The sequence below is a fragment of the Agrobacterium sp. InxBP2 genome (assembly GCF_026191755.1).
Taxonomy (GTDB): domain Bacteria; phylum Pseudomonadota; class Alphaproteobacteria; order Rhizobiales; family Rhizobiaceae; genus Agrobacterium; species Agrobacterium pusense.
This window is the reverse complement of sequence record NZ_JAINDY010000021.1, coordinates 115,343-230,685: the sequence shown is the minus strand read 5'-3', so window position 1 is coordinate 230,685 and position 115,343 is coordinate 115,343. Positions and strand designations below refer to the sequence as shown.

The 115,343-nt window shown below is 59.0% G+C and carries 101 protein-coding genes and 1 riboswitch (2 of these 102 running past the window's edge); of the genes, 51 read left to right on the top strand and 50 right to left on the bottom strand.

Annotated elements, in window-relative coordinates; all coding sequences use genetic code 11:
- The 5 genes from K7A42_RS04975 to K7A42_RS04955 all read right to left on the bottom strand — a co-directional run.
- A protein-coding gene (locus tag K7A42_RS04975; protein WP_004438513.1) for a ThuA domain-containing protein crosses the window boundary here: on the bottom strand, positions 1-193 show its 5' portion. It extends 593 nt beyond the left edge of the window; only the first 193 of its 786 coding nucleotides appear in the window; the start codon lies at positions 191-193; its stop codon lies beyond the left edge, outside the window.
- Positions 194-248: 55 nt separating this feature from the next.
- Positions 249-1,277, bottom strand: coding sequence for an ABC transporter ATP-binding protein (locus tag K7A42_RS04970; RefSeq protein WP_064263139.1), 1,029 nt, complete (start codon positions 1,275-1,277; stop codon positions 249-251).
- Between the two features lie 10 nt (positions 1,278-1,287).
- Positions 1,288-2,121 (bottom strand): carbohydrate ABC transporter permease, encoded by an 834-nt coding sequence (locus tag K7A42_RS04965; protein WP_004438518.1) that lies wholly within the window; start codon positions 2,119-2,121, stop codon positions 1,288-1,290.
- A complete protein-coding gene (locus tag K7A42_RS04960; RefSeq protein ID WP_004438520.1) occupies positions 2,118-3,092 on the bottom strand; it encodes a carbohydrate ABC transporter permease in 975 nt (324 codons plus the stop codon). Before K7A42_RS04960 ends, K7A42_RS04965 begins: the two co-directional genes overlap by 4 nt.
- 63 nt (positions 3,093-3,155) lie before the next feature.
- Positions 3,156-4,421 (bottom strand): ABC transporter substrate-binding protein, encoded by a 1,266-nt coding sequence (locus tag K7A42_RS04955; protein ID WP_174151599.1) that lies wholly within the window; start codon positions 4,419-4,421, stop codon positions 3,156-3,158.
- Positions 4,422-4,691: 270 nt separating this feature from the next.
- Between K7A42_RS04955 and K7A42_RS04950 the strand changes: the two genes are divergently transcribed.
- The 3 genes from K7A42_RS04950 to K7A42_RS04940 all read left to right on the top strand — a co-directional run bounded on the left by K7A42_RS04950 (position 4,692) and on the right by K7A42_RS04940 (position 6,465).
- Positions 4,692-5,705 (top strand): substrate-binding domain-containing protein, encoded by a 1,014-nt coding sequence (locus tag K7A42_RS04950; RefSeq protein ID WP_044459944.1) that lies wholly within the window; start codon positions 4,692-4,694, stop codon positions 5,703-5,705.
- A 173-nt stretch (positions 5,706-5,878) separates the two neighbouring features.
- Positions 5,879-6,076, top strand: coding sequence for a hypothetical protein (locus K7A42_RS04945; protein ID WP_004438530.1), 198 nt, complete (start codon positions 5,879-5,881; stop codon positions 6,074-6,076).
- A gap of 230 nt (positions 6,077-6,306) precedes the next feature.
- Complete coding sequence (locus K7A42_RS04940; RefSeq protein WP_282454915.1) at positions 6,307-6,465, top strand: hypothetical protein; 159 nt, start codon at positions 6,307-6,309, stop codon at positions 6,463-6,465.
- On the opposite strand, the gene K7A42_RS04935 is transcribed toward K7A42_RS04940, so the two are convergent.
- The gene (locus K7A42_RS04935) at positions 6,462-7,046 is read right to left on the bottom strand and encodes a DNA-3-methyladenine glycosylase (RefSeq protein WP_004438534.1); all 585 of its coding nucleotides are present in this window, start codon (positions 7,044-7,046) and stop codon (positions 6,462-6,464) included. The two genes, K7A42_RS04940 and K7A42_RS04935, sit on opposite strands and share 4 nt — an antisense overlap.
- Before the next feature lie 91 nt (positions 7,047-7,137).
- Here K7A42_RS04935 and K7A42_RS04930 point away from each other — a divergent pair, with 91 nt between their 5' ends.
- The 4 genes from K7A42_RS04930 (at position 7,138) to K7A42_RS04915 (ending at position 10,354) form a co-directional block, all read left to right on the top strand.
- Entirely contained in the window at positions 7,138-7,536 is a 399-nt protein-coding gene (locus K7A42_RS04930) for a hypothetical protein (protein WP_034498252.1), read from the top strand.
- Complete coding sequence (locus K7A42_RS04925; protein ID WP_004438541.1) at positions 7,533-8,318, top strand: SDR family oxidoreductase; 786 nt, start codon at positions 7,533-7,535, stop codon at positions 8,316-8,318. Before K7A42_RS04930 ends, K7A42_RS04925 begins: the two co-directional genes overlap by 4 nt.
- A 175-nt stretch (positions 8,319-8,493) precedes the next feature.
- A complete protein-coding gene (locus K7A42_RS04920) occupies positions 8,494-9,549 on the top strand; it encodes a L,D-transpeptidase family protein (RefSeq protein ID WP_282454914.1) in 1,056 nt (351 codons plus the stop codon).
- Positions 9,550-9,568: 19 nt separating this feature from the next.
- Positions 9,569-10,354, top strand: a complete 786-nt coding sequence (locus K7A42_RS04915) for a L,D-transpeptidase (protein ID WP_174151597.1) — start codon at positions 9,569-9,571, stop codon at positions 10,352-10,354.
- A 166-nt stretch (positions 10,355-10,520) separates the two neighbouring features.
- Here K7A42_RS04915 and K7A42_RS04910 read toward each other — a convergent pair whose 3' ends face one another.
- The 3 genes from K7A42_RS04910 to K7A42_RS04900 form a co-directional block, all read right to left on the bottom strand.
- Positions 10,521-10,823: a DUF982 domain-containing protein gene (locus tag K7A42_RS04910; RefSeq protein ID WP_004438551.1), complete on the bottom strand. Its 303-nt coding sequence runs from the start codon at positions 10,821-10,823 to the stop codon at positions 10,521-10,523.
- Between the two features lie 114 nt (positions 10,824-10,937).
- Positions 10,938-11,105, bottom strand: coding sequence for a hypothetical protein (locus K7A42_RS04905; protein ID WP_006698588.1), 168 nt, complete (start codon positions 11,103-11,105; stop codon positions 10,938-10,940).
- A 176-nt stretch (positions 11,106-11,281) separates the two neighbouring features.
- Complete coding sequence (locus tag K7A42_RS04900; RefSeq protein WP_044459826.1) at positions 11,282-11,809, bottom strand: DUF4142 domain-containing protein; 528 nt, start codon at positions 11,807-11,809, stop codon at positions 11,282-11,284.
- A 368-nt stretch (positions 11,810-12,177) separates the two neighbouring features.
- Between K7A42_RS04900 and K7A42_RS04895 the strand changes: the two genes are divergently transcribed.
- The 6 genes from K7A42_RS04895 to K7A42_RS04870 all read left to right on the top strand — a co-directional run bounded on the left by K7A42_RS04895 (position 12,178) and on the right by K7A42_RS04870 (position 16,553).
- Positions 12,178-12,378, top strand: coding sequence for a hypothetical protein (locus tag K7A42_RS04895; protein ID WP_035211052.1), 201 nt, complete (start codon positions 12,178-12,180; stop codon positions 12,376-12,378).
- A gap of 210 nt (positions 12,379-12,588) precedes the next feature.
- Positions 12,589-13,368 (top strand): ABC transporter ATP-binding protein, encoded by a 780-nt coding sequence (locus tag K7A42_RS04890; protein ID WP_006698586.1) that lies wholly within the window; start codon positions 12,589-12,591, stop codon positions 13,366-13,368.
- A 23-nt stretch (positions 13,369-13,391) separates the two neighbouring features.
- Positions 13,392-14,165 carry a transporter substrate-binding domain-containing protein gene (locus tag K7A42_RS04885; protein ID WP_112636715.1) on the top strand — a complete coding sequence of 258 codons (774 nt, stop codon included), beginning with the start codon at positions 13,392-13,394 and terminating at the stop codon, positions 14,163-14,165.
- 19 nt (positions 14,166-14,184) lie between these two features.
- Positions 14,185-14,907, top strand: coding sequence for an ABC transporter permease (locus K7A42_RS04880; RefSeq protein ID WP_174151596.1), 723 nt, complete (start codon positions 14,185-14,187; stop codon positions 14,905-14,907).
- Between the two features lie 12 nt (positions 14,908-14,919).
- Positions 14,920-15,609 carry an ABC transporter permease gene (locus K7A42_RS04875; RefSeq protein ID WP_037091118.1) on the top strand — a complete coding sequence of 230 codons (690 nt, stop codon included), beginning with the start codon at positions 14,920-14,922 and terminating at the stop codon, positions 15,607-15,609.
- A gap of 17 nt (positions 15,610-15,626) precedes the next feature.
- On the top strand, positions 15,627-16,553 hold the full coding sequence (locus K7A42_RS04870; RefSeq protein WP_174151595.1) for a homocysteine S-methyltransferase family protein: 927 nt from the start codon (positions 15,627-15,629) through the stop codon (positions 16,551-16,553).
- Positions 16,554-16,763: 210 nt separating this feature from the next.
- Here the strand turns inward: K7A42_RS04870 and K7A42_RS04865 are convergent, their stop codons facing one another.
- Positions 16,764-18,098, bottom strand: coding sequence for an aspartate aminotransferase family protein (locus K7A42_RS04865; RefSeq protein WP_125270817.1), 1,335 nt, complete (start codon positions 18,096-18,098; stop codon positions 16,764-16,766).
- A gap of 145 nt (positions 18,099-18,243) precedes the next feature.
- Between K7A42_RS04865 and K7A42_RS04860 the strand changes: the two genes are divergently transcribed.
- The 4 genes from K7A42_RS04860 (at position 18,244) to K7A42_RS04845 (ending at position 22,808) form a co-directional block, all read left to right on the top strand.
- On the top strand, positions 18,244-18,792 hold the full coding sequence (locus K7A42_RS04860) for a cupin domain-containing protein (protein ID WP_004438580.1): 549 nt from the start codon (positions 18,244-18,246) through the stop codon (positions 18,790-18,792).
- A gap of 618 nt (positions 18,793-19,410) precedes the next feature.
- A complete protein-coding gene (locus K7A42_RS04855) occupies positions 19,411-20,091 on the top strand; it encodes a sugar transferase (protein WP_004438583.1) in 681 nt (226 codons plus the stop codon).
- Between the two features lie 184 nt (positions 20,092-20,275).
- Positions 20,276-21,532, top strand: coding sequence for a polysaccharide biosynthesis/export family protein (locus K7A42_RS04850; RefSeq protein ID WP_113731676.1), 1,257 nt, complete (start codon positions 20,276-20,278; stop codon positions 21,530-21,532).
- Positions 21,533-21,539: 7 nt separating this feature from the next.
- Positions 21,540-22,808 (top strand): O-antigen ligase family protein, encoded by a 1,269-nt coding sequence (locus K7A42_RS04845; protein ID WP_113344059.1) that lies wholly within the window; start codon positions 21,540-21,542, stop codon positions 22,806-22,808.
- Here K7A42_RS04845 and K7A42_RS04840 read toward each other — a convergent pair.
- From K7A42_RS04840 to K7A42_RS04820, 5 genes are all read right to left on the bottom strand, one after another.
- The gene (locus K7A42_RS04840; RefSeq protein WP_004438593.1) at positions 22,805-23,299 is read right to left on the bottom strand and encodes a hypothetical protein; all 495 of its coding nucleotides are present in this window, start codon (positions 23,297-23,299) and stop codon (positions 22,805-22,807) included. The genes K7A42_RS04845 and K7A42_RS04840 overlap by 4 nt on opposite strands.
- 85 nt (positions 23,300-23,384) lie before the next feature.
- Positions 23,385-24,743, bottom strand: a complete 1,359-nt coding sequence (locus tag K7A42_RS04835) for an HlyD family type I secretion periplasmic adaptor subunit (protein ID WP_004438597.1) — start codon at positions 24,741-24,743, stop codon at positions 23,385-23,387.
- A gap of 8 nt (positions 24,744-24,751) precedes the next feature.
- Positions 24,752-26,959, bottom strand: coding sequence for a type I secretion system permease/ATPase (locus tag K7A42_RS04830; RefSeq protein ID WP_174151594.1), 2,208 nt, complete (start codon positions 26,957-26,959; stop codon positions 24,752-24,754).
- Between the two features lie 68 nt (positions 26,960-27,027).
- On the bottom strand, positions 27,028-29,049 hold the full coding sequence (locus K7A42_RS04825; protein ID WP_174151593.1) for a hypothetical protein: 2,022 nt from the start codon (positions 29,047-29,049) through the stop codon (positions 27,028-27,030).
- Positions 29,050-29,198: 149 nt separating this feature from the next.
- Positions 29,199-30,164 (bottom strand): hypothetical protein, encoded by a 966-nt coding sequence (locus K7A42_RS04820; protein ID WP_006698576.1) that lies wholly within the window; start codon positions 30,162-30,164, stop codon positions 29,199-29,201.
- 915 nt (positions 30,165-31,079) lie between these two features.
- On the opposite strand from K7A42_RS04820, the gene K7A42_RS04815 reads away from it, so the two are divergent.
- The gene (locus tag K7A42_RS04815) at positions 31,080-31,850 is read left to right on the top strand and encodes a helix-turn-helix domain-containing protein (RefSeq protein ID WP_022563657.1); all 771 of its coding nucleotides are present in this window, start codon (positions 31,080-31,082) and stop codon (positions 31,848-31,850) included.
- A gap of 42 nt (positions 31,851-31,892) precedes the next feature.
- Here the strand turns inward: K7A42_RS04815 and K7A42_RS04810 are convergent, their stop codons facing one another.
- The gene (locus K7A42_RS04810; protein WP_006698574.1) at positions 31,893-32,240 is read right to left on the bottom strand and encodes a hypothetical protein; all 348 of its coding nucleotides are present in this window, start codon (positions 32,238-32,240) and stop codon (positions 31,893-31,895) included.
- Between the two features lie 392 nt (positions 32,241-32,632).
- Here K7A42_RS04810 and K7A42_RS04805 point away from each other — a divergent pair, with 392 nt between their 5' ends.
- From K7A42_RS04805 to K7A42_RS04785, 5 genes are read left to right on the top strand one after another with little or no spacing between them, the layout of a single operon-like run.
- On the top strand, positions 32,633-33,655 hold the full coding sequence (locus tag K7A42_RS04805; RefSeq protein ID WP_006698573.1) for a UDP-glucuronic acid decarboxylase family protein: 1,023 nt from the start codon (positions 32,633-32,635) through the stop codon (positions 33,653-33,655).
- Position 33,656: 1 nt separating this feature from the next.
- Positions 33,657-34,640 (top strand): UDP-glucose 4-epimerase GalE, encoded by a 984-nt coding sequence (galE, locus tag K7A42_RS04800; protein WP_045535103.1) that lies wholly within the window; start codon positions 33,657-33,659, stop codon positions 34,638-34,640.
- On the top strand, positions 34,637-36,568 hold the full coding sequence (locus K7A42_RS04795) for a glycosyltransferase family 2 protein (protein ID WP_045535105.1): 1,932 nt from the start codon (positions 34,637-34,639) through the stop codon (positions 36,566-36,568). Before galE ends, K7A42_RS04795 begins: the two co-directional genes overlap by 4 nt.
- A gap of 14 nt (positions 36,569-36,582) precedes the next feature.
- Positions 36,583-37,086 carry a DUF995 domain-containing protein gene (locus tag K7A42_RS04790; protein WP_034498547.1) on the top strand — a complete coding sequence of 168 codons (504 nt, stop codon included), beginning with the start codon at positions 36,583-36,585 and terminating at the stop codon, positions 37,084-37,086.
- 13 nt (positions 37,087-37,099) lie between these two features.
- Positions 37,100-38,062, top strand: coding sequence for a glycoside hydrolase family 26 protein (locus K7A42_RS04785; RefSeq protein WP_004438632.1), 963 nt, complete (start codon positions 37,100-37,102; stop codon positions 38,060-38,062).
- Between the two features lie 53 nt (positions 38,063-38,115).
- Here the strand turns inward: K7A42_RS04785 and K7A42_RS04780 are convergent, their stop codons facing one another.
- Positions 38,116-39,297, bottom strand: a complete 1,182-nt coding sequence (locus K7A42_RS04780) for an AGE family epimerase/isomerase (RefSeq protein ID WP_416220897.1) — start codon at positions 39,295-39,297, stop codon at positions 38,116-38,118.
- Positions 39,298-39,634: 337 nt separating this feature from the next.
- Here K7A42_RS04780 and bcsN point away from each other — a divergent pair, with 337 nt between their 5' ends.
- From bcsN to K7A42_RS04755, 5 genes are all read left to right on the top strand, one after another.
- Positions 39,635-40,624: a cellulose biosynthesis protein BcsN gene (gene bcsN / locus K7A42_RS04775; protein ID WP_174151592.1), complete on the top strand. Its 990-nt coding sequence runs from the start codon at positions 39,635-39,637 to the stop codon at positions 40,622-40,624.
- A gap of 67 nt (positions 40,625-40,691) precedes the next feature.
- Positions 40,692-42,881, top strand: coding sequence for a UDP-forming cellulose synthase catalytic subunit (gene bcsA, locus K7A42_RS04770; RefSeq protein ID WP_022563664.1), 2,190 nt, complete (start codon positions 40,692-40,694; stop codon positions 42,879-42,881).
- Positions 42,878-45,367, top strand: coding sequence for a cellulose biosynthesis cyclic di-GMP-binding regulatory protein BcsB (locus K7A42_RS04765; protein ID WP_045534532.1), 2,490 nt, complete (start codon positions 42,878-42,880; stop codon positions 45,365-45,367). Before bcsA ends, K7A42_RS04765 begins: the two co-directional genes overlap by 4 nt.
- The gene (locus K7A42_RS04760; RefSeq protein WP_045534530.1) at positions 45,364-46,419 is read left to right on the top strand and encodes a glycosyl hydrolase family 8; all 1,056 of its coding nucleotides are present in this window, start codon (positions 45,364-45,366) and stop codon (positions 46,417-46,419) included. The genes K7A42_RS04765 and K7A42_RS04760 overlap by 4 nt, the downstream gene beginning before the upstream one ends.
- Positions 46,410-48,737, top strand: a complete 2,328-nt coding sequence (locus tag K7A42_RS04755; protein ID WP_045534528.1) for a cellulose synthase — start codon at positions 46,410-46,412, stop codon at positions 48,735-48,737. Before K7A42_RS04760 ends, K7A42_RS04755 begins: the two co-directional genes overlap by 10 nt.
- A 28-nt stretch (positions 48,738-48,765) precedes the next feature.
- Here K7A42_RS04755 and K7A42_RS04750 read toward each other — a convergent pair whose 3' ends face one another.
- Together K7A42_RS04750 and K7A42_RS04745 are read right to left on the bottom strand one after the other, a co-directional pair.
- Positions 48,766-49,920 carry an amidohydrolase gene (locus K7A42_RS04750; protein ID WP_045534526.1) on the bottom strand — a complete coding sequence of 385 codons (1,155 nt, stop codon included), beginning with the start codon at positions 49,918-49,920 and terminating at the stop codon, positions 48,766-48,768.
- Between the two features lie 57 nt (positions 49,921-49,977).
- Positions 49,978-51,624 (bottom strand): GNAT family N-acetyltransferase, encoded by a 1,647-nt coding sequence (locus K7A42_RS04745; protein ID WP_034498218.1) that lies wholly within the window; start codon positions 51,622-51,624, stop codon positions 49,978-49,980.
- A gap of 231 nt (positions 51,625-51,855) precedes the next feature.
- Between K7A42_RS04745 and K7A42_RS04740 the strand changes: the two genes are divergently transcribed.
- Together K7A42_RS04740 and K7A42_RS04735 are read left to right on the top strand one after the other, a co-directional pair.
- Positions 51,856-52,590 (top strand): SDR family NAD(P)-dependent oxidoreductase, encoded by a 735-nt coding sequence (locus K7A42_RS04740; protein ID WP_034498544.1) that lies wholly within the window; start codon positions 51,856-51,858, stop codon positions 52,588-52,590.
- Positions 52,591-52,626: 36 nt separating this feature from the next.
- Positions 52,627-53,979, top strand: coding sequence for an aspartate aminotransferase family protein (locus K7A42_RS04735; RefSeq protein ID WP_006698559.1), 1,353 nt, complete (start codon positions 52,627-52,629; stop codon positions 53,977-53,979).
- A gap of 40 nt (positions 53,980-54,019) precedes the next feature.
- On the opposite strand, the gene K7A42_RS04730 is transcribed toward K7A42_RS04735, so the two are convergent.
- Both K7A42_RS04730 and K7A42_RS04725 read right to left on the bottom strand, forming a co-directional pair.
- Positions 54,020-54,457 (bottom strand): EamA family transporter, encoded by a 438-nt coding sequence (locus K7A42_RS04730; protein ID WP_006698558.1) that lies wholly within the window; start codon positions 54,455-54,457, stop codon positions 54,020-54,022.
- 183 nt (positions 54,458-54,640) lie between these two features.
- Positions 54,641-55,987 carry a dicarboxylate/amino acid:cation symporter gene (locus K7A42_RS04725; RefSeq protein ID WP_004438672.1) on the bottom strand — a complete coding sequence of 449 codons (1,347 nt, stop codon included), beginning with the start codon at positions 55,985-55,987 and terminating at the stop codon, positions 54,641-54,643.
- Positions 55,988-56,223: 236 nt separating this feature from the next.
- Between K7A42_RS04725 and K7A42_RS04720 the strand changes: the two genes are divergently transcribed.
- A complete protein-coding gene (locus K7A42_RS04720) occupies positions 56,224-58,065 on the top strand; it encodes a sensor histidine kinase (RefSeq protein ID WP_045534524.1) in 1,842 nt (613 codons plus the stop codon).
- A gap of 1 nt (position 58,066) precedes the next feature.
- Positions 58,067-59,431 (top strand): sigma-54-dependent transcriptional regulator, encoded by a 1,365-nt coding sequence (locus K7A42_RS04715; RefSeq protein WP_220359975.1) that lies wholly within the window; start codon positions 58,067-58,069, stop codon positions 59,429-59,431.
- Between the two features lie 126 nt (positions 59,432-59,557).
- Here the strand turns inward: K7A42_RS04715 and K7A42_RS04710 are convergent, their stop codons facing one another.
- Positions 59,558-60,061, bottom strand: a complete 504-nt coding sequence (locus K7A42_RS04710; protein WP_022563674.1) for a BA14K family protein — start codon at positions 60,059-60,061, stop codon at positions 59,558-59,560.
- Positions 60,062-60,240: 179 nt separating this feature from the next.
- Between K7A42_RS04710 and K7A42_RS04705 the strand changes: the two genes are divergently transcribed.
- Positions 60,241-60,951, top strand: coding sequence for a GntR family transcriptional regulator (locus K7A42_RS04705; RefSeq protein ID WP_006698553.1), 711 nt, complete (start codon positions 60,241-60,243; stop codon positions 60,949-60,951).
- 66 nt (positions 60,952-61,017) lie between these two features.
- On the opposite strand, the gene K7A42_RS04700 is transcribed toward K7A42_RS04705, so the two are convergent.
- Both K7A42_RS04700 and alr read right to left on the bottom strand, forming a co-directional pair.
- Positions 61,018-62,274: a D-amino acid dehydrogenase gene (locus K7A42_RS04700; RefSeq protein ID WP_006698552.1), complete on the bottom strand. Its 1,257-nt coding sequence runs from the start codon at positions 62,272-62,274 to the stop codon at positions 61,018-61,020.
- Positions 62,275-62,281: 7 nt separating this feature from the next.
- On the bottom strand, positions 62,282-63,448 hold the full coding sequence (gene alr / locus K7A42_RS04695; protein ID WP_174151590.1) for an alanine racemase: 1,167 nt from the start codon (positions 63,446-63,448) through the stop codon (positions 62,282-62,284).
- Positions 63,449-63,575: 127 nt separating this feature from the next.
- On the opposite strand from alr, the gene K7A42_RS04690 reads away from it, so the two are divergent.
- Positions 63,576-64,034, top strand: a complete 459-nt coding sequence (locus tag K7A42_RS04690) for an Lrp/AsnC family transcriptional regulator (protein ID WP_004438693.1) — start codon at positions 63,576-63,578, stop codon at positions 64,032-64,034.
- Positions 64,035-64,050: 16 nt separating this feature from the next.
- On the opposite strand, the gene thiD is transcribed toward K7A42_RS04690, so the two are convergent.
- The 11 genes from thiD to K7A42_RS04635 form a co-directional block, all read right to left on the bottom strand.
- Positions 64,051-64,848 (bottom strand): bifunctional hydroxymethylpyrimidine kinase/phosphomethylpyrimidine kinase, encoded by a 798-nt coding sequence (gene thiD, locus K7A42_RS04685; RefSeq protein WP_006698550.1) that lies wholly within the window; start codon positions 64,846-64,848, stop codon positions 64,051-64,053.
- A complete protein-coding gene (gene thiE / locus K7A42_RS04680) occupies positions 64,845-65,507 on the bottom strand; it encodes a thiamine phosphate synthase (RefSeq protein ID WP_045534519.1) in 663 nt (220 codons plus the stop codon). Before thiE ends, thiD begins: the two co-directional genes overlap by 4 nt.
- Positions 65,494-66,234 (bottom strand): hydroxyethylthiazole kinase, encoded by a 741-nt coding sequence (locus K7A42_RS04675; RefSeq protein WP_006698548.1) that lies wholly within the window; start codon positions 66,232-66,234, stop codon positions 65,494-65,496. The genes thiE and K7A42_RS04675 overlap by 14 nt, the downstream gene beginning before the upstream one ends.
- Positions 66,231-67,181, bottom strand: coding sequence for an ABC transporter substrate-binding protein (locus tag K7A42_RS04670; RefSeq protein ID WP_174151589.1), 951 nt, complete (start codon positions 67,179-67,181; stop codon positions 66,231-66,233). Before K7A42_RS04670 ends, K7A42_RS04675 begins: the two co-directional genes overlap by 4 nt.
- The gene (locus K7A42_RS04665; protein ID WP_174151588.1) at positions 67,178-67,963 is read right to left on the bottom strand and encodes an ABC transporter permease; all 786 of its coding nucleotides are present in this window, start codon (positions 67,961-67,963) and stop codon (positions 67,178-67,180) included. The genes K7A42_RS04670 and K7A42_RS04665 overlap by 4 nt, the downstream gene beginning before the upstream one ends.
- Positions 67,964-68,091: 128 nt before the next feature.
- A riboswitch (TPP riboswitch) is annotated at positions 68,092-68,194 on the bottom strand.
- Between the two features lie 36 nt (positions 68,195-68,230).
- Complete coding sequence (locus tag K7A42_RS04660) at positions 68,231-70,222, bottom strand: alpha-glucosidase (RefSeq protein ID WP_174151587.1); 1,992 nt, start codon at positions 70,220-70,222, stop codon at positions 68,231-68,233.
- 11 nt (positions 70,223-70,233) lie between these two features.
- Positions 70,234-71,091: a carbohydrate ABC transporter permease gene (locus K7A42_RS04655; RefSeq protein WP_004438712.1), complete on the bottom strand. Its 858-nt coding sequence runs from the start codon at positions 71,089-71,091 to the stop codon at positions 70,234-70,236.
- Between the two features lie 4 nt (positions 71,092-71,095).
- Positions 71,096-72,007, bottom strand: coding sequence for a carbohydrate ABC transporter permease (locus K7A42_RS04650; RefSeq protein WP_174151634.1), 912 nt, complete (start codon positions 72,005-72,007; stop codon positions 71,096-71,098).
- Positions 72,008-72,179: 172 nt separating this feature from the next.
- Positions 72,180-73,430, bottom strand: coding sequence for an ABC transporter substrate-binding protein (locus tag K7A42_RS04645; protein ID WP_174151586.1), 1,251 nt, complete (start codon positions 73,428-73,430; stop codon positions 72,180-72,182).
- Positions 73,431-73,477: 47 nt separating this feature from the next.
- Positions 73,478-74,554, bottom strand: coding sequence for an ABC transporter ATP-binding protein (locus K7A42_RS04640; protein ID WP_282454913.1), 1,077 nt, complete (start codon positions 74,552-74,554; stop codon positions 73,478-73,480).
- 334 nt (positions 74,555-74,888) lie between these two features.
- Positions 74,889-75,593 (bottom strand): GntR family transcriptional regulator, encoded by a 705-nt coding sequence (locus K7A42_RS04635; protein WP_137069892.1) that lies wholly within the window; start codon positions 75,591-75,593, stop codon positions 74,889-74,891.
- A gap of 101 nt (positions 75,594-75,694) precedes the next feature.
- Between K7A42_RS04635 and K7A42_RS04630 the strand changes: the two genes are divergently transcribed.
- The 5 genes from K7A42_RS04630 (at position 75,695) to K7A42_RS04610 (ending at position 83,192) form a co-directional block, all read left to right on the top strand.
- On the top strand, positions 75,695-76,852 hold the full coding sequence (locus tag K7A42_RS04630) for an LLM class flavin-dependent oxidoreductase (RefSeq protein WP_174151584.1): 1,158 nt from the start codon (positions 75,695-75,697) through the stop codon (positions 76,850-76,852).
- A complete protein-coding gene (locus K7A42_RS04625) occupies positions 76,852-77,745 on the top strand; it encodes an aldo/keto reductase (protein ID WP_282454912.1) in 894 nt (297 codons plus the stop codon). Before K7A42_RS04630 ends, K7A42_RS04625 begins: the two co-directional genes overlap by 1 nt.
- Positions 77,745-78,269, top strand: a complete 525-nt coding sequence (locus K7A42_RS04620; protein ID WP_004438731.1) for a flavin reductase family protein — start codon at positions 77,745-77,747, stop codon at positions 78,267-78,269. Before K7A42_RS04625 ends, K7A42_RS04620 begins: the two co-directional genes overlap by 1 nt.
- Positions 78,270-78,495: 226 nt before the next feature.
- Positions 78,496-82,617, top strand: a complete 4,122-nt coding sequence (locus K7A42_RS04615; RefSeq protein WP_416220896.1) for an autotransporter domain-containing protein — start codon at positions 78,496-78,498, stop codon at positions 82,615-82,617.
- Positions 82,617-83,192, top strand: coding sequence for an invasion associated locus B family protein (locus K7A42_RS04610; RefSeq protein WP_416220895.1), 576 nt, complete (start codon positions 82,617-82,619; stop codon positions 83,190-83,192). Before K7A42_RS04615 ends, K7A42_RS04610 begins: the two co-directional genes overlap by 1 nt.
- On the opposite strand, the gene K7A42_RS04605 is transcribed toward K7A42_RS04610, so the two are convergent.
- The 5 genes from K7A42_RS04605 to K7A42_RS04585 form a co-directional block, all read right to left on the bottom strand.
- Positions 83,189-86,329: an efflux RND transporter permease subunit gene (locus tag K7A42_RS04605; RefSeq protein ID WP_282454910.1), complete on the bottom strand. Its 3,141-nt coding sequence runs from the start codon at positions 86,327-86,329 to the stop codon at positions 83,189-83,191. The two genes, K7A42_RS04610 and K7A42_RS04605, sit on opposite strands and share 4 nt — an antisense overlap.
- Entirely contained in the window at positions 86,326-87,624 is a 1,299-nt protein-coding gene (locus tag K7A42_RS04600) for an efflux RND transporter periplasmic adaptor subunit (protein ID WP_282454909.1), read from the bottom strand. Before K7A42_RS04600 ends, K7A42_RS04605 begins: the two co-directional genes overlap by 4 nt.
- Before the next feature lie 283 nt (positions 87,625-87,907).
- The gene (locus K7A42_RS04595; RefSeq protein WP_006698533.1) at positions 87,908-89,104 is read right to left on the bottom strand and encodes a polysaccharide biosynthesis/export family protein; all 1,197 of its coding nucleotides are present in this window, start codon (positions 89,102-89,104) and stop codon (positions 87,908-87,910) included.
- A 376-nt stretch (positions 89,105-89,480) separates the two neighbouring features.
- A complete protein-coding gene (locus K7A42_RS04590) occupies positions 89,481-90,509 on the bottom strand; it encodes an acyltransferase family protein (RefSeq protein ID WP_282454908.1) in 1,029 nt (342 codons plus the stop codon).
- A 54-nt stretch (positions 90,510-90,563) separates the two neighbouring features.
- Positions 90,564-91,688: a glycosyltransferase family 4 protein gene (locus tag K7A42_RS04585; RefSeq protein ID WP_112636740.1), complete on the bottom strand. Its 1,125-nt coding sequence runs from the start codon at positions 91,686-91,688 to the stop codon at positions 90,564-90,566.
- 427 nt (positions 91,689-92,115) lie between these two features.
- On the opposite strand from K7A42_RS04585, the gene K7A42_RS04580 reads away from it, so the two are divergent.
- The 5 genes from K7A42_RS04580 to K7A42_RS04560 all read left to right on the top strand — a co-directional run bounded on the left by K7A42_RS04580 (position 92,116) and on the right by K7A42_RS04560 (position 97,367).
- Positions 92,116-93,642: an ABC transporter substrate-binding protein gene (locus K7A42_RS04580; protein ID WP_282454907.1), complete on the top strand. Its 1,527-nt coding sequence runs from the start codon at positions 92,116-92,118 to the stop codon at positions 93,640-93,642.
- Between the two features lie 106 nt (positions 93,643-93,748).
- The gene (locus tag K7A42_RS04575; protein WP_162719241.1) at positions 93,749-94,690 is read left to right on the top strand and encodes an ABC transporter permease; all 942 of its coding nucleotides are present in this window, start codon (positions 93,749-93,751) and stop codon (positions 94,688-94,690) included.
- Positions 94,690-95,565 (top strand): ABC transporter permease, encoded by an 876-nt coding sequence (locus K7A42_RS04570; protein ID WP_004438752.1) that lies wholly within the window; start codon positions 94,690-94,692, stop codon positions 95,563-95,565. The genes K7A42_RS04575 and K7A42_RS04570 overlap by 1 nt, the downstream gene beginning before the upstream one ends.
- A gap of 1 nt (position 95,566) precedes the next feature.
- The gene (locus K7A42_RS04565; protein WP_004438755.1) at positions 95,567-96,790 is read left to right on the top strand and encodes an amidohydrolase/deacetylase family metallohydrolase; all 1,224 of its coding nucleotides are present in this window, start codon (positions 95,567-95,569) and stop codon (positions 96,788-96,790) included.
- Between the two features lie 82 nt (positions 96,791-96,872).
- Positions 96,873-97,367 (top strand): RidA family protein, encoded by a 495-nt coding sequence (locus K7A42_RS04560; protein ID WP_004438756.1) that lies wholly within the window; start codon positions 96,873-96,875, stop codon positions 97,365-97,367.
- 6 nt (positions 97,368-97,373) lie between these two features.
- Here the strand turns inward: K7A42_RS04560 and K7A42_RS04555 are convergent, their stop codons facing one another.
- A complete protein-coding gene (locus tag K7A42_RS04555; protein WP_072493551.1) occupies positions 97,374-98,210 on the bottom strand; it encodes an IclR family transcriptional regulator in 837 nt (278 codons plus the stop codon).
- A gap of 88 nt (positions 98,211-98,298) precedes the next feature.
- On the opposite strand from K7A42_RS04555, the gene K7A42_RS04550 reads away from it, so the two are divergent.
- Positions 98,299-99,495, top strand: coding sequence for an aminotransferase class V-fold PLP-dependent enzyme (locus K7A42_RS04550; RefSeq protein ID WP_282454906.1), 1,197 nt, complete (start codon positions 98,299-98,301; stop codon positions 99,493-99,495).
- 212 nt (positions 99,496-99,707) lie between these two features.
- The gene (locus K7A42_RS04545) at positions 99,708-101,543 is read left to right on the top strand and encodes an ABC transporter ATP-binding protein (RefSeq protein WP_282454905.1); all 1,836 of its coding nucleotides are present in this window, start codon (positions 99,708-99,710) and stop codon (positions 101,541-101,543) included.
- A gap of 4 nt (positions 101,544-101,547) precedes the next feature.
- Here K7A42_RS04545 and K7A42_RS04540 read toward each other — a convergent pair whose 3' ends face one another.
- Together K7A42_RS04540 and K7A42_RS04535 are read right to left on the bottom strand one after the other, a co-directional pair.
- Positions 101,548-102,177, bottom strand: coding sequence for a glutathione S-transferase family protein (locus K7A42_RS04540; RefSeq protein WP_174151574.1), 630 nt, complete (start codon positions 102,175-102,177; stop codon positions 101,548-101,550).
- A 1-nt stretch (position 102,178) separates the two neighbouring features.
- Positions 102,179-102,544, bottom strand: a complete 366-nt coding sequence (locus tag K7A42_RS04535) for an ArsR/SmtB family transcription factor (RefSeq protein ID WP_004438767.1) — start codon at positions 102,542-102,544, stop codon at positions 102,179-102,181.
- Positions 102,545-102,757: 213 nt separating this feature from the next.
- Here K7A42_RS04535 and K7A42_RS04530 point away from each other — a divergent pair, with 213 nt between their 5' ends.
- Genes K7A42_RS04530 through K7A42_RS04515 form a run of 4 tightly spaced genes read left to right on the top strand, consistent with a single transcriptional unit; the run spans position 102,758 to position 107,624 of the window.
- Positions 102,758-103,624, top strand: coding sequence for an ABC transporter substrate-binding protein (locus tag K7A42_RS04530; protein WP_044459876.1), 867 nt, complete (start codon positions 102,758-102,760; stop codon positions 103,622-103,624).
- Positions 103,621-104,748: an LLM class flavin-dependent oxidoreductase gene (locus K7A42_RS04525; RefSeq protein WP_044459877.1), complete on the top strand. Its 1,128-nt coding sequence runs from the start codon at positions 103,621-103,623 to the stop codon at positions 104,746-104,748. Before K7A42_RS04530 ends, K7A42_RS04525 begins: the two co-directional genes overlap by 4 nt.
- A 29-nt stretch (positions 104,749-104,777) precedes the next feature.
- Positions 104,778-106,610, top strand: a complete 1,833-nt coding sequence (locus K7A42_RS04520) for a TRAP transporter large permease subunit (RefSeq protein ID WP_044459878.1) — start codon at positions 104,778-104,780, stop codon at positions 106,608-106,610.
- Between the two features lie 15 nt (positions 106,611-106,625).
- A complete protein-coding gene (locus K7A42_RS04515) occupies positions 106,626-107,624 on the top strand; it encodes a TRAP transporter substrate-binding protein (RefSeq protein WP_044459879.1) in 999 nt (332 codons plus the stop codon).
- Positions 107,625-107,678: 54 nt separating this feature from the next.
- Here the strand turns inward: K7A42_RS04515 and K7A42_RS04510 are convergent, their stop codons facing one another.
- Positions 107,679-109,190 (bottom strand): aldehyde dehydrogenase (NADP(+)), encoded by a 1,512-nt coding sequence (locus K7A42_RS04510; protein WP_282454904.1) that lies wholly within the window; start codon positions 109,188-109,190, stop codon positions 107,679-107,681.
- Between the two features lie 243 nt (positions 109,191-109,433).
- Here K7A42_RS04510 and K7A42_RS04505 point away from each other — a divergent pair, with 243 nt between their 5' ends.
- Positions 109,434-109,787 carry a hypothetical protein gene (locus K7A42_RS04505; RefSeq protein ID WP_044459881.1) on the top strand — a complete coding sequence of 118 codons (354 nt, stop codon included), beginning with the start codon at positions 109,434-109,436 and terminating at the stop codon, positions 109,785-109,787.
- A 26-nt stretch (positions 109,788-109,813) separates the two neighbouring features.
- Here the strand turns inward: K7A42_RS04505 and uxuA are convergent, their stop codons facing one another.
- The 6 genes from uxuA to K7A42_RS04475 all read right to left on the bottom strand — a co-directional run.
- Positions 109,814-111,022, bottom strand: coding sequence for a mannonate dehydratase (uxuA, locus tag K7A42_RS04500; RefSeq protein ID WP_035208168.1), 1,209 nt, complete (start codon positions 111,020-111,022; stop codon positions 109,814-109,816).
- Entirely contained in the window at positions 111,019-112,086 is a 1,068-nt protein-coding gene (locus K7A42_RS04495; RefSeq protein ID WP_282454903.1) for an L-idonate 5-dehydrogenase, read from the bottom strand. The genes uxuA and K7A42_RS04495 overlap by 4 nt, the downstream gene beginning before the upstream one ends.
- 69 nt (positions 112,087-112,155) lie before the next feature.
- A complete protein-coding gene (locus K7A42_RS04490; RefSeq protein ID WP_035208170.1) occupies positions 112,156-113,562 on the bottom strand; it encodes a TRAP transporter large permease in 1,407 nt (468 codons plus the stop codon).
- A 4-nt stretch (positions 113,563-113,566) separates the two neighbouring features.
- Positions 113,567-114,139, bottom strand: a complete 573-nt coding sequence (locus tag K7A42_RS04485; RefSeq protein ID WP_035208172.1) for a TRAP transporter small permease — start codon at positions 114,137-114,139, stop codon at positions 113,567-113,569.
- 60 nt (positions 114,140-114,199) lie between these two features.
- Complete coding sequence (locus K7A42_RS04480) at positions 114,200-115,174, bottom strand: sialic acid TRAP transporter substrate-binding protein SiaP (protein WP_064263021.1); 975 nt, start codon at positions 115,172-115,174, stop codon at positions 114,200-114,202.
- Positions 115,175-115,236: 62 nt separating this feature from the next.
- Positions 115,237-115,343, bottom strand: partial view of a FadR/GntR family transcriptional regulator gene (locus K7A42_RS04475; RefSeq protein WP_004438798.1) — the 3' portion only. The gene runs 610 nt beyond the window's last position; the window shows 107 of its 717 coding nt (coding positions 611-717); the start codon falls outside the window, past its right edge; it ends in the stop codon at positions 115,237-115,239.

The following is a 115,343-nucleotide window of genomic DNA, read 5'->3' as shown; positions in this document are numbered from 1 at the left end:
CGGTCTTGTCGAGACGCTCCTGTGAAAGGCCGTGCTCCGGCTCCTGCAGCGTGGCGGTGGTGGCGTTGATCTCGGGATTTTGGTTCAGCGCGTCGGCGATGGTGTTGTGCATGCCGTTTGGATAGATCGAACGCACCGTCTCATTGATGTGTTCGTGAATATTTTCGCCCCATACAACGGTGTTGATGGTCATTCTCATGCTCCTTGGTGAAAGCCGGCTACTTGGGTTGTCCCGGCGGAAGTTAGGTTCAGGCGGCGCCGCGAGCGGGGTTGCGGGCAATGGCCCGACCCTCGGCGTCAAAACGGTGGATCTGCGCCGTATCCGGCACGATGGTGATATGCTCGCCCGCCTTGCGGCCGGTCACGCCCTCTTCACGTACGACAACAGGCTCGCCGGCGCCGATCTCGACATAGATGTAGCTGTCCGATCCGAGCATTTCCGAATGCACGATTTCTCCACTCCAACCGCTGCCGTCGCTGGCGATGGTGATGTGTTCCGGCCGGACACCGATCGTTTTTGCGCCTTCTGATTCCGCATACTTGCCTGCCAGGAAGTTCATCTTCGGCGAGCCGATGAAGCCGGCGACGAAGGTGTTGACAGGACTTTCGTAAAGCTCGAGCGGCGTGCCGATCTGCTCGACCCGACCGTCGCGCAGGACGCAGATGCGGTCGGCGAGTGTCATCGCCTCCACCTGATCGTGGGTGACGTAGATCATCGTCGTGTCATGCATCGAGCGATGCAGCTTGGCGATCTCGAGACGCGTGGCCACGCGCAGCGCCGCATCGAGGTTGGAGAGCGGCTCGTCAAACAGGAAGACCTTCGGATCGCGCACGATGGCGCGGCCGATGGCGACACGCTGGCGCTGGCCGCCAGAAAGCTGCTTCGGCAGGCGCTCCAGATAGGGCGTGAGCTGCAGCATCTCCGCTGCCGCTTCGACGCGCTTCTTGCGCTGTTCTTTGTCCGCGCCCGACAACTTCATGCCGAAAGCCATGTTTTCGAACACGGTCATGTGCGGATATAGCGCATAGGACTGGAAGACCATTGCGACGCCGCGTTTGGCGGGCGGCAGGCGGTTTACTGTCTCACCGTCGAAGGAGAGCGTGCCGCCGGTGATTTCCTCCAGCCCGCATATGAGGCGTAGCAGCGTGGACTTGCCACAGCCTGAAGGGCCGACAAAAACCATGAATTCGCCGGAGCGGATATCCATGTCGATGCCCTTGATGACATCGAAGGCGCCAAAGGATTTGCGAAGATCGCGCAATTGAATGGTGGTCATGATGTTTCTCCTAGCCTTTGACGCCGCCGGCCGTGAGGCCGGAGATGATGCGTCGCTGGAAGATCAGAACGAGGACGACGAGGGGCGCGGTAACGATGACGGACGCGGCCATGATCGTTCCCCAGGGAATTTCGAACTGTGAGCCGCCCGACAGCAGCGCGATGGCGACCGGCACCGTGCGCTGCTCGTTCGATGAGGTGAAAGTGAGCGCGAAGAGGAACTCGTTCCATGCCGCGATGAAGGCGAGGAGCCCCGTCGTGACGAGCGCCGGCCACATCAAAGGCATGAACACCTGTGTGATGATGACCCAGGGCGATGCGCCGTCAACGATGGCTGCTTCCTCGATTTCGATCGGCAGGTCGCGCATGAAGGTTGTCAGGACCCAAACCGTGAAAGGCAGGGTGAAGATCATATAAGAAAAGATCAGCGCCAAGGGCGTGTTGAAGATGCCTGCCCAGCGGATCAGTTCAAACAGGCCGGCGAGAACGGCAATCTGCGGGAACATCGAAACCGACAGAATGGTGAGCAGCAGCAACGCGCGGCCCCGGAAGCGGACGCGCGCCAGCGCATAGGACGCGGTGACCGCCAGAAACAGCGACAAGATGACGACGGATGATGCAACAAGCAACGAATTGCCGAGATTGCGCAGGAACGTGCCGTTGCCAATGACGAAACTGTAATTGGTGAGCGAAAATTCGCGCGGCCAGTAATTAACCTGGAACAACGCCGAGCCCGATTTCAGACTGGTCAGGATCGCATAATAAAACGGGAATACCGAAATTACCATGATGACGGCGACCAGCGCATAAAAGGCGGTGGTTTTCAGGATGCTGGGCAAGGTCATCGCTGGGCTCCATCGGTGTTGACACGCCCGAGCCACATATAGATGACCGTGATCGAGGCGATGATGAGGAACAGCATGGTAGAGGCGGCGGCGCCATAGGCGAACTTGTCGAAATCGAACAGATTCTCGCGCGCCAGCACCGACATGGTGCGGGTCTGGGCATTATTCGGCGTCAGGATGTAGATGAGGTCGAAAACGCGCATCGCATCCAGCATACGGAAGATGACGGCGACCATCAGGGCAGGGCGGATCATCGGCAGGGTAACGCGGAAGAACACCTTGACGGGGTGGATGCCATCCACCTTGGCCGCTTCATACATGTCCTTTGGCACCATCTGCAGACCGGCGAGAATGAGCAGCGCCATGAAGGGCGTGGTCTTCCAGATGTCGACGATAAGCACGGCGATCATCGCGGTTTCGGGGTTGGCGGTCCAGGCAATCTTGTTGGAGATCAGGCCTAGATTAAGGAACAGGTCATTCAAGATGCCGAACTGGTCGTTCAGCATCCACGCCCACATTTGCGCAGAGACGATGGTGGGAATGGCCCATGGCACAAGAATGGCAGCGCGCACGAGGCCGCGTCCCTTGAATTCTGCATTCAGTACCAGAGCGACGATGAGGCCGAGGACGGTTTCGAGGCTGACCGAAACGATGGTGAATTTCAGCGTGTTGAGAACCGCCCCCCACCATGCGGGATCTGCAAGAAGGCCTCGATAGATCGTGCGGCCGCTGCTGAGCGTGATCCAGGTGAGATAGTTCTTGAGGCCGACGAATTGTGCTCCCTCCAGATTGGTGAGCGAGGCGTCGGTGAGGCTGAACCACACGGTGCGCACGAGCGGCCAGCCCGCCACCAGCGCCAGCACGAGAAATGTGGGGGCAAGGAACAGCCAGGCGGATTTCAAGCGTTCTGACTGTAGATCGGAACCTGTGCCGGATGCCGTGACCGGTCTTTGAAGGGCGATGTCGTTCATGGGGATATCTCGCGGTTGGGGCGCGGGAGACGATCAGGCGAGACCGTTCCCGCGCGGGCCGGATTACCAGCCGTTGCCTTTGAGATCGGTCAGTTCAACCTCGAGAAGCTCAAGATTTTCAGCGGCCGTGCCATTGCCGGAGAGCGTGTTGTGGACCGCACCCCAGAACTTGGCCGAAACCTCGTTATATTTCACCTTGGCCGAGGCGGAAGGACGCGGGACGGCGGTCTGGAAGATCGGCTTCCATGTCGGCATGAAGGGCTGCGCGGCCGCAACATCCTTGTCGTCGTAAAGCGAAGCGATCGTCGGCATGTTGGAAAGCTGAACGGCGCGCATCTTCTGGGTTTCCTTGGATGCGATAAACTTCACGAGCTCAATGGCAGCTTCCTGGTTGGCTGAATATTTGGATACGGCGAGATTCCAGCCGCCGAGCGTTGAGGCCGGTGCCTCGCCCTCGGCGCCAGCCGGGAGCGGTGTTACGCCGAACTTGCCCTTGATGGCGCTGTCGTCGCCATTGCCGAGCGCGTAGGCGTAGGGCCAATTGCGCATGAAGACGGAGTTGCCGGTTTGCCAGACGCCGCGCGCTTCCTCTTCCTTGTAGGCAAGCACGCCCTGCGGCGCGATGGTGCCGACCCATCCCTTGGCAGTTTCGATGGCGGCAGCAGCCTTTTCATTGTTGACGGAGATATCGCCATTGCTTTCGACAATATGGCCGCCGCCGGCGGAAGCAATCCATTCCAGGGCATTGCAGGTGAGGCCTTCATAGGCGCTGCCCTGGAAGACAAAACCCCAGAGGTCCTTCTGGCCCGCTTCACGCTCCTTGTCCTGGATTTCCTTCGCGGTTTTGCTCAGCTCCTTCCAGGTTTTCGGCGGTTGCTTGCCGTATTTTTCGAGCAGGTCCTTGCGATAGAACAACGCGGGCGCGTCTGTGAACATCGGCATGGCGACGAGTTTGCCGTCCACGGTTTGCGATGCGACGATGGAGGGGAAATGATCTCCGATGACATCCTTCGTCGCCGCGGTCAGGTCCACGAACTGGTCGGCAAGCTGCGGCGCCCAGATAACGTCCGTCTGGTAGACATCGACATCCTTGTTACCCGCGGCAAGCCACAGCCGGTACTGGCTGAACTGCTCGCTGGAGGATGACGGCATGGTGACGAGATTGACCTTGTGGCCGGTTTGTTTTTCGAAAGCCGCAATGCGTTCTTTGAAGAATGCGACGTTCTTGCCGGTGGAATTGGCGGCGATGGAAATCTCGGCCGCCTGCGCGGAAACGGCGGCGGAAAGTACGCTGCCGCACAGGAACAAAGTCTTCATGGAAATATTCATTGTCAAACTCCTCCGTTGACGCTCCCGATTGTCCTCAAAATTGAAAGCGCTTTTGACTAAAAGGAAGCTCGCAAAAGCCGGGCAATCTGTCAATACTCTTTCTAATCGAGCGACAATCGGGCGTTTTTGCCTGCAAATTTTCACCATTTGCCTTTCAAGATGATGGACTGTAAGGTTTCAGGTGGGAAGAAATTGAAATCGTTTTCAATTTTTGTCGACTTGAAAATTCCGCAGCGGCGACGCATGCAGGGGGCGAATTGGCAAAAAAACATGAAGCTCAAGGAATTCGCAGAAAAGGTTGGCCTGTCGCCCACCACCGTTAGCAGAGCGCTGGGCGGCTATCCCGAAGTGCGTGAGGAAACGCGTCAGCGGGTCATGGAGGCTGCGCTCAAATACGGGTATTTGCCGAATGCCAATGCCGTGCGGTTGGCAACCGGCAGGGCCGGCGCTATCGGTGTCGTTATGGGCCGGTCGGGCGGAGGACATTTCTTTTCGGAATTCATGGGCGGCATGGCCACCCGGCTGGAACGGGAAGAGACCGACATTCTCGTCAGCGTGACAGTTGACAACAATCTCGATGAGGAGCTGGCTATTTTCAGCCGGCTGGCGGCGAGCGGTCGTGTGGATGGCATTATCGTGCACTCACCGCGTCCGGAGGATGAGCGTATCGCGCTGCTCAACCGGCTCGGCGTACCCTTCATCGTGCACGGGCGCTCAAAGACACCCTTCGAACATGCCTGGCTCGATATCGACAACCATGATGTGACCTATCGCCCGACGATCCATTTTCTCGAGCGCGGCCACCGGCGTATAGCCCTCATCAATGGGCCGGTCGGACGAACCTTCGTACGGGATCGTGAACAGGGTTTCCGCGAGGCGCTGGCTACCCACGGCATTACGCCCGATCCGCGCTTCATGATGAACGAGCACTTCAGCGAAGAGACCGCGTTCCGCTTCGCCCGTTCGCTGCTGGAGCAGACACCGCGCCCGACAGCCTTTGTTGCGGGTGCCATGATGACGGCACAGGGCGTCTACCGTGCTGCGACCCAGATGGGGCTGACAATCGGCAAGGATGTTTCCGTCATCGCCCATGACGATGTGTTTCCTTACCTCACGCCTGAAAGCATGATGCCGCCGCTTTCCACCACCCGCTCGCCCATGCGCATGGCAGGAATAAGGGTGACGGACCTTCTTCTGCAGATCATCGGCGGTCGCCCCGTCCGCGAGGTTCAGGAACTGTGGCCTGTGGAACTGATTTTGCGAGAATCGGTTGGCCCTGCCTGAGCTTTGGGCCATAGCTCACTGATTCCACTCCATTTTGTGAACGCCGATTGAGAACGTTCGCCTTTAGTCATCTATACGACAGCATCGTCTCATGTATAATCGGAAGGGTATCGGGTTCATGGAACAGAGACCCGGACCGGCGCGTTGAGGGACGTGTCGATGGAGGACGATGGATGTTTGAATTTCTAAAACCGCAACAGCAGCCTGTAATCGATGACGTCGAGGCGACCGGCACCTATGCCGATGCGTTGCTCAACGTAACGAGCCCGGAATTGACACGTTCCACGGCGCGCGAACACGGGCATGAAGCCCATTCACGCGATTATTGTGAAAATCGCGACATTTCCCGTGGCGCTCTCGGTTTTGCCTGAGCGATCACAAAATCTTCCTCGAAAAAAACGGAACGGACGGACCGCGCCTGCGTTTCCTTTCTACGACCCGCAGGGCGGCGGAACTTGATCCAGAGGACCTTCCCGGCTTTATGACCGATGGGCGAACTGGGTGTTGCGCCGTCTGAGTGGCGGCGTTGCAACGCAGTGTCGCGATAGATCAAGAGCAGCGACTTCCGTGAGGTCCGCCGCGCTGACATCAGGAGACCGCAATGACGACAATTCTGGTTGAGCCCTATCCGGAACCGCCGATGCCGGTTCCACCCCAGCCCGACATCCCCCCGATCAAAGAGCCGGAGCCCGATCGTTTGCCGGACGAGGTGCCCACACCCAATCCCGACGAAAACGACGAGCCCCCGAAGGTGTTTTAGGCCGGATCGGGTGACTCGAATTTTTTGCTCACAAAAGGTGAGTGCGCGAGTCCGAAACGCCAGGGATAATCGATCGCTCGGCTGATGCCGATGCGCCTGCCGATGCTGACGGCGGTTGCCGTTTTCGGCAGCTGAAGGAAAAAAGGTGGCGCCTCGAGCGCGGCACCGTCCATCTCTCCGGTGATGGCCATTGCCTGACAAAGCCTTCCCGGGCCGGAGCATAGGAGTCTGAGTTTGTCAGTTCCCCGTCGCAGTTTCATCATGTCGATACCGGTTCGCGGTTCGATCGCGCGAAGAAGCACGGCTGAACCCGGGGAACAGACGAAGTTGGCGCACCAGTGAATGCCGTACGACCGGTAGACGTAGAGACGTCCGGCTGGCCCAAACATTGCCCGGTTGCGCGGGGTTTTCCCATTGAAACTGTGCGACGCCGGATCATCTGGATGATAAGCTTCGGTCTCGACGATGACGCCGCCGGTATTACCGACGCGAAATTCCGCTCCGATGAGCGCGCGGGCGACATCCACTGCGTCGCGAAGGAAAAAACTCTTGTCCATTTCCGGACCAAAGACCTGATTCATCGGAACCCCTTCCACGCTATGTCGTTCTGAAGTGAGCTTTTACTCATTTCCCGCATCGGCCTTGTCGATGAATCCAGCCGGAGGGCATGTCATGCAACTTTCGACGACTTATGTAAAACGCAATGACGGATCTATCTCCGTCGAGTTTGCCGGCAGCGACGGCGATCACGTTTCGGTTCGCCTTGCCGATGGTCTGGAAGGGATCGACGACGCGGAAGCGATTAAACGGGCGAGCGCCGTGATGGTCCAACTCACCGCATTTGGAACGCGCCAGGGTGCCGACGCACCCTCGCAATTTTCCCGCCTTGGAACGGCTCAGAATGATGGAACGCGCGAGCAGGGTGAGCGCGTGCAGGCGAGCGCCCGGACCGCGAGGGACCGTGACGTTCTGGAGGAGGAGCTGGAAGAGGGGCTGGAGGACAGCTTTCCGGCCAGTGATCCCGTCTCGGCGACCGTTACCTCCATCGCCTCGCGAAAAGGGGGGCTGTGACATTGACTGTTCGTAAAGTCGCTCTCGTGACCGGGGCCGGTTCAGGTATCGGACGCGCCGCCGCCCTTCATCTCTCCACCCAGGGTTTTTCGCTCGGGCTGCTCGGGCGCACGCAATCCGAACTGGAGGACGTTGCCGACGACATTACCGCTCGTTCCGGCGCCTCGAAAATTCTCATCGCCGACGTGTCGGATGAGGAGGCCATGCGGAGCGCCGTTGCAGCGCTGGTGGAGGATTTTGGCCGCCTTGACGTCGTGGTGGCCAATGCTGGCGTCAACGGTGTCTGGGCGCCTATCGATGAACTCAAACCCTCGGAGTGGGACGACACGATACGCATCAATCTCCGCGGCACCTATCTCACGGTTCATGCCAGCGTGCCACATCTGAAGGCGGCAGGCGGCGGTTCCATCGTCATTGTCTCCTCGATCAACGGCACGCGCACCTTCACTTCGCCCGGCGCGACCGCCTATTCGGTCACAAAGGCAGGGCAGCTTGCCATGGCCCAGCAACTGGCGCTGGAGCTTGGGCGGCACCGCATCCGTGTCAACGCAGTGTGCCCGGGTGCGATCAAAACGGCAATCGACGAGAATACGAAGATACGCGCACGGGAAAAAACCGAGGTGCCGGTTCGCTTCCCCGCGGGAGATATTCCGGTGACGGGCGGTGTGGCGGGAACGAGCGAGGATGTCGCCGAGCTGATCGGTTTTCTCGCCTCCGATGCGTCCCGCCACGTGACCGGCACACCGGTCTGGATCGACGGCGGCCAGGGGCTTCTCCGCTAGATGCTTCTCCGGCGTCATGCCCGGAGACCCTCACGGGCTTGTGTCCCTATGATTAACGAAAGGGTAACGTCTGTTCACGAGACTTTGTCCATGGATGAGGTTGCCGTGTTGTGGCCACCTTCGATAGTTAAGCGTTTGCCGGAAAGGCGGGCAAATCAGGCGGGCAGAAATATCCATGGGTATGCAGGCTGTGCTGAACTTCGCGGTGGCGGGGTTGCGGCAAAAGTTCAAGACGGGGGCAAAACTGGCTGCGGTCATCGCGATCGGCGGTAGCCTTTCCGCGTGCACCTCAATGGGTCTCGACAGCGTGAAAAAAGACCCGCCGAAGCTGTCGTCCAAGATGATGGCGCAGATGTCAGCCAAAAGCATGCGTCCGGAAAGTCCGGTTCTCGTTCGCATCTTCAAGCAGGAGAGCGAGCTCGAGGTCTGGAAGATCGACAAGACCGGCAGTTATGCGTTGCTGAAGACATATCCCATGTGTCGCTGGTCCGGAAAACTCGGGCCGAAGATGAAAACGGGAGACCGTCAGGCGCCGGAGGGTTTTTATCATGTCTCGGCCGGCATGTTGAACCCGAATTCGCAATATTACGTCTCATTCAATCTCGGTTACCCCAACCGGCTGGAATCCGCGCTCGGCTATACCGGCGAGGCGCTGATGGTGCACGGCGCCTGTTCGTCTTCCGGCTGCTACGCGATGACAGACGCGCAGGTGGGTGAGATCTATGCCATTGTCGCGCGTGCGCTGCAGGGTGGGCAGGACCGCTTCCAGGTCCAGGCCTATCCCTTCCGCATGACCGCAAGGAACATGGTGGCGCACCGGAACGACCCCAACATGCCCTTCTGGAAGACGCTGAAGGAAGGTTACGATTATTTCGAGGTGACGCGGCGCCAGCCCAAGGTCTCCGTCTGCGGCCGCCGTTATGTCTTCAATAGTGAATTTGCCGAAGGCGAGCCTGCCGATCCGCTGGCAGCCTGCCCGCCGGCCGTCAACCAGAATGACCCGCTGGTGGCATCGAGGCTGGCCGAGGAGCAACAAAAACTTGCCGCGGCGATGAGCGAGGGAACTTCCGCCCCCCTCAGCGCGTATGTAGACGGCGGCATGCATCCGAGCTTCCGGGCCATACTGAAATCGAGCGGCGCCAAGGCAATGGCATCGCAGGTTTCCGGCGCGAAGTACCCTATAAGCCGCCCCGAGGCGGCGCTGGCGGATCCCTTTGCCAGTGTGAGATGACGTAAATGAGGTTTTTCAATTGAACGAGACGATGACGACCCGGCGGGGTTTCCTGCTTGGAGCAGGCGGTTTGGCACTGGCCGGACTTGCGGGTTGCAACACCACGGCACGTGAAACTGCGAGGCCGGCCGCTCCGGCGGAAGATCCGATGTACGCGCTGATGTACGGCCCGAAACCTGACGAGCAGTTCCCACTGCCGGAAATTCCCTATAAGCGCATTCCGCGCCAGTTCCTGCGGCAGATGGTGGCGAACCCGACCGGCGAGCGTCCCGGCGTGATCGTGGTCGATACTGCCAACCATTTCCTTTATCTGACCTATGAAAACGGGCAGGCCATGCGTTACGGCGTGGGTCTTGGCCGCGCAGGCTTCGAGTGGTCGGGCCGCGGCGTCATCCAGTACAAGCGGCAATGGCCGCGCTGGACACCACCAGACGAAATGATCGCCCGTCAGCCGGAGCTGGAGCCTTATAGCAGCCGCAATGGCGGCATGGAGCCGGGCCTCAAGAATCCGCTCGGTGCGCGTGCACTTTATATCTTCAAGGATGGCAAGGACACGATCTATCGTCTGCACGGCTCGCCCGAATGGTGGACAATTGGCAAATCCGTGTCTTCGGGCTGCGTTCGCCTGCTGAACCAGGACATAGTCGATCTCCACAATCGCGTGCCCGATGGGACGCCGATTGTGGTGACAGCGCTCGGTCCCGCACAGCAGGGTGTGCCGATTGGTCAGGAAGGCGTGCCTGTCGCGCAATATGGCAATGGCGCGGTCGGTGACGGTTTGTCACAGCCGATGCAGACCTACTGACCTAAGAGAGAGGTGGGCCGCCGGCAACGGCGGCTCAACCGCGTCGGGCGGTCCGCTGTCGGTATCATTCATGGCGTTGTACCTCCCAGGTAAACGACGCAGCACGTTACCGGTGCCCCGCCGGAACAGCGGGGCTTAGCCAGGGAATATGTTCTGGCACAGCCCTCTAGCCGACTGCGCGGCTCATGGGCAACATTTCATCGAAATGGACCGGACCGGCCATAACCAGCGGCATGCTCGCCTCAAGGCAGGCGGAGATGAATGCTTCCCGTGCCACTTCCGCGGCTTCGAGCCTGGACAGCGCGGCGCGGCATTTTTGCACGGCGCGCTTATAGCGTTCACCACGGCGAAGCGGCCATTCGTTTTCCAGAAAATCCAGGGCGTCGTAAACGCTCAGAAACGATCTCTCAAGGCCGCATTGCATGCGCACCCGAACAGGCGCTCTAAACAAAACTTCCGGGCTGTTCATCTTTACCTCCAATCTTAAACAACCAGATCAAGAAGCCTGAAAAATATTGGAGCGGCGGCGCCCCGGATCAAGATCGGACACACAAATTTTCGCTGCGCCGATAAGCGTCGGCACCTAGCGTTGTTCTTTATCCTCCCTGTGCGGACAGCGCTTCATCATTTTGTCGATGGCCGCCCTATCACCTGCAAACCGTTCAAACAGTTCTGCCGCCTGCACCAAGCCCAACGCATATAGTTCCTGAATTTGTTCGATAGTGTAGTTTCGGGTGTTCGCATCGTTCATTTTTCAGCCGTCCTTCTTGCGATGAACGCGCGGAGGATTGTGAAGTTCTGCTGCCGGGATCCGGCCTGAAGAATTTCGCCGGCGCGCCGCCTGATCAACTCGCACGTCCGGGTGCGAGCCTAGCCGTGTCGCGCCAGCTTCTCCCTCACACAAAGATCACCAGCAGCCATCTATCGTCAGTTTTTATCGAGGCCCTGGGCCATCTCCAGATGATGCTGGAGCGCCGGTAGAGTTTTTGCCGCCCACGCCTTAAGCTCCGGATTATCGCCGCCTTCGGCGTAGCGCTTGAAAAGATCAACGGCGTCTTCATGCGCATCGACCTGATCATCGATATATTCTTCGTTGAACTCGTTGGCGTCGAGTTTTGCGAGGTCGTCTACTTCTTCCTTGTGATCATCTGTCAGAGCGGTGACCGGTGTCCCGTTCACCTTGCCGCCGGATAACAGGGTTTTCAGTTCCGAACTGGTTTTCTCATGCTCGGTGATCATTTGCTGCGCAAAGGCTTTGGTTTCCTCGTTCCCTTTGGTGAGGGCGAGTTTGCTTGATTCAATTTCGAAGATATCGCTTGCCGAGGCCTGCAAGATGAAATCCTCGGTTTTTGGCGCGACGCCAAGTGCGGAATTGACGCCGGTGGATTCCGTCGCGGATTGCGCCAAAGCAGTTCCGGCGACGAGTGCGAACGCGAGGGAAAGAATGGTCTTCATTGTTGAGCCTCCTGATGGTTGAGGCTCCACCAACCGTGATGGGCAAGAAATGTTCCTCGGGGCGAAAGAAAAGCCCGCTTGAACGGCGTTGCCGGTTGCCGGAGTTGACGCATCGCCTCGGGATAATGTCCATGCGAGGCGGGCACTCTATACGGGCCAGAATTCAGGGGTCGACTTCGATCCGAATGATGCTATGGTTCATACATTGCCATCAACCGAATTCGTAGGCGGTGGCAACTGAGGGTTACTATGTGCTCCCGCCTGCTTTTTGCGGAGATGCACATATGTTGTATCCGTCAAATTTCGAATATTGTCTGCTACGACGAATTCTCGTTCGTTGGGCCGCCCGTTTCACATCAGATGAGACGTTGCAGGCCAAACTCGTGGAAAAGACGATACGCAAAACTCTTCAGGATTTTCTGCTGAAGGATGATGGTGCAGCCATCGACCTCGAGTTGCTCGCGACGATGCGCCGGTTGGCGTTATGCGAGTTTGGTGTGAAAAGAGATCAGCAAAATCAGGCGCCGCCGGTTGACGTGGCCGAAGGACGCGGCGCATCTCCGCAATAGCGGTATCTCCGCAGTGATATCTCTCCGACTGCGCCATAGGGCGGAACGGAGAACGGTGGCCGGATAACGGCAGTTGGCCGCAATTTTCTTTCTTTTCCGTTGGCGGGAATGTTTTTTCCTTTCCGCGATGCAATAGAGCGGTTATTTCCGCGTCAGAAAACGCGCACTTTGCTAGATGTGCGCAGCTATTGACATGAGCCGGACCCTTTGATGACGACTGACGTTCCCTGCGCATTGGCGGTTGACGATATCCACAAGAGCTTTGGTTCTCACGAGGTTCTGAAAGGTATTTCGCTCAAGGCGCACAAAGGGGATGTCATTTCCGTCATTGGCTCCTCAGGCTCCGGCAAGAGCACCTTCCTCAGATGCATCAATTTCCTCGAAGTTCCGGATCGTGGCCGCGTGATCGTGAATGGCGAGGAAGTGGCCGTGAAGTACGGTCGGGACGGCAATGCCATGCCGCAGAGCTGGCGCCAGGTGGAGCGTTTGCGCACCGGTCTTGGCATGGTCTTTCAGAATTTCAATCTATGGGCCCACCGCACTGTACTTGAGAACATCATAGAAGCCCCGGTGCATGTGATGGGCGTGAAACGTGCGGAAGCCATCGAGAAGGCTGAAGCGCTGCTGCACAAGGTCGGGCTTTACGCGAAGAAGGATGCTTATCCGGCGTTCCTGTCCGGCGGTCAGCAGCAGAGGGCAGCCATAGCCCGCGCGCTCTGCGTCGAGCCGGCGGTGATGTTGTTCGACGAACCCACCTCGGCGCTGGACCCGGAGCTGGTCGGCGAGGTGTTGAAGGTGATCCGTGATCTCGCCGAGGAAGGCCGCACCATGCTTCTGGTGACACATGAGATGCGATTTGCGCGCGATGTGTCGAGCCATGTCATGTTTCTGCATCAAGGCCGCGTGGAAGAAGAAGGACCGCCGGAACGGGTCTTCGGCAATCCTCTGAGTGCAAGGTGCCGGGAATTCACCGGCGCGCTCGCGAGCTGATTTTTTCGTAACAGGAGATTCAAATGAAATTCTTCGCCTCAATGCTGGCCGGTACGGCTTTCGCACTTTCCGCTTTCTCCGCCAGCGCAGACGTCCGCTTCGGCGTCATGAACGAAAGCTATCCGCCTTTCTTCGCGCAGGACGCCAGCGGCAAGTGGCAGGGCTGGGAAATCGACCTGATGGATGCCGTCTGCGCCGAGATGAAGGAGAAATGCTCCATCGTCGCGCTATCCTGGGACGGTCTCATTCCCGCGCTTGAGAGCAAGAAATTCGATGTGATCTGGTCTTCCATGTCCAACACGCAGGAGCGCCAGAAGGTGATTGGCTTCACCGACAAATATTACAATACCCCGAGCAAGCTGATCGGGGCCAAGGACGGAAAGCCGGGGGCAACGGCTGAAGACGTGAAAGGCAAGACCATCGGTATCCAGGTCGCCACCATTCAGTCTGCCTATTATGCAAAGTATTTCAAGGACGTAGCCGACGAAAAAACCTACCAGACGCTGGATGAGGCGTTTCAGGATCTGGCTGCGGGTCGTATCGATTACGTCTTTGGTGACTCACTTGTTCTCGACACGTTCCTGAAAAGCGATGCCGGCAAGGATTGCTGCGCGGATGCCGGCAATGTTGCTGACGACCCGGAAATCCTCGGACTTGGCGTTTCAGGTGGCGTACGCAAGGACGACAACGAACTGAAGCAGAAGCTGAACGCCGCCATCGCCGCCGTCCGCGCCAGCGGTAAATATGATGAGATCACCAGGAAGTACTTCAGCTTCGATATCTACGGCGCGAAGTAATCCGGGTCGGGTTCGGCAGATGGCAAGCCTGGATACAATGTTGCAGCTTCTGTCGCCCTATCCTCCGGGATGGGGTGGTACCCTGTTGACGGGTGCTGCAGCGACGCTTGCCATCTCGGCCGGGGCCTATCTCATCGGCATGGTCATCGGCATGGCGGGCGCCTTGGGCAAGCTTTCGGGCAACCGCGGGCTCGAAACCGTCCTCAATCTCTACACCACGCTCATCCGCTCCGTGCCGGAACTGATCCTGATTGTGGGGCTTTATTATGCCGGAACCGACGGGCTCAATCGCCTGCTGCAGCTGGCCGGATTGCCGGTGCTCGAAGTCAACGGCTTCATAGCGGCAGTGGCGGTTCTGGGCTTCGTGCAGGGCGCTTACATGACGGAAGTGCTGCGCGGGGCGATAATGGCGATCCCCAACGGCCAGATCGAAGCGGCGAGGGCTTTCGGCATGTCTCCCCTCCTGCGGTTTCGCCGTGTCGTTCTGCCGGCGCTTTTGCCCAATGCTCTGCCGGGGCTTTCCAACCTGTGGCTCGCCGTCACCAAGGACAGTGCGCTTGTCGCCGTTGTGGGGTATCAGGAACTGGCGCTCGCGACCCGGCTCGCGGGTGCAAGTACCAAGCAGTATTTCCTGTTCTTCATGGCCGCGGCCCTGATGTATCTGGCGATCACCCTCGTCTCCAATTTCATCTTCAGGCAGATCGAACGGCACGTGCGCCGTGGTCAGCCCAGTCTGGCGTGAGGGAGATTGGCGATGGATTTTTCCTGGGTCGGGAAATACTGGCCGCTTCTTCTCTCCGGAGCATGGCAGACGATCGCCCTGCTCGTGATCTCCGTCTGCTGCGGTTTCGTTCTCGCCATCGGACTTGCCTTCGCGCAGGTCAGCGGCGGCCGAATGACCCGGATTCTCGCGCGTGGTTATTGCACCTTTTTTCGGGGCACGCCGCTGCTGATACAGCTCTGGCTGCTCTATTACGGCGTGGGGTCGCTCTTGCCCATGGTGCCGGGGCTGCGGCAAAGCTTTCTGTGGCCGGTGCTGCGCGAAGGTTTCTTTTTTGCGGCGGTCAGCTTCACGCTGAACTACGCAGCCTATGAAGCCGAAGTTCTTCGTGGTGCGTTGCTGGGCGTTCCAAAAGGCGAACTCGAGGCGGGCAGGGCCTTCGGCATGAGCCGCTTCACGCTGGCGCGCCGCATCTGGCTGCCGCGCGCGATCCGCGCGGCGCTGCCGACGATCGCGGGTGAAGTGGTGATGCAGCTGAAAGCCACGCCGCTTGCGTTCACGGTGACAGTCATGGATCTTTACGCCGTCGCCTACAAGGTGCGGCAGGACACGCTGCTGGTCTACGAGCCGCTTTTCGTCGTGACGATTTTTTATCTCATCCTCACCGCCATCATTGCCCGCTGCTTCGGTTTCATCGAGGCGCAGGTTCCGGTGCGCCGATAGCCTATCAAGGAGTTCTCATGAGCGATATTCGTATTCTGGACGGTGGCATGAGCCGTGAACTGCAGCGGCTGGGCGCTGAACTGAAGCAGCCCGAGTGGTCGGCGCTCGCGCTCATCAACGCCCCGGACATCGTCCGCCAGGTGCATGCGGAATTCATCGAGGCTGGCGCGGATGTGGTGACCACCAATTCCTATGCGCTGGTCCCTTTTCATATCGGCGAAGACCGGTTCAACAAAGAAGGTGCTTCACTGATCGCCCTTTCCGGTCGCCTGGCGCGTGAAGCGGCGGAGGCTTCGAAGCGTAATGTGGCCGTGGCCGGCTCGCTTCCTCCGATCTTTGGCTCCTACGAGCCAGAAAATTTCGATCCCTCTCGCGTTCAGGACTATCTGAAGGTGCTGGTCGAAAATCTTCAGCCACATGTGGATGTCTGGCTTGGAGAGACCCTGAGCCTTGTCGCTGAGGGTGAGGCGGTGCGGCAGGCGGTGGCCGAGACGGGCAAGCCTTTTTGGATTTCCTTCACGTTGAACGACGAACCCGCTCAGGTGAACGGTGCGGAGCCCAAGCTGCGATCCGGCGAGACCGTGCGCTCCGCCGCCGAATGGGCCGCCGGATCAGGTGCCACAGTGCTGCTCTTCAACTGCAGCAAGCCGGAAGTGATGAGGGCTGCCGTGGAAACCGCAGCCGCCGTCTTCAAGGAAAAGGGTGTTGCTCTGGATATCGGCGTCTATGCCAATGCGTTCGAAGGCGAACAGGGCGACTCCGCCGCCAATGAGGGGCTGCACGGCACGAGAGCGGATCTGACCGATGATGTCTATTCCCGCTTCGCCTGCTCCTGGGCAGATGCGGGGGCCACCCTGATCGGTGGCTGCTGCGGTATTGGCGCTGCGCATATCCATACGGTTGCCGATACGCTTCGCCGGCGTGGCACTGGCAGAACGATCTGAAAAGAGAGCCCCCTTGTCGAAAAGGTGCGTGCCATCGCCAGCCGCCTGGCCAAGCTCAAGCGCCGGTCCCGGCCGCATGGTGATCTGACAGGGCACATATGGCGTCCCACGGGCGAGGGCGGCCTGCGCTCGATTCAGGAACATTCCATGTTACTGGTAGAAAAGTGAAAAAGGCTGCAATTTAGATTGCAGCCTTCCTGTTAAATCCAGTTATTCCGCTCTTTTCAGCGCGTCGCCGAGAATGGAAACGATGTCGTCGAAGTGGGATTTTTCGGCGATCAGCGGCGGTGAAAGAGCAATGATGTCGCCGGTGACGCGAATGAGCAGGCCACGTTCGAAGCAATCCACAAAGACATCATAGGCACGGGCGCCGATCGCGCCGTCGCGCGGCTGGAGTTCTATGCCGGCGATGAAGCCTATGGTGCGGATGTCGATGACGTTGGGCGAGCCCTTGAGCGAATGAATAGCATCGTGCCAGGCGTCCTGCAATTCGGAGGCGCGGGTGAAGAGGCCCTCGTCGCGATAGATGTCCAGCGTTGCGATGCCTGCCGCGCAGGCGACGGGGTGGCCGGAATAGGTATAGCCATGGAACAGTTCTATCTGGCTTTCGGGGCCATGCATCAAGGCATCATGAACCTTGCGGCTGGTGAAGACCGCACCCATGGGGATAGCTCCGTTTGTGAGCCCCTTCGCCGTGGTGACGATATCGGGCGTCACGCCGAAGTAATTACTGGCGAAGGATGAGCCCATGCGTCCGAAACCGGTGATGACCTCATCGAAGATCAGCAGAATGCCGTACTTGTCGCAGATGGCGCGCAGGCGTTCCAGATAGCCTTTCGGTGGCACGAGGACACCGGTGGAGCCCGCCACGGGTTCCACGATGCAGGCGGCGATGGTTTCCGCACCGTGCAGGGCGACCAATCGTTCCAGATCGTCCGCGAGCTCGGCGCCGTGCTCTGGCTGGCCCCTGACGAAGCTGTTCTTCGTAAGATCGTGGGTGTGACGCAGATGGTCGGCGGGGATTTGCGGGAAGACGCGGCGGTTGTTGACGAGGCCGCCCACGGAAATGCCGCCGAAACCGACACCGTGATACCCACGTTCGCGGCCGATGAGGCGGCTACGCGTCCCCTGGCCAATGGCTCGCTGATAGGCGATCGCGATTTTGAGCGCGGTATCGACCGATTCCGATCCCGAACCAGTGTAGAAGACGCGGTCCAGTTTGCCGCCTTCCGGGCCGGGGGCGATTTCCGCCAGCCGTTCGGCAAATTCGAATGCGACCGGGTGACCCATCTGGAATGAAGGTGCGTAATCCATAGTGGAAAGCTGGTGCTTCACTGCGGAGGCAATCTGCTGCCGTCCGTGGCCGGCATTAACGCACCAGAGGCCAGCCGTTCCATCGAGAACCTGACGGCCATCATTGCTGGTGTAATACATGCCTTCGGCGCTCGCCAGCAGACGGGGATTGGCCTTGAACTGCCGGTTGGCGGTAAAAGGCATCCAGTAGCTGTCAAGCGATGTGGAATTAGATCGGCTCGGGTTGTCCATCACGGTTCTCCTGTTCATGGCCGACGATTGAAAGCTATTTTCTTCACCGAACAAGCCCTTTTCTCCATGTGGCGAAGTGATTGAAAATACTGTAGGCGTGAAGACGGGTTTTCGATATTTCGAACAACGGCAACGGGGGCGACGGATGTCGGTGGATATAGGGGGACGTTTGCGCCATCTGCGGCTGCGTCACAATATTTCCCAACGGGAACTGGCAAGGCGTGCTGGTGTCACTAATTCTACGATTTCCCTGATCGAATCGAACACCTCGAACCCCTCCGTGGGCGCGCTGAAACGCATTCTCGATGGCATACCGATAGGGTTGGCCGAATTTTTCGCCTTTGAGCCGGAGACGAGCCGTAAGGCTTTTTACCGGGCGGACGAGCTGGTTGAAATTGGCAAGGGCCCGATCTCGTTTCGCCAGGTGGGCGAGAATGTCTTCGGCCGCAGCCTGCAGATACTGAAAGAGTGCTACCAGCCCGGCGCCGATACCGGCAAGGTGCCCTTGGTCCATGATGGCGAAGAAGGCGGCATTATCCTTTCAGGGCGACTGGAAGTAACGGTGGACGAGGAGAGGCGGGTGCTCGGCCCGGGTGATGCCTATTATTTCGAAAGCCGAAGGCCACATCGCTTCCGCTGCGTCGGACCGGTGGCCTGTGAGGTCATCAGCGCCTGCACACCGCCAACCTTCTGATTCCCCCAAACTGGGGCCTGGAACCACCTTCAGGAAAGGCGCGCAGGGCTGCGTTCAAAAAAAGTGGCCGTTAGCTATGCGCTTTTTGCGTAGCTGCCATGACAATAATGCAGTTTATCGCCACTCTTTTGCCGCCTTTGCCGCCTTTTAGCGATTTTTCCATCGCTTTTTCTTGGCGAGGTGCAGGTAGGGGGTAAAAAAATCCCAGCCGATATGTCAAATTTTATATGCATTGCCACAATCTTGCTGCGCCGCAAAAAAATTTAATAGTCTGTCATATGACGCGCTGTTCTTAACGTTCCTGTCTCATCTCGCCAAGTTATAAGAAACACATAAGAAAAGGCTATAGCTCCCGCAAAAACCAATACATGCGACGGCGTCACCCATGCTCTCAAGACATGGCCTCCAGCACATTTGTTGCTTTTTTGTGCAACCGTTAATATTGCCCGGACGTTGATCGGCCGCTCACGCAAGAAATCGCATAGACGGTTATGGGCAATGTGCCTTACAAAAAATCCATTAGCATCAAATTCCGAACACAGACTTGTTATCTCCTTTAGACGGAAAGACGCGCCTCCGGGCACCGACCAATCGCAAAACATAAATGGAGTTCTCTCTATGAAGTCCGCGACCCAATCGGCTGAACAGACACTCAGCAGCTCCGAAGATTTCGATGTCAGTTTCCCTATCGGGGGCATCGCAAAACGCAGCTTCGATATGACATCGGCTGCTCTTGCGCTGCTCATCTTCAGCCCGATATTCCTGCTGATCGCCGTTCTGGTGAAGATGTCCGACCCCGGTCCGATCTTTTATGGTCACCGTCGTGTGGGACATAATGGCCGCTATTTCCATTGCCTGAAATTCAGGACGATGGCGATGAACGGCGATGAGATCCTGCGGCAATATCTTGCCGCCAATCCGGAAGCCGCCGAGGAATGGCGGGCTACCCGCAAGCTCAAGAACGATCCGCGTGTTACGGCCGTTGGCGCCGTGCTGCGCAAGCTCTCCCTTGATGAACTGCCGCAGCTCATTAACATCCTTCGTGGTGAAATGAGTGTGGTTGGCCCGCGTCCCGTCGTGGACGAGGAGCTGAGCTACTATGAAAGCGCTGCCGCCTATTATCTCAGCACCCGCCCGGGTCTGACCGGCCTGTGGCAAATCAGCGGCCGTAACGACGTGTCTTACAAGACCCGCGTTGCCTTCGACACACAATATGTCCAGAACTGGTCGATGCGGCAGGATGTCTTCATCATCGTCAAGACCATTCCCGCCGTGTGCCTGTCACGCGGAAGCTACTGAAAACCGATATTGAGTTCGGCTATATCGATCTTCGCTTCGACACGCACCCCGACCGGGATCCCAAGTCCGGTCTTCGGGTGCGTCATTGGTGCTAATCATACCGGCCGCTTCTTGCGGCGCCGCCTTGCCGGTCGCGCGACGGCCTGATCGCCTGTATGGCGATCCGCTAACAGGGAGTTTCCCGATGAACGGCTTTTCCGCCGCCCACCGCCCGTTTGTGGCCCTCGTTCTTGCTGCTACCGTCGCTTTTTCCGCGCCGCTTTCCACAATGGCTGCGGATGGCGTTCAATATAAGCTCGGTACCGCGGACAAGCTGCGTATCCGCGTTGCCGAATGGCAACCGGCCGACGGCAGCATCCGCAACTGGGACGTCATCAACGGCGACTATTCCGTCGGGCCATCCGGTACGCTGTCCTTGCCCTTCATCGGTCAGCTCGACGTCGCAGGCAAGACTCCTTCCGAGGTGAGCGACCAGATCGGCGCTCAGCTTCAGAGCAAGTTCGCCCTCCGCAACCTGCCTTCGGCCTCCGTAGAGATCGCCCAGTTCCGGCCGATCTTTCTGAGTGGCGATGTGCAGACACCGGGTGAATATCCCTATGCCCCTAACATCACCGTGCTGAAGGCTGTCAGTCTTGCAGGCGGCTTGCGGAGGTCCGACGCCGGACAGCGTTTTGCCCGCGACTTCATCAATGCACGTGGTGATGCCGCCGTTTATGATAACCAGCGGGCAAGGCTGCTTGCCCGCCAGGCGCGGTTGATCGCCGAGGTAAAGGGCGATCAGACGATTACCAAGACGCCGGAGATGGAAAAGATCGCCGAGATCGACACGCTTCTCGCCAGCGAAAGCGCGCTGATGAAATCGCGGACCGAGCGTTATACACTTCAGCTCAAGGCGCTGACGGACTTGCACGCGCTTTTGCAGAGCGAAGTCGAATCCCTGAAGAAAAAGTCGGAAACGCAAAACCGGCAGCTTCAACTCGCCAATGAAGACCGCGACCGCGTCAACAGGCTGAACGAGCAAGGCCTTGCCTTGTCGCAGCGGCGCATTTCGGCAGAAGAACGTGCGGCCGAGGTGGAATCCACCCTCCTCGATATCGACACGCAGTCGCTGCGCGCCAAACAGGATATCAACAAGGCAACCCAGGACGAGATCAACCTGCGCAACGACTGGGTGGCGCAGCGCTCCAAGGAGTTGCAGGACACGGAAGCGGAACTCGACAAGCTCAATCTGCAGCTGACCACGAGCCGCGAATTGATGTCGGAGGCACTGGCGCAATCGGCCGAGGCGATCCGCTTCGATCCATCGGGTAAGTCCGCGACGATCAGCTATGTCGTGGTGCGTGAGGAAAACGGCAAGCCGAAGGAGCTGAAGGTCGATGAAAATGCCTTGCTTCAGCCCGGCGACGTCATCAAGGTCTCTTCCGAAATCCTGATGCAGTGAGGTTTCAATGCGGATCGCCAAATCGGCGCTGATCGATCCCGAACGCAATGAGATTTATGGGATGACGGCCGTTGCGCTGTCATTCTTCGTTTTCGCCTATTCGTCGCGTTTCGGGCAAATCTCGGTTCTGGCCTATTATGGCATGTGGTTGCCGCTGGTGGTGGTCGACTACCGGCGCGTGCTCGGCAATTATCCGCGTTACCTGTGGATTTTCGGCTTCGGCATTCTTACCGTCCTGTCCAGCTTCTGGTCGGAAGCCGTATCTGTAACCATGCGCGCCTCCATCCAATACATGACCCATATCGTTTGCGCGCTGGTTGCCATGCGCGTGATTTCCATCCGGACGCTGACGCGGGGCGCTCTGATTGGCATAGGCGTCGTCCTGCTCTATTCGCTCCTGTTCGGCATCTATCTTTTTGACGCGCTTGATGGGACCTACAGTTTCGTCGGTGCCTTCTCATCCAAAAACCAGCTCGGTTTCTACGCGTCGCTGGGCGTCATTTTTGCTGCCTCGTCTGTGCTGGTACTCAAGCAAAGGGGCATCTGGCTGCCGATTGCAGGCGTGACGGGACTCTTGTCTGCCTATAGCCTCGTCGCATCGCAATCTGCCACCTCCGCCATCACCACCGCGGCCGTTGTCGCCCTCATCATCGGTTTTATCCCGATCGGGATGCTTTCGCCCGCAAACCGTAAAATGATGTTTTTTGCTCTCGGCGGTCTCGGCGCGCTGCTTGCGGTGGCTGCGCTACAGTTCGGTCTGTTAGATGCCATTCTCGGTATCTTCGGCAAGGATTCGACGCTGACCGGCCGAACCTATCTCTGGCAGCAGGGCATAGAGGCTGCAAAGCAGGCTCCGATCCTGGGGGTCGGCTACCAGGGATTCTGGGTCGCGGGTTTTGCCGATGCCGAACGGTTGTGGAACGACTTCTTCATCACCGGCCGCAGCGGCTTCCATTTCCACAATACCTATATCGAGACAGTGGTGGAAAACGGCTTTGTCGGCATGATCCTGCTGGGCATGGTGCTTTACGGCACGCTGCTGGGACATCTGAGATCGGTGCTGATGCGTCGAAGCGACCCGCAGGGCGTTATCCTTTTTGCGATTTGCGCGCTGTTCGTGGTGCGATCCTTCGTGGAGATTGACATCATCTTCCCCTATCAGATCGGTTCGTTCCTGCTTTATTTCGCGGCCGGAAAACTTTGCCTTCCGGTAAAGGCGGCGCGGAACGGTGAGACTCACCCCGCTATCGGCATGAGACTGCAGACCAGACCCTAGAGATAATCCGCCGAGACATGTGGACTGGCGTGAATGAAGCTCCACATGTCCTTGCTGACCTCGACAATGTCGGCGATTGATTTTTCGAGCTGGCCGATTTCCTTTTCGTCCATGCGCTCGACCTTGCCGTAGCGGACCTGGCTGTCATCTTCCACCAGACGCATCAGCTGAGTGCTGGCGATATCGCCCTTTTCGTCAAAAGAATAGATGCAGTGATTGTATTTGTTGCGCGTCTTCGCTTCCCTCTTCAGCCGCGCCATGATGGAGAGGACAGTCTTCCGGTCCTTCGCGTCGGTGGAGGGAAGCTTTGCCAGGCGTTCGATGAGATCCATGCGCGCCCGCGTGGTGTTGAGGGTGAGGAACACGACGATGGCAGCCTCCTTGTCCACTTTCAAAAGGTGGACGATCAGATAGATCATCAGGCTCTCGGTGTTGGTCCACACATAGTTCAGCCTGCCGACCAGCAGCAATACATCCGACATCGCCGCCATGACGCTTCTCCCGCCCCGACAAAACATCCTTCGACATCATATGCCGACTGTCGCGGAAAAGACAGGGTAGGTTACTGATATTTCTTCATCTTTCCTTGAAAGCACGGGACATGCTGTCAGCGATCGGCTTGGTCAGATATTCGAAGAAAGTACGCTCCGAAGTCTGGATCAAGACGTCGGCAGGCATGCCCGGCACGGGGCGGAAATTATGGACCTTGGCGATTTCCTCATCGGGCACCTGCACGCGCACGATATAAACATCCTTGACCTGCAGACCGGCGTTCTCCTCGATGCTGTCGGCGGAAACGTAAAAAACCTTGCCGTTCAGGACCGGCGTGGTGCGGCGGTTGAGCGCCGAAAGACGGATCGCCGCCGTCTGCCCCTCGTGCAGTTGGTCAATCGAGGTTCTGAGCACCTGCGCCTCGAGGATCAGCGGAACATGGGCCGGCAGGATTTCCATGATCGGCTTGCCTGTCGTTATGACGCCCCCGGGCGTGTGATAATAAGCGCGCACGACAGTTCCGTTGACGGGGGAGCGGATGACGGTGCGCTCCAGCACTTCGGCGGCCCCACGGACCTGTTCGCGCACGCTGTCAAGATCGGACTCCGCCGTCTCCAGCGCGTCAAGCGCCGCCTGCTTGTTGGCGTTGACCGCAATGATCGCTTCCTGCTTGAATTTGGCGATCTCCGCTTCGCTCTGGTTCATTTCGCCGCTGAGACGGGCAATGTCCCCCATCGCATCGGCAATGGCGCGCTCCAGCGCCAGCATGTCGGTCTTGCGGATGACACCATCCTTGGCGAGCCTCTCCTTGGAATCGCGTTCCTGCGTGAGAAGCGCGAGTTGCCGGTCGAAGGACTGCTTTTGCCCGTCATAACCCGCATAACGAAACTCCAGCGACCTGATGTTCTTCTCGATCAGATTCAACTGCTCTTCGAGCTTGATGAGTTTGCTATGGAACACGATGTTCTGGCTCTGGATGATGGCGTTGATATCCGGATCGCCGGCTTCCTTCATGACGATGTCGGGCACCTTGAAGCTCTTTGCGCCCTGCGCTTCGGCGCGCAGGCGCGTGACGATGGTCTCAAGCCGAAGCCGCCGCAGCTGCAACATGCGTTCGTTGGCGAGCGCCGTCGTCTTGTCGAGTGTGAGCAGCACGTCGCCTACCTTGACCGTGTCGCCTTCGCTGACCATCATCTCCTTGATGATGCCACCTTCCAGATGCTGCACGACCTTGTTATTGCCGGTGGCAACGAAGCTGCCCTGGGCGATGATGGCGGAGGAGAGCGGCGCGGTGCCAGCCCAGTAGCCGAACCCGCCGAAGGAGGCGAGCAGCACGGCAAGACCGATCGAGCTGTGCAGGCGGATTGAGCGCGGTACCTCGCTGTACCATTCCAGCTGACCCTGTGGTTTGACTTCGGCAATGGCGTTCTTTTTCCTGAACATGACGATCCTCAACCCTCGATCTGCGGGGACTGGCTGGCCTGGCGGCCATTGCCGGAGAGCGCTTTCAGCACGTCCATCCTTTCGCCGAACATGGCGACCGACCCGTCTTTCAGCACCATGATCTTGTCGACGCATTGCAGAAGCGCGGGCCGCTGGGTGATTGTGACAGTGGTGATGCCCTGTCTTTTGGCGTGCAGCAGCGCCTTGGCCAGGGCCTGCTCACCCTGGGTGTCGAGGTTTGAGTTCGGTTCGTCCAGCACCACGAATTTTGGGTCGCCGAAGAAGGCCCGAGCAAGTGCGATGCGCTGTTTCTGCCCGCCGGAAAGCGGTGCGCCATCGGCGGCGACCACGGTTTCATAACCCTGCGGGAAACCGGCAATCAACTCGTGAACGTCGGCCAGCACTGCGGCCTCATAGATTTGCCTGTCCTCTATATCGTCGCGCATGCGGCAGATATTGGCTTTGATGGTGCCCGGGAACAACTGCACGTCCTGTGGCAGATAACCAATACTTTCCCCGAACTGCCGCTGGTCCCAGTTGCGCAGATCCATGAGATCGAGGCGGACATTGCCCGATGTAGGCAGGATGGAGCCGACCAGCATTTTGCCGAGCGTCGTTTTGCCAGAGCCGGAATTGCCGATGATGGCAAGCGATTCGCCCTTTTTCAGCGAAAAAGAGATACCGTTCAGGATCACTTTCTTCTGCGGCGGCGGTACGAAGAGAATGCGCTCAACATCCAGGCGTCCTTCCGGATTGGGAAGGCGCAGGCGCGGGAAATTGAGCGGTGAGCTGATGAGGAGCTGCTTGATGCGGCCATAGGAGGCGGCCGATTTGTTGAACTGGTGCCAGCCCTCGATCGCTCCTTCAATGGGCGCGAGCGCACGGCCCGAGACGATGGAGGCCGCAATCACCATCCCGCCTGTCAGCTCGCCGGAGAGCGAAAGATGCGCGCCCCAGCCGAGAAGCGCAACCTGTGTGATCATACGCGCGGCCTTGGACACGCCAGAGAACATGATGTTTCGATCCTGTGCGGCCACATGCGATTTCAGCGAGCCCGCCGTTTCGCGGCCCCACATTTTTACCGCTTCGGGGATCATGGCGAGCGCGTTGATGATCTGCGAATTGCGCGACATGGAATCGAGATGGAAATTGGCGCGGCTCAGATAACCCGAGGCTTCGGAGAATTGCCGTGCGGTGAAGCGCTGGTTCAGCCAGGCGATGGTGAACAGCACGGCGCAGCAGACCATGATGATAATACCGAGATGCGGATGGACCAGATAAACCACCACGATGAAGAGCGGCATCAGCGGCGCATCGAGAAAAGCGATAAGGGTTCCCGAGGTGAGGAATGAGCGCAATTGCTGTAAATCCTGCAATATCTGGTAATCCTTGCCGCTGCCATGCAGGGAGGCTCGTGCGGCGGCAGACAGGATGGGAGCGCCGAGCTGGACCTCGAGCTCCACAGCGGTACGCATCAGGATGAAGCGGCGGATGGCATCCATGAAAGCCTGCAGCAGTACCGCTCCGAGAACCGCGACCGTCAGCATCACGAGCGTATCCATCGAGCGGCTCGTCAGCACGCGGTCCGAAATCTGAAACAGATAAAGGGGTATGGCGAGAAGCAGGACGTTGATGGCGACGGTGAACAGCATCACCACAATCATGTTGCGGCGTACCGCGGCGATACCCTTGGCAAGGCTTGCAGCGAAATTGATGGGTTCGCTGCGTTTATGAAAGCCGCTCTGGCTGCTGCCACCGCCGCCGCCACCGCCGCCACTGCCCGTTGGCTCCTTGCCATCGCCGCCACCGCCCGTCGCCGGGCGGCGTTCGGTTTCACGGATCGGACCGTCATTGTTGTCGATAGTCTTGACGAAGGGGAGGTCGGGCGCGCTCTTCAGTTCTGCATTGTCGATCTTGGCTTTGGGGGCAGGTCGCGACGCGGGGTGTGGCTCCTGCTGTGGTGCGGGGTTTCCCGCTGGCATATCCCGCAATGTGCCGGATTGCGGAGTCGTAGGCGAGGGCGGTGGGGCCACCTCCGGAGAGGGCGGGGTTGCCCTAGCGATCTGTTCCGCACCCGACAACTGGCGAAGGTTCTCTACGGCTTCATTGATGGCTGAGATACAGGCGTCTGTCAGCTTGCTGTCTTCCGCGTCCTGATCCAGCGGTAAATCCAGCGAGCGTCCATCCGCAATCGTTCTTCTTGAAATATGATCCATTTTTATCGGTCCCCTCGGTGATCTTGCGGCTTTTGCGGTTACGCAGGCGGAACTACCGCCGGCAAAACCTACGCGGTGACCGCTTGCATGACGTCGGATGAGTGAGCATTGGACCACGACAGGTCGTGCCCGGCATTGATGACGCCGTCGGATTCGTTTTCGATGGTGGCGGGATCGTCGTGAAGAAAGGCGATGACCTCGTTGGCAAGTTGGCCCGGTTGCGCCGGCTGCGACGTATCGTTTTCGATGATGCCGCCCTGTATCAGAATGGCGTCGGAATAAACGCCGCCGGCAACATAGGTGGTGGAACCGAAGCTGTCGTAATCAATGATCTGCGCGAGATTGATGACGGCATTGCTGCCGGTATCGATATGGACGTCGGTATTCTCGTTGTTTTCGAGCACCTTGGCAGCGGCCTGGGTAACGTCGTCGGAATCGCCGAGCACACTCACCTGCTTGATGATGCTGACATCGTAGAGATTGCCGGTGATGTAGAGCACGTTCAGTCCCTGATAGCCGGCAAAATTGCTGTCATGCGCAAGTGCATCCGGCATGTTCGGATCGCGCTCATTGATCGCGGACACCGTCTGCGCCATGTAGTCGGGCATCGTTTCGAAGCGGTCGTTGGACCCGACGTTATAGATGGAGGCATCATTCCAAAGGAGATTGTTGCCGGATTGAATAGTGGCGCCTCCCGGTGCATCGGGATTGGCGCGGGCCCAGTCATTGTCGTAAAGCACGGCGATCTGGCTGATGAGGTTCATGTCCAGCACATTGCCGCCAACGATGATGAGGTCATACTGCATTCCGATGCCGAGGAAATTCGCAATATTGAGTGCGGCATTTCCCCCTGTCAAAAGACTGACGCTCGCACCGGATGTCGTGATCATCATCGTGTCGTTGTCGCTGACGAACTGGTATTGTTCGATCCAATGCACGAAGGAAACGTCACCCTCCAATACGCTGACGCGCCACGCGGTGGGGAAAATCGGCATTTCGCCGGTTTCAGGGCTCTCCGTCGCCGTATTTTCCGCGCCGGGGAAAATGCTGCGTTCGAAATTGGCGATGTTGTAGGCGGCCGTGTCGGCCTGATCCTCGGAACGGGTGAAAACGGAAGCGATTTCGTCCCTGTCGCTATATATATAGGCCTGGGTGATCGCATCGATCTGGTGGTAGTCACCCATTACGGCGGTGACGGAGGTCATGACGGCGGTGTTGACCAATGTCGCGACGTTGGCGACGACATTGGCGCCTGCGGCCACATCGAGACTGTTGCCGGCGGGACTTTCTTCATGCAGCGCAACGTCACTTCGTTCCGGTTCTTCCGGAGGCTTGGCAATGCCGCGATCCGGCATGTAGTCGTCCAGCGCCGGCTTCTCAGCGGCGGCAACGCCATTGATATAAAGACCATTGATGTCGTTGCCGGCCAGGACGAAATCCTGATCTGCGCCGGTCCCGAGTGAGGTAACGTCGTTGTCTCGGGCGTGCTCGATATAATCATGCGCGGTCTTGGCGAGAGCCTGCAGCGCATCATAGCTGTCGGTGCGCTGGAAACCGGAAAAAGGGGTGAAGACGGACGCTTCGTTGTAGAATTCGACTGTACGTTCAGTGACGAAGCTGGTGTCGCGGGCCACGTTGGGGCCGTCCGTCATATTCAGATAATCATCGTCCTGAAGAATATTCACCTGCGCGATATGGGCGACAACCGAGCCTGGGCCGGTATGAATTACCAGCTCACGTTCGTCCTCGAAGGAAAGGCGACCTGGAAAGCGGAAATTCGCAGCGGAAATATCGACCGGTATCGAATTCGCAAACTGCTGCATGTCATGTTCGACCGTGCGTGCGAAATGCGGCGGGAGATAATCGAAGTCGTAATAGCCGGCATGGTACTTGACGCCAGGATCGTAGTCCTGAAGTGCAACGTCATAGTTCTTGTCGAGCAGCCTTGCTGCTTCCTCTTCCGGCAGTTGCTCAGGCCCGGAACGTGCGGGGCCTTCACTATAGTTGTTTCGCAGACGTGCTTCTTCGGCCATCGTGTCGAACAGGCCGATGAAATGCGCGATCATGTCTGAAATCTTGTCAATATGCATTGGAGGTCCCTCCCCGATCATTGCGGCACGTCACAGATGGCGGGCGGCACACGTCTTGGAAGCGGTGCTTCTCTGTCGCCAGGCCTGTCCATGAACCGCAAACTGCACCGGCGGACGCCGGTGCAGCTCTTTTCGTCAAGAGATGGTTGTCAGGAGTGATCCTCACCGACGTCCGAGACACTGGAGTTGCCCCCTGTGACCGTGACGTCAACGGCATTGGAGAGCATGTTGGCGCCCTGCACCAGCTCCAGATGGAAGCCGGAATTTGCAAGGATTGCCGATGCGTCGGCCGTGCTGGTGCCTGCTGCGTCGTCGCCGGCCTTGAGATCCCATCCCTTGCCGTCGATGCCTTCTGCGCCATAGGCGTCGCCTGCATTGGCGCTCAGGTGGTTTTCGGCGCCACCGTTCTGCATCTTGATGTCGTACGCCTCATCCTGATCCGCCAGGTGGTTGGCCTGCACGAGGCTGAAGCCCGTGTCGTTGCCGTCACCGTTGAGCGAGTCGTTGAGGATGCTGTCGACATCCAGGGTAAAGGAGAAGTCGTCACCCAGATTGAAGGTGAGGTCTCCGCCGGCGATGCCGAGATTGCCGACATCCTTGACGCCCGTGATGTTGCCGAAGTCGTCATCCGACTTGTAGAAACTGTCCGAGGAGTTGAAGCTGTCGGTGGTTGTCGAGACCTTGGTGGAGGTGTCGTTGTCGGAATAGGAGAACGTCTTGTTGTCCGTATCCGTAATCGTCTTCACGTTGGTGTCGTTGTCGCTGTACGACTTGCTTTCATAGCTCCAGTCGTAATCGGTCTTGATTTCGGTGCTGGTTTCGGTGCTCGTCTTGGTCGTCGTGTCGTTATCGCTGTACGACTTGCTGTCATAGCTCCAGTCATAGTCGTTATCGCGATTGTCACCATTGCCGACTGCAACATCGATCTTGGCATCAACATCCACATTGGTGCTGTTGTCGCTATTGTCGTTGTTGCGGTTTTCACCGTTCGCGGTGCCGACGTTGCTGTCTTCCACCTTGGCGTCATTGGTAGACGTGTTGGCAAAACCATCGGAAAGCGCGCCGATCTTGGTGATATCGTCGTCGCTGCCAGCGGATTTATGATCATAACCCATTTCGATTTCCTCCGAAAAAGCTCGGAGCAGCTTTCGAAATCCCTCTCATCTCAAACGGGATTTTTTCGCGCTTGCTCCGGATAGCATGAAGATTGATGTTTTGCAGATGGACTCGGTTACGCATCATCTGCGGTTCGGTATTGGCCCGTGGACGGGCTCTTTTTGTTTAGCCCTTGTGCGCTACTCGATAAAAAAGGGCGCACAAATCCGTTCCTCGCTCCCGCAGGGTAGCGCGGTGGCTTCGTCTTTTCGCTTGCATGTTTTCTTGAAAAGGGTCCGGCGCTCTCAAACACACGTCAAGGCCGGGAGTGTCTTTCCATCAGCCGCCGTTCAGCGACGGTTAGACTGTGCCGCAGAAAAATTGCGCTTCCTAGATATCAATTTGGGCTAAACCTATCGGCGTTCCACCCGGATATATACGTCGCAAGCGGTTGTCCTGCGCATCGTTCGCCGGTTCATTCTCGAAAAAAACGCCGCTTCGGCAGGGCAGAGCGGCTGTTTCGTGAAACATGGTTTATTTCGGTGGAGAGAGGTCCCCATCCCGAAAAGGCACAGGCTTTGGCATGTGCGGCAGGCGAGCTATGTCGAGGGATATCAACTGGAAGTTACATTTCGTCGGAACGCAAAACCAGCACGAAAGCTTTTCCGATATATTTGTTTTTACGCAGGTTCCGGGATCACTGATTCTGATCCGGCTTAACCTATTTTGTATGTCAATTGTAAAAAATAACCCGTTTGGGCCATTTATTTACGCAGCTTTTCGTATTAGCGTTTACGAATTAACGGGTGATTAATAATAGTTGACATGACATGAAGCGGAGAATCGCCTCCAAGTTTTAAGGGGTGGGTCGCCGGGCGGATGACAGACTGCGCAACCAAAAGAAAGTAATGCGTAAGCGCTTGAGGGAGGCGTCAATGTTCATGGGAACGTCAGATTATGCGGCAAAACAAAAAAACGCCGTTACACATATAAATGGAACTTTGTTGATCGTAGCGGATCCGGACCTGTTTTCCGAGTGCCTCATGGAGGCGTTGGGCAAAAAGTTCCCTACATTCTCCGTGGTAAGCGTGACATCGTCGGCAACGATTGATGATGATTACGGCGCCGACGTCCGGCTCGTATTGCCCTATCGCCTGGCGGGTGAGCGGCTTAATAGTGTATTGTCGGCGATCCGTGAAAAACATCCTGAAGCGCCGATTGCGCTCGTCGTGGAAACGATCGACAAAATTGAAGAGCCACTGAAGCGGCTGGTGGGAATGCGCATCATCGATGGTGTGCTGCCGCTTAATCTCCGGCTCGACGTCTTCATGGCGGCGGTCGACCTGCTCATGAAGGGCGGGGAGCATTTCCCGGCGGCCCTTCTAGGCAAGCTTACGCCCTATCCCACCGCAGTCGGTGGTAAAAGCGTGCGGAACAGCCCTGTCATCGCCAACCGTGCCGACGCCCTCGCCGAGAGCAGGAGCGACATGGCGACGCTGACGACGCGTGAGGTGCAAATCCTCGACCTGTTATGCAAGGGTACGCAGAACAAAATCATTGCCGACCGGCTTCATCTGTCCGAGAACACGGTGAAGGTCCACGTTCGCAACATCTACAAGAAGATGAACGTTCGCAACCGCACGGAGGCGGCGTCGCGTTTCTTCAGCAAGGATGAAGGCGCGACGTTCTCCGGCTGGAAGAACTGAGCGTCGAGCTGCCAGAGGCAGCCCGGACGTTATGCAGGAGGCTCAGGGCCTTAGGAAGCAGCGGGACTTTTGCCCAAATCCGCTCGGCGAGCAGATATAGGGAGAAGAGCCCGAATAGGAAGGTCGCGAAACTGCCGGTGTGTCCGAAGCATCTGCAACAAGCGTAACGGCTGCGTTGCCGGTTTTTTGATAGCCATAGGCCGCCTTCGCCGGCGTGACGCGGCTCTTGATCGTAGTCGGGCTGGCCGATGCGGTTGTGAGAACGGCGTCTTCGACGACGGAGCATGAAGCGGTCGCGAAAGTGAAAGTCAAAAGTGCGCCGGCAACGAGCGCAAGACGACATTGACGGACTGTTTTGCCGCCACGGAAATAAGGCATTTCATTCATCATGTGTGTCCCCTGAAATCGACTGTCTGTCGCATCTCGCCGGGCGGTTTTGTTCCCGGTGGACCGAGCCTTACAAAACCAGGATAGCCCCGACTGGTTGAGCGAAGCTTGCGCTAATGCTCAATAAGAAAGGCATAATGGAGGCGTAGTTAAAAAGTATTAAATCAAAGGGCTATTTTGAGTAATTTTGGGTAATCAATTGTAATATTTCGATAAATTGAAGTTGACCTGTTTTTGCCTGCGCTTATCATGAAAGTGGAAATTTATCGGATGTGAATATTAAAACCTCAGGAAGAAGAAAAAATAGAGGGATGATATTCAGATAGCGTCAAATGGAGAGTTTAATTCACTTAGTTGAATCGGCTGTGCTGATTCACCGTGGGGAGGTGTGTGTTATGCGTAATTTCGTTCCCAACGAACATGATAACGGCGTTACCATTTACTCAGATTGGAAACCCGGGCAACGGGTACTCGTTAATGGTGGCGCCGGTTTCCTGGGCTCCCATCTCTGCGAGCGGTTGCTGAGCAGCGGTCACGAGGTGATCTGTCTCGATGATCTTTCGACCGGCCGTACCGCGAATGTGGAGCATTTGCGGAACAATAAGCGGTTTCTGATGGTCGAGCACGATGTGCGCAAACCCTATGACATCGATGTTTCGCTGATCTTCAACTTTGCCTCTCCGGCTTCGCCGCCTGATTATCAGCGCGATCCCGTCGGTACCCTTCTCACCAATGTACTCGGCGCAGTCAATGTGCTGGAAGTCGCGCGCAGATGCGGTGCTACCGTGGTGCAGTCCTCGACCTCGGAAGTCTATGGCGATCCCCACGTCAATCCGCAACCGGAAACCTATTTCGGCAATGTAAATACAATCGGGCCGCGCGCCTGCTACGATGAAGGGAAACGCAGCGCGGAAACGCTGTTTTTCGATTATCACCGCACTTTCGGTGTCGATATCAAGGTCGGACGCATTTTCAACACTTACGGGCCGCGTATGCGCCCTGACGACGGCCGTGTGGTTTCGAACTTCATCGTTCAGGCGCTGAAGGGGGACGACATCACCATTTACGGTGATGGCAGCCAGACCCGTTCTTTCTGCTATGTCGATGACCTGATCGATGGCTTCCTGCGCTTCTCGGCCAAACCGAAAGACTGCACCGGGCCGATCAATCTCGGTAATCCCACAGAAATTCCCGTGCGGCAGCTGGCCGACATTGTTATCCGGATGACAGGTTCTCGCTCGCGCATCGTCCATCTGCCTGCCGCGATCGATGATCCGCAGCAGCGTCGTCCGGATATTTCGCGGGCAAACGAGCTGCTGAAATGGCAGCCGCGTGTACCGCTCGAAATCGGCCTTGAAAGAACGATCGTCTATTTCGATGCGTTGCTGGCGGGCCGGAAAGTGGCGGAGGCCGTATGAGATGCCCCGCACAATCCTCGTCACGGGCGGGGCCGGATTCATAGGCAGCCACATCTGCAAGGCGCTGGCGCAATCCGGCTTCAAGCCCATAGCTTATGACAATCTATCGACCGGTCACGCGGATTCGGTCCGCTGGGGTCCCTTTATCGAAGGCGACATTCTGGATCGTGGTCTCCTGAAAGCCACGCTCCAGGAATTCTCGCCAGCCTTCGTTATTCATTGTGCCGCCAACGCTTATGTCGGCGAGTCCGTCGAGGATCCACGCAAATACTACCGCAACAATGTCGGCGGCAGTCTTTCGCTGCTGGACGCCTGTCTTGACCAGAATATCGGCGGACTGGTGTTTTCGTCCAGTTGCGCCACCTATGGCGTGCCGCCGCAACTGCCCATCCTTGAGGAGACGGCACAGACGCCGGTCAATCCTTACGGCCGCACCAAGCTGATCTTCGAGATGGCGCTAGACGATTATGCCGCCGCCTATGGTCTGCGTTTCGTTGCACTGCGTTATTTCAATGCCGCCGGTGCGGACCCGGATGGCGAGCTTTGCGAACGTCATGAACCGGAGACGCATCTGATTCCCCGTGCGCTGATGGCCGCTGCTGCAAGGCTGCCGCAACTCGATGTGTTCGGTGCCGATTACGATACCAGTGACGGTACCTGCATTCGCGATTATATCCATGTCAGTGACCTGGCCGATGCCCATGTTGCCGCGGTCAACTATCTTGCCGATGGCGGCGAGACGTTGCGTGTCAATCTCGGCTCCGGTCACGGCACATCGGTCGGTGACATCATTCGGGCAATCCATCGCGTGACGGGGCAGGAAGTCCCTGTTCATTTCGGCGCACGGCGCGCAGGAGACCCTCCGGCGCTCTTTGCCGATATAGAACGCGCACGGCAGACGCTCGGCTTTGCGCCCAGACGCTCCGATATAGACACTATCATCCGCACGGCCGGTCCCGGTTTTGGACTGGAGGTGCTGTCATGACGATGCGCTCCACGCCCTCAGTCGCATCCCCCCGCGCCGCTGCAGGCGTGTTGCGGATGCTGCCGATCTTTACAGGCTGGAACCGCCTTGCCTACCTGCTTGGCATCGGTGGCTGGCTGGTGACGCTCGCCTATTTCTGGATCTGGTGGCTCGATCGAGATCGCGTCATCGACTGGCCCTACTACTCCGTGGTCACGTTGGCGCTGGCGTGGATCACGCTTCTGCCATCCTATTTCATCTTCATATTTCTCAACGCGAGGGTTGTTGACCCGCGCTCGCCTCTGCCGCGGGGCAGGGTGGCGATGGTGGTCACCAAAGCGCCGTCGGAACCTTTCGCGGTAGTGGAAAAGACACTGCTGGCCATGCTGGAGCAGAAGGGTCTGGAGTTCGACGTCTGGCTTGCCGATGAAGCCCCGGATGCGGAAACGTTGAAATGGTGTGGCGCGCACGGCGTTTTCGTTTCCACCCGACAGGGCATTGCCGAGTATCACCGCAAGACCTGGCCGCGGCGCACGCGCTGCAAAGAGGGCAATCTCGCCTATTTTTACGACCGTTACGGTTACGAGCGTTATGATTTTGTCGCCCAGTTCGATGCGGATCACGTGCCGGAACCCGACTATCTGAGCGAGGTAATCCGTCCCTTTGCCGATCCGAGGATTGGATATGTGTCCGCCCCAAGCATTTGCGACGCCAATGCCAATGAAAGCTGGGCCGCACGCGGCAGGCTTTATGCTGAAGCAAGCCTGCATGGTGCGCTCCAGCTGGGATACAATAATGGCTGGGCGCCGCTTTGCATCGGCTCGCATTACGCCGTGCGCACGAAGGCTCTTAGGGAGGTGGGCGGCCTCGGGCCGGAGCTTGCCGAAGATCATTCCACCACGCTTTTGATGAATGCCGGCGGCTGGCGCGGCGTCCACGCCGTCAATGCTATCGCCCATGGCGACGGGCCGGTGACCTTTGCCGATCTCATCGTGCAGGAGTTCCAGTGGTCGCGCAGCCTTATGACCATTCTGCTGCAGTATTCACGGCATTACGTGCCGAAGCTGCCCGCGCGACTGAAGTTCCAGTTCCTGTTTTCGCAACTCTGGTATCCGCTGTTCTCCGGCTTCATGGCTCTGATGTTCGTGCTTCCGGCCGTGGCGCTGGTGAAAGGCCATGTGCTGGTCAACGCATCCTATCCGGCGTTTCTGGCGCATTTCCTTCCGGTTTCGCTGATTATGATCGTGTTTGCTTTCTTCTGGCGGGCCACGGGCGCGTTCCGTCCGCATGATGCGAAGCTCTTCAGCTGGGAGGCCATGGTGTTCCTGTTCCTGCGCTGGCCGTGGTCGCTTATGGGTGTGCTGGCGGCCATACGTGACACGATCCGTGGCGATTTCGTCGATTTCCGCATCACACCCAAGGGCACGCAGGCAAAACCGCCGCTGCCGCTGCGGGTAGTCGCACCATACACGGTCCTCGCGGCACTCAGCCTTCTTGCCATGGTTCTGGCGCCGCGCCAAAACGGCGCGGAGGGGTTCTTTATCTTCGCTGCCATCAATGTGGCGATCTATGCGGGCCTGTCGGTGTTCCTGCTCATCCGCCATGCAGTGGAAAACGGTTTGCCGAAGCTGCCGGCCCTGCGCGGCGGCGCAAGTGCTGCCGCCTGTTCCTTGCTGCTGGTGGCCGGAAGTGCTGCGGAGCTCAGCTCCCATGCGATTGGTGGGCTGGAAGCTCTCTCGCATGGACAACCCTATGTCAGTTTTACCGAAACACGGTTCACGGTCGCAGGTGCGGGCGCGGAAGGTGCGAGGTCGGTGCGTCTGAAACTGCGCATTGCACTGCCTGGACTGCGCGGGCCGGAGGAAATGCAGGCAGAACCAATCGTTGCGCCGCCTCCGGCGGTGGCAACCGGAGAGATCATGCTGGCCGACAATAGGGTCGGACAATGAAGGAGGAGGCTGTGATGAAAACAACAATAAGCACATGCGGATTCTCCGCTTTCGTACTCTGTCTTGCGGTGGTCGCGCCAAGCGTCGTCCATGCTGCAGGCGGCACGAAGACGCCGAAGCCGCTCAGAACCAGCGAGGTCGTGGAGATGTATTTCGACAAGACCTGGAAATGGGATACGGGCGGCGGGCGCTTCATCGCCGACGGCCGTAAATTCATCGCTGCAACGGAAGAAAAGGGCAAGAAGTCCATCGGTGAAGGCCGCTGGACTGTCGATGCCAATGGCACATTGTGCATGCGCGCCACCTGGAAAGCCGAGGCGGGAAGCGGCAAGGCCGATACCTGCTTCGACCATGGCCGCATCGGCAAGGTGCTCTACCAGCGCAAACAGGGCGGGCAATGGTACGTGTTCCGGCACAATCCGCCCCGCCCTGGCGATGAATTCCTCAAGCTCGTCCGCAAGGACGATGTCACGCCGCAGATCGCCGCCTACGACAAGGCGATGACGGCAACAAGGTAAGGAGTAAGGTGTCATGCAGATAACAAGACGAACACTTCTGTTCGCGAGTGGTGCCGCCGCAGCCTTTACCGCCGGAATGTATCCGGTGCTCAAGCTCGACGCGCAAGGGGTCGCCCCCATGACCTCGACGGGCATGAAGACGCTTGCCGACAAAAGACCGACATTGCATGCGGACGGAATACGTTTCGGCGCATATGATCCGCACGGCGATTTCACCGGCCAGTCCGGGGTGGCGACGGAACACCTGTTCTTGCCCTGGGAAGACGTGGATCTCGATAGTCTCGCACTTGCGGATGCCTACGCCCTGGAGCGAAAGCGCAATGTGATGATCACGGTCGAACCCTGGTCGTGGGACGTCAACTGGCGCCTCTCTTCAGACGAGTTGCGCCGCAAGGTTCTGAGTGGCGATTACGATAAGAACATGCAGGCGATCGCCGCACGCATGTCGGCCATGAAGAGCCCGCTGATCCTGCGCTGGGGGCAGGAAATGGAAGACACGACCGGCCGCTTCTCGTGGTCGGGCTGGAACCCGCGTGATTACATCACCGCCTATAAGCGCGTGGTGGATATGACGCGCAAGGCTGTTCCCGGTGTGAAAGTGATGTGGTCACCGAAAGGTCTGGATGGTTTGCGGGCCTATTATCCCGGTGACAATTACGCCGATCTGGTCGGTCTGTCGGTGTTCGGTCTCGAAGATTACGACAAGATCGAATATGGCGCGCCGAAGACCTTCACGGATCTGCTGCGCAAGGGCTACGGACTCGTCGAGACCTTCGACAAACCAGTCTGGGTCGCAGAACTGGGTTATGAAGGCAGCGATTCCTACGTTCGCCCGTGGATGAACGACGTGACGCTGAAACAGGCGGATTTTCCAAAGCTGGAAGAAGTCGTCTACTTCAATGACAAGGACGTTCATGCCTGGCCGCACAATCTCGGCAGACCTGACTGGCGCGTGGTGCGTCCGGCCAAGGTTTGACCGGTATCAAAACCGGCGAGCGGCGATGCCGCTCGCCCGGTAAGTGACGTTCCTCACCCTGCTGCCAGCACCGCCTCGGCCTCATAGATGGCGCAGACGATGTGATAAAACGTGCTTGCCGGCGCTGGTTCGTCGAGCATCGGCCGGTCCGCCGGCCATTTGTCGAACCACAGGCCCTTGACCGGCGTGTCAAGGAAAGGCTGCAGCGCGCCGATGGCGCTCAGACCAGAGGCAAGGTAACGCTGCCGCTCCTCGCCATCAGTCACACTGGCAAGCCGCACCGCCGCCTTCAGCCATTCCGTCTGCGGCCATAGTCGCGCAAGCCCGTCACGCATCGAAAAATCGTCGTAAAGGCTCATTACCGCCACCTTCCGGCGCGGGCAGATGCCGTAGGCCTCGCCGATCTCGAACAGGCGTTTTGCCTTCCTGATCGCTTCTTCGTTTCCACGCAGGCTGCCCCAGCGCACCAGAAGCCAGGCCCATTCGAACTGGTGGCCCGGCTCCATGATCCGGCCCTTCTCCCCCTCGTAGGGCGTCCAGTCATGGGCGAAGAATTCGCGCAGGCCGCCATTGCCGTCATCGATGAAGCGGGAAAGTGCGAGGCCGGCAATCTCGTCCGCCAGCGCCGACCACGGGCCGTCACGATCCTGTTCTTCCCAGGCCAGCATCGCTTCGAAAAGATGCATATGCGGATTGGAGCAAAGCGGAGTGCGCGGCGGGTTCGCCTCCTCGAAGCCGGCGATGGGATGTCTGTAGTCGCGCTCGAGAATGGCAAGGATTTCGAGCGCGCGGCTGCGCATCTCATTCCTCCGCTCGGGAAGGATCGCAGCTGTCTGTGCTGCGGCGAAAAGCGCAAAAGCCTGGTTGTAGAGATCGAAGGAGGGGTCGATCAGTTTTCCGGTCTGGTCGGCCAGGTTGCCGTAAAGGCCGTTTTCAAGGCGATAGACCTTCTCGAACCAGGACAGCCCGTGCAACACTGCGTCTTTCCAGGGTCCGTGCCAGCCATGCTGGCCGGCGGCGGCATAACAATAAGCCTGGCGCGGCTGGACGCGGGCGCGGCGGTCATCGGAAAAAACCGGTTTCGCATCCTGACCGAGCCGCTCGTAAAAGCCGCCATCCGGCCGGGCTGACCCCGCCTCCCACCACAATGGAAGGGCATCCTCGTCAAGCCATTTGCGTAATGTTCCGATCTCCTCGGCAAGTGTCTGCGCGATACTCGGAAATTGCATGGTCATGCGGTAACTCTCTGTTTTTACAGTTGAATAAATTGAGATCAATAAAAATACGTAACTATGGAGGCAAATAGACCATGTGGCATATTGCGCTGCAACCGCAAAAATTATCGATCTGACGCAAAGCCAACCCGCAGCGGCGTGATTGGTTCCACCTTTTTGCCCTTCGCCAATGGCAGCGAAAAAGCGATTCGCACGCCATAAACTATCAGAAATTACAACGGAAATTTGCGATTGCTTATTCGCAGTCCTCACGTATTTCGTAACAATGGTCTGGTCATTGGTGATTCGGTTTCCTTTTAATCTGGGCGGCGTCGGGGAAAAAAAGGGGCGAAGGGCAGTGAAATTTTCTGCCTATACTTCATTGCTGTTTTCCATTGCGGTTCTTTCTGGCTGCAATACTCCCGCGGGCGTTCGGTCGTTCGGCGGGACGCAGCTTCTGTCACCCTCCGAAGCGCTGATTTTTCCGCCGCCTGGCGGTCCCGAAATCGTTACCGTCGTCAGCCGTACTTATTCCAACGCCGTGGCGCAGCAGGTCATATTGCGTTCCGAGGCTGCTACGCCGGGACAGAATTATCTCAAGGCGGAGTTCTTCGGTCCGCAGCAGGCGGGCGATACAGATTTCGATTCCCTGGCGTTCACCGGTTTCAGGGCTTCCTCCCTCGCACGGGAAATCCGTGCGGAATTTCCCGGTGAAACTATCGCCATGTCGGCAAATTACCTGCAGAACAGTTACGGCGCGTTTTCCTATGCCGCTGGCAAGGGACGTGGTGAGGATACCTGCCTTTATGGTTGGCAGGATATACGTTCCCCCGAAAGCATGCGGCAGGATTTCCGCAATCTGGGGCGCATCAAGGTGCGGCTACGCCTCTGTCAGTCCGGCGCAAGCGTCGAGCGGCTTCTGGCGGTGATGTATAATTATACCATCACCGGGACTTATGCCTCGCCAAGCTGGAACCCCTACGGCACGCCGCAGGCGGTGGACAAAAATCTCGGCCGTCCCGGCAATCCGGTCTATCCGATAAAGTCGGAAGAGGTGCCGATGCGCCCCGGCGGCGAGGTGACCGCCAGCGTGCCGGTCCGGCCGGTTCGTCGTGCGGCGGCCACTGCCCCGGTTCAGCCGGAACAACAGCCGCTGCCGCCCGTTGCAGCAGTTAACATTCCTTCGCCGGTATCAGCGGGTGCGTCGGGTCAGCCTGCGGTGACGGCCCCGCGCGCCGCCGGCGGTGGGGCAGTCACAGGCCAACAGCAATCATCGGGCGTACCGCAGGTGTCCATTCCCTCGCCATCGTGCCTTTCCGGTTCGGGGGCGGGCCAGGGATGCAGATGATGGCGGGGACGAGAGCGGAGATGCCGGGCCGAAATTCCGGATGGGGACAAGAACGGAAAGTTTCTGGATGAACAAGGCCATCACAATCATTGTCTGGTTGCTTGTGTCGCTTTGCGTTCTGGCCATCATCACGATGCCGGTCAGCTTGCAGACCCACCTGGTCGCAACAGCAATCTCGCTTATTCTCCTCGCAACGATCAAGGGCTTCAACGGGCAGGGGGTCTGGCGGCTGGTGGCCCTCGGTTTCGGTACGGCCATCGTGCTTCGTTACGTCTACTGGCGCACGACAAGCACGTTGCCGCCGGTCAATCAGCTTGAGAACTTCATTCCCGGTTTTCTGCTCTATCTGGCGGAAATGTATAGCGTGGTGATGCTGGCGCTCAGCCTTGTCATCGTGTCCATGCCGCTGCCGTCGCGCAAGACCAGGCCCGGCTCGCCCACATACCGTCCGACAGTGGATGTCTTCGTGCCCAGTTACAACGAGGATGCGGAGCTTCTGGCCAATACGCTGGCGGCGGCCAAAAACATGGATTATCCGGCGGACCGCTTCACGGTCTGGCTGCTGGACGATGGCGGCTCGGTTCAGAAGCGCAATGCCGCCAATATTGTCGAAGCGCAGGCCGCGCAGCGCCGCCATGAAGAGCTCAAGAAGCTCTGCGAAGACCTCGACGTGCGTTATCTGACGCGCGAGCGCAATGTCCACGCCAAGGCCGGAAATCTCAATAACGGCCTTGCCCATTCGACCGGCGAACTCGTCACGGTCTTCGACGCCGACCACGCGCCCGCGCGCGACTTCCTGCTGGAAACCGTTGGTTATTTCGAAGAAGACCCGCGGCTGTTCCTGGTGCAGACGCCGCATTTCTTCGTCAATCCCGATCCGATCGAGCGCAATCTGCGAACCTTCGAGACGATGCCGAGCGAAAATGAGATGTTTTACGGCATCATCCAGCGCGGTCTCGACAAGTGGAACGGCGCCTTCTTCTGCGGTTCCGCCGCCGTACTGCGGCGCGAGGCCCTGCAGGATACCGAAGGTTTCAGCGGTGTCAGCATCACGGAAGATTGTGAAACGGCCCTCGCACTGCATTCCCGCGGCTGGAACAGCATCTATGTGGACAAGCCCCTGATTGCCGGGTTGCAGCCGGCCACTTTCGCAAGCTTCATCGGTCAGCGCAGCCGCTGGGCACAGGGCATGATGCAGATCCTGATTTTCCGCCAGCCCCTGTTCAAGCGTGGCCTCACATTCACACAGCGCCTCTGCTACATGTCCTCGACGCTGTTCTGGCTATTTCCGTTTCCGCGCACGATCTTCCTATTTGCGCCGCTGTTCTATCTTTTCTTCGACCTGCAGATATTTGTGGCCTCGGGCGGCGAGTTTCTAGCCTATACGGCGGCCTACATGCTCGTGAACCTCATGATGCAGAACTATCTCTACGGCAGTTTCCGCTGGCCGTGGATATCGGAACTCTACGAATATGTGCAGACGGTTCACCTCCTGCCCGCCGTCGTTTCGGTGATCTTCAATCCGGGCAAGCCAACCTTCAAGGTCACGGCGAAGGATGAATCCATCGCTGAGGCGCGACTCTCGGAAATCAGCCGGCCGTTCTTCGTGATTTTCGGATTGCTGGTGGTGGCGATGATCTTTGCCGTCTGGCGTATCTACAGCGAGCCCTACAAGGCGGATGTCACGCTCGTGGTCGGCGGCTGGAACCTGCTGAACCTCATCTTCGCCGGTTGCGCGCTGGGGGTGGTTTCTGAACGCGGCGACAAGTCCGCCTCGCGGCGCATCACCGTGAAGCGGCGCTGCGAGGTCAAGCTTGAGGGCAGCGACACCTGGGTGCCGGCCTCCATCGACAATGTTTCCGTCCACGGTCTGCTCATCAATCTATTCGATAACGCAACCACGGTCCAAAAAGGCGAGACTGCGATCGTCAGGGTCAAACCCCACAGCGAGGGCGTGCCGGAAACGATGCCTCTCAATATTGTGCGGACGGTGCGAGGCGAGGGGTTCATTTCGATCGGCTGCACCTTCTCCCCGCAGCGGGCCGTCGATCACCGCCTTATCGCCGACCTGATTTTTGCCAATTCTGAGCAATGGAGCGAGTTTCAGCGTGTGCGACGCAGGAACCCCGGTCTCATTCGCGGTACGGCGACCTTCCTGGCAATATCGCTCTTCCAGACGCAGCGTGGTCTCTTTTATCTGGCGCGCGCGCTGCGGCCGGGTTCCAAGGCCGTCAAACCTGCTGGAGCCGTAAAATGACCGGCCGCGGACCTATCAGGCAGTCGCTGACAGTGATGATCTGGGGTGCAGTCGCGACGAGCGCCATTGCGCAGTCATCCCCCTTCGACATGTCGCCGGAGAGGCCGGCCCAGACCGCGCCAAAGCCCGCGGAGCCGCCCGCCATTTCTCCGGTGGAACCGCGTCGTGAGCCGGAGGTCCCGACGCCGGTGCAGCCACCTGTTCCGCCACCCTTCGCGGCTAAGCCTGCGCCTTCCTCCGACGTGACGGCCCAACCGCCGCCGGTTCCCCCAGTGACCGTGCCCGCGCGCCGGGAAAGCATCTCACCCGGTTCCATGCCCGCCTCGTCTTCTTCAGCCGATGGCCGCCGCCGCTATATCCTTCCCTATGAAAAGCTCAGCCTTTCGGGCGAGATGGACCGGCGGCAATGGAGTATCTATCTGACGCCAGAGCAGGTGAATGCAGCCGTATCGCTGAATGTCGGTTATCAGAACGCGATCGTTGTTGCCCCGGAAAGCTCGAACTTTCAGGTCAGCGTGAACAATGTCGGGCTTGGGGCAGCGCGTATCGAGGCGCCGGACAGCCAGGGGAATATTTCCCTCAAAATTCCGCCCGGTGTCCTTCAGGTCGGCGCGAATGTCGTGTCGCTCGGGGTGCAGCAGCGCCACAGAACAGATTGCACGATCCAGTCCACTTATGATCTATGGACCGATGTCGATCCTGCAAATACCTTCATAGGCTTTAACGCCGATGTTGCAGGCAGTTTCGCCAACATCGACGACATCCAGGCGACCGGACCTGATGGCAAGGCGACGACGTCGATCGAAATCGTGGCACCGGCGCTCGGCAATCCGGCATTTGCGGATTCTCTCCTGCGTCTTTCGCAGGCGCTGGCGCTCAGAACCCAGATGCCGAACCAGACTGTCCGTTTTGTGACGGCCCCTCCCGTCGAAAGGAAAGCGGGAACGCTTTCGGTCCTCGTCGGCACGGCTCGGGAAATCGCCGGCATGGCCGGAACTTTGCCACCTGAAGCATCAGCGGGCGCTTTCGCAGGCTTCGGCAGCGCCGTCGCGGGCGGAGCGTCGCCGCTTCTCGTCACCGGTCCGACCCCCCAGGCGGTGCAAGCGGCGATAGAGACACTGTTTTCCTCGATCTCGCGAACACCGGGCGCTCAGCGAGCCACTTTTTCGACGCGCAGCTGGCACGCACCCGATGTGCCACTGATCATGTCGGACCGTCGGATCGCGCTTTCGGAACTCGGTATCGAAAGCAGCGAGTTCAGCGGCCGGCGTTTCCGCAATGAATTTTACATCGGCATGCCCGCCGATTTTTATGCGTCGGCCTATGGCGAAGCGTCGCTTCTCCTGGACGCAGCCTATTCTTCGCAGGTGTTGCCCGGCAGCCATGTCGACATCTATGTCAATGACCAGATCGCCTCCACCGTGCCGATCTCCAATAATGGCGGGGGTATTTTCAGACATCTGCCGATCAATGTGACAATGCGGCACTTCAAGCCCGGTCCGAACAAGGTGACCATTGAAGCGGTGTTGATGACGGCGCTGGATCAGGCCTGCGCACCGGGTGCGCCAGCGAGCGCAACGCCCCGTTTTGCATTGTTCGATACATCGGAAATTCATATTCCGGACTATGCGCAGATTGGTCGCAAACCCGATCTCGCTGCTATGGCTGGCGCCGGGCAGCCCTACCGCACTGGAACTACTCCCGTCGCCCTGTCTCTTGATCGTTTTGACACGGACACGATGTCGGCGGCGGCCACGCTCATCAGCCGGCTGGCGAGCGTGGCGGGGCATCCGATCGACATTGAGACCGTCGCGTCGCCATTGGTAATCGGCGACCGGGACGCGTTGTTCGTTGGTACGATCTCACAATTTCCGCAGGCTTTGATCAGCCAGTTCAACCTCGTTCCCTCCAGCCAGATCTCCTGGAAAGTGGGAGCCGGTGTTCAGCAGCCTGCGCAAAACAGTGAAAACCTCTTTAATGACTGGCGTGAACGGGTCGACGGCGGCATCTGGGAAGGACAGGTTTCGTCCTTTGAGGAATGGATGAAGCGCAACTTCGACCTGAGTTCGGATACATTGCGCTTCCTGCCTGCAGCCGAGCAGCCCTATGCGCCGCCTGCCAATGTCTCTTTCATGCTGGCCCAGGGACTGAGCCCTTCAGGTGAAGGGGTTTGGACGCTTGCAACCGCGCCAAGTTCGGGAGAGCTTTTGGAGGGCATGGCGGCGATGACGCGTGAAAACCGGTGGGGTGGCGTCACGGGGCGTGTCGCCGCTTACGACGCAGGTGCTGAAAAAATCGAGACCGTCGAAGTGGAACGGCCATATCTTTATAGCACGCGGCCATTTTCCTTCTCGAACTTCAGGCTGATTGCGGCAAACTGGCTGTCTTCTAACGTTCTCTCCTATTCATTGGCCTTCATTGGTTTCGTGTCGCTCCTCGGTCTCGCAACGTTTGCCATGCTGCGCATGATGGGGCGACATCGATGAAGAGCGGAATTTCGAAACTGGCCGGTGTTGTCGTCCTTTCCATCATGACGTTGCTGACAGCCGTTTCAGCGGGCCGCACCGCGTCGATCCCGCCGGAGGCATGGTCGGCCTATAAGAGTGCGTTTCTCGATCCCGGTGGCCGCATTATCGATACTGGCAACGGCAATATCAGCCACAGCGAGGGTCAGGGTTATGGCATGTGGCTTGCCGTGTTGTCCGACAGCCTCGCCGATTTCGAGCTGATCTGGAGTTTCACACGCACCGAACTGCTGGTGCGGGATGACGGACTGTCCGCCTGGAAATGGGATCCGCGCACACGTCCGCATGTGACCGATATCAACAACGCTACGGATGGCGATATCCTGATCGCCTATGCGCTGGCGCTGGCTGCCGGGCAATGGAATCGGCAGGATTACGCCGAGGCATCCACAGCCATGGCATCCGCCATCCTCAAAAAAACCGTGGTTCAACGCGCAGGGCGTTCGTTACTCCTGCCGGCTGCAACCGGTTTTGGCGAGGGGGACCGGGATGACGGTCCGGTGGTTAATCCGTCGTATCTGATATTCGAGGCCTTCCCGGTTCTCAATCTCGTCGCGCCGTCGCCGCTCTGGAAAGCGGTAGCCGATGACGGGGTGACGCAGATTGGTGCCTTTGCCTTTGGCGAGAGGAAACTACCGGCCGACTGGGTATCGGTGCGGACGCGAGCCCAGCCGGCATCGGGTTTCCCGCCGGAGTTCGGTTACAATGCGGTGCGCATTCCACTTTATCTCTCGCGGGCGAATATCGGCTCGCCCGAGCTGCTCAACCGGCTGAAGAACGGCATGACGCTGGAAAGCGGTGCGGCTGGCACTTTCGATCTGAAGAGCGGAGCGGTCAAGGATGTGCTGTCGGACCCCGGCTATCGCATCATTCCGGCGCTCGCGGCCTGTGTCGCAGGCGGGGTCGCCGTTCCGGAAGAACTGAAGAGCTTTCAGCCAACACTTTATTATCCTTCCACATTGCACCTTCTGGCATTGTCGTTTCTGGCAAGGAATAACGGGGAATGCCGATGAACAAGCCTTTATCGACTTCGGCCCTCATCCTGCTTCTAGTCGCGCTTGCCGCCTTCCACTGGCGTGACAGCATTCTCGGTCGCGTGTCGGACGTCCACACCTCCGCGGTGGGGGACAATCGCGCCGCGCAGCGGATATCTCCTGCGGCAAATCCGGCGCAAATCAACGCTTTTGTCAAGAATCGCGAGATGGCGCAGTTAGCGCAGTCCTCGACACCGCCGGTAACGGTGCCGGTAACCGAGCCGCGACCGGTGCCACAGACCGGCGCCCAGACCGTGCAAACACAGACGGCGCAGGCGCCTGCCGCGCGCGTGGCGGAGCCGGCGTCGGGTGATATGCCGGAAGTCGATCTCAGCGCATTGCGCTATTTCGCCGCGAGAGGCGATACGCAACGCCTTCAGGCCGAAATCGCGCGACTTCGCACGCTTTATCCAAACTGGACGCCACCGGCTGATCCGCTTGCTGTTCCGGAAAACGGCGATGCAAAGCTCGATGCCATGTGGCAGCTTTATACCGATGGCCGTTATGCCGAGGTCAGGAAGGCGATTGCCGACCGCCAGCAGACAGAGCCTGGCTGGCAGCCGCCGGACAACCTGACCGGCATGCTGTCTCTGGCCGAGGCGCGTCAGCGCCTCATCAACGCGTCTGACCTCAAGCAATATGCGACGGTGGTGGATACGGCCGCCAATAATTCCGGTCTGCTGACCTGCAGCGAGGTCGACGTTCTGTGGCGTGTTGCCGATGCCTTTGCCAATACGGACAGGATGGCACGGGCGCGCGACGCCTATCTCTACATTCTCAACAATTGCACTGTCGCAAGTGACAGGCTCGCCACTGTGCAAAAGGCATCCGCGCTGCTGCCGGCGGAAATGATGGGTGAGCTTCTGGCCAAGGAAAAGCCCGGCGCCGATGGACAGCTGGAATTCGAGCCGGTCAAGAACGATCTCGCGCGCCAGTTCGTGGCGAAGGCAGGAGAGAAAGAGGGGATCACCGTCCCTTCTGCCTATCTGATGCGGCTTGAACGGCTTGCCGAAACGGAAAAGCGCGCAAGCGACGCGCTGCTGCTCGGCTGGTACAATATTCGCCAGAAAAATATGGCAGAGGCCGAAAAGTGGTTCCGCAAGGCGCGAGAGGAAGAGGACAGCGCGTCGGCCTCGCAAGGGCTGGCGCTGGCGCTGATCGACCGCAACGAGCCGCGTGAAGCCGAGGACGTCATGTACAAATGGCGCGCGACATCCGACGATGCGCTCGCAACCTATCTTGCCGCAACCGCCAATCTTCTCGCGCTGGAGCCGCCCGTCGTGCTGCCGCCGGATGTATTGCAGCGCATTGCAGCGGAAACCGTCGCGCGCAAGGACGCGGCGACGGCACAACAGTTCGGCTGGTATTCGCTTGCGTTCCGTCAGAGCCAGCTCGCCTTGCAATGGTTCAGCACTGCGCTTGGCTGGAAAGCGGATGATGAGCCGTCTGCCTATGGCGTGGCACTGAGCTATCATGACCTGCGCAACCTCGCTGGCCTGCGGGGCATTCAGCAGCAATGGGCAGGTCGCTCGCAGCGTATTGCCGATGTGGGTACCGCACGCATGGTGGATCAGTCCGGCCAGCCGGTCGTGGCGGTAACCGCGCCGCCTCTCGCCACCGCCCCGCAGCAGACCGCGCCCGTGCCTCAAACGGCGCAGGGAGGGACGGTGACCTATGTTCAACCCGTCGTCCAGGCGCCTGAACCGTCACGCAAGCAGGCGAGACTGTCTTCGCCAGCGCAAAGAGCAAACAACACGGCTTCGCGTCCACGCTCTTGTGCCGCCTATCCTGATCCGCAGCGATTGCCGCCGCAGCAGGCGCTCGATCTCGGCTGGTGCCTGATGGAGACGAATAGACCGGCCGAGGCGCTGAAAGCCTTTGAAGCCGCCATTGCCGGCGGTCAGTCGAGCGTCAAAAGCGATGCGGCCTATGGTCAGAGCCTCGCCTATCTGCGCATGGGGCTGACGGACCATGCTGCGGTCTCGGCGACGAAATCGCGCATGGATCGTCCGCGAGCCACGGAGCTGCAGGTTTCGATCCTTGCCGATCGCGCGGTTTCCGCCTTCCAGTCGAAACGTTATGCCGAAACGCTTCTGCTCCTCGACCAGCGGGCTCGGCTGGCTGACGAGCGTGCTGATCTAATGGTGCTGCGCGGTTACTCCTATCTCGCCATGCGCCGTTATGGGGAAGCCGCCCAGATATTCGAAAGCCTCGCCTCCATCGGTAATCGCGATGGCATCAGGGGGCTCGCGGCAGTGCGCGCCGCCCGGCCGAGCAACGGTCCGCAAGGCGGTTGACAGCGGCCGGCGTGCAGCCGGCCACGGCTTATTTCCCGCCGGTGAGATTACGAATGAGCCGCATGAAGATGCGCGCACCGATACCGATCAGTGCGTCCGGAAAGTCGTAATCGGGGTTGTGCAGATTGGGATAGTCCCGGCCTGCGCCGAGAAAAAACATCGCCGACGACGAGACGCCACGGAAACGGCCGAAATCCTCGGAAGCGCGCATTGGCAGACCTTCGGAACCGTGGGAGATTTTCTCGTCGTCCAGCGCCTGCCGGATATGATCGACGGCGTCCGGGGCGTTTTCGCAATGCAGGAAAATATCGTCATAGGTGATATCGAGCGCCAGCCTCTCTTCGTCTGCCACCCTTTTTGCGAGCGTCTCCGCGGCGTTGCACAGGTTTTCCATCCGGTCGTCGGTCAGCGTTCTGAGTGTCGCCCAGATTTCCGCGTCAGCCGGGGAAATGCCGAAGGCCGCTTCCCCCATGATCGCGTGGGTGATCGTCACCATCGAAAAATCCGGTGCCGGCGGAAAACCGGAACCGAGATCGCTCAGGGACGGCATCAGCCTGGCAATCGCCCGCATGGGGGAAATGCCGTGTTCCGGTGAGGAGGCATGTGCCGTCTTGCCCGCTAATGTGATTTTGATGCCGCGCGATGCGCAATTGACCGGCCCTTCCACCACGCTGACATGGCCGAAGGGCAGGCCGGGGAGGTTGTGAAGTGAAAATGAATAGTCCGGTTTTATCTCCGTAAAGCGGGGATCGGCAATAACGGCGGCTGCGCCCGCACCGGTTTCCTCCGCCGGCTGAAAGAGAAGAATGACCCGTCCTGTCTCCGGCCGCTGGCGGGCAAGGCCAAGCGCCAGTGCCGTCAGAATGGTGGAGTGGCCGTCGTGACCGCACAGATGGCCTTTTCCATCGACGCTCGAACGATATTCAACTTCACCCTTTTCGTGGATAGGCAGCGCGTCGATTTCCGAGCGGATCAGAACCGAGGGGCCGCTTCTGCCGCTGTCATAGACAGCCGCCACGCCATGGCCGCCGAGGCCGGCAAGAAGCCGGTCAGGTGGTGCCTGCTCAAGAAAGGCATGGACGCGGCGGGCGGTTTCTTTCTCCTCTCCGGAAATTTCCGGATGGCGATGCAAATCGTGGCGAAGCTCAATGAGATCGAGCATGTCCTTATTTGTCAGAAACATCAAAATTCCCTGCAGGTCGGTCGGCGTTTTGCTGCCGCAACTTACAGATCATTGTCTTCAATGCAAAACCTTTGGCGGGTGCCAGCGCTTGCCCGCCGTTTTCGGTTTGACGGTGAGCGGGATGACATCGGCAGGGAGTGGGATCTTTGTTTTCGTCAGTTCCAGCCGCGCAAGCGCGGCCCGCGCCTTCTCCGCATATTCGAGATGTTGGGCCTCGTCCGAATGATAATGCTGCAATCTTTCAAGGATTTCGGCACCTTCCATCTTTCTTTCGGCGGCGATGAGAGCAACGGCGCATTTGTAGAGCGCTTCGCGGTGGAACGGCGCGCGATTGGTGACCTGGCGGAAGGCCTCGGATGCCTCGTGATAATGCTGTTGCGCCAGCCGTGCCTCACCGATGCGGAGCCAAAGCAGAACCGGGTCCTGGCCGCTGGCGAGAAGCGCCAGGAAGGCGATTTCCGCCTCCCGGAACTCGCCCCGATCAAGAGACAGGTTGGCCAGCCCGAATTGGGCACCGGAATGACCGGGCGCTGCGGCAAGCACCTGGCTGAAGGCGATGCTTGCGGCAGCCTTCCTGCCCGCCTTGTAAAATTTGAGTCCCTGTTCGTAGACAAATCGGATACTGCGCGGGTGAAGCGTGCCGCCGAGATTATCACCCGAGCGGGTGCGAAACAGCGTGCAGCTCAGCTTCTGCTCCTCCGGCCCGAAGAAATATTTATAGGGCTCGTTGCCACGCAGGAAGTCGTAGGTCTTGAAACCCTGCTCGATTGCCCTCCGGATGCAGTGCCCGTGCAGCACGAGACCGGGGGAAGGCGTCTTCCAGTTCTCGTCGCGGCCGGTGATGTAGAACATTACAGATTTTTTCCGGCGATCGATGATGTTGGCGAGTGCGCCAAGCGGCTGGTCGCCGAACCACAGCACAGGTACCTCTAGATCACCGCGAATATAGACATCCATCAGCATCTGGCGGGTCGCGCCGATCAGGAGCTCGGTGCGTTCCCTGCCCTTATGCGGCGCCCAGCGGATGCGCCAGAAATCGAAGAGGATGTCCATGTCCCGCTTGATGGTGTCTTTCGTCGCGAAGCTGATGCGATATTCGTCCCCGCCCTCGACCTTTCTCATGAAACGCCTGAGCTTTTGCCGGGTCTGGCTGCTCATGTGGCTTTCAAGATACCCGTCAAACGTGTCCGGCAGGGTCACCACCGGGCAGATGCAATTGTTGATGTTGTAGGGGTTGGTCGGCATATTGTCGCGGAACATGACGAGCGGGCCCTGAAGCGCCCTGATCATGGCATCGCGCCGTTCCGGCGGGCCTGAAAGATAATCGAGTTTCAGCTCGGTCCAGTTCTGTTGTCTTATATAGGCGCAGAAACCGGCGACGGCGTGATCTTCATAGTCCGGCAGGGTGATGAAACCAGTATAATCCGCGGCAGCATTGCCGGCCATGACGATGCTGTCGTGAAAGCGGCCGGTTTTCTTGTCGGGTTCGGTGACGATGCGCAGCGGAAAAAACGCCACATAGGGCGAGCCTTCCGAACGTTCCCTCAGAGCCAGAACGAACCAGCGCCTGCGGCGCGGCATGTAATCGCGCAGCCAGCCCCAGGAGAGAAAATGCCGGGCATGGGGATCGGCCATGAACACCGATTCCCAGTTTTCCCGAACCGCCTCGAAGCCGGCGTCGGTGTCAATGATGTCGATGCGCATGTGTCCCCCTCCCAATACAGATCACACATTCGGGAGGTTTCATTTTATGGGCAAATGATCCGCTTCAAATATTCCCTTCGGGTGAAACCCCCGCATCAAATGGGATTAGCCCGCGAGCGGCCTTACTTCGCCCACCGCGACAAAAAAGCCCTTGTCACCCGGCCGAAGCGCTCTAACATGCGTGTTGAATGCGAGGCCGGCTCAACGATCCGCATGGCACAGGAGTTCTCTATGGCTGTTCCTTACATGCTTCTGACCGGTGCCAGCCGGGGAATTGGGCATGCCACCGTCAAGCTGTTTCAGGAAAAGGGCTGGAGGATCCTGACCGTTTCGCGGCAGCCCTTTTCCGAGGAATGCCGTTGGCCCTCCGCACGCGAGAGCCATATCCAGGCCGATCTGGAAGACCTGTCGCGGGTAGAAGATCTGGCAGATGAGGTGCGTTCACGCCTGCCTGAAGGAAAGCTTGCGGCGCTTGTCAACAATGCCGGAATTTCGCCGAAGGGCGAAGGCGGAAGCCGCCTCGGTGTGATGGATACGACGGCGGATATCTGGACGCGGGTGCTCAATGTCAATCTCGTCTCAACAGCGCTGCTCGCCCGCGCGCTCCTGCCGGAGCTGGAGGCGGCGAGAGGCTCGATCGTCAATGTCACCTCCATCGTCGGTTCGCGGGTTCACCCCTTCGCCGGTGTTGCTTATGCCACGTCGAAGGCGGCACTCGCCGCACTGACGCGCGAACTGGCGCATGAATTCGGTCCGCGGGGCGTTCGAGCCAACGCGATTGCGCCGGGGGAAATCAATACTGCCATTCTGTCTCCAGGTACGGCCGAGCTGGTGGATGCCCAGGTTCCGCTCGGGCGGCTCGGCACCACGGCGGAGGTGGCACAAACAATCCTTTTTCTCTGCTCGGAACAGTCCAGCTACATCAACGGCGCGGAAATCCACATCAATGGCGGACAGCACGTCTGACGCCTCAGTCAATCAACCGAAACGGAGCCATTATCGATGACCATCCTGCCGAATTCCGTCGAGGCACGCGATATCGCCTATCAGATGCATCCCAATGTCAATCTGCGCAAATTCGAAAAGACCGGTGGTCTGGTGATTGAAAGCGGCGAGGGCATCTATGTCACCGACAGCAGTGGCAAGCGATACATCGAGGCGATGGCGGGACTGTGGTCGGTGGCGCTCGGTTTTGGTGAACAGCGGCTGGTGGAAGCGGCGACAAAGCAGATGCAGAAGCTGCCCTATTACCACACCTTCTCCTACAAGACGCATAGCCCGTCCGTCGATCTCGCCGAACTGCTGATCGAGCTTTCGCCGGTGCCGATGTCGAAAGTTCATTTCACCTCCTCCGGCTCGGAAGCCAACGATCTGGTCGCCAAGATGGTCTGGTATCGTTCGAATGCACTGGGCAAGAAGGAAAAGAAAAAGATCATAGGCCGCATCAAGGGTTATCATGGCGTGACCATTGCGTCGGCCTCGATCACCGGCTTGCCGCGCAACCATGAGAGTTTCGATCTGCCGCTGGACCGCATGCTGCATACGGCCTGCCCCTCCTATGTGCATTTCGGGAAGGAGGGCGAAAGTGAGGCGGATTTCACCGCGCGTATCCTCGGGGAGTTGGAGGATCTGATCCTTCGCGAAGGTCCCGAAACCATCGCCGCCTTCTGGGGCGAGCCGGTAATGGGCGCCGGTGGCGTTCTTTTGCCGCCGGAGGGCTATTGGGAAGGCGTACAGGCGATCCTGAAGAAATATGACATCCTGCTTGTGGTCGACGAGGTCATCTGCGGTTTTGGCCGCACGGGCAAGATGTTCGCCTGCGAGACCTACGGTATCAAGCCGGACGTGCTTGTGGTCTCAAAGCAGATTTCGTCGTCCTACATGCCGCTTTCGGCGATCATCATGAATGACAATTTCTACCAGCCTATCGCCGATGAGTCCGACCGGATCGGATCGTTCGGCCATGGCTACACCGCCTCCGGCCACCCGGTCGCAACGGCTGTGGGGCTGGAAAACCTGAAGATCATTCAGGAACGCGATCTGGTCGGCAATGTCGCGCGGCTCGAAGGCCGGTTCCTCGATCATCTGAAGGCACTTGCGGATCACCCGCTCATTCATTCCTCGCGCGGTATCGGCCTCATCGGCGCGCTGGAGGTGAAGCCATGGGAAGGCATGAAGCCGGGCGACACGACGTTTGCCCTCGCCGCCGCCATTGAGGAGGAGGGTGTCATAACCCGGCCAATCGGTGAATCCATCTGTTTCTGTCCGCCGCTGATTATTACCGCGGAGCAACTGGATGAGCTGTTTGCTGGTGTGAAGCGCGGTCTCGACAAGGTTGCGGCCGCCCGAGGCTGAAAATTTTTGGCAATTGTGCCGGCCGGTTGATCCGGCCGACCTATCCCCGGTAGGCCACAAGTACCGCACCGCAGGCGATCAGCACGACGCCGAGCCAGTTGGGCAGCGAAAGCCTTTCGCCCAAAAACAGCACTGCAAAGATGGCGACAAAGACGACACTGAGCTTGTCGATGGGTGCGACACGGGCGGCGTCGCCAATTTTCAGCGCCCGGAAATAGCATATCCAGGATGCGCCGGTTGCCAGACCGGAGAGCACGAGAAAGGCCCAGGTTTTCCCCGAGATGGTGGAAGGCTGCTGCCAGTTGCCGGTGATATAAACCATCAGGCCTGCGGCAGCGAGAATAACGATGGTTCGGATGAAAGTGGCGAAATCGGAATTGACGTTTTCGATGCCGATCTTGGCGAAAATGGCAGTCAGAGCCGCGAATGCCGCCGATAACAGGGCCCAGAATTGCCACGCCAGGAAAATGTTTCTCATATGGGCCACTCCATTCATCGCAACGGTTCTTGTTTGATCTGGCCTACAGCATCGCCCGTCCGATAAAAACTGTTTTCCGACACCTGCTTGAACGACAAAGGCCGACACATCGAGATGACGCGCCGGCCTTCATGCGAGGCCTGTCCGGACGAGGCCGGGCAGGCAGGACCTTGGGAGGTCGTATTACTCTGCCGGCTGCACCGAGGCCGGAAGCTGATCCACATCGGCGATGCCGGTGAATTCTTCCTTGCCGCTGAGCACGCGGGCAAGCTGGTCCTGGTCCAGTTCGCCTTCCCAGCGGGCGACGACGATGGTGGCGACCGCATTGCCGACGAAGTTGGTGAGCGCGCGGCATTCCGACATGAAGCGGTCGATGCCGAGGATCAGCGCCATGCCGGCGACCGGAACCGAAGGCACGACGGAGAGCGTGGCCGCGAGCGTGATGAAGCCTGCACCGGTAATGCCGGCGGCACCCTTGGAGGAGAGCATGGCGACGAGCAGCAGCAGAATCTGTTCGCCGAAGGAGAGGTGAATGCCGGTCGCCTGCGCGATGAAGAGGGCTGCCAGCGTCATGTAGATGTTGGTGCCGTCAAGATTGAAGGAGTAACCGGTGGGAATGACGAGACCGACGACGGAGCGCTTGCAGCCGGCCTTTTCCATCTTGCTCATCAGGCCCGGCAGGGCGGCCTCGGAAGACGAGGTACCGAGAACCAGCAGCAGTTCTTCCTTGATGTAGCGGATCAGCGCGACGATGGAGAAGCCGTTATAGCGGCAGACGGCGCCGAGGACCACGAACACGAACAGGAAGGACGTGACGTAGAAGGTGCCGATCAGCATCGCAAGATTGGTGACGGACGAGATGCCGTATTTGCCGATGGTGAAGGCCATGGCGCCGAAAGCACCGATCGGGGCAGCCTTCATCAGGATCGCGACCAGCTTGAAAATCGGATACATCAGGGCGTGCATGAAATCGGTGACCGGCTTGCCCTTTTCGCCGACGACGCCGAGCGCGATACCGAAGAGCACCGAGAAGAACAGCACCTGCAGGATATCGCCGCTGGCGAATGCGCCGACGATGGTCGTCGGGATGATGTTCATCAGGAAGCCGGTAATGGTCTGCTCATGGGCCTTGTCGGCGTAGGTCGCGACGGCCTTGGCATCGAGCGTTGCCGGATCGATGTTCATGCCCGCGCCGGGCTGCACGGTGTTGGCGACGATGAGGCCTACGATAAGCGCAAGGGTGGAGAATACGAGGAAGTAGATCATGGCCTTGCCGGCCACGCGGCCAACCTTCTTCATGTCGTTCATGCCGGCAATGCCGGTTGCGACAGTGAGGAAGATGACGGGCGCGATGATCATCTTGACGAGGCGGATGAAGCCGTCGCCGAGCGGCTTCAGTTCTTCACCGAAGGCCGGATAGAAATGGCCGAGTGCGATACCGGCTATGATGGCCACCAGAACCTGAAAATACAGATGCTTGTAGAATGGCAATTTGGCGTGGCCCGCGGCCACGGCTGTCGTATCGATCATGTTTTTTCCTCCTCGGCCTCACCCTGCCTTGATTGGCCTCCCGGGATCGCCGTGTCGTTGACGGCTTCGCGCCGATTGAGGAGACATGTGCAATACGCATGCCAGACTTGATTATTTGCCGTAACCAACTGATTCAAAAAGTTCTTTTTTGGAGGGATAAAAGGCGCGACAGTTAACTGTGCGGAATTTCGGACAAAAACTCTTGCGGTCTGTGTGTAAATCCGCACAATTGACCCATGAACCAGATAGAGAATTCACTCCATTCCCAGGCGAAGCGACGGGCGCAATGGCTGGCGCTCGCGGGGCTTTGGCTGCTTATCGGTTTTGGCATGCTGCTTGTCGCAGATGAATTTGCCCGCCATCAGGCCCTGCGTGCGGCGGGTTCCGAGGCCTCGACCGATGCGGAACTGAAGATCGCCCTTTTGAATGTTGCACTGGAGCGGCCGCGGGCCATTCCGCTGGTTCTTTCCGGCGATCCCGATCTTGCCGTCGCTCTCGATGGCGGCGGCGCTTCGGCTCTAGATCGGCTCAATCGAAAGCTTGAAGGGCTTATCGAAGGAACCCAGTCCTCTGTCATTTACGTGACCGGGCCGACCGGCTTGACCATCGCGTCGAGCAACTGGCGGCAGGCGGACAGCTTTGTCGGTTCCAACTATGCCTTCCGCGAGTATTTTCAGGCGGCGATGAAGACTGGCATGTCCGAACATTATGCGCTCGGCAATGTCAGTCGCCGGCCAGGTCTCTATATCTCCCGCCGGATCGATGCAGCTGACGGCCGGCCGCTTGGCGTCGTGATTGCCAAGGTCGAGTTCAACCGGCTGGAAGCGGACTGGAATATCGGAGGCAAGCCGGTCTATGTCGTCGACAGAAACGGTGTCGTGTTGATGACGAGCGTGCCGGAGTGGCGCTTCAAGACAGTCGCGGCCATCGACGAGGCGCGACGAAACACCATTTCCGAAAGCCTGCAATTCGGCAATGAGGCGCTGGCGACGCTGCCTTTCCGAACGGCTCGATCATTGGGCGACGGTGTTCCGCTCATCCACGTTGATGAGCCGGGGCGCGAACGCGGCGATTATCTTCGCCTGGAAGTGCCGGTGCCGACGACATCCTGGACCCTGCATTATCTTCAGCCCGTCGCACCCGCTCTGAATGCCGCCATCCGCGAGGGCAGGGCGGTGGCGCTGGCGACGCTCATGCCGCTGATTGCGCTTTCAGCGCTGTGGCTGTGGCGCAGGCACAAGGCTCTGACGGAAAAGGAAGAAGAACAAAGGGCCCGCGCCGAGCTTGAACTGAAGGTACAGGAGAGAACCCGCGATCTGACGAAGACGCGCGATCATCTTCAGGCGGAAATCGCCCTGCACGAAAAGACCACCGGGGAGTTGCGCAATGTCCAGCATGAGCTGGTGCAGGCCAACCGCCTTTCCATTCTTGGGCAGGTGGCGGCTGGCGTGGCGCATGAGATAAACCAGCCTGTGGCGACAATCCGCGCCTTTGCCGATAATGCGCGCACTCTGCTGAAGCGTGAACGTCTGGCTGAAGCCAGTGAAAATCTTGAGGACATTGCCGCCCTTACCGAGCGTATCGGCACGATTACCAGCGATCTGAAGATACTCGCGCGCAAGGGCCGAACCGGCGCTGAACCTGTCAGTGTTCGAACCGTCATCGAAGGTGCGGTGCTGCTGCTGCGCAGCCGTTTTTCCGGTCAGATGGACGCGCTGGATATTGTCTTGCCCGATCAGGATATGAAAGTGCTCGGCAGCCGCATCCGGCTGGAGCAAATCCTCATCAATCTTCTGCAAAACGCGCTGGAAGCGACTGAAGCGATTGATACGGCCCGGGTGGAGGTGCGTGTTTGCGAAGAAGGCGACGCGGTTGTAATCTCGGTTGGCGACAATGGCGGGGGCATTCCGGAAGCCATCCGTGCCCAGCTTTTTTCACCCTTCAATACCTCCAAGGAAGGCGGTCTCGGTCTTGGCCTTGTCATCTCAAACGACATCGCTTCGGACTATGGCGGGCGCATTGAGGTGGCGAGTGGTGATGCAGGCACGTGTTTTTCCGTATATCTGAAGCGAGCATGACATGACGGCGGATGGTACTATATTTCTGGTCGATGACGACTCGCAGCTGCGCAAGGCGATGGTGCAGACGCTGGAGCTAGACGGGCTGCCGGTCACTTCCTTTTCCCGAGCCGAGCAGGCGCTTGCAGCTTTGAGTGACGATTTCGACGGCGTCGTTATCACTGACGTGCGCATGCCCGGCATGACCGGGCTGGAATTTTTCGACCATGTCCGCAAGATCGATGCGGATCTGCCTGTCATCCTCATTACCGGCCATGGCGATGTACCCATGGCCGTCGATGCGCTCCACAACGGTGCCTATGACTTCATAGCCAAGCCGTTTCCCGCCGAACGGATGGTGGAGAGCGCCCGCAGAGCCCTCGAAAAACGCCGCCTCGTGCTGGAAAATCGCGCGCTTCGCCGGGCAGCCGGGCAGGCGGAGGACGACCTGCCGCTGATCGGGCAAACACCCGCCATGGAGCGCTTGCGCACGACGCTCAGGCATATTGCCGATACGGATGTCGATGTGCTGGTGGCCGGCGAAACGGGCAGCGGCAAGGAAGTGGTGGCAACGGCCCTTCATCGTTGGAGCAAGAAGCGCGCCAAGGGCAATTTCGTTGCGCTGAATTGTGGTGCGCTACCTGAAACGGTGATCGAGAGCGAGCTTTTCGGCCATGAGCCGGGAGCATTTACCGGGGCACAGAAAAAACGTGTCGGCCGCATCGAACATTCAAGTGGTGGCACGTTGTTCCTGGACGAGATCGAAAGCATGCCGCTTGCCGTGCAGGTGAAAATGCTGCGTGTGCTGGAAATGCGCGAGGTCTCGCCGCTTGGTTCAAACGAGGAGCGACCTGTCGATATCCGCGTGGTTGCGGCGGCCAAGGTTGACCTCGGCGATCCGGCCGAACGTGGCGCGTTTCGTGAGGACCTTTATTACCGGCTGAATGTCGTCACATTGTCGATACCGCCGCTTCGCGAACGCAGGGCGGATATTCCACTCTTGTTTTCCCACTTCGTCACCAAGGCAGCCAACCGCTTCAACATGCCGGTGCCGCAGATCGGCGCCGGGGTTTCCCGTCGTCTCAACGATCATGATTGGCCCGGCAATGTCCGGGAACTCGGCCATTTTGCCGAGAGGGTAGTTCTGGGGCTTGAGACGGAATTGGCGGCCACATCTGTTCTGCAGTCGGAAATCCCGGCTTCCGGCACCTTGCCGGAGCGTATGGACGAGATCGAGGCGCGCATCATCCGCGAGACACTGGAGCAATCCAATGGCGACGTCGCGGAAACCATCGCCACGCTCGGTATCGCCCGCAAGACCTTTTACGACAAACTGCAACGCCACGGTATCAACCGGGCGGACTATGTGAAGAACGGCGCGGCCTGAAACTGTGCAGAGGACGACTTATGGCGACGGCGCGAAGTTGTCCTGCTCCGACCCCCATTGAAAAGCCGCAGACTTTTCCGTCTGCGGCCTGGCAATAATCGCAGCAATTGCGGCAACGGCCGTCGTTCAGCCTGCTACGCAGAAATGACGCTGACCGTCATAGTCCGTGTAGGTGCCCGTGCGGGAATTGAAGCTGCGGTAACGCTGCGAGCAATAATCGTACCAGGCGTTGGTCCACGGCTCGATGGTGCGATAGGTCTGGGGCTGACTATAGACGGGACGGCTGTCGTAAACCGGCTGCGCGCGATAGACCGGCGCCGGGCGATAAACCGGCTGCGGTGCTGGCCGGTAGTAACGATAGTCCGGCTCTTCATAGACATAGCTCGGCTCATAGGCCTGATAACGGCGCGGTGCCGGATCGATATAGACCCGTTCCTCCTCCACCGGTGCCGGGCGGGAAAGGGCGGAACCAACGGCAACACCGGCGGCAAGGCCAAGCACACCTCCCAGAAGCGCCGCGTCGCGGCGGTCGTGGCGGTCCCAGTCGCCGGCGGATGCGCTGTTGAAGGGAGCGATGGTTGCGGCGGCGACGGCGATAGCCATAGCGGTTTTGGCTGCAAAGGACGACATGGTGTTTTTCCATCCAGGTGGCAGGGTGCTGCCAGTTGCAAATTCGATGGTTAAGGAAATACAGCCCGCCTGCTGAACGGTCGCTGAATGAATTGTGGCAGACCGGCTGTCGCCCACAATTCCCGTTTGCCTGCGTCCCACGCTTCGCGCTAAAACTCGGGAGCAAACAGGACGCGCCCATGAGCCTTGCCCATATAACCGTATCTCCCGATTCATCGCATGAGGATCGTGCCCAGGCCATTCGAGACACTTTGCGCGACGCCATTGTCGATCGCCGGCTGGCGCCGGGAACGAAATTGTCGGAAGCGGAAGTGGGAACGTTGTTCGATGTCAGCCGCACGGTGGTGCGCGCGGCGCTGCAGATGCTTGCCTATGAGGGCCTCGTGAAGGCCGAGCGCAATCGGGGCGCTTTCGTTTCCAATCCGACGCCCGACGAGGCGCGGCAGGTATTTGCGTCCCGCCGGCTGATCGAGCCCGGCGTCGTTGACGCGGCAATCGAAAAAATCACGCCTGCGGCGGTAAAGAAGCTGCGGGAGCATCTGTTGGAGGAGAGCAGGCATCAGCAGGAACGCGGGCCGAGCGCACGGCGGGCCGAAATCAAGGCCTCGGGTGATTTTCACCTGATGCTGGCGTCAATTGCCGGCAATGCCATCCTAGAAAAATTCATGGATGAACTGGTTGCGCGCTCATCGCTGGTCATCGCGCTCTATGGGCGCTCCGGCGTATCGAGCTGCGGTCATAACGAACATGCCGATCTTCTGGATGCGCTGGAGGCGAAGGATGCGGCAAGGGCCCGGGCGCTGATGCTGCAACATCTTAATCATATAGAGGCCGATCTCGACCTCCGTACCAAGGAAGGTCTAGCCCTCAGGGACGCTCTGGCGCTTTAGGATATCGGTGTATCGGCCCTCACACGCCGTGCGAGGGCGATATCAGCGGAAACCGGAGCGTGCCGGTCATGCCGCGTAGCGGCTGATTGCCAGATCGTGGGTGTCGATCTCGGGCGTCGCACCGCTGATCATGTCCGCAAGGACGCGGGCGGAGCCACAGGACATGGTCCAGCCGAGCGTGCCGTGGCCGGTGTTAAGGTAAAGGTTGCTGTAGCGGGTAGCGCCGATAACAGGCGTACCATCCGGCGTCATCGGGCGCAGGCCACACCAGAATTTCGCCTGCGACTGATCGCCCGCGCCACCGAACAGGTCTTCCACCGAATGGGCGAGTGTTGCCTGCCGCGCTGCGGGCAAGTCCTTGCTGAAGCCGGCGATTTCCGCCATTCCGCCAGCACGGATGCGCGAACCGAGCCGGGTGATCGCGACCTTGAACGTTTCATCCATCACCGTGGAGACGGGCGCCCGTTCCTCTTTCACAATCGGCACCGTGATGGAATAACCCTTGACCGGGTAGACCGGCAGGGTCAGACCGAGCTGACGCAGGAACTGTGGAGAGTAGCTGCCAAGCGCGGCGACAAAAATATCCGCTTCCACAAGCCCGCGGGTGGTCTCCACCGCCTTGACGCGTCCTGCCTCAACGATGGGGCGCATGATCCCCGTGTCGTACAAGAAGGTAACGCCCGCTTCTTCCGCCATGCGGGCAAGCTCGGTGGTGAACATGTAGCAGTCACCGGTCTCGTCGCCAGGCAGGCGCAGCCCGCCGACGATCTTTTCCTTCGATGGCGAGAGGCCGGGTTCCACGGCGGCGCAGCCGTCTCGGTCGAGAATTTCGAAAGGCACGCCGCCCGCCGTCAGCACGTCCACGTCCTTGCCGATGGCGTCAAACTGCTTTTGTGTGCGGAATACCTCCAGCGTGCCCTGCATGCGCTGGTCATACTGGATGCCTGTCTCTTCCCGCAGTGCCATCAGGCAGTCGCGGCTATATTCCGCGACGCGCACCATGCGGCTCTTGTTGATGGCATAACGCGCCGAGGTACAGTTGCGCAGCATCTGGCTCATCCAGCGCCAGGCGGCCGGATCGACCGTCGGGCGAATGATCAGCGGTGCATGTTTCATGAACAGCCATTTCATGGCCTTGACCGGAATGCCCGGCGCGGCCCAGGGCGAAGAATAGCCGGGGGAAACCTCACCCGCATTGGCAAAGCTGGTCTCGAGCGCTGCAGCCGGCTGCCGGTCGATCACCGTCACCTTGTGCCCGGCTTTGGCCAGATACCAGGCGGATGTCACGCCGACGACGCCGGCTCCGAGGATAGTGACGTTCATGATCGTCTCACTTGTGATTGACTGATGTTGAAGCAAAGGTCGGGGTTTCGTCCGGCTGAATATAGGTACGGCGATAACGACGGCCGAGGCCGGTCAGGATTTCGTAGGCGATCGTGCCCGCATCGTCCGCGATGTCTTCAAGCGTTTGCTCGGGGCCGATCATCTGCACGAAACTGCCTTGGGTCAATGTTCCCTCGGGCAGGGCGGATATGTCCAGAATGATGCTGTCCATCGAAACGCGCCCCGCGATCGGCAGGCGCACGCCATCATGCCATGCCGCGCCGCGATTGCCGAGCGAGCGCGGCAGGCCGTCTGCATAACCGGCGGCGATCGTCGCAAGACGCGTAGAGCCGGACGCTTCGAAGGAACCGCCGTAACCAACCAGCGAACCGGCGGAAACGGTGCGGGTCTGGATCACGGCGAGATCGAGGCGAACGACCGGCTTCATCGGGTTCGGGCGGTCGACAGAGGGTGCGCCGCCGTAAAGCGCGATGCCGGGGCGCAGCAGGTGGTTGTGGTACTCACGACCCAGAAAAATACCTCCGGAGTTGGAAAAACAGACCGGGACATCAGGAAACGCAATCGTGGCCTGCCGCATCGCCGACAGCTGCGCCGCATTGCATGCATGGCCCGGTTCGTCGGCGCAGGCGAGGTGGCTCATGACGAAGGCGATGTCGATACCATCGAACAGTTGCGGCTGGGAGGTGAGGGTTTCCAGCTCTTCGGGGGAAAGGCCGAGGCGGCACATGCCGGTATCGATCTGCACGGCGGCTGCAAGTTTCCTGCCGAGCGTCTTGGCATGGACCGCCCATTGGGCGATCTGCTCCAGCGAATTGAGAACCGGTGTGATCGCCATGGCGGCGCAGGAGGTCTCATTGCCGGGTTGAAGGCCGTTGAGGACGAAGATCCGCGCCTGGGCGGGAAGACGCAGCCGAAGCGCCAGCGCCTCGTCAATATGAGCGACGAAGAAATGACGACACCCCGCATCGAACAGGGTTTGCGAGACCATATCCGCACCGAGGCCATATGCATCGGCCTTGACGACCGCCGCCGTCTGGGATGCGGGCGCCATCGCCGCAAGTGCCAGATAATTGTCGCGCAATGCGCCGAGATCGATGGTCAGATGGCCGCTTGCACCACCCGCTGCCTGCTGGCGGCTGATCTGCATGTCCATGGTCGTTCACCCTCATTTTTATCTTATGAGAGTATTGCAACGATTATCGAATTTCTTGGCAATTATTCGAAGGAAATGCGATATAATTGGCAAGCGCGCAATTTTCTTTTGCTGATTGGAATTTTCTATGTCGTCACTTGATGCGACCGACCGCCATATCATACGGCTGCTTCGGCTCAACGCCCGCATCAGCAACGCAAAGCTTGCTGCAGAGGTCGGGCTTTCGCCATCCGCGTGCTTGCGTCGCGTCGATATTCTCGAACGGGAAGGGATCATCCGCGGTTACACGGCGCTTACCAGCGGCCTGGCCGGCGGTGAGGTCATTTCGGTTATCGTGCAGATCACGCTCGACCGGCAGACGGAGGATTTTCTCAACCGTTTCGAAAATGCGGTGCGGCGATATCCGGAAATCCGCGAATGTTATCTCATGACTGGCGGTTCGGATTATTTCCTGCGTTGCGAGGCAGAAAGTGCGGGGGATTTCGAGCGCATCCACAAGGAGATACTCTCGAAGCTGCCGGGGGTCTCGCGCATTCATTCGAGTTTCGCGATCCGGAATGTGCTGGCGACGCCGAAGGCGAGGTAGCATCGAGTGTGGGGCTTCACCCCCACCACCGATAAAAATGATGCACCGGCCCCCGCCCATGTCCAACGGCAAGGCTCCGCCCAGCATCAAGCGCCCCATTCAAATAATCTTTCGCCAGCTCCACGGCCTCCAGCAACTCGCTTCCCCTCGCAAGATGCGCCGTGATCGCCGCCGCCAGCGTGCAGCCGGTGCCGTGATCGTTCTTCGTCTCTACGCGTGCAGCGGAAAGCGCCTGCATGGTGCCATCTGCAAACAGATAATCCGTGCTCTCAGGCCCCGCACCATGTCCGCCCTTGATGAGCACCGCTTTTGCGCCCGCTTTCAGGATCGCCGCGGCCTGATGATTGATGTCCGTTTCCGTCTCCGCTATCGGCGTGCCGGTTAAAAGCGCCGCTTCCGGCAGGTTCGGCGTAACGACGGTCGCGATTGGCAGAAGCTCGCGCCGCAATGTCTCGATGGCGTCCTCTTGCAGCAAACGGTCGCCTGACGTCGCCACCATGACTGGATCCAGCACCACGGGCTGCGATTGCCGCCGGAGCCGTTCCGCTATGGCTGCAATGGTTTCGATACGGGAAACCATGCCGATCTTCACCGCATTGACGGTGAGATCGGAAAACACCGCATCCATCTGCGCGATGATGGTGGCCACCGAAATATCCTCGACCGCAGTTACGCCTCTGGTGTTCTGTGCGGTGATGGCGGTGATGACGCTGGCGCCATAGGCGCCAAGCGCGGAGAATGTCTTGAGGTCGGCCTGTATGCCCGCACCGCCGCCGCTGTCGGATCCGGCAATGGTCAACGCAATTGATGTCATGGCTGTCTCGCTTTCAGAGTGGCATCGATTGCGGAACGGAACTCCTTGGTCGCGCCGGCAATATCTGCCGCGCGGAAGATGGCGGAGATCACCGCGACTCCATCCGCACCGGCGGCAATGACAGAGGGGACGCGGGAGAGATCGATGCCGGCGATGGCGCCCACCGGCATGTCCGGCCGCCATTCCCTCAGCAGGCCGCGGAGTGTCGAAAATCCATCGATACCCACAGGCTTGTCCGGGTTGACCTTTGAAACCGTGTCGAACACGCCGCCGATGCAGGCGTAATCGGCGGGCATGGAGGCTGCCCGCTCGGCGTCGGCGCGGTTCTTGACCGTGAGGCCGATGATCGCCTTTTCGCCAAGAATGCGCCGAGCGGTTCTGGCGTCCATATCGTCGGCGCCAAGATGCACTCCATCTGCGCCCGAGGCGAGCGCAACATCCACCCGGTCATTGATGACGAGCGGCACGCCGGTGCCGGCGATGGCCTCGTGGATGGCGCGGGCGTTTTCGATCATCTCCCGTGTCGAGCCGTGCTTGTCGCGATATTGCAGGATGGTCGCGCCATTAAGTGCAGCCGCCAGAGCAAGCTCGGAGAGAGGCGCGACATCACCGAGGCTCGCATCCACAAGCGCGTTGAGGCGGTAATCAACCTTGTTCATTCTCGATCCTCGCATGATTGATGATATCCTCGCCGGTAATCGCCGAAAGCGCGTCCAGGAATGCCGGTTCGAACGTGCCGGGACCTCTGGCACAGGACGCGGCCAGTTCGGCGGAGACGCCGGTGACGGCAAGGGCGGACGCCGCCGCTGCCAAAGCATCCCGTTCCACGGCCATGAAAGCAGCGATGACGCCCCCCGAGAGGCAGCCCGTACCCGTTACCTTAGCCATCCAGGGATGGCCGTTTACGATCCTGACGCGTCGCGTCGCGTCGCTCAGGTGATCGACCGGCCCGGTTTCGATCCTGATTGCATCTGGCACCTCGCCGATCAGTCTCATTTCTGCACGGTTGCCACGCACGATCGCGGGAGAGAGAGTGATGAGCTCACGCGCGAAGGCCAGCCGGGATGGAGAATAGTCACAATGCACGGGGTCGACGATCCAGGGCTTGCCTGAGGCGTTGGCGATCTTCACTGCCAGCAGGATAACCTTGCGCCGTTCCGCATCCAGCGTGCCGAGATTGATGGTCAGCGCATCCGCCTTGGTAACGAAGCTTTCGATTTCCTCCAGCGACGTGGTCATGGAGGGAATGCCGCCGACAACGGTAATCCCGTCGGCGGTGAATTTTTGCACCACGGTATTCATAAGGCAATGTACGCGCGGACGCGCCTGTCTGACTTTTTCAAGGATTTCGGCGGCCTGCGTGGTCGTGGGGAAAGGGATGGTCATGGCTGCTTCAGCTCCACGGCGATTTCGTCCGCCGCCGGCGCCTTCTTGATGAGCTGCATTTCCTGCATGAAGGCGCCAAAACGCGCATAGCGGGCGCGGTCGAGTGCGGCAGGGCGCTTGGCAAAACGCGGCAATGTGTCGAAGAAAGCCTGCTTGTTCAGTGCGTCATCGAGATTGGGATAGGCCTTGATGAAAAGCTGCCAGGATTCCTGCGGGTGATTGGTGATGAAAATAGCGGCCTGTTCCACGGCGGAGAGGAAACGCGGCAGGCGGCTGTCTGTTGCGAGATCGCGATGGGTGACGAAGATCAGTTCGTCATAGGCCGGAACACCATGTTCCTCCGGAAAGAAGGATCGGCCTTCGTGGCCCTCGAGCTTCATCTGCGTCAGTTCGAAATTGCGGAAACCGCCGAGCGTGGCGTCCACCTTGCCTGCGATGAGCGATGGCGACAGGGAGAAATTGACGTTGATGAGTTCCACATCGTCTTTCGTCAGACCGTCCTTTTCCAGCATGCGCTTCAGCATGGCATCCTCGAAGCCGGATACGGAAAAACCGACTTTCCTGCCCTTCAGGTCCTTCAGGCTTTTGATCGGTCCGTCAGCCAGCACGGTGACGGTGTTTAGCGGCGTTTCGACCAGTGTGCCGAAACGGACGAGCGGCAGGCCGGCATCGTGGTCGAGATATAGGTTGGGTTGATAGTGCACGCCGATATCGGCCTGTTTTGCCGAAACGAGGCGCGGAACGGCGGAAGGATCTGCCGGCGGAACAAGTTCAACATCGAGCCCCGCATCCGCAAAAAGGCCCCGCTCTTTCGCGACGACCATCGGCGCATGGTCGGGGTTTACGAACCATTCCAGCAATACCGTAAGCCTGTCGGCCGCGTGTGACTGAACGGGGGCAAATATGCTTGCCGCCGCGATGACGAAAGAAAGAAGAGTTCGCTTCATGATGCTGAAATTCTCCGTAAATACCCGAAAGGAATGGTGTGTTCTGTTTCCCTGGCCCAAGGCGCCAGATGGGCGGTGGCGCGATCCACCGCCAGTCGCAGCAGCACCGCCATGATGGCGAGTATCGCCATGGCGGCGAACATCGTGTCGGTCTGCATGCGGGCGTTTGACTGGATCATCACGAATCCAAGCCCTGCCGATGCGCCAACCCATTCGCCAATGACAGCGCCCAGCGGTGCGAGGGGTGCGGCCACCCGCAGGCCGGAGATAAGCGAAGGCAGCGCCAGTGGCACGCGCAACCGGGTGAGAACCTGCCAGTGGCTTGCCTGCGTCAGCGAGGCGGCATCGAGAATGGCGCGATCCGTCCTGTTGAGGCCATCGGTGAAGGAGGAGGCGACGGGAAAGAAGATGATGATCGCCGTCATCACCGCTTTCGAGGCCATGCCGAAGCCGAACCAGAGGACGAGGATGGGCGCCAGCACGAAGACCGGAAAGGCCTGCAAAACCAGAACCATCGGCCAGACGAGGCGACCGGGACGGGGGATTGCCGCGATGGTGAAAGCCACGACAATACCGACCAGGACGCCGGCCGTCAGTCCAACGGCCATTTCGAGAAATGTAACCATGGCCTGCCCCAACAGGAAACCGGGCTGGCGCAGGAAGGCCGCGGCGACATCGGTCGGCGCCGGCATGATATAACGGGGTGGCGAGAACAGCCATGTGCCTGCCTGCCAGAGAACAAGCAGGAGACCGACACCGTTCAACGCATGGGCGGCACGCATGAGCCGGACCTCAGACGCAGACGCACCGGGCGCGACGGACAAAAGGTTTCAGCATCATCATTCGGTCTCCACACGTGACAATCGCGGAGATCAAGACAAAGCGGAGAAGAGAAAGGGCAGCGCCTCGAAGGCGCGACAGTTTCCGTTCCTACGCCGGCATGATCCGGATCAGGTTCAAGGGTCCGGCTCAACGCCATCTCAGCACCGTCTGGTGCTCCCCTCGGAATGGGTCGGAAACTGTCGTTTTTTTAGCTGGCTGTCAACGGCTCAGATGGTGCGGAGCTGTTCAAACAGGGTGACGTTGGCACTATCGGCGCGGTAGAAAATCGCGGGCCGGCCGAGTGGTGCTTCCACGGTAACCTCGTTTCCACCGCGATGATGCACGCCGCTCCACAGATGTACCCACTGGCCATCGCCCGGAAGATAGAGGGTGCGTTGCGCTTCTCCCGCTTTCCAGACAGGGGCCACCAGCATGTCGGGGCCATAGAGATAGCTGTCCTGAATGGCGTAAGTCTGCCGGTCATTCTCGTAATGCAGGAAAAGCGGGCGTTGCACCGGAAGCCCCGTTCTGGCCGCTTCGGCGGAGAGCGATTTCAGATAGGGGGCAAGCGCGACATAGACTGTCGTCATGCGGGCGAAATGGGCGAGAACCGTTTCATCCTGATCGATCTGCAGATTGTCACGCGGGCGGTTGCCCTCATGGGTGCGCATGACCGGCGTGAAGGCGGCCATCTCCGTCCAGCGCATGATAAGTTCCGCGGTGCGGACATTGCCGAACAGGCTGGTGTAACCGCCGATGTCGGAATGGTGATAGGCATTGCCCATGAGGCCGGAGGAGAGCGCACCGCAAATGACAGTGACAAGTCCATCATGACGGGAGAAGTCGACAGACTGGTCACCGCCCCAGATCAGCGGACAATGGGCCTGCACGCCGGTGAAACCGGCCCGCATGAAGAACAGTGCTTCGCCAGTTTTGCCACGACTTTTGACGCCCTTCGCGTTAACCTCGGCCCACAGGGTGGGCCATGCATTGTGCATCAGCTTAGCGTCGACGCCGTTCGAAAGCTGGATATCGATCGGCAGATATTCGCCGAAATCAGCCATCCACCCGGAAAGGCCGAAATCCAGCATGTTCTTGCCGATGATTTCTTCGGCAAACCAGTCGGCGGCAGCCGGATTGGTGAAATCGACGACGCCGCAATCGAACTCGCCGAAATCCACCAGGGCCGTTTTTCCTTCCGCATCCGTTGCGAAATAACCGGCCTGTTCGGCCACGGGGAAAAGCGGGCCGTCAACGCAGAGATAGGGGTTCACGTAACCCAGAAAGCGGATGCCTTGATCGGCAAGCTCGGCGATCTTCTGGCGCAGATGCGGATAACGGGTTTCGTTCGCCTGCCAGTCCCAGAACAGGCGTGCGCCAAAGGATGTCTGGCGAAGCCCCACCCAGTCCTCACACCACAGGCCTGACACGAGCGTTCCCGCCGCGCGGATTTTCTCCAGCCGCGCAAACGAATTGACGCCATCCTTTAATCCAATGATCGCGCCATTATAGATCCATTCCGGCAATTGCGGCTGCCGTCCAAACCGTAGGGACAGCGCGGAGACGATATCGGTGAAACTGTCGCCGGCGAAAAATTCGATCTTTTCAGGGATGGCCCAGATTTCGATCTCGTGGAAATCGCCATTGCGGAAATCGAAGACCGAATAGGCGCTCGTTTCCACATGCAGCGCGTATCTACGCGACGAGAGATAGGTCGGTTGCGGATAGTTGGTGTTGTAATAATCACCGCCTGCCTTGCCGTTGACGTCAGACTTGAAAGTGATTTCGGTGGTCTTGTCGCGGCCAACGCCGGGCTCGGAGGTCCAGAGCGGAAAGCGCCGTCCGCGCATGTCGAAATAGGACATCTGCTCGCCGCCGCCCCAGACATGCTCATCCGTTTCCGCAAAGACGCGCAGCCAGAGACGGTTGAAGGTCTTGTCCAGCGCCGTCAGCAGGATGGCATTGCTTTCGAGTGTCAGGCGAAGGCGAGGGGTCTGTCCCGGTGCGGAGGAAAGCGTGACGCTATCGCCGCTCATCTCGGCGTGGCGCAGGGCGGTTCGTTCGACGACGTAGTCTTCGATATCGAAATTGCCGCGATACATATCCATCCGTTCCTTGCCGAAACCGGCAAAGATGGCCGGCTCGTCGGGCGAATGGGAAAGGATGGTGCGGTTGCCGATCGCAAGCGTAAATCCATCGTGGGTCTTTTCGAAACGCATGACTTAACCTTTTAGCCCTTGAGACCGCCGGCGGTGAGGCCAGAGACAACCCGTTCCTGGAAGATGACGATGAGGATCGCGACCGGCACGATGCCGACCACCAAAGCTGCCGAAATGACCGGCCAGGGGAAAGCGAACTCTCCCTGATAAAGCTGGATGCCAACGGGCAGTGTGCGCAGCGCAGGGTTGGAATTGAAGGAGAGCGCCAGCAGGAACTCGTCCCAGGCATTCACGAAGGCAAGGATGCCTGCGGTGAAGACGCCCGGCGCGCAAAGCGGCACGACGACCTTGAACAGCGCGCCGATGCGGGTGCAGCCATCGATCATGGCGGCGTTTTCGAGATCGCGCGGAATACTTTCGAAGAAGGAAACCAGCATCAGCGTGCACACCGGCAGTGAAAGCACCGTGTAGGGCAGGATCAGCGCCGTCCAGCTGTTGAGCAGATTGAGCGCCCGCATGATTTCGAACAGCGGCACAAGCAGCGTCACCAGCGGAAAGGTGGAAACGGCGATGATGAGCGACAGGATAAGCGCCCGGTATTTAAGGTTCAGCCGCGCCAGTGCGTAAGCCGCCAACACCGAAATCAGGATGGTCAGTGCCGTGGAAAGCAGCGCCACCATGAAGCTGTTGAACAGGAAGAGGTGCAGCGGCTGATCCGAAAAGGCCTGCATGTAGTTGGCGAGTGTCGGCGCGTGCGGAAACCAGGTGATCGGCTTGACAGTCAGCTCCGCCTCGGTTTTCAGCGAGGTGAAGAGGATCCAGATAGCCGGGAAAAGGCCGTTTATCAGAAGAATGGAGGCCGCGATGAAGCGCAGCGGCTTGCCAGAGAAGAAGGAGGACAGACCGGAAGAGGTGGCGACGGTACTCATGGGATCAGTCCTTCGTCCTGATGATACGGAGGTAAACGGCGGTGACGCACATGGAAAGCGCAAACATCATGACCGCCAAGGCCGAACCGTAACCGAGATCGAGGAAGGAGACGGTGTTCTGGTGGATATACATGGCAAGCGTCGTGGTGGATGTGCCGGGGCCGCCGCCGGTCATCATGTAAGGAATATCAAAGGTCTGTAGCGCCGTGATCGTGCGGAAGATGAGGGCGACGATAATCGATGGCTTCAGAAGTGGCAGGGTGATTTCGAAGAACTGCCTGATCTTGCCGGCGCCATCCACATCCGCTGCCTCGTAAAGCGAGCGCGGGATGGTCTGCAACCCGGCGAGGATCATGAGCGCCATGAAGGAGGAGGTCTTCCAGATGATCGTCAGGCAGATGGCGGCAAAGGCCCAGTTCGGTGAGTTGAACCAGATAATGCCTTCAAAGCCCAGCCGGTTCAGCACGTCGTTGACCACACCATATTCATAATGGAAGAACCACGCGAAGATGAGACCTGCAAAGGAGAGCGGCAGCGCCCAGGGGATAAGAAGGGAAAGCCGCATTGGCCACTGCATGGAGAAAGGCAGGTTGGCGAGCAATGCGAGGCCAAGGCCCATGAACAGTGCGCCGGGCACGGTGATCAGCGTAATCAGCACCGTATTCCAGGTCGTTTCCCAGAAAATCGGATCGTCGAACATCGCCGTGTAATTTTCAAAGCCGATGAATTCCGCCGGCAGGCCCGAGGTCAGCGACAGGCTGAAGACGCTCGTATAGACGAGCCGCGCCACCGGATAAACGATGATGAGCGAAAGCAGGATCGCCGCCGGCGCGAGCAGCAGCACGGCCAGCGACCGGTCGCCGAGATCGAGCCACCGCGTCCAGCGCGGCTGCGGTTTCTCGTCCACCCGAACCATGGTTCTTTCCGGCATTGTCACGTTTGCCACTCCCGCAACTGGATTCACGTCATCGTCTCCCGGTCGGACCGGTTTATGTCCGGCCCGTTTCGCGCCCTTGAGGCGCCTTTCATCCTGTCAGTCGAAACGGCCGGAAGGGGCGCGGTGCACACGCCGCCTTCCGGCCCGAAGCTTATCGCAGAACGCGCCGCAGACGGCTTTCCATCTGCTTTGCGCCATCCTCCGGCGTCATGACACCGGCGAGCACACCGTTGACCGTGGTGCGGATGGTCTCGCTGACCTCGTTGTAACGCGGCGTCACCGGACGGGCCTTTGCTGTTTCGACGACCGGCAGGGCATCCGCGAACCACGGGATTGCCTTGGTCACGTCGGCATCCTTGTAGAGAGCGGCGTAGGTGGGCAGGAGCGCTGCATTGATGGCCATGAACTTCGATACATCCTGACTGGAGAGATATTCGACAAGCTTCTTGGCTTCATCCTGCTGTTTGGAATAGGCGGACACGCCGAATTCCCAGCCGCCGAGGCAGGTCGTCTGCTCACCGCCTTTGACGGCGGGAAGGCGGGCGACGCCGACCTTGTCGCTCACCTGCGATTCCTTGCCCTGGAAATGGGTCCAGGCATAGGACCAGTTGACGGCAAAGAGAACCTTGCCGGCCTGGAACTCCTTGCGGGTGTCGTCGGTCGCCACCTCCGAAATGTTCTTCTTGGAAATGCCTTCGTCAACAAAACTCTTCCAGAGCTTCAGCGAATCCACCGCCGCCTTGTTGTCGAAGTTCAGCTTGCCGTTTTCAACCAGCGACTTGCCTTCGCTCCAGTAGGGCAGGAGGAAGGTGCAGACCGCGCCTTCGATCGCCTTGCCCTGGAAGGACAGGCCCTGAAGCTCCGGGTTCTTTTCGCCTTCCATGACCTTCTTGGACGCTTCCTTCAGCTCCTCCCAGGTGGTCGGCGGCTTGATGCCGTATTTATCCAGCAGGTCTTTGCGGTAATAGAGGAACATGGAGTCGGCGAAGGCTGGCAACGCCACGATCTTGCCGTCCACCGTGTTGGCTTCGGCATAGGTCGGCAGATAGGCGGACATGTCCTTGCCGGCAAAATCGCTGGTCCAGCCGGCTGTTGCAAATTGCGCGGGACGGATGACGTCGAGCATCAATACGTCGAGGCTCGAATCCTTGGCCGACATCACAGTGTTGAGATATTGCGCCTGCATTTCCGAGGTGTTGCCGCCGGTCTCAATGACCACCTTCACGCCCGGCGTCTTCGCCTCATATTGATCGAGCGCCTTGCGCCAGACATCCGGCTGATGCTGGCTGGAAACGAAGATCTTCAGCTCGGCATCGGCAAAGGCCTGACCTGAAAAAGCGAGCACCGTTGCGCAGAGCGCTGCGCCCATGAAGGCTTTGCCCAGGATAGTTTTGGATGTCATGTGTTCCTCCCGTTATTAATCCTTGGCCGTGGCATTTTGCCCGGCAATCAGTGGATCGAGCGCTCCGTTGTTGCGTCGAAAAGATGGACCTTGGACGGATCGACCCCGATCCGCAGTTCCTCGTTCGGCGTTGGCCGAAGCTGCGGCGGCATCCGTGCGGTCAGCGCCGCGTCGCCGAGGCTGAAATGGACGAGCGTGTCCGAGCCCAGTGGCTCCACCACCTGCACCTTGACCGCAAGCTGCGTGTCGAAGCCCTCAACGGGGCCGAAATGTTCCGGGCGAATGCCGACAATGACTTCGCGCCCTTCGAGACCCGTTTCGCGGGATGGCCGAATGGATGCCATCGGCAGGAAATTCCCGTCCGAGAATGTCAGCCGGTCGCCATTCACCTTGGCTCGCGCGAAATTCATGGCGGGCGCACCGACGAAACCGCCGACGAACACGCTTTCAGGGCGGTTATAAACCTCATCCGGCGTGCCGACCTGTTCTATATCGCCGCCGCGCAGGATGACGATGCGGTCCGCCAGCGTCATCGCCTCCACCTGGTCATGGGTAACATAGATGATGGTGGTGCCCAGCTGCTGGTGCAGGCGCTTGATTTCCGTGCGTACCTGTCCGCGGAGTTTAGCGTCGAGGTTGGAGAGCGGCTCATCGAACAAGAAGACCTGCGGGCGGCGAACGATGGCGCGCCCCATGGCCACACGTTGACGCTGGCCGCCGGAAAGCTGTCCGGGCCGCCTGTCGAGAAGGTGCTCGATGCCGAGCATCTTTGCCGCCTCATCGATGCTGGCATTGGCCTGCGAAGCGCTGACACCGCGCACCTTAAGGCTGAAGCCCATGTTTTCGCGCACCGTCTTGTGCGGATAGAGCGCATAGTCCTGAAACACCATGGCGATGTCGCGCTCGCGCGGCGGCAGCCGGTTGACGACACGGTCGCCGATCTTCACCTCGCCGCCAGTAATGCTCTCCAGCCCTGCGACCATGCGCAACGTCGTTGATTTGCCGCAGCCGGAAGGGCCGACAAATACGACGAATTCGCCATCGTTGATTTCAAGGTCGATGCCCTTGACGATGCGAAGCGCACCGTAACTCTTGTCCAGCTTGCGCAGGCTGACCGAAGCCATATTTTCCTCCTCACGACCGGCACGCCCGAAATTTCAATGGACACAATAGCCGGTATCAACCTTCAAGTTCCCCGTACTGCATCTTCGAAAATCGAGCCCGATTGTCTGGCAATAACGTGGGGTGGCGAAACGCCTGTCTCCCTGTGGTCGTGATATTACCTTTCACTAAAAGGAAATCAATAGTGTATCAATTTTATTTCTGACAGAAATCAAAAACTACTAAGTCATTGATTAAAAGAAATATATCCGCAAAATCGCCCGCTGGCGGGCAGTGGTTGGCTTGCCTGCCGTCAAATTCCTTCACTCCTGTAGATCACGCGAATTTTGCGCAGTCTCAACGTATGCGAGAAACGTAGCGCGCCACGGAATGGTCAAACCAGGTCCAGGAAACTTCTGCCACTGCACCATCCTGCGCCTGGCTGAGACGCAGGACGCGGGGCACGGATGCGCCTGCTTTCTGGCCGAACCCTTCGGGCGTCCATTCGGGCACTTCACCGAGATCGACGCGATCCTCCGCCTTCGATATCCAGAGGTTGAGGCGAGTGCGGTAATAGAGGTAGAGAGATTCCGACATGTTTTCGATGGTGATCGTGTCAACATAGGAACCATCAAGCCAGATTTCCTCGATGGCGGCCGGTTTGCCGGCAATGCGCCGCAGACGACGAATCCTGTGTCCTTCGGAGGAGGTGCCAAAAGCGGGCAGATCGGCGGGCTTCGCTAGCCGGGTCACATCCAGAACCTCCGCTGTCGGCAGGCCGCCCCCCTCGATCAGTTCAAGCCGGAAGAAAGCGTAGACGCTTTGCGGATCGCTGACCGCGCGGATGTAGTTGCCGGAACCCTGTACGCGCTCCAGAAGGCCGCGCTCCTGCAATTCGGCGAGCGCCTTGCGTAGCGTACCGACGGCGATGCCGAGATCGGCAGCCATATCGCGCTCCGGCGCAAGCTTCTCGCCGTCGATCAGCCGCCCTGCTGACACCTCGCGCACCAGCATTTCGGCGATCTGTAGATACATGGGCAAACTGCCACCAGTGTGTCTCATATGCCGTTTCCTCCACCCGAAACAAAAATTGATACATCATTGATTTACATATTTCTTGATGTTATGCAAGAACAACGAGAGCGGCCCTGAGGAGGAATTGCATGACCGTCGTACCCGTTACATCCGCTGATCTCGATGCTGCCGAGGTCTCCTGGTTTTCCGCTTTGTGTTCCGATGATTACGCCTATCTCGGCGTGCCGGATGGAAGCCTGCGTTCCAGCTTCGAACATTGCTCGGATATCGTCAAAAAAGCTGAGGAACTTGGCTTCCGCAACATTCTCTGCCCGTCGTCCTATCAGGTGGGGCAGGATACGCTGAGCTTTGTCGCCGGCTGTGCGCCGATCAGCGACCGTATCAATTTCCTTGCCGCTATCCGCTGTGGCGAAATGCAGCCGATCATGCTGGCGCGTACGGTTGCCACGCTCGACCACATGCTGAAAGGCCGCCTGACCCTCAATGTCATCAGCTCGGACTTTCCGGGCGAAGTCGCCGACAGCGCCTTTCGTTACAAGCGCAGCCACGAGGTCGTCGAGATTTTGCGGCAGGCCTGGACCCGCGACACCATCGACCACGACGGCGAAATCTACCAGTTCAAGGGCGTATCGACCGAGCCGGCGAGACCCTACCAGCAGAATGGCGGCCCGCTTCTTTATTTCGGCGGTTATTCTCCAGATGCACTTGAGCTCTGTGGCGCACAATGCGACGTCTATCTGATGTGGCCGGAGACGAAGGACCAGCTGGCGGGCCGCATGCGCGCCGCCAACGAGCGCGCTTCCGCCCATGGCCGCACGCTGGATTATGGTCTGCGCGTCCATATGGTGGTGCGCGATACTGAAAAGGAAGCCCGCGAATATGCCGAACATCTGGTCTCCAAGCTCGATGATGAATACGGCCAGCTGATCCGCAACCGCGCCCACGATAGCGGTTCACTCGGCGTGTCGCATCAGGCACGGGCCCGTGAACTCGCTGACAAGTTCGGTTATGTCGAACCCAATCTGTGGACCGGCATCGGCCGGGCGCGCTCCGGCTGCGGTGCAGCACTTGTCGGCTCGACGGATCAGGTTCTTTCGGCGCTGGAGGATTACCAGAAGATGGGTATCCGCGCCTTCATCCTGTCCGGTTATCCGCATCTCGACGAGGCGGAACATTTCGGCACCAAGGTGTTGCCGCAGATGAAAACCTGCTCCCTGCCGCATGCCTATGGCCGGGTGCCTTCTGAAACGCCAGCGACGCCGCTCGGCAACGGGGAACGCCACTGATGGAACGTATCGCTCTTTCTGACACACTCGAACTCAGCCGCATCGTTTACGGCATGTGGCGCATTGGTGACGATGCAGACACCTCGCCGGCGCATGTACAGGCGAAGATCGAGGCCTGCCTCGCACAGGGCATCACAACCATGGATCAGGCCGATATCTATGGCGGATACACGGCAGAAGCCATTCTTGGCGCCGGATTGAAAGCCGCGCCAGGACTGCGCGACAAAATCGAAATCGTCACCAAATGCGGCATCGTCGCCCCGGCCGGCCGCCATGCCACCGCCCGCGTCAAGCATTACGACACGACCGCGGGCCACATCAACGCTTCGGTGGAAGCGTCGCTGCGCGACATGGGGACGGATCACGTCGATCTGCTGCTCATTCACCGCCCCGACCCGCTGATCGACGCGGAAGAAACCGGCAAGGCACTTGATGCCTTGGTGGCGTCGGGCAAGGTCAAGGCGGTTGGCGTCTCCAATTTCCGCCCGTGGGATTTTTCGCTGCTGCAATCGGCCATGAGCAACCGGCTGGTGACAAACCAGATCGAAATGAGCCTGCTTGCCACCGATTCCTTCACGAATGGCGATCTCGCCTACCTGCAGGAAAAGCGCATTTCGCCCATGGCCTGGTCGCCGCTCGGTGGCGGTTCGCTGTTCTCCGGCGCGCATGGCGGCACCATGGCTGCCCTACAGCGCATCGGCAAGGAACAGGGCGTCGACGCGACGGCCGTCGCGATCGCCTGGCTGCTGCGCCATCCGGCAAAGATCGTGCCGGTGCTTGGCACCAACAATCTCGAACGCATCAAAACCGCTGCCGATGCGCTTCGCGTGACGATGGACCGCCAGACATGGTTTGAACTCTACTCCCTTGCGATTGGAAAAGAGGTGGCGTGATGACAGTTGCAGAGGCAATCAAGATGCCCAATGAACATGTATTCGTTCCCGGCGGCGAAAACAGCCGCAGCTTTCGCAACGCGCTCGGCGCTTTCACCACCGGTGTTACTGTGGTAACAGCCACGACCCCGGAAGGCCCGATCGGCATGACGGTCAACAGCTTCGCATCCGTCTCGCTCGATCCGCCGCTGGTGCTGTGGTCACCTGCGAAAAGCTCGTCGCGTTATCAGGCCTTCAGCGGCGCGACCCATTTCGCCATTCATGTGCTGAGCGCCGATCAGGACGTGCTGAGCGCCCGCTTCACCCGCAACGGCCGTGCTTTCGATGATCTTGACTGGGAATTGAACGATGAAGGTGTACCGGTCATCCCCGGAACGCTGGCCCGTTTTGAGTGCAGGCAGGCGGCGGCGCATGATGCGGGCGATCACACTATCATCGTCGGCGAGGTGTTGCGCGCTGCCCATCGGGATGGTGATCCGCTGTGCTTTTCGGGTGGAGCCTTCGGACGGTTCGCCCGGCAGTAGCGTGTATAGGCAGGTTCTCTGCATCCTCCGGTGCAGATATTATTTTAGTTATATGTGATTTTACATTTGTCGGGGCGCGGGATCGCGCTCCTTTTTCTTTTTTTTCATAAGTAAAAACATTATCAGTGCATTTTATACTGACGATTATCTCTCAAGCTGCGCTAATTGGATGGATCGAGAGTGATTCGCCTTTGCGAAGGGGCGGGGTGTACCAGAGGGAGATCGGATGTCGGGTCGCATCTGGCGTAGGGGAAAAGGGTCGCGCAGGTCTGGCGCCGGGCTCTCGCCCGCATGTTGGCCTCCTCTTCGCGCATCGACCAGCTTTCTCGCCCTGGCAGTTTCGGTGGCTTACGTGCCAACGGCGTTTGCCGATTCCATCGCCTGGGTTGGTTCTCCAACGGATGACTGGTTTTCGCTCGGCAGCTGGGAGGGTCACTACCGGGTCCCGGGCGTGGATGACTTCGCAGGGATCAACAAGCCCGGCCCCACAATTGCAGCTGGCTTTGAGGCCACAATCTCGGAATTGGGTATCGCCGCCACCAGTGATGGCTCAATGACGGTGAAAGGTCGCCTGGAAACGGGTTATGTGCGATTGGGTCATGAATATTCCCAAACCGGCACGCTTGATTTTAGTGGTGGCAGTTGGTCCAACAGTCACGACATCTTCGTCGGGGGCGTCGGTGTTGGTAAGCTTGATCTGAGCGGCAGTCATGCGACTTCAGGCGGGAATATTCTTCTTGGTGGAGGAAGCGGCAATGGTGAGCTTACCCTTGGTAATTCATCCAGCTTCGATAATTCCGGCAGGGTCTTCGTAAGTTATCTTGATGACGATCTTTTCAACGTCCTGAATGTATCGGGTGCCAGCACCTTCAAAACAAAAGAGCTGGCTGTTGCGGAGGGTATCAGTTCAATCGGTACCGTTTCCGTTGACGGTGCCGGCAGTAATCTGACCGTATCGCAGGGGATGATTATCGGCGACCAGGGGCAGGGATTTTTGACAATCGCCGGCGGCGGTGTGGTCAAGAGCCTCGGAACGACGATCATAGGCGACCGCAATACATCGACCGGCAACTTAATGATCGATGGTCGCATTTCTCGTCTGGAGACAACAGGCACTTTGATCGTGGGAAACGAAGGTGCGGCGACGATGACTGTCGCCGCTGCCGCGATGGCGATAAGTGGAACCGTTGTCGTCGGTCGTCGCGCGTTCGCGCAAGTCTTCGTAACAGGTGCGGATACGCTATGGGAGACGGACAACCTTGGTCTGGGCGGTGATGCCGGCGACGCTACCGCGGCCGCTGGCTACGGCAAAATCGAGATATTGTCGGGCGGTGTGGTGGAAAGCTCATCAGGCCGGCTTGGGATGTCGGCCGTTTCAACCGGCGAAGCCGTTGTGGACGGAAGCGGATCTCGCTGGAAGATTGGAAGCGACGGTCTTGAGGTAGGCGTGGACGGACCGGGTAAGGTGATTGTCCAAAATGGCGGGCGTATTGATTCAGAGCGAACGATTATCGGATCGAATAGTGGCAGCAGCAATGGCATAATAACGGTTTCGGGCGCCAACAGCATGTTCAAGACCCGAGATGTTGTGGTCGGTCGAAAGGGCGGCGCGGCCTTGAATATAATCACCGGTGGGGCCGTTGAGAGTGCCAATGCTTACGTGGCAAAGGAAGCTGGCACTGCTTCAGTCACCGTCGAAGGCGGCGGCTCGACAATGACGCTGGCGAGCACCCTTTTCGTCGGATACGAAACCGGCACGCAAGGCCAGGTTTCGGTTGCTGCCGGTGGCGAAATTCGGTCGAAAGCGTTTCGGCTTGGCGAGTTTGCCGGTTCTTCCGGCACGCTGGTCGTGATCGGTGCCGATTCGGCTGTTACCGTTTCTGCTGACAGCGCCATGGCGGGTTCCGGCACCATGTTTGTTGGATCGGGAGGCGCGGGAACTCTGGCGGTACATGATGCGGGGTCGGTTGCGACCGATCACCTTTACGTTGGTGATCAGAGAACGTCCATCGGGAACGTTTATATCGGCGGAACGGGATCGAAGGTCAACGCCGCTAAATCGCTCGTGATTGGCGGGGCCGGTCGTGGCTCAGTGGAGGTAGCCGGCGGCGCTTCGCTTGCGGCCACCACTGTCTTCATAGCTTCGTCGGCTGGTTCTAACGGTGTTTTGACAATTGGGGCGCCCTCCGGGCAAACGGCCGTCTCAGCTGGCGGTGTCAGCGCGACCAATATTGATTTCGGCGCTGGCGACGGAACCATCGTTCTCAATCATTCTGAAACCGACTATGGATTGTCTGCAGATATTGCGGGCGCTGGTCGAGTTATCGCAGAAAACGGTGTTACGACGCTGAGTGGCCACAACATCTATTCCGGCGGTACCACGATTTCTTCGGGGATACTGAAAGGAAAAGCCACGAGTTTCGGCTCAGGGCAAATAGCCAATGATTCCAGGCTTGTCGTTGACGGGGCCGGCATACTTGCAAACACCATCACGGGGTCAGGTACGATAGAGAAGACCGTTAGTGGCAACTTGATCCTCGCCGCTGATAACAGCTACTCCGGTAACACCACAATTTCTGCGGGGGCGCTGGTCGGAAGCGCAAAAAGCTTCGGTTCGAGTGACATTGTCAACAACGCGCAGCTTGTCCTGGATGGCGGCGGGACCTTTTCGAATGTCGTCAGCGGCACCGGCTCTTTTGAAAAGACGGGGTCGGGCAATCTGGTCATGACGGGCAACAGCACCTATACCGGTGCGACGGAAGTTTCGTCGGGCAAGCTCAGCGTCAACGGGTCGCTGGCAAGTGCCGTTTCCGTTCGCAGCGGTGCAACGCTTGGCGGCTCCGGTACGGTAGGCGGTTTGACGGTCGCGTCGGGCGGCACGCTTTCACCGGGGAATTCTATCGGCACAATTACATCGACCGGAGATGTGACATTTGCTGATGGCTCGTCCTACGTCGTCGAAATCGATCCTTCCGGCAGTTCCGACCGGCTTGTTGTCGGCGGCACCGTCACCATCGGCAGCAATGTCAGCCTCGTAGTGATGCCTCTTGCAAGCCACTCGGCTTATACGGTGGGCACACAATATCCGATATTGACGACGATGGGCGGCATCACGGGCGCATTTACCGGCGTGGACGAGAGGTTTGCCTATCTGCTGGTGAGCGTCACGAAAAGCGCCGATAATGGCACCGCTTATCTCTCCTTCAACCGCGTGTCGCCGGAGCCGGGACTTCTGGCGACAGAGACATCCACAGAAAACGCAGCCCATGCGGCCAATGCCGTTGATGCCATCCGGGAAGATCCGGAACTCTATCAGGCCGCTCTGTTTCTTCAGAAGGGTGAAACCCAGTCAGCCTTTTCGCAGCTTGCAGGTGAACTGCATCCCTCCCTGGCCATGGCGCTGATCAATCGCAGCCAGCTGACGCGAGACGTCATTCTGGAGAGGATGCGCAGCGCATTCAGCGGCGCGGACGTGCGGAGCATCATGTCTGCCGGCGCTCCTCCTGGCTCGAGCGGAGCGTCGGGGGAAGGCACCGTTACTTTCTGGTCCAGCGGTTTCGGATCGCGCAGCCGCGTCGGGGCTGATGGAAATGGCGCAACGGTTGATATGTCGGGAGGCGGTATGCTTCTGGGGCTGGACGGCGATGTTGCTGGCGGCATTCGGGCCGGCCTTGCAGGGGGGTACGGCCACGATACTTTAAGACAAGGCTCGGCATCTGCCGGTACGGATAGCTACTATCTGGCAGCCTATGCGAGCGCGGTGAATGGCCCTGCCTCTCTCCGGGTGGGCGCGACCCATGCCTTCCAGAATGTGGAAACGCGTCGGGCGATTTCCTTTTCGACATTGCAGGAAAATTTGACGGGCCAATACGACGCTTCCACGACGCAGGTCTTCGCCGAAGCTGCGTGGCGTTTTGATCTCGATAGGGTGCTCCTTGAGCCCTATGTAACCATTAGTTACGTGAATCTTCAGACGGAAGCCTTTGCAGAGCAGGGCGGTGTTTCCGCGGTTTCCTCCGGCTCTGCCAGTCATGATCAGCTTTACACAACGATCGGTGCCCGCCTCAGCCATGACATCGTGCTGGAGACCGCCTCCGGACGGGCGATGCTCGATATCGGATGGCGGCATGCCTATGATGACCAGTCGGTTATAAGCACCCTGTTTTATGCCGGTGGCGATGGCTTTTCCGTCGCGGGGACGGCAATGGCGCGGGATGTCGCGCTGCTTAATCTTGGGCTCAGTTATGATCTTGGTCCGTCTGCCACGCTGACGTTCCGGTATGGTGCGGTGTTCGGGGCGGGCGTCGTGGATCAATCTGCTTCAGCCCAGCTGGGAGTGCGTTTCTGATGTCCTTCAGACCAAATATGCCACACGCGGCGGTGCTTGCCATTGCCATTCTCGTTTGTTTTTCCCGCGGTGAGGCGCGCGCGCAGGAAAGCGCGAGCCCAGCCATGCCGCTGCATGAAGTTCACGGAAGCTGGCAACTTGCCTGTGCCGCACCAGAAAAAAATGACCCCGCTGATGGCACGGACAAGTCAACGGCGAAGCCGCTCTGCGCCATTGCGCAGGTGCAACTTGAGGAAAAAACCAGAAAACTCGTTGTTTCGGTCGAATTTCGGCTCGATGAGGGCAAAGCGCCGGGTAAGCTCTCCGGCACTATCGTCATGCCTTTCGGCCTTGCCGTCACGAAGCTCTTCTCAATAAAATCCGCCAATGTCCGGTTGCAGGAAGTGCAGGTCAGCACGTGCCTCCCTGTCGGCTGCATTGTGCCTTTCACACCTTTTGTCGAAGTTGTTTCGGCGCTGGAGACGGGAAAGACGCTAACTGTTGAAGCTCCGGATTTGCAGGGGCGAGCTGTCTCTTTCCAACTGCAGCCGGCGGGGTTTTCCGAGGCACTGAAGCGCCTCGAAAGCCTTTATTAGGCTGCGACGGAATCCGGCTCGGCAGCTCCTTTCGGGTTTTCCGGTTCGGCATGCTTTTCCACCGTTTTTTTGCGGGAAAATAGCCCTGTCAGGAAGCGGCCGAAGCGGTCCATTTCCACGAAGATGACAGGTGTGATGAACAATGTCAGCAATTGCGAGACGATGAGACCACCGACCACGGCGATGCCGAGCGGTTGGCGCAGTTCTGAACTGGCGCCCGAGCCGAGCGCGATGGGAAGAGCGCCAAGCAATGCGCAGAATGTCGTCATCATGATCGGGCGGAACCGGCGCACGCAGGCTTCGTGAATGGCGGTTGTGGGTGGTTCCGCTTTTTCGCGCATCAGTTCCACCGCCACGTCGATCATCATGATCGCGTTTTTCTTGACGATGCCGATAAGCATCAATAGCCCGATCAGGGCGATGATGGAGAAATCCATGCCCATAACCTTCAGCGCCACAAGGGCGCCGAAGGCCGCTGCCGGCAGACCGGAAAGAATGGTCAGCGGGTGGATGAAGCTCTCATAGAGAACGCCGAGAACGACATAGATGGTGAGCACCGCCGCCAGAATGAGGATTCCGGTGTTCCCCTGGCTCTGCTGGAAGATTGCCGCCGTGCCGCCATAGCTGGTGAAGACATCCTGCGGCAGGCCTATCGTGGTCTTGAGCTGGTCGATCCGACTTGTGGCGTCGGAGAGTGCCACACCATCCGGAAGGTTGAAGGAGATGGTGGTGGAGACGAGCTGGCCCGTCTGATTGATGGTCACAGGCGCTTGCGTCCGGGTGAGAGCAGCGAAGTTGGAAAGCGGCACCAGTACGCCCGTTTTGGCCGAAAGAATATTGATGTCACTCAGAAAATCGTCATTCCACGGCTTCGAGCTGTCGAACTCGACAATGACGTCGTAGCTGTCGCCGGTCGACTGTATCTGTGCGGCGGTGTAACCGCCGAAGGACATTTCCAGTGTCTTGCGCAGCTGATCATTGGTAATCCCGAAGGCAGCGGCTTTTTCCGAATCGACCGAAATCGTGGCGGCGATGGCGCCGTTTTGGGCATCCGAGGTGACTGACGTGAAGGTATGGTCGCGGCGCATCGCCTCCATCAGCTTGTTCGACCATTCATTGGTGATATCAGCGTTCAAGCCCTGCACCACGAGTTGATATTGGCTGGCAGAGCTGCGCCCGCCGAAACGCAGGCTCTGCTGCGGGTTGATATAGGTGCGGATGCCCGCGACTTTCGAGCTGGCCTGGCCCAGTTCCGTCAGAACCTGGCTCAGAGGTGCACGCTCCTCCTTGGGCTTGAGTTCGACGAACATCGAGCCGTTGTTCAGCGGATTGCGCGAATTGCCGCCAACGATGGATGTAACGTGGACCACGGCCGGATTCTTGCGGATCTGATCGGCAACCTGCGCCTGGAGATCACGCATCGCCGTGTAGGAAATATCCTCTCGCGCCTGTGTCGAAACCGAAAGACGGCCGATGTCTTCCTGGGGGAAGAAGCTGGAGGGCAGCACTTCGAATAGATAAAGAGATGCCGCGACCGAGGCGAGAAATGACGCCAAAACAATACGGCGATGGGAAAGGCACCAGCTCACGGCGTTTCCATAGGCACGAAGCGTCCGCTCGAAGCCGGCATCGAACCAACGGATGATCGCCGGTGGCCGGGAGGAGTGGCCGGAAAGGCGCGAGGCGAGCATTGGCGTGACCGTCAGCGATACCAGAGCCGAGGCCATGATGGCGAGCGTGACGACCATGCCGAATTCATTAAAGAGCCTGCCGATCACCCCGCCCATCAACAGAATGGGGATGAAGACGGCGACAAGCGAAATCGACATGGAGAGGATGGTGCTGCTGACTTCCGCTGCACCCTGCAGCGCGGCTTCCCGCATCGGCAGCCCCTCTTCGTGCAGGCGCAATATGTTTTCCAGCATGACGATGGCATCATCCACCACAAGACCTACTGACAGGGTGAGCCCAAGCAGGGAGATATTGTCGATGCTGTAACCCAGCACATACATCGCGCCGAAAGCCGTGATCAGCGACAACGGCACGGCAAGACCCGGAATGACGGTTGCCGTCAGATGCCCGGTGAAGAGGTAGATCACTGCCACCACCAGCCCGATGGTCAGGAACAGGGTAAACTGAACGTCGGAAATCGCGTCCTTGATCGCGGTCGAGGCGTCGTTCATCACGTTGATGTTGACGGAAGGTGGCAATTGCTGGTGAAGCGCCGGCAGCTTGGCCTTGATGGCGTCCACGACATCGACGGTGTTGGCATCCGGCTGCCGCTGAACGGCGAGAACGATGGCCTGTTCGCCGTCGAACCAGCTGCCCGCATTGGTGTTGTCAATGCTGTCGGTGACGTTGGCGATATCACCGAGGTGAATGGGTGCACCGTTGTTCGTCGATACGACCAGCGAACGGAAGGCGGCTGCGTTCGTGCGCTGGGTATCGGCCTCGATCGTCAGGCGCTGATTATCGTTCTGCAGTGCGCCGACGGGAACCTGATTGTTCGCCTGGGCAATGGCGGTGGTGACCGTATCGACGCCGAGGCCTCTTGCCTGAAGCTGCGCCGGATCGAGCCCAATGCGCACGGCATAGGTCTGCGCACCGTAGATACTCACCTGCGCCACGCCGGAAATGGTGGAAAGGAGCGGGGAGATAATGTTCTCGGCGATTTCATCGACCTTGCTGGTGGGCATTTCCTTGCTGTTGACCGCAAGCAAGAGTACCGGGGCATCGGCCGGGTTCGTTTTGCGATAGCTGGGCGTCGTCGTCATATTGCTCGGCAGTTGCCGTTGCGCGCGGGAAATTGCGGCCTGCACGTCGGCAGCGGCCGCGTCGATATCGCGGTTGAGATCGAACTGAAGCACGATCGAGCTGTTGCCAAGCGTATTGGTGGCGCTGATCTCGCTAACGCCGGGAATTGTCTCGAACTGCTTGACCAGTGGCGTGGTGACCGAGGTGGCCATGGTTTGCGGGGAGGCGCCGGAGAGTGATGACGACACGTTGATCGTCGGAAAATCCACCTTCGGCAAGGCCGCGACCGGGAGCAAACGGAAACCGGCAAGGCCTGCCAGAACGAGGCCGATGGCGAGAAGCGTGGTGGCGACGGGCCTGTTGATGCAAAAATTCGGGATCATTGGCGGTCAGCCTTTTCCTGCGGAATATTGGCGGCCAGATTGCCTGCCGCCCCGCCCTTGTCGGAAAATTGCTCGATCACGAGCTGGCCGTCGGCGAGTTCCGACTGGCCCTCGACGATGATATGCTCTCCGCCATTAAGGCCGCGCGCAATGGCGGTGAGGTCGCCGTTCGAACGCGCGACCTCAACTGGCGTCATATGAGCATGATGATCGCCGTCGACCGTGTAGACAAAATTGCCCTTCGGTCCGGGTCTCACAGAGACCGTCGGTACGACGACCATTTCGTCTTCGGAAACAAAATGCGCGGTGACGTTGACGGACTGACCGGGCCACAAAAGGCCGCGGTCGTTCTTGAACTCCGCCTTTGCCAGCACTGTGCCGGAGGTCTGGTCCACAGTGTTGTCGTAAAAACGCAGTACGCCGCGCATCGCCTCGCCGCCGGTCGCCGCAGGGTCCACATCAACTGCCGTGTCTTTCGCTACGCCTTCGCGCAATTGCGGCAGATAGCGTTGAGAGAGCCGGAAACTGACCGAGATGGGGTCGTATTTCGTGATGGTCACGATATTCACGCCGGCACTGAGGTAAGCCCCCGGGCTGACGCTGATATCACCCAGTCTCCCATCGAAGGGAGCACGGATTTCCATATGTTCCAACGCTACCTGATCGGACGCAAGTGTTGCGCGGTCGGCATCGATCTTGGCGCTGGCGCTGTCCCGCGCCGCTCTGGCCTGATCCAGCACCTGCTGTGACTCGGCGCTCTGCTTGACGAGGTTGGCGGCACGCTGAAAAGCGGCTTCAGTCTGTTCAAGTGTCGCCTGGTCCGCGGCGATATTCGCCTTGTCCTTGTCGACCGCCGCGCGGGCAATTCGATCGTCCATCTTGAGGATCAGGTCGCCCGCCTTGATGTGCTGGCCGTCCTTTGCCTCGATTTCGGTGACGAGGCCGGCCTGGAGCGGCGCGATATTGGTAATATCGGCTGCGACCGCCCACCCTGTTGCCGCCGCGTCCATTGGTAGCGTCGCCTTAATGACCGAAATGGTGCTGACGGTCGGTGGTCCGCCATTGCGCCGCCCACCGCCCTGCCGTTGCCCCTGTTGTGCGCCTGGCTGGCCATTGCGGGAGGATTGCGGTTTTGCATTTGCAGTCGTCTCTGCGGTTGCGGTCTCTGCCTGCGGTGGAGTGCTGGCAAATTGTTTTAGATAGGGAATTTGATCGAGCGGCAGGCGGTCCTTGAAATACCACGCGCCGCCGGCTGCGATGGCAAGAACGCTGAGGGCGGTCCAGAAACGTTTCATCTGACGGTTCCGCGTAATGAAGGCGATACATGTTTCCCGACATGTGCGGCAAGCCTTGGGAGCAGCTTTCCTCCACAAGACACCCAATACGCTGCGAAATCACCTTAAACTTTTGTAATGGCAACAACCGTGTGCGGCGGCCGTTTGCCCTGCCGTACAGGGGCTGAAGCGGATCGCTCTCGCATGCAACCCCGCCATTGCGTATATTCTTCGCGCCGGTTGGCACGGGAAAAGGCCGCCTCGTTTCCGGGGCGGCCTTTTTCGCGATGCGATACGCCGGAGGTCAGAAAGCCCGGATGGCGTTGCGGGTGGCCAGCACATCTTCAGCAACATTGCCTGTGGTAGCGGGCACGGAGCCGACGAGATCCAGGAATTTGTAGAGTTCGGTGGCCTGCGAGTTCGTGACATAGATGATGTCGCGATCCTGCATCGGGAATTTCGTGCTGGCAAAGAAGGTCGAGGGATCGCGCAGATTGGCACGGAAAATGACCGGAACGTCCTGGCCCGCGAATTTGGACGTGTTGATGCCGAGCTTCACGAGAAGATCGCGCTTCACGATGCGGTAGACGTAGACTTGGGCGGGATCTGCACGGGAGTCGAGCAATCCGCCCGCCTTGCCAAGGGCGTCCGAGAGCTTGAGATCGGCGTCCTCGAACTCGAAACGGCCGTTGAGGCCGGAAGCGCCGAAGGCGAGATAAGTGCGGCGCTCCCGCTCCACCATGATGGTGTCGCCCGGCACCACATAGATGTTTTCCGAAGGCGTGCTGACAAGGTGATTATAGTTGACGCGGGCCGTTTTCCCGCGCCGAATGAGCGTGACATAGGACTCTATGTTGGGAGCACTCAGGCCTTTGGCGTAAGAGATGACGTCAAGAACGCGATCACCTGCTTCCGACAGCTGCACCTTTGTCGGCTCTTTGACGTCGCCAAGAACCGAGGCCTGTGCGGAGCGGCTGGAAATCTTGGTGATCAGAACCTGCGGCTCGATGGCGCGATTTGCCAGGCGCTCCTCGATTTCACTCTGCACATCCTCGACATTGCGGCCGGTTGCGCGGATCTTGCCAGCATAGGGAACGCTGATATTGCCTTCCCGGTCGACCGTCTGGTTGGGGAGGCTTATGAAGTTACCCGGGCGGCTGCCTGCATCGTTTGGAATGAACAGGCCGCCCGCCTGGCTTTCGAAAATGGCAACCTGGACTACGTCGCCGACACCCATCGGCAATGCCGGGACGCCGCCCTTGCCACCACCGAAGCTGCCGAGCAAGGTGGTCGTGGTGGTATCACCGACATAGTTAAGGACGGAGCTGTTAATGTCGATAAGCGCATAATCCACGCCTGCTGTTTTTTTCTTGTCCTTTGATCCGAATTTTACGGAGGCGTTGGATTCGATTGTGGCTGCGTCGGGGCCAGATGCCGCTGTGACAGTGCAGCCTGCCAGAGCCGCAGAGGCGAGCAGAATCGAAACATTCAATAAACGCATTTGGTCCTCAAAATGAATATCGTCCGAAAAGCGGGAAAAACGGACACGTATAGGTTTTTAAAAAATGATCACTTCGTAAATAACGCCGGCACAGAAAATCTCAGCCGGTTTGCATTACCTAAATTGATGTGTCCGTCTCGGACCGCGCCTATTTAGATAACGCGTCAATATTTGACTGGTCGGCATAATTACTTTGATCGCTGCATTCCGCTAGTGCAGTTTTGTCACTATATGTGATTTTTTTCAATTGATCAGGGATTCTTACAAGCGGCTGTTTTTAAAGGGAGTTTTCATTTTTTTGATATAGTTTTTCTCAAAAAAAATTTTCGCAGACTATGAAGTCACTTTCATCACCGGACTCGGGATTTTACTTTCATTATCGCATGGACATCTGTTGCTCTGTAGAGCTGGTGGTAAGTCGCTGATGTGCAGAGGCGGGCAGAGCCACCCATTCATGTATGCCGAAACGTATTGCGGCCATTTGAAAGAGCGCAGGCAACGCAACGCCCACAATCGTTATGGTTGCTGTCAAGCTTGCCATGTCAGTTACGTGGAGTAACTTGGTCGCGACGGCCCGGCCGAAACCGATAGCAATAATATGCATTACGTAAATTCCGACGGATAATTGGCCGATTGTCTTGAGTGTTGATGCAATTGCGTTTTCGCGAATAACCAGCGCCTGCGAAATAGCAACAGTCATCACTATTCCGAGGATAGCCGACAGGAATGGAAGCCGTTCAGGAACCTCAATTTTCCAGGAGAAATAGGTGGCAATCAAAAAGGCTGCCAAGATCCCCATGAACGAGCGCGTCGTGTATCGCATCTGCTGGAAGTCGTATTGTTTAGCGGCGATGCCGAGTGTGAAATAGAGAAACCCGTAGGCAACGTCCAATTGGACCCACTGGTTCTGGATATAAAACAAACCGAACAGTATGAGTGCGAATGCCACCCGGAGGAAGACGGGCACCCAACTCAATGAATAGGAGGCAAGGTGGCAGAAAAAGAGCGAGTAAAGAAACCAGAAGGGACTTATCGGGCTCCACAGGATTTCCAGGACTCTGTTTAGATCGATGATCGTGTTTGTGAGGCCCAATCGCCCCATCATCACCATCAGACTTCCATGGAGAACTGACCAGAAGAAATAGGGGTAGACGATATTTTTTCCAAGCTTGCCAAAAAAGCGCCCTGGGGCGGTAGCCTGTCCGGAGAAGAATAATCCCGACAAGAAGAAAAAAAACGGCATATGGAAGGTGTAGATAGCATAGTCGCAAAAACCCATAAGGCTGAAGTGCGGCGGCGCTCCGGAGCCGTTTAGACCTCTTTCCGCATGGCCAAAGACAACGAGAATTATACAGAGACCTTTGGCGACATCATAAATATTATCTCGCGGCTTTTGTGGTTTCATTATGCGCTCGATAGAGGTTCCCGGGGGTGGATGTTGGTTGAGGGCGTGCCCTAGTCATGCCCGTTCAGCGAGCGCGAAATTGACGGTGTCGGCGAATTCCCTCAGGAAACGTTCGCGGGAGAAACGGGCGGCATTGTCGATGCAGGCGGTCTTGTCGAAGCGGTCGGAATTGTCGACGAACTCCTGCACAGCGCCGCAGATCGCTTCAGGCGTCTGTTCGCGGAAATAAAGGCCCGTGGGCTGGTTGGAGCCGCCGAGCGGGATGACGGTTTCCAGCACGCCGCCCTTTCCATAAGCGATCACCGGCGTGCCCAGAGCCTGGGATTCGACGGGGACGATGCCGAAGTCGTCTTCCGCCGCAAAGATGAATGCCTTGGCTTCCGCCATGTATCTGTGAAGCTCCTCATTGCCGACAAACCCCAGGATTTCGATATTGGGAGTTGCGATATCGCGAATGCGCTTCATGTCCGGGCCGTCTCCGATGACAACGAGGCGCCTGTCGGGCATTTTGGCGAAGGCTTCGACGATCAGATGCACTTTTTTGTAGGGCACCAGCCGTGATGCAGTGACGAAATAATCGCCCTTGCGGTCAGAGGGAGAGAGGTGGGAGGTATCCACCGGGGGATAGATCACCGTGGAATCCCGCCCATAACACTTGCGCACCCGGTTGCGGATGAATTTGGAGTTGACGGTCATCAGGTCGACACCGTTGGCGGTGCGGATGTCCCACATGCGGATATAATGTAGGATGGCGCGGGCGATCCACGAGGCGAAGCCGTGCGTCAGCCGCGTTTCCTTGAGGTACTGATGCTGAAGATCCCACGCATAACGGATGGGGCTGTGGATATAGGAAACGTGAAACTGGCCCGGCCCGGTGATGACGCCTTTGGCGACCGCATAGCTTGAGGAAATGACGAGATCATAACCGCTCAGATCGAATTGCTCGATGGCGAGCGGCATCAGCGGCAGGTAAGAGCGATATTTCTTCCGGGCGAAGGGCAGCTTCTGGATGAAGGAGGTATTCACCGGGCGGCCGCCGAGAAAGCCGCGATCACGCTCGCTCATGAAATCGACGAGGCAAAAAAGATCTGCCTGAGGATAGATTTCGAGAAGGTTGTGAAGGACCTTTTCAGCCCCACCCCTATCGGTGAGCCAGTCATGGACGATCGCCGTCTTCATAGTTTCCTCAATAATATCAACGTAATAAAAATTTGTAATCCGACCTGTAAATAAGCCGGCAGTATCGAATATCAATCTTGTCTTCACCCGCAAAAGCGCGGCTGCGAAGACGAAACAATGCGAAAATAATATGGACGCAGGGTTATGTCTGTCGGAATCCTGTCCTGCTCCGTCTCTTGAATAGCATCTTGTTCGCAGATGCGAAATATCCCGCTTCCTAATTTCCTGACATCTGCGCCGACCCGGCGTCTGGCTGTGGCTGCCGAAAGCGCGCCGGGCGGGCGGCGCGTACCAAAATGCTTCCCCATCGGTCTGGTAATCATTCCTCCTTGCTTCAAGGTTATTGACAAGGCGTCGCAGCAAGATATTCTGTTATAAAGATGCATATAACATAATAATGGAACACAGAAGAGCTGGGAGCTTGACCATGAGACGTAAAATTGCATTTCTCGCCACCGCCGCTTTGTTGCTTGCACCGGGTGTGATGATGGCCCAGGAAAAGGGCGGCGTGATCAATATCGCCACCATCGGCGAGCCGCCGACATTGGACCCCATGGCGTCTACCGCCGATCTCGTCGGCATCGTCACACAGCATATTTTCGAAACGCTCTATACTTTCGACAAGGGCTGGAAGGTGACGCCGCTGCTGGCGGAAAGCCTGCCCGAGATCAGCGCAGATGGCAAAACCTACACGATCAAGCTCAGACAGGGCATCAAGTTCCACGACGGCAGCGACATGACGTCTGAAGATGTCGTCGCCTCGCTCGGACGCTGGATGAAGATCGCCTCGCGCGGCAAGCAGGCAGCCGGCTTTATCGAGAATATCTCCGCACCCGACGCCGGTACGGTGGCGATCACCCTCAAGCAGCCCTATGCTCCGCTCACCTCGCTGCTCGCGTTCAACAATTCCGCGGCGATCATCCTGCCGGCCGAAAAGCAGGCGGAGCCGATGGCCGAATTCATCGGCACCGGTCCCTATATGCTTAAGGAACGCAAGGCCGACCAGTATATCCAGCTCGTGCGCTTCGATGGCTACAAGTCCCGCGGCGGCGAAAGCGACGGTTACGGAGGTGCGCGCCATCAATATCTCGATGAAATCCGCTTCGTTCCGGTGCCTGATCCGAACACCCGCGTCGAAGCCGCCGTTTCGGGCCAATACGACTATGTCGATTCCATTCCTGTGGAATCCTTCGAGAAGGTGAAGTCGTCCTCCGCCTCGCAGCCGTTGATGCTGAAGCCCTTCGGCTATCCGGTCTTCGTCTTCAACACCAAGGAGGGACTGTCCTCAAAGCTTGAGGTTCGCAAGGCGGTGACGGAAGCGCTGAACATGGAAGACATGCTCGCGGCGGCTTTCGGCAGCACGGATTTCTACGCGCTCGACGGCGCTTATTATCCCGACAACTTCTCCTGGCATTCAGAAGAAGGTGTCGAGGGCAACTATAATGTCGGCAATCCGGAAGCCGCCGCCGAAAAGCTGAAGGCGGCCGGTTACAATGGTGAGCCGCTGCGCATCCTTACCAGCCGCCAGTATGAGTTCCATTACAAGATGGCGCAGGTTGCTGCAGAATATCTGAAACTGGCCGGTTTCAAGGTGGATATGCAGGTGGTGGACTGGGCGACGCTGACACAGCGCCGCGCTGACCCGAAGCTCTGGGATATTTATATCAGCCACAGCCCGTTCCTGCCGGAACCGGCGCTGATGGGCGCGCTTTCCACGAGCTCGCCGGGCTGGTGGGATACGCCGGCACGCAAGGCTGCGGTTGATGCCTTCACTGCCGAAGTCGATCCGGATAAACGCATCGCTCTCTGGGCCGATGTGCAGAAGACGATCTATGCCGAGCTGCCGCTTCTCAAGATCGGTGACTTCAATGCCGTGGCGGCGAAGTCCAACAAGCTGGAAGGCGTCGATCCCGCTCCGTGGCCGTATTTCTGGAATGCCTCGGTCACAAAATAAAGCCAGGACGGCAATCGGGTGCCGGGCTGCCGGCACCCTTCAGCAGCTTCGCTTCAACTATCTCGCATAAGTGGTCCGCCACTTTTGCGATCAGGAGCTTTTATTCGTGATACGGTATATCTTCCAGAGACTTGCGGGAATGATCGTGGTGATGTTCCTCGTCGTCACCATCGTTTTCGTCATCCTGCGCGTCACGCCCGGAGACCCGGCCGCCGTGATGCTGGGGCCGGATGCCTCGGCACAGGACATTGCGGAACTGCGCACCAGCCTCGGCCTCGATCAGTCGCTTGGGGTGCAATATGTCTACTATATCGGCCAATTGCTGAAGGGCGATCTCGGCCAGTCGATCTTTCTCAATATGCCTGTCGGATCAGCCCTGCTGGATCGGGCCGAACCGACCTTTTTCCTGACAATCTTTTCACTGCTAATCGCCAGCGTCATCGCTCTCCCGATCGGCATCTATGCCGCTTACCGGCGCGGCTCGTTCGTGGACCAGGCCGCAACGACGGTGGCGATGCTGGCGGCGAGCATTCCGAGCTTCTGGCTCGGCCTCATCCTCATGCAGGTCTTCGCCGTCAGGCTCGATATGTTCCCGGTATCGGGGTATGGCGGGCCGGGGTCGAGTTTCGCCGAGCGCATGTATCATCTGACGTTGCCGGCCATCGCGCTCGGCCTCGTGTCCTCCGCCCTCATTCTGCGCTTCACCCGCGCCTCTATGCTGGATGTCCTCGGTGACGACTATGTCCGCACCGCGCGCGCCAAGGGCGTCAAGGAGCGTCGGGTGGTGATGAAACATGCGCTGAAGAATGCGCTTATACCCATCCTCACCGTGCTTGGCCTCACCGCCGCCGTGCTGATTTCGGGCGCGGTGGTAACGGAGACGGTCTTTGGCTTGCCGGGGGTCGGAAATCTCGTCGTCTCGGCGGTACTCCGGCGTGATTATCCGGTCATCCAGGGCGCGCTTCTCGTTATCGCCGGGCTCTACGTGCTCATCAATTTTGCAATCGACATGCTCTACCTGCTGGTCGATCCGAGGGTTCGCTACTGATGGCCGATATCGTTTCCACCGTTCCCCCGGCACGCAACCCGACCGTCCTGTTCATTCGGCGTCTCCTGAAGCGCAAGACAGTCGCCGCCGGCCTGCTCGTGCTGCTTGTCTTCGTGCTGCTTGCGGTTTTCGCGCCGATGATAGCGCCGTACTCGCCCTCAAAACTGTCGATCGTGAACCGCCTGAAGCCGCCGAGCGAACTTTATTGGTTCGGCACCGATGAGTTTGGTCGCGACGTCTTTTCCCGTACCATATATGCCGGAAGACTGTCGCTTCTGGTCGGGGCCGCCGTGGTGGCGCTTTCGGCGCTGATTGGCATCACGCTCGGCCTGCTTGCCGGTTTCTTCCAGAAACTGGATACGCCGATCGCGCGGCTGATCGATGCGATGATGGCGTTTCCTGATATTCTGCTGGCGATTGCGCTGGTGGCGGCTCTCGGCCCGTCGCTGACGACTGTCATCATCGCGCTCGCCGTCGTTTATTCGCCGCGCCTTGCCCGCATCGTGCGCGCCTCGACGCTGGTAATTCGTGAGTTGCCCTATGTGGAGGCGGCAAAGGCGCTCGGCATTTCCACTTTCCACATCATGACACGGCATGTCCTGCGCAATCTCGTCTCGCCAATCCTCGTGCAATGCACCTTTCTTTTTGCCAGCGCCATGCTGGCGGAGGCCGGCCTGTCGTTTCTGGGACTCGGTGTCAGCCCCGAAATTCCAACGTGGGGAACCATGATTTCCGCCGGCCGCCAATATATCGGACAGGCCGATTGGATGACCTATTTCCCTGGCTTTGCAATCATTCTTTCCGTGCTGTCGCTGCAAATGGTTGGCGATGGACTGCGGGACATGCTCGACCCAAGACTGCGAAGGGATTTGTAATATGACATCAGGTGAACAGGCAAAAACGCCTCTTCAAGCTCCCATTCTTCTCACCAATGTCAAACCTGTCGGTTTCGGAAAAGGTGCGTCTGAGGCTTCAACCGATATTCTGATCGGCGGCGACGGCAAGATTGCCGCGGTAGGCTCTGCCCTGCAGGTGCCTGCGGATGCGCAGCGTATCGACGCCAAGGGTGCCTTCATTTCGCCCGGCTGGGTCGATCTGCACGTGCATATCTGGCACGGCGGCACCGACATCTCTATCCGCCCCTCCGAATGCGGGGCCGAGCGCGGCGTAACCACACTGGTGGATGCCGGTTCGGCGGGCGAGGCGAATTTCCACGGTTTCAGGGAATATATCATCGAACCCTCAAGGGAGCGCATCAAGGCCTTCCTCAACCTCGGCTCCATCGGCCTCGTTGCCTGCAACCGGGTGCCTGAACTGCGCGACATCAAGGACATCGATCTCGACCGTATCCTCGAATGTTACGCGGAAAACAGCGAGCATATAGTCGGCCTGAAGGTGCGGGCGAGCCATGTCATCACCGGCTCCTGGGGTGTGACGCCGGTCAAGCTCGGCAAGAAGATCGCCAAGATCCTGAAAGTGCCGATGATGGTACATGTGGGCGAGCCACCGGCCCTTTACGACGAGGTTCTGGAAATTCTCGGCCCCGGCGATGTCGTGACCCACTGCTTCAACGGCAAGTCGGGCTCCAGCATCATGGAAGACGAGGACCTGTTCAACCTTGCCGAACGCTGCGCGGGGGAAGGCATCCGGCTGGATATCGGCCATGGCGGCGCATCCTTTTCCTTCAAGGTTGCGGAAGCCGCGATTGAACGCGGGTTGCTTCCGTTCTCCATCTCTACGGATTTGCATGGCCATTCGATGAATTTCCCCGTCTGGGATCTGGCAACCACCATGTCGAAGCTGCTCTCCGTGAACATGCCCTTCGAAAACGTGGTTGAAGCCGTGACCCGTAACCCCGCCTCCATCATCCGCCTCGATATGGAAAACCGTCTCGAGGTTGGTCAGCGCGCAGATTTCACTGTTTTTGATCTTGTCGATGCCGATCTGGAAGCGACCGATTCCAACGGCGACGTGTCGCGCCTGAAGCGCCTGTTCGAGCCGCGTTACGCGGTTATCGGCGCGGAAGCCATCGCGGCCAGCCGTTACATTCCAAGGGCGCGCAAGCTGGTGCGCCACAGCCATGGTTATTCCTGGCGCTGACCCCGACTGATAGGGCGGAGGTCCTTCCTCCGCCGTTCGCAGCCATTACGGGAAACCGCTCCCGGCATTATGAGGAATTCGCGTGAAACAGTCTTCGCTCGACGCAGAAGGGCACGTCTCGCCCTATGACCGGCTCGCCGCGCTCGGCATCTCCCTGCCGCCGCCGCCGCCGCCGATTGCCAATTTCGTCACGCATGTGGTGGAAGGCAACATGCTTTATCTTTCGGGCCAAGGGCCGCGGGAAGAAAATGGCCACCTCTATGCCGGCAAGGTGGGCGCGGAAATCGGGCTGGAAGAGGCCTATAACCATGCGCGTCTCACCGGCATCAACCTGCTTGCCGTCATGCACGAGGCGCTGGGCGATCTGTCGCGGGTGAAGAAGGTGGTGAAGCTGCTCGGCATGGTCAATGCCGTCAGCGATTTCCGCGATCACCCGAGCGTCATCAACGGCTGTTCCGATCTCTTCATCGATGTGTTCGGCGATGCGGGACAACATGCCCGCTCTGCCGTGGGCTTCGGCTCACTGCCGGGCAATATAACCGTCGAAATCGAAGCCATCGTCGCGCTCAAGGGTTGAGGCCGTTCAATGGTTGCGCCAGCCCATCAGCTTTTCGATCCGTTCCGCCGAGACCCTGACCTGCTCGGTGTAGTGGTTCTCGTCCGCCAGCACCTTCTGCTCGGGCAGCACGATGGAAATCGTCGCAACGCATTCGCCCCTGTTGTCGCAAATCGGCGAAGCGATGCATGCCACGGCGTAATCGGACTCGGCGACCTGGATCGACAGCCTGTCATGGAAGGCCGCCGCCGCAGACTGGGACAGCGTTTCCGGGTTGATTTCGGCGCGTCCGGTCGGCGAGGAACGGGCGCAGCGACGGAAAAGTTCGAGACGTTCCGCCTCCGGCAGATGCCCGACAAGCAGACGTCCGGACGCCGTCCAGTTCAAGGGAACGCGGGTGCCGACACGGGACGCGACCTGAAAATGGCTCGGTCCATCCGCCATGGCCAATACCAGCATATGGTCGCCATCGCGGCCGCAAAGCTGCACCGTCTCGCCCGCATGGCGGCAGAGATCGTGCATTTCGTGGGTGGCGACACCCATGAAGTCGAGCGAGCGGGCATAGGCAAGACCGTAGTGGTAAAGCCGCGCGCCGAGCCAGATATTGCCATCGGCATTGCGCGCCAGCATGTTCTTTTCGATGAGATCGTCGATGATCACATAGACGGTGGACAGCGGGGCCTTGATCGCCTTGGCAATGGCGTAAGCGCCGGCGGGGGATCCGGTTTCATAAAGGTAATCAATAACCTGAAGGGCGCGGTCGATGCCGCTGACGCGAGAGCGCTTGGCCACCTTCGCGTCCGGGTTTTCCGCCGTATCGGGAAGGGCGGATAAAGGCGTTTCGTCCAGCTTATGGGCGTCCAATTTTGGCTCCTCATCATTTTTGAGAAGCTATTACATTATTATGGCATATATGTCGATGCCCATTGCATCGCAAAGACAGGAGAAAGACATGACCGAGGATATCAGAAGCAGGATCGGCCTTCGCCCGGTCATCAACGTCTCGGGAACCATGACCTCGCTCGGCGCTTCCATCGTCGTTCCGGAAGCGGTTGAAGCCATGGCGGCCATCCTGCCGCAATTTGTCGAGATCAACGATCTGCAGCGCAAGGCAAGTGCAGTGATTGCGAGGCTGACGGGGGGCGAGGCCGGTTTCGTCACGGCCTCCTGCTCTTCAGGCATCAGCCTTGCGGTGGCGGGCGCCATTACCGGCAATAATCTGCTGGCCATCGAAAAGCTGCCCGATGTCGCGCCTGAGAAGAACGAAGTGCTGGTGCAGATGGGGCATGTGGTGAGTTATGGCGCGCCGGTGGATCAGGCCATCCGGCTCGGCGGCGGCAAGGTGGTGCTGATCGGGCAGGCAACATCGACCCACCGTTTCCATATGGAAAACGCCATCACCGAAAAGACGGCTGCCGCTGTCTATGTCGTCTCGCATCATGTGGTGGATTACGGTCTGCTGCATCTTTCCGAATTCGTCGAGATCGCCCACGCCAAGGGTGTCCCTGTCATTGTCGATGCCGCTTCCGAATACGACCTGAAGCTGTTTTTGGCCACGGGTGCGGATGTCGTGCTCTATTCCGGCCACAAGTTCCTCGGCGGACCCACCTCGGGCATCGTCGCGGGTAAGAAGGAACTGGTGCGTCATGCTTTCCTTCAGAATATGGGCATCGGCCGCGGCATGAAAGTCGGCAAGGAAAGTATCTATGGCGTCATGGCGGCGCTTGAGGCCTGGGAAAAGCGGGACCATGCCGGAATTCGCGAACGGGAAACCGGTTATCTCAACCTCTGGAAAAGGACGCTGGATGGACGGCCGGGCGTGACGGCGTTGATCGAGCCCGACCCGACCAACAACCCGCTCGACCGGCTGCGCGTTATCATCAATGCCGAAGAAGCGCATATTACGGCATGGGACCTGACAACGGCGCTGGCCAAGGGTAATCCGCCGATCATCACCCGTGATCACGAGGTGGAGCATCATTATTTCTATCTTGACCCCTGCAACCTCCATCCCGGCCAGGAAACCATCGTAGCGTCCCGTCTGGCGGAAGAGCTGGATAGGGCGCGCGCCTCCAACGAGGTAATTGCGACACCGTTCGAAGACCGCAGCCGCCACCGTTTCGACGGCATGCTGCGCTGGCCGGACTAATAACGACTGCATATCGAACGAGCGGGTGCCGCGAGTTTCTTCTCCCCGCCGGGGAGAAGGTCGCGGCAGCGGGATGAGGGGGCAGGGGTGCGATCTATCGTGAACGTCGCCCCCTCATCCGACCCTTCGGGCCACCTTCTCCCCGACGGGGAGAAGACACAGGCCGTGACGCCGTGCCTGAATTCAAACGAGAAGAAAAGAAGGGAACGATCATGACCATGCCGCAGGCAGTACCGCTTGGTGCCAAAGATGCCGTGCTTTCCGTCCGCAACCTCACCACGTCCTTTCACGTGGATGGCGGCTGGAAACCGGTGGTGCGTGATATTTCCTTTGATGTCGGGTCAGGCGAGACGGTTGCGATCGTTGGCGAAAGCGGCTCGGGCAAAAGCGTGACATCGCTTTCGATCATGCGGCTGCTGGATCGGGAAAGCAGCAGGGTTCAGGGCGAAATCCTGCTCGGCGGGCGCAACCTCCTGTCACTTTCAGAGGACGCCATGCGGCGGGTGCGGGGCAATGAGGTGGCCATGATCTTTCAGGAGCCGATGACAAGCCTCAACCCGCTCTTCACCATTGGTGACCAGATTTCCGAGGCTCTTCTGTGCCACCAGCCCATGTCGAAAGCGGAAGCGCGAGCGGAGACGATCCGCCTGCTCGAAAAAGTCCGCATACCCTCCGCCGCCTCGCGTTTCGATGAATATCCACATCGGTTTTCAGGCGGCATGCGCCAGCGCGTGATGATCGCGATGGCGCTTGCCTCCAAACCGAAGCTGCTGATCGCGGATGAGCCGACGACGGCGCTTGACGTCACCATTCAGGGCCAGATTCTCGATCTCATCAAGACACTTCAGGAAGAGGAAGGTACCTCCGTCCTGTTCATCACCCATGACATGGGCGTGGTGGCTGAGATCGCCGATCGCACGGTCGTCATGTATCGCGGCGAGCAGGTGGAAGTCGGCGCGACCGCGGATATTTTCCATCGCGGTAAACATCCCTACACGCGTGCACTGTTGTCCGCGGTTCCGGTTCTCGGTTCCATGACGGGCGAGGAAAGGCCGCTGCGGTTTCCCATTGTCAACACCACCACGGGAGAAACGCAGGAACCGGCGCGTCCGGCCGATACCGTCAATGCCGCAGCCCAGCCGGTGCTCAAAGTTGAGGGGCTGACCAAGCGCTTCGATATCCACTCCGGTCTCTTGGGGCGGCTCAGCGGCCGCGTGCATGCGGTGGAAAACGTGTCCTTCGATCTGAGGGCCGGGGAGACGTTGTCACTGGTGGGCGAAAGCGGCTGCGGCAAGTCGACCACCGGTCGCGCCATCATGCGGCTCATCGAGCCGGATGCCGGTTCCGTGGTGGTGAACGGCGAGAATATTCTCGCCCTCGACAAGTCAGGCATGCGAGAGATGCGCAAGACGGTGCAGATGATCTTTCAGGATCCCTTTGCCTCACTCAACCCGCGCATGACGGTGGGCGCGGCGATCGCCGAACCTTTTCTGGAACACCATATGGGCAGCGCCCGCGAGGCGAAGGATGTGGTGGCCGACATGCTGGAAAAGGTCGGGCTCTCGCCCGATATGGCAGCGCGTTACCCGCACGAGTTTTCCGGCGGTCAGCGACAGCGCATCTGCATCGCCCGCGCGCTGGCACTCCAGCCCAAGGTGATCGTCGCTGATGAGAGCGTTTCGGCGCTGGATGTCTCGATCAAGGCGCAGGTCATCAACCTGATGCTGGACTTGCAGCAGAGCCTCGATCTCGCCTTTCTTTTCATCAGCCATGACATGGCGGTGGTGGAGCGCGTCAGCCACCGGGTGGCGGTGATGTATCTCGGCGAGATCGTCGAAATCGGCCCGCGTGCGGCTGTCTTCGACAACCCGCAGCATGACTATACCCGCAAGCTGATGGCGGCCGTGCCGGTGCCGGACCCGGACCGCAGAAACACGCGTCGCGGTGCCGCCAATGACGAGTTGAAAAGTCCGATCCGCTCAGTCGATTATTCCGTGAAGCCGCGGGAATATCGCGAAGTCTCACCCGGCCATCTTGTCGCCAGCTAAGCGATCAAAGCCCCGGAACGTCAGATGTCACAAATGGCACGCGATAACCGCGCTGGAAGGTTTCGCGCTGTCCAAGCTGGCGATACCAGCGGTTTACTGCGGGAAAATCAGCGAGATCGATTTTATGACGGGCGAAACGCGAAACCCATGGCCAGATGGCGATATCGGCTATTGAAAAATCGCCGGCGACGAACCCGCGCTCTGCCAAGCGGTCGTCCAGCGTCCGATAGAGGCGCTCGGTATCCGAGGCGAAACGTGTCTCGGCGAAGGGTGCCTTTCCTGTATTGTATGTCAGGAAATAATGGGCGTAACCGAGTGTCGGGCCGAAGTTGGCGGCCTGCCACATCAGCCACTCGGTGACTGTCAGGCCTGCCGCGGCAGAGACGGGAATGAGCCGTCCGGCTTTTTCCGCGAGATAGATCAGGATTGCGTTGGACTCTGTTAAAACGGTGCCATCGTCGTGATCGACGATTGCAGGGATTTTGGAGCCAGGGTTGATGCGACTGTACTCGGCCGAGAACTGCTCGCCCTTTTCGATGTCGATGGCATGGCTGCGATAGGGCAGGCCAAGTTCTTCCAGCGCAATCGAGATTTTGAGGCCGTTCGGCGTGATCCAGGTGTAAAGGTCGATCATGTTAGTCGAACATTGCCTCATCCAGCGGCAAAGCGCGCCTGCCTTTCTTGCCGGTCACATCGGAAAGATCAGCATAGAGGCCGCGTAATGTCAGAACCAACTGGACAATACGCGGATCGGTAACACGATAGATCACCGCCTTGCCCTCCCGCGTGCCCTCGATGACCCCCGCATCGCGCAGTTCGGCAAGCTGCTGTGAAAGCGTCGGCTGCTGGATGCCGAGTTCATATTCGAGTGCGGAAACGGAGGCTTCCGTTTCCATGAGGTAACAGACGATGGCCAGACGGTTGGCATTGGCCACAAGCTTCAGGAGCTCGCTTGCTTCAACGACGCTGCGGCAGATGAGATTGGAAACCGGTTTGGTCACGACTGAAGAGGCCCACTTTTCAAACTATAAAAAAGTAAATTGTGCGGCGATAAATTTCAATGGTTTGATAGATATCATGTCAGCTCAATCAGGCATTTTTTAAAATCTACAGGATTAGTAGATTTCTCTTTCGCTTTCCGACCGGGGATCGCCAAAACGTTTCTCGAAAACACTCTATAAAAAAGTAGATTGATCGTGAAATGAGGTGTCGACATGAAAATCGGGGTCCATCCCAACAATCTGCATTTGCGGCTCGCCCGGCTCTGGCCCGGTTCTTTCGAGGCATTCGAGCCTGAATTCGTGCTCTATAGAGAAGGGCGCGATACCGCGGCGCTTCTGGAAAAGGGTGAAATACACTTCGGCGGCACTGGGTCGACACCGCCCATCGAGGCGGATGCGCGAGGGCTCTCGGCGGTCTATATTGCCGCCTCCGCACCGAGGCCGGCCAATGGCGCGATCCTCGTGCGGCGCGACAGCCCGATCCGTTCCGCCGCCGATCTCTCGGGAAAACGCATATCCCTGATCGACGGATCGTTTCATACCTATCTTCTGGCGCGCAGCCTGGAAGGGGCGGGGCTTGGCCTCTCGGATGTCAGCCGGATAGAAAGCGGCGACAGTGACAGCCTGAGAGACCTGGTGGAAGGTCGCGTCGATGCCTGGGTGACGATGTCGCCGCGGCTGGAAAAGGCTCTGACCCATGAAGAAATCAGTCTTTTGGTTCGCTGCGGCTCCACCATTCCCAACCGTTCGCTGTTCTGGACGCTGGATCGTCACGCTCTCGCGCCTGAAACGAGGCAAGCGATTGCGGCTGAACTGGACCGCGTCGGCCGCGCCGTTATGGCTAATGTAGAGCAGGCGGCTGCGCTGCTCGCTGCCGAACCTGGCAGCGAAGGCGACGCTTCGTCCTGGGCAAAGGTATTGCGCTCTCGCGATCTTTCAGTCGTGCCCGCCACTCAAAATATTCTTGCCGAACAGCAGGAGGAGGCCGATACGCTTTACAGGCACGGCCATTTCTCTTTACCGGTTCAGACCGGGCAAAGCCCGGCCCCGCAATCAGCCAGCGTCGGAGGTGACAGATGAATGTTTTCTGGTACATGTGCGCCCCCGACGGCGCCTATCCCTGGCAGCCGGAAGGCTCCCGCAGGGTCGATCTCGGTTATTACAAGCAACTGGCGCTCGCTTACGACCAGCTCGGTTATACCGGGGCGCTGTTTGCCACCGGCGCGCATGACGTCTGGGTTCTGGCGGGTGCGCTTCTTTCCTATACCGAGCGGCTGAAGCTGCTGGTCGCCATTCATCCGGGCCTGATCGCGCCAACGCTGCTTGGCAAGATGGCGGCAACGCTTCAGGAGTTTTCGCGCGGTCGCCTGCTTATCAATGTCGTCTCGGGCGATGCGAAGATGCTCGGCGCCTACGGCATGACCATGCCGCATGACGATCGTTACGAGATGGCGGATGAATATCTGCAAATCTGGCACCGGCTTTTCGCCGGCGAAACGGTGGATTTCAACGGGCATTATTTCCAGACGCAGGGCGCAAAGCTCGCTCTGCCGGTGGGGCAGGGCATCGAGCCGCCGCCGCTGTGGTTTGGCGGCTCTTCGGACAAGGCCATCGACGTTGCGGCCAAACATGTCGAGACCTATCTCTCATGGGGCGAAACGCCTGATCAGATTGGCGCGAAGGTCGATCTCGTCAAGGCGCGGGCGGAAAAGCTCGGTCGAGAACTGGAATACGGTATTCGCCTTTATGTTATCGTGCGCGATACCGATGAAGAGGCCTGGGCTGCCGCCGCCGATCTCTACGGGCGCATGGATGAGGCAGCGATTGCCGCCAACCAGCGCTTCGTCGGCAAGACCGATTCCGTCGGCCAGCAGCGCATGACGGCGATGCATGGCGGCCAGAAGCCGGAGAACCTGCGCGATCTTGAAATAGCGCCAAACCTCTGGGCCGGCATCGGTCTCGTTCGTCCAGGTCCGGGAACAGCTATCGTCGGCTCGCCCGATACTGTCATCCGCACGCTGGAGGCCTATAAGAAGGCGGGCGTGAACACCTTTATCCTGTCCGGCATGCCATTGCTGGAAGAAGCCTTCCGTTTCGGAGAAAAGGTGCTTCCGCGTCTTGACGTATCGCGTGAGGTTTCGGCGGCAAAACAATTCACGTGGTCGACATTGTTCGACCGTGACCTCTCGGCCAAGGCCTCATGAGCATGGCTTCGGGAGTGGAGAAGAAAGACATGATGGCGAGTCCCGCAACGACATCGGCACGAGGGCGCATCGGCCCGCAGCGTGTGGCAGGGCGGCTGCTGGCCATTCTGGACAAGGTACTCGGTGCGGTCGCGGCAGTAATCCTTGCCACGCTGCTCGTGGTGGTTCTGGTCAATGTGACCCTGCGTTATCTGTTTCACACCGGCTTCATCGGCGCGGAAGATCTGGGCATCTGGCTTAATGTCGCGATGATCGCTGTCGGCGCGCCTCTCAGTCTCAAAAGCGCGCTTGCGATGCGGCTCGATGTTTTTGTGCGCTTCCTGCCGGAACGTTTCCATGCTGCCACGGAAGTCCTGGCCGATGCTTTCTCGTTCGTTGCCGCGCTCATACTCGCCTTCGGCGGGGTAGAAATTGCGGCAATGCTGGGCGGGACGTCCCCGACGCTTGGTCTGCCGGAATGGGTGCGTTTCGGTTTTCTTGGTGCGGGTGGCGCACTGATTTTTGTTTATCTCGCGCTTCAGCGCGTCAGTGAAGGCAAGGCGTTCGCTGTTCTGCTCTCCGTCGTCATTGCTGTTGTTTCCTATGTGGGCCTGCCGGAAATTTTCGTCGATACGACCGTGCCGCCTAGCCTGTTTCTGGCGCTGACGGCAGCCGTGGGGCTGGTTTTGGCCGCGCCGCTTGCCCATGCCTTCCTCGCCGCCGCCTATGTGGCGATTGCCTTCGGCAGTACTTTGCCGGAGCCGGCCATCGTTTCCTCCACGGTCACAGGCATGTCGAAATTCCTGCTGCTCGCCATCCCCTTCTTCCTGCTGGCGGGAAGTCTGCTGACGGAATCGGGCGTCGCAAACCAGCTCGTCCGTTTTGCCGCCTCCATGGTCGGCCACCGACGGGCTGGGCTGGCCCAGACGACGCTTCTGACCAGCGTGCTGTTTTCGGGCGCCTCCGGTTCTTCAGTCGCCAATGCTGCCTTCGGCGCCTCCACCTTCCAGCCGGAACTCGTCAAGCATGGTTATCCACCCGCGCAGGCGGGTGCGATCATCGCCGCCACTTCCGTGTTGGACAACGTCATTCCACCCTCCATCGCATTTCTCATCCTCGCAACGGCCACCAACCTTTCGGTCGGGTCGCTGCTAGTCGGCGGATTCTTTGCGGGCGGGTTGATGGCGGTCTGCCTGGCGGTGGCGATCCATTTCAGCGTGCGCAGCGTTGATACCCTGCCTCGCGCGACGGGCTCTCAGCGGTGGCGCTCGGCCGTGGCTGCGATACCTGCCTTCGGTCTTGGCGTCATCGTGGTGGTCGGCATCCGCATTGGCGTCGTCACGACCACGGAAGCCGCAGCGCTTGCAGCGCTTTACACGCTGCTTCTCGGCTTCGGATACCGGCTGGGCGCGGGCCGTATTTTTACAACCTTCCGCCAATCGGCGGGTGAAGCAGCTGCGATCGGCCTTCTGATCGGCACGGCTGGCCCCTTCGCCTTTCTCCTGGCGGTCGATAATGTCTCAGGTCTTGTCACCGACTTCGTGACATTGCTCGGTGGCAGCAAGATCGCGGTGCTTCTGCTGTCCAACCTCATTCTGCTCGTGGTCGGTCTTGTGCTTGATATCGGTGCTGCCATCCTGCTGTTCGGGCCGATCCTTCTGCCCGCTGCCGTGGCAGCCGGTATCGATCCCATCCATTTCGGTGTCATCCTCGTGGTCAATCTCATGATCCACGGCCTGACACCGCCGCTCGGCATGCTGATCTTTGTGGTGAGCGGCGTCACCCGTATTCCGGCGACAGCTCTTTTCCGGGCCGTCGTTCCCTATCTCCTCTCCCTTCTCGTTTCCCTCGCCATTCTGTGCGTCTGGGCCATTTTCTTCTAATCCGGGGCTTTATTCATGACTATTATCGACCGTCGTCATCTCCTCAAACTCTCCGCTCTCGGCGCGGCAACGCTCGCCGCACCGGCCTTCGTGCGCACGGCTAATGCCAGAACCCGCAGCCTCACCGTTGCGTCGCTTTTCGCTGACGACAAGCCGGAGACGAAAATCTGGGTGAAGATCAGTGAGCTGGTGGAAGCGAAGCTGCCCGGTCGCTTCCGGTTCAATATCGTAAAGAGCGGTGCGCTGGGCGGCGAAAAGGAAGTGGCGGAGAATATTCGGCTGGGATCGGTTCAGGCCAGTCTTTCAACCGTTTCCTCGCTTTCAGGCTGGGTGCCGGAATTGCAGATCCTCGATCTGCCCTTCCTGTTCCGTGATGGGGAGCACGTGCGCAAGGTGGTAACCGGCGAGACTGGCAACGAGTTGAAGACGAAGCTCGCCGCCCAGCAATTCATCGCTGCCGATTTCATCAATTACGGCGCGCGCCATCTGCTGACCAAGGAACCGGTAACACGCCCCGAGCAGCTGGAAGGCAAGAAGATCCGCGTCATCCAGAGCCCGCTGCACACCAAGCTGTGGAGCGCCTTCGGCACCACGCCGGTCGGTATTCCGATCACAGAGACCTATAATGCGCTGGCGACCGGCGTGGCCGACGCCATGGATCTTACCAAGTCCGCCTATGCCGGCTTCAAGCTATACGAGGTCGTGCCTTATCTGACGGAAACCGGCCACATCTGGGCTTCAGGGGTCGTTTATTATGGCGCGACCTTCTGGAACCAGCTGGATGACGAAGAAAAGAAAGTGCTGTCGGAGGCTTCCAGCGAAGGCGCGAAGTACTTCAACCAGCTGATCGTTGAAGATGAAACGAAGTCCGTTGAGCTTGCGTTGTCCAAGGGTGGCAAGGTGCTGCAGCCGGAAGCGCTGGATGAGTGGCGCAAGGGCGCTCAGGGCGTCTGGCAGGATTTCGCCGGCATTATTGGGGGTATCGAGAAGATACAGGCCGTGCAATCTGCCTGAGACTACGGGTCAGACGAAGAACAGGGGAGGCGTGTGAACGCCTCCCCTTTTTTATTAGCGAATGTCTTCCGGCAGAACGTCCGAGGGAATATTCTGATAGGAAACCGGGCGCATGAAGCGGCGGATCGACATGGTGCCGACAGAGGTTGCGCCGAAGTTCGTGGAGGCCGGGTAGGGGCCACCGTGAACCATGGCTTCGGAAACTTCCACGCCGGTCGGGAAACCGTTGGCGAGCACGCGGCCGGCCTTGCGTTCCAGGATCGGCAGCAGCTTGCGGGCGAGTTCGGCGTCGCCTGCATCGAGATGCATTGTCGCCGTCAGCTGGCCTTCGAAGCTCTTGGCAACCTCAAGCATTTCTTCGGTGCTATCAACAGTCACGATCAGGCCAAGGGGTCCGAAGACTTCTTCAGCAAGCGCATGGTTGGCAACCCAGTCCTTGCCTGCGACCCGATAGAGATACGGCGTTGCATTGCGCAGGTTGCAGGTGGTGGTCAGCACGTCGCGCACGCCGTTGCCGGCAGCGATACGATCACGGCCATCACGATAGGCGGCGGCGATGCCGTCGGTCAGCATGACCTGAGGGCCGACTTCCGACAGGGCCGCACGTGCGGTTTCAGCAACCGCATCCGCCTGCTCGGAGAGAATCACGGCAATGCCCGGGTTGGTGCAGAACTGGCCCGCACCCATGGTCAGCGAACCGGCCCAGCCCTTGGCGATGGCTTCACCACGGGCGGCAACGGCTTCCGGCAGCAGGAACATCGGGTTGACGGAACCCAGTTCGCCGAAGAAGGGGATCGGCTCGGGGCGCTGGGCGCAGAGATCGAACAGTGCGCGGCCGCCGGCGAGCGAACCGGTGAAACCGACCGCCTTGATGCGCGGATGCTGCACGAGCGCGGAACCGACATCGCGGCGGCCGCCCTGGATCAGCGAGAAGACGCCGGGATGCAGATTGTGCTTCTTGACGGCGGCAAGAACCGCTTCGGCAACGATTTCACCGGTGCCGGGATGGGCGGAGTGACCCTTGACGACAACAGGGCAACCGGCAGCCAGAGCCGCAGCGGTGTCACCACCGGCCGTGGAGAAGGCGAGCGGGAAGTTCGACGCGCCGAAAACGGCGACAGGGCCGATCGGTCGCTGCATCAGGCGGATATCCGGGCGCGGCAGCGGCTGGCGATCCGGCAGTGCTTCGTCGTGGCGACGATCGAGATAGTCGCCCTTGCGGATATGCGAGGCAAACAGGCGGAGCTGACCGACGGTGCGGCCGCGTTCGCCCTGCAGACGGGCAGCGGGCAGGCCGGTTTCGGAGGAACCGATTTCGGTGATGGCGTCGGCGCGGGCTTCGATCTCATCGGCAATGGTGTCGAGGAAAGCGGCGCGCTCTTCGCGGGTGGTGTAACCGTAGCTCCAGAAGGCTTCTTCAGCTGCATCACAGGCGGCATTCACCAGATCGACGGTGCCGACCGAAAAATCGAAAGCTTCGCCATGTGCAGGCTCGCTGCGGAATTTTGCTTCCGTTGCGACCCATTCTCCTGCAACCAGATGTTTGCCGTGCGGCTTGAAACTCATTGTGCTCTTCCCTGAAAACTGATCCTGTGTGGAAAACCCACCCGACACCGTGACGTTGCACCGAAAGGCGACAGCGCAAGCGCCATCAGCCGCGATCCTCGCCCGGTTGCCTTCTGCCTTAGCCCGTGTAGGGCCTGAGCGAAAGCCGGTTTTTCAACTATCTGACCAAAAAGTGTGATTAATTGGGCGAAGCGTGAAAAAGACCTGCTTCCGTTTACGCACGCGACGCTCTAATGTGACGCCATGATGACAAACAGATTTCCGAAATATGTTGCCTGGTCGCTTCTTCTGTTGATTGTAATCGTCACTGTCAGCCCCATTGGGCTGAGGCCCCACACATTGACGACGGTCGGCATCGACCGCGCAGGTGCCTTCGCCCTCTGTTCGGCCGCCTTCGTGCTCGCCTATCCGCGTTACTGGCTTGCTATCGTCGTCGCGGGGATTGTTGCGGCTTTTGGCATCGAGGCGCTGCAATTCCTGTCGCCGACACGCCATCCGCACCTGACCGACGCAGCCGTGAAGGCCGCCGGGGCTGTTGCCGGCGGATTGGCCGCCTATTCCTACCTCATGCTTCGGGCGAAGATGGCCGCAGGCTGACACATCCCCTGCGGTCAGATTTCCGATTAGCCATTCCCATTCGCGAGACCGAAGTGGCTGTGTGACAGCGTACGCTCGATGCCGCGCAGCTCAGCCAGCCCCTTCAATCGCCCGATGGCGGGGTAACCGGGCTGGGCGCCGCGCGTGAGGTCGTCGAGAATTTCCTGCCCGTGATCCGGCCGCATCGGAATGGTGTGGTCTTCACGGCCCTCCGCTCGCCGGCGGGCTTCTTCGGTGATGAGGGCGGCAATGACGGCGACCATGTCGGTTCCGCCTTCCAGATGTTCGTCCTCGAAGAAGGAACAGGGCACGGTGTCCGTGTCGCGCGTCACGTTGCGCAGATGCACGAAATGGATTCGATCGGCAAAACGGCTGGCAATGAAGGGCAGGTCGTTATCCGCGCGCGCACCGAGAGAGCCTGTGCAAAGCGTGACGCCATTGGCGCGGCTGTCGACCTGCGAGAGCATATGGGCGTAGTCCGCCTCCGTTGAGAGAATACGCGGCAGGCCGAGCAGTGGCCAGGGCGGATCATCGCCATGGGCGCAGATGTTGATGCCGACGTCTTCGGCAACCGGCGTCACCTCGGAGAGAAAGTCGATCAGGTTCCGCTGCAGCCTTTCGCGATTAACGCCATGGTAGGAACGCAGCTTTTCGATGAGTTCCGGCAGGGTATAGCCATCTGCCGAGCCGGGCAGGCCAGCGCCGATATTGCGCGATAGCGCGACGATTTTTGTGTCGGGCATCCCGGTGAACCGCTTTGCCGCATCCTCCAGCAACCAGTCAGGATAATCCCGCGTCGCGTCCGGGCGCTTGAGAATGTGAATATCAAAGGCAGCGAAATCGGTAAGGTCGAAGCGCATCGCTTTCGCGCCGTGTTTCGTTTCCCAGCGCAGGTCGGTGCGGGTCCAGTCCAGCACGGGCATGAAGTTGTAACAGACGGTGCGGATGCCTGACGCCGAGAGGCGGCGCAGCGTTTCCTGCCAGTTGGCGATATGGGTTTTCCAGTCGCCCGTCTGGGTCTTGATGTCCTCGGAGACGGGCACGCTTTCCACCACGTCCCAATAAAGCCCGCCGGCCTTGATGGCCTCATGCCGCCTGGTTATTTCGTCCACCGGCCAGACATCGCCGGTGGCGATGTGGTGCAACGCGCTGACAATGCCTTCTGCGCCCGCCTGAGCCGCATCCTGAACCGTGACCTTGTCGACCGGACCGAACCAGCGCCATGTATGTCTCATCTTTCGTCCTCAAAAATTCCGTCTGCGGAAAAAGTCAGTTGCACCTTGCAGGCGGTGGAGCGGTCTCCGGCCTGCTCGAATGCGGCCTTCGCCTCATCGAGCGGGAAGCTGTGGGAAATGATCGGCCGCACATCGATCTTGCGCGTTGAGATCAGCCCGGCGGCGATGGCGAATTCATCATGAAAGCGCTGCGAACCGCGCCAGAGAATTTCTTTGCCCACCAGCGCATTGAGCGGAATGGTGATGTCACCGGTTACGCCCACCTGTACGATGGTGCCGCGCGGGCGCACGCAGGCAAAGGCGGTGCGGAGCGCGGGGGCTGCCGCGGAGCAATCGAAAATGACGTCGAAATAACCCTTGTCATCCTGGTACGGCAAAAGCGCCTCGGCGTCCTTTGCGACATTGATCGTGCGGTCCGCACCCATGGCTGGTGCGCGTTCCAGCGCCGCATCGGTCAGATCGGTTGCGACGATGATACTTGCGCCCGCATGGCGGGCGGCGGCTATGGTCAAGAGGCCGATTGGGCCGGCTCCCGTCACCAGCACCTTAGCGCCGGTGAGATCGCCAGCCTGGGCGACGGCATGCAGACAGACTGCAAGCGGCTCAGTGCAGGCCGCTTCAGCAGCTGAGGTATCGGCTGGAAATGGCGCGCATTGTTTGGCCGGAACCACCAGCCGGTCGCGGAACATGCCCTGTTCGTGCGGCAGGCGCATGGCGCTGCCCATGAAGCGCATCTCAAGGCAATGGATCGGCTGGCCCTTCAGGCAGAACTGGCAGTGGCCGCAGGGCTGCGAGGGATTGACGGCGACGAGTTGGCCAAGGGTCAGCCCGCTGACGCCTTCGCCCAAAGCCGCGACAAGGCCGGATGCCTCATGCCCGGAGATGATCGGTTCGCGCACCCTGACCGGGCCAAAGCCGCCATCCTGATAATAATGAAGGTCGGAGCCGCAAATTCCGCCCGCCGCCATTGCGAGCAATACTTCCCCCGGCCCCGGTTCAGTAAACTCGTGTGTTTCGACGCGAATGTCCCGCGCGCCATATAATCGTGCCACGCGTGTCTGCATGACCATGCCCTCATGTCTTGATATGGAATGATGACCCCGCGCGGCGAACCGCGCGGGCAGGGTGCCTCGTCAGCGGATCAGGCCCATCTCGGTCGGCAGCCACAGGGTGATTGCCGGAATGAAGGTGATCAGCAACAGCGCGACGAACAGAGGCACCAGCCATGGCAGGATCGCGATGGTCGTGCGTTCGACGGAGAGTTTCGCCACGCGCGAGAGCACGAACAGCACCATGCCGAGCGGCGGATGCAGCAGACCGATCATCAGGTTGAGCGTGATGATGAGGCCGAAATGCACCGGATCGATATGAAACTGCAGCACGAGCGGCAGAAGGATCGGCACGAGGATCGTGATGGCGGCAATGGTATCGAGGAAGCAGCCCACGAACAGCATCAGCAGATTGACCAGCACCAGGAAAATCCACTTGCTGTCCGTGATCGTCAGGATCGCCGCCGACAGAAGCTGCGCTGCCTGGCTGACCGTCAGAAGCCATGCGAAAACCGAGGCCGCCGCGACAATGAAGAGCACCGATGCGGTGGTTTCGATCGTGTCAAAGGTCGATTTCGCCAGCGTCTTGAAGGTCATCGTGCGATAGCGGACGAGGCCGAGGAACAGTGACCAGAGAACGGCCGCGACGGCTGCCTCCGTCGGTGTGAACCAGCCCATGGTCATGCCGCCGATCAGGATCACGGGCGTCATCAGCGCCATCACGGCTGAGAAGTCGAAATACCAGTCGCAGGCGAGCAGGATGACCAGCACGATCAGGATCGACAGGTTGAGGGAAAGACCGAGCGCCGTGAGGATATAGATGCCGAGGGGCACCATCATCACCACGAAGACTTCAATCGATGCGCCGAAGATCGTTCTGAGGCTGAACGGTGTATCGGAGCCCCAGCCCTTGATATAGGCGAAGACCGCAACCGTGATCATCATCAAAAGCGTCATGACGACGCCGGGAATGATGCCGGCCATGAACAATGCTCCGATGGAGACATTGGCCATCATGCCGTAGATGACGAAGGGCAGCGATGGCGGGAAGATCGGGCCGAGCGTTGCGGAGGCGGCGGTGACGCCGACGGCCGCTTCGACCGGATACCCGTGGTCCTTCATGGCCTTGATCTCGATGGTGCCGATACCGGCCGCATCGGCAAGCGCGGTCCCCGACATGCCGGAAAAGATCACCGAACCGATGATGTTGACCTGGGCGAGACCACCCTTCATCCAGCCGACGAGCGCGACGGCGAAGGAATAGATACGTCCCGTCACGCCGGCCGTGTTCATGAGATTACCGGCAAGGATGAAAAATGGCACGGCCAACAGCGGGAAGCTTTCCACACCCGCGATCAGGCGCTGCGCCGCTATGATATCGGGCGCGACATTATAAAACACGATGTAGAGCAGAGAAGCCGAGGCCATGGAAATGGCGACCGGCAGGCCGATCACCATCAGGAGAAGAAAGGAGCCGATGAGAAGCAGCATGTGATCAATCCCCCGCGCTCTGGAATTCTTCGGGCCGCTCCAGAACGGAATAACCGCGCTGCATATTGGCGATGAAGACCTGTACCGACCGGAAGAACATCAGAACGAAAGCGGCCAGAACCGTATAAAAGACGATGCTGCGCGGCAGGGCGACGGTGACCATCTCCTCATCCGCGACGATTTCCATGTAGCGCCACATCAGCCAAGAGGTGTAGGCGAAGAACAGGATCCGCAACACATCGACGAGGATCGACATGGCGCGGGCCACCTGCGGCGGCACATAGTGATAAAGCACATCAACCTGGATGTGGCGCGACATGCGCACGCACATGACCGAACCTAAAAAGACGACGCCGATCAGGCAGTTGACGGCGATTTCTTCCGTCCAGGCGTAGCTGTCGTTGAGCACGTAGCGGGTGAAGAACTGAAGGAACACGCAGCCCGTCATCAGCCAGAAGAGGCCAAGCGTAACCCAGTCTTCGAATGAATAGACCTTGAGATCGACCTCCGGCGGCGCCTCGTCGAACGTATGGGCGAGTTCCTCAGGCGTGACCTGAGTATGAATTTCCTGCGACATTGAGATATCCCGTCTGGAGAGAAAGGGCGGTGCGGCAAAGGAGCCGCACCGGATCTTGCTTCACTTGACGGCGCGAATGGCTTCCCAGTCGGCCTTGTCGTAACCGAAGTCCTCGAACTTCACTTTTTCGAGGACATTCTTCTCGAAGTCGGCCTTGTCGACTTCGGCGACGGTCAGGCCGCGCTTCTTGAAGTCCTCGACGAGGCTTTTCTCGCGGCCTTCGATGGTCTTGGTGGTGCGCTCGGCAGCCTGCTGCATGACTTCGGTGAAGATTTGTCTGTCTTCATCTGACAGCTTGGACCACAGGTTCTTCGAGATTACCGTGTTGAGGTGGTCGACGATGTGGCCTGTCAGAACGATGTTTTTCTGCACCTCGAAGAACTTCTTTGCCTCAATGGTGGTCAGCGGGTTTTCCTGTGCGTCGACGGTGCCGTTTTGCAGCGCCAGATAGACTTCCGCAAATGCAATCGGGGTCGTGTTTGCGCCGCATGCGCGTGGCATGGCGAGGTAGGCCGGAACATCAGGCACGCGCATTTTCAGCCCGCCCATGTCGGCGCAGGTGGCAATCGGCTTGTTCGATGTTGTGTGGCGTGTGCCGTAATAGCTGACGGCAGCGATATGGTTGCCGGTCTTGTCTTCGTAACCCTTGGCGAGCCGCTTGAATATATCGCTTTTGGTATAGGCGATCAGATGGCTCGGATCGCGGAAGATGTAAGGGAAATAGGTGACGCCGATCGGCTTGAAGTCACGCGCGGCAAAGCTCGAGCCGGAAATGATGATATCAACGGTGCCGATCTTCAGGCCCTGATTGATATCGGCTTCCTTGCCGAGCTGTGAGGCCGGAAAGACATCGATCTTGTAGCGGCCATCGGTTCGCTTGGCGATCTCTTCCGCAGCCCAGACCGAATCCGTATGGAACGGCTCTGAGGTCTCGTAGACATGTGCCCATTTCAGTGCGGTCTGCGCCTGCGCCGCAAGCGCCGAGAGCAGGATGGCCGCTGTTGCGCCCATCAAAGTCGACAATCTGATTTTCATTCTTAACTCCTCCCGAATTAAAGCCAGATTTCCGTTTTTCCCGTCGCCGGTTGCGGCGGCGGTTATTCTTCTCCGAGCGTTTCCTCCCCGAAACTTTCGGAAAATCTCTTCTGCGACAGCGTCAGATGCTGCCGCATCGCCTCGCGGGCACCTTCCGGATCGTTCGCGG

Excerpts from the sequence above, each read along its gene's own strand:
- K7A42_RS04970 (WP_064263139.1), bottom strand. The coding sequence starts at position 1,277 with ATGACCACCATTCAATTGCGCGATCTTCGCAAATCCTTTGGCGCCTTC.
- K7A42_RS04965 (WP_004438518.1), bottom strand. The coding sequence starts at position 2,121 with ATGACCTTGCCCAGCATCCTGAAAACCACCGCCTTTTATGCGCTGGTC.
- K7A42_RS04960 (WP_004438520.1), bottom strand. The coding sequence starts at position 3,092 with ATGAACGACATCGCCCTTCAAAGACCGGTCACGGCATCCGGCACAGGT.
- K7A42_RS04955 (WP_174151599.1), bottom strand. The coding sequence starts at position 4,421 with ATGAATATTTCCATGAAGACTTTGTTCCTGTGCGGCAGCGTACTTTCC.
- K7A42_RS04950 (WP_044459944.1), top strand. The coding sequence starts at position 4,692 with ATGAAGCTCAAGGAATTCGCAGAAAAGGTTGGCCTGTCGCCCACCACC.
- K7A42_RS04945 (WP_004438530.1), top strand. The coding sequence starts at position 5,879 with ATGTTTGAATTTCTAAAACCGCAACAGCAGCCTGTAATCGATGACGTC.
- K7A42_RS04940 (WP_282454915.1), top strand. The coding sequence starts at position 6,307 with ATGACGACAATTCTGGTTGAGCCCTATCCGGAACCGCCGATGCCGGTT.
- K7A42_RS04935 (WP_004438534.1), bottom strand. The coding sequence starts at position 7,046 with ATGAATCAGGTCTTTGGTCCGGAAATGGACAAGAGTTTTTTCCTTCGC.
- K7A42_RS04930 (WP_034498252.1), top strand. The coding sequence starts at position 7,138 with ATGCAACTTTCGACGACTTATGTAAAACGCAATGACGGATCTATCTCC.
- K7A42_RS04920 (WP_282454914.1), top strand. The coding sequence starts at position 8,494 with ATGGGTATGCAGGCTGTGCTGAACTTCGCGGTGGCGGGGTTGCGGCAA.
- K7A42_RS04910 (WP_004438551.1), bottom strand. The coding sequence starts at position 10,823 with ATGAACAGCCCGGAAGTTTTGTTTAGAGCGCCTGTTCGGGTGCGCATG.
- K7A42_RS04905 (WP_006698588.1), bottom strand. The coding sequence starts at position 11,105 with ATGAACGATGCGAACACCCGAAACTACACTATCGAACAAATTCAGGAA.
- K7A42_RS04900 (WP_044459826.1), bottom strand. The coding sequence starts at position 11,809 with ATGAAGACCATTCTTTCCCTCGCGTTCGCACTCGTCGCCGGAACTGCT.
- K7A42_RS04890 (WP_006698586.1), top strand. The coding sequence starts at position 12,589 with ATGACGACTGACGTTCCCTGCGCATTGGCGGTTGACGATATCCACAAG.
- K7A42_RS04885 (WP_112636715.1), top strand. The coding sequence starts at position 13,392 with ATGAAATTCTTCGCCTCAATGCTGGCCGGTACGGCTTTCGCACTTTCC.
- K7A42_RS04880 (WP_174151596.1), top strand. The coding sequence starts at position 14,185 with ATGGCAAGCCTGGATACAATGTTGCAGCTTCTGTCGCCCTATCCTCCG.
- K7A42_RS04875 (WP_037091118.1), top strand. The coding sequence starts at position 14,920 with ATGGATTTTTCCTGGGTCGGGAAATACTGGCCGCTTCTTCTCTCCGGA.
- K7A42_RS04870 (WP_174151595.1), top strand. The coding sequence starts at position 15,627 with ATGAGCGATATTCGTATTCTGGACGGTGGCATGAGCCGTGAACTGCAG.
- K7A42_RS04865 (WP_125270817.1), bottom strand. The coding sequence starts at position 18,098 with ATGGACAACCCGAGCCGATCTAATTCCACATCGCTTGACAGCTACTGG.
- K7A42_RS04860 (WP_004438580.1), top strand. The coding sequence starts at position 18,244 with ATGTCGGTGGATATAGGGGGACGTTTGCGCCATCTGCGGCTGCGTCAC.
- K7A42_RS04855 (WP_004438583.1), top strand. The coding sequence starts at position 19,411 with ATGAAGTCCGCGACCCAATCGGCTGAACAGACACTCAGCAGCTCCGAA.
- K7A42_RS04850 (WP_113731676.1), top strand. The coding sequence starts at position 20,276 with ATGAACGGCTTTTCCGCCGCCCACCGCCCGTTTGTGGCCCTCGTTCTT.
- K7A42_RS04845 (WP_113344059.1), top strand. The coding sequence starts at position 21,540 with ATGCGGATCGCCAAATCGGCGCTGATCGATCCCGAACGCAATGAGATT.
- K7A42_RS04840 (WP_004438593.1), bottom strand. The coding sequence starts at position 23,299 with ATGGCGGCGATGTCGGATGTATTGCTGCTGGTCGGCAGGCTGAACTAT.
- K7A42_RS04835 (WP_004438597.1), bottom strand. The coding sequence starts at position 24,743 with ATGTTCAGGAAAAAGAACGCCATTGCCGAAGTCAAACCACAGGGTCAG.
- K7A42_RS04830 (WP_174151594.1), bottom strand. The coding sequence starts at position 26,959 with ATGGATCATATTTCAAGAAGAACGATTGCGGATGGACGCTCGCTGGAT.
- K7A42_RS04825 (WP_174151593.1), bottom strand. The coding sequence starts at position 29,049 with ATGCATATTGACAAGATTTCAGACATGATCGCGCATTTCATCGGCCTG.
- K7A42_RS04820 (WP_006698576.1), bottom strand. The coding sequence starts at position 30,164 with ATGGGTTATGATCATAAATCCGCTGGCAGCGACGACGATATCACCAAG.
- K7A42_RS04815 (WP_022563657.1), top strand. The coding sequence starts at position 31,080 with ATGTTCATGGGAACGTCAGATTATGCGGCAAAACAAAAAAACGCCGTT.
- K7A42_RS04810 (WP_006698574.1), bottom strand. The coding sequence starts at position 32,240 with ATGATGAATGAAATGCCTTATTTCCGTGGCGGCAAAACAGTCCGTCAA.
- K7A42_RS04805 (WP_006698573.1), top strand. The coding sequence starts at position 32,633 with ATGCGTAATTTCGTTCCCAACGAACATGATAACGGCGTTACCATTTAC.
- galE (WP_045535103.1), top strand. The coding sequence starts at position 33,657 with ATGCCCCGCACAATCCTCGTCACGGGCGGGGCCGGATTCATAGGCAGC.
- K7A42_RS04795 (WP_045535105.1), top strand. The coding sequence starts at position 34,637 with ATGACGATGCGCTCCACGCCCTCAGTCGCATCCCCCCGCGCCGCTGCA.
- K7A42_RS04790 (WP_034498547.1), top strand. The coding sequence starts at position 36,583 with ATGAAAACAACAATAAGCACATGCGGATTCTCCGCTTTCGTACTCTGT.
- K7A42_RS04785 (WP_004438632.1), top strand. The coding sequence starts at position 37,100 with ATGCAGATAACAAGACGAACACTTCTGTTCGCGAGTGGTGCCGCCGCA.
- K7A42_RS04780 (WP_416220897.1), bottom strand. The coding sequence starts at position 39,297 with ATGACCATGCAATTTCCGAGTATCGCGCAGACACTTGCCGAGGAGATC.
- bcsA (WP_022563664.1), top strand. The coding sequence starts at position 40,692 with ATGAACAAGGCCATCACAATCATTGTCTGGTTGCTTGTGTCGCTTTGC.
- K7A42_RS04765 (WP_045534532.1), top strand. The coding sequence starts at position 42,878 with ATGACCGGCCGCGGACCTATCAGGCAGTCGCTGACAGTGATGATCTGG.
- K7A42_RS04760 (WP_045534530.1), top strand. The coding sequence starts at position 45,364 with ATGAAGAGCGGAATTTCGAAACTGGCCGGTGTTGTCGTCCTTTCCATC.
- K7A42_RS04755 (WP_045534528.1), top strand. The coding sequence starts at position 46,410 with ATGCCGATGAACAAGCCTTTATCGACTTCGGCCCTCATCCTGCTTCTA.
- K7A42_RS04750 (WP_045534526.1), bottom strand. The coding sequence starts at position 49,920 with ATGTTTCTGACAAATAAGGACATGCTCGATCTCATTGAGCTTCGCCAC.
- K7A42_RS04745 (WP_034498218.1), bottom strand. The coding sequence starts at position 51,624 with ATGCGCATCGACATCATTGACACCGACGCCGGCTTCGAGGCGGTTCGG.
- K7A42_RS04740 (WP_034498544.1), top strand. The coding sequence starts at position 51,856 with ATGGCTGTTCCTTACATGCTTCTGACCGGTGCCAGCCGGGGAATTGGG.
- K7A42_RS04735 (WP_006698559.1), top strand. The coding sequence starts at position 52,627 with ATGACCATCCTGCCGAATTCCGTCGAGGCACGCGATATCGCCTATCAG.
- K7A42_RS04730 (WP_006698558.1), bottom strand. The coding sequence starts at position 54,457 with ATGAGAAACATTTTCCTGGCGTGGCAATTCTGGGCCCTGTTATCGGCG.
- K7A42_RS04725 (WP_004438672.1), bottom strand. The coding sequence starts at position 55,987 with ATGATCGATACGACAGCCGTGGCCGCGGGCCACGCCAAATTGCCATTC.
- K7A42_RS04720 (WP_045534524.1), top strand. The coding sequence starts at position 56,224 with ATGAACCAGATAGAGAATTCACTCCATTCCCAGGCGAAGCGACGGGCG.
- K7A42_RS04715 (WP_220359975.1), top strand. The coding sequence starts at position 58,067 with ATGACGGCGGATGGTACTATATTTCTGGTCGATGACGACTCGCAGCTG.
- K7A42_RS04710 (WP_022563674.1), bottom strand. The coding sequence starts at position 60,061 with ATGTCGTCCTTTGCAGCCAAAACCGCTATGGCTATCGCCGTCGCCGCC.
- K7A42_RS04705 (WP_006698553.1), top strand. The coding sequence starts at position 60,241 with ATGAGCCTTGCCCATATAACCGTATCTCCCGATTCATCGCATGAGGAT.
- K7A42_RS04700 (WP_006698552.1), bottom strand. The coding sequence starts at position 62,274 with ATGAACGTCACTATCCTCGGAGCCGGCGTCGTCGGCGTGACATCCGCC.
- alr (WP_174151590.1), bottom strand. The coding sequence starts at position 63,448 with ATGGACATGCAGATCAGCCGCCAGCAGGCAGCGGGTGGTGCAAGCGGC.
- K7A42_RS04690 (WP_004438693.1), top strand. The coding sequence starts at position 63,576 with ATGTCGTCACTTGATGCGACCGACCGCCATATCATACGGCTGCTTCGG.
- thiD (WP_006698550.1), bottom strand. The coding sequence starts at position 64,848 with ATGACATCAATTGCGTTGACCATTGCCGGATCCGACAGCGGCGGCGGT.
- thiE (WP_045534519.1), bottom strand. The coding sequence starts at position 65,507 with ATGAACAAGGTTGATTACCGCCTCAACGCGCTTGTGGATGCGAGCCTC.
- K7A42_RS04675 (WP_006698548.1), bottom strand. The coding sequence starts at position 66,234 with ATGACCATCCCTTTCCCCACGACCACGCAGGCCGCCGAAATCCTTGAA.
- K7A42_RS04670 (WP_174151589.1), bottom strand. The coding sequence starts at position 67,181 with ATGAAGCGAACTCTTCTTTCTTTCGTCATCGCGGCGGCAAGCATATTT.
- K7A42_RS04665 (WP_174151588.1), bottom strand. The coding sequence starts at position 67,963 with ATGCGTGCCGCCCATGCGTTGAACGGTGTCGGTCTCCTGCTTGTTCTC.
- K7A42_RS04660 (WP_174151587.1), bottom strand. The coding sequence starts at position 70,222 with ATGCGTTTCGAAAAGACCCACGATGGATTTACGCTTGCGATCGGCAAC.
- K7A42_RS04655 (WP_004438712.1), bottom strand. The coding sequence starts at position 71,091 with ATGAGTACCGTCGCCACCTCTTCCGGTCTGTCCTCCTTCTTCTCTGGC.
- K7A42_RS04650 (WP_174151634.1), bottom strand. The coding sequence starts at position 72,007 with ATGGTTCGGGTGGACGAGAAACCGCAGCCGCGCTGGACGCGGTGGCTC.
- K7A42_RS04645 (WP_174151586.1), bottom strand. The coding sequence starts at position 73,430 with ATGACATCCAAAACTATCCTGGGCAAAGCCTTCATGGGCGCAGCGCTC.
- K7A42_RS04640 (WP_282454913.1), bottom strand. The coding sequence starts at position 74,554 with ATGGCTTCGGTCAGCCTGCGCAAGCTGGACAAGAGTTACGGTGCGCTT.
- K7A42_RS04635 (WP_137069892.1), bottom strand. The coding sequence starts at position 75,593 with ATGAGACACACTGGTGGCAGTTTGCCCATGTATCTACAGATCGCCGAA.
- K7A42_RS04630 (WP_174151584.1), top strand. The coding sequence starts at position 75,695 with ATGACCGTCGTACCCGTTACATCCGCTGATCTCGATGCTGCCGAGGTC.
- K7A42_RS04625 (WP_282454912.1), top strand. The coding sequence starts at position 76,852 with ATGGAACGTATCGCTCTTTCTGACACACTCGAACTCAGCCGCATCGTT.
- K7A42_RS04620 (WP_004438731.1), top strand. The coding sequence starts at position 77,745 with ATGACAGTTGCAGAGGCAATCAAGATGCCCAATGAACATGTATTCGTT.
- K7A42_RS04615 (WP_416220896.1), top strand. The coding sequence starts at position 78,496 with ATGTCGGGTCGCATCTGGCGTAGGGGAAAAGGGTCGCGCAGGTCTGGC.
- K7A42_RS04610 (WP_416220895.1), top strand. The coding sequence starts at position 82,617 with ATGTCCTTCAGACCAAATATGCCACACGCGGCGGTGCTTGCCATTGCC.
- K7A42_RS04605 (WP_282454910.1), bottom strand. The coding sequence starts at position 86,329 with ATGATCCCGAATTTTTGCATCAACAGGCCCGTCGCCACCACGCTTCTC.
- K7A42_RS04600 (WP_282454909.1), bottom strand. The coding sequence starts at position 87,624 with ATGAAACGTTTCTGGACCGCCCTCAGCGTTCTTGCCATCGCAGCCGGC.
- K7A42_RS04595 (WP_006698533.1), bottom strand. The coding sequence starts at position 89,104 with ATGCGTTTATTGAATGTTTCGATTCTGCTCGCCTCTGCGGCTCTGGCA.
- K7A42_RS04590 (WP_282454908.1), bottom strand. The coding sequence starts at position 90,509 with ATGAAACCACAAAAGCCGCGAGATAATATTTATGATGTCGCCAAAGGT.
- K7A42_RS04585 (WP_112636740.1), bottom strand. The coding sequence starts at position 91,688 with ATGAAGACGGCGATCGTCCATGACTGGCTCACCGATAGGGGTGGGGCT.
- K7A42_RS04580 (WP_282454907.1), top strand. The coding sequence starts at position 92,116 with ATGAGACGTAAAATTGCATTTCTCGCCACCGCCGCTTTGTTGCTTGCA.
- K7A42_RS04570 (WP_004438752.1), top strand. The coding sequence starts at position 94,690 with ATGGCCGATATCGTTTCCACCGTTCCCCCGGCACGCAACCCGACCGTC.
- K7A42_RS04565 (WP_004438755.1), top strand. The coding sequence starts at position 95,567 with ATGACATCAGGTGAACAGGCAAAAACGCCTCTTCAAGCTCCCATTCTT.
- K7A42_RS04550 (WP_282454906.1), top strand. The coding sequence starts at position 98,299 with ATGACCGAGGATATCAGAAGCAGGATCGGCCTTCGCCCGGTCATCAAC.
- K7A42_RS04545 (WP_282454905.1), top strand. The coding sequence starts at position 99,708 with ATGACCATGCCGCAGGCAGTACCGCTTGGTGCCAAAGATGCCGTGCTT.
- K7A42_RS04540 (WP_174151574.1), bottom strand. The coding sequence starts at position 102,177 with ATGATCGACCTTTACACCTGGATCACGCCGAACGGCCTCAAAATCTCG.
- K7A42_RS04530 (WP_044459876.1), top strand. The coding sequence starts at position 102,758 with ATGAAAATCGGGGTCCATCCCAACAATCTGCATTTGCGGCTCGCCCGG.
- K7A42_RS04525 (WP_044459877.1), top strand. The coding sequence starts at position 103,621 with ATGAATGTTTTCTGGTACATGTGCGCCCCCGACGGCGCCTATCCCTGG.
- K7A42_RS04520 (WP_044459878.1), top strand. The coding sequence starts at position 104,778 with ATGATGGCGAGTCCCGCAACGACATCGGCACGAGGGCGCATCGGCCCG.
- K7A42_RS04515 (WP_044459879.1), top strand. The coding sequence starts at position 106,626 with ATGACTATTATCGACCGTCGTCATCTCCTCAAACTCTCCGCTCTCGGC.
- K7A42_RS04510 (WP_282454904.1), bottom strand. The coding sequence starts at position 109,190 with ATGAGTTTCAAGCCGCACGGCAAACATCTGGTTGCAGGAGAATGGGTC.
- K7A42_RS04505 (WP_044459881.1), top strand. The coding sequence starts at position 109,434 with ATGATGACAAACAGATTTCCGAAATATGTTGCCTGGTCGCTTCTTCTG.
- uxuA (WP_035208168.1), bottom strand. The coding sequence starts at position 111,022 with ATGAGACATACATGGCGCTGGTTCGGTCCGGTCGACAAGGTCACGGTT.
- K7A42_RS04495 (WP_282454903.1), bottom strand. The coding sequence starts at position 112,086 with ATGCAGACACGCGTGGCACGATTATATGGCGCGCGGGACATTCGCGTC.
- K7A42_RS04490 (WP_035208170.1), bottom strand. The coding sequence starts at position 113,562 with ATGCTGCTTCTCATCGGCTCCTTTCTTCTCCTGATGGTGATCGGCCTG.
- K7A42_RS04485 (WP_035208172.1), bottom strand. The coding sequence starts at position 114,139 with ATGTCGCAGGAAATTCATACTCAGGTCACGCCTGAGGAACTCGCCCAT.
- K7A42_RS04480 (WP_064263021.1), bottom strand. The coding sequence starts at position 115,174 with ATGAAAATCAGATTGTCGACTTTGATGGGCGCAACAGCGGCCATCCTG.